Origin of the sequence: Streptomyces sp. NPDC051684, assembly GCF_044453445.1 — a bacterium.
Classification (GTDB): domain Bacteria; phylum Actinomycetota; class Actinomycetes; order Streptomycetales; family Streptomycetaceae; genus Streptomyces.
Window position 1 is genome coordinate 17,946 of record NZ_JBITCS010000018.1, and the last position, 114,087, is coordinate 132,032.

The 114,087-nt window shown below is 71.4% G+C and carries 104 protein-coding genes and 1 riboswitch (1 of these 105 cut by a window edge); of the genes, 63 read left to right on the plus strand and 41 right to left on the minus strand.

Annotated features, from left to right (window positions below; translation table 11 throughout):
- Positions 1–193: 193 nt before the first annotated feature.
- Positions 194–451: a bacterioferritin-associated ferredoxin gene (locus tag ACIA8D_RS22135; protein WP_399234627.1), complete on the plus strand. Its 258-nt coding sequence runs from the start codon at positions 194–196 to the stop codon at positions 449–451.
- A gap of 176 nt (positions 452–627) precedes the next feature.
- Here ACIA8D_RS22135 and bfr read toward each other — a convergent pair whose 3' ends face one another.
- A complete protein-coding gene (gene bfr, locus ACIA8D_RS22140; RefSeq protein ID WP_399234629.1) occupies positions 628–1,107 on the minus strand; it encodes a bacterioferritin in 480 nt (159 codons plus the stop codon).
- 185 nt (positions 1,108–1,292) lie between these two features.
- Here bfr and ACIA8D_RS22145 point away from each other — a divergent pair, with 185 nt between their 5' ends.
- Positions 1,293–1,925 (plus strand): sulfite oxidase-like oxidoreductase, encoded by a 633-nt coding sequence (locus ACIA8D_RS22145; RefSeq protein WP_399234631.1) that lies wholly within the window; start codon positions 1,293–1,295, stop codon positions 1,923–1,925.
- 39 nt (positions 1,926–1,964) lie between these two features.
- On the opposite strand, the gene ACIA8D_RS22150 is transcribed toward ACIA8D_RS22145, so the two are convergent.
- From ACIA8D_RS22150 to thiO, 6 genes are all read right to left on the minus strand, one after another.
- Entirely contained in the window at positions 1,965–2,474 is a 510-nt protein-coding gene (locus tag ACIA8D_RS22150; RefSeq protein WP_399234633.1) for a DUF4396 domain-containing protein, read from the minus strand.
- Between the two features lie 66 nt (positions 2,475–2,540).
- Entirely contained in the window at positions 2,541–3,404 is an 864-nt protein-coding gene (locus tag ACIA8D_RS22155; protein WP_399234634.1) for a deoxyribonuclease IV, read from the minus strand.
- 48 nt (positions 3,405–3,452) lie between these two features.
- A complete protein-coding gene (gene pknB, locus ACIA8D_RS22160) occupies positions 3,453–5,408 on the minus strand; it encodes a Stk1 family PASTA domain-containing Ser/Thr kinase (protein WP_399234636.1) in 1,956 nt (651 codons plus the stop codon).
- A gap of 137 nt (positions 5,409–5,545) precedes the next feature.
- Entirely contained in the window at positions 5,546–6,358 is an 813-nt protein-coding gene (locus ACIA8D_RS22165) for a thiazole synthase (protein ID WP_399234637.1), read from the minus strand.
- Between the two features lie 7 nt (positions 6,359–6,365).
- Entirely contained in the window at positions 6,366–6,566 is a 201-nt protein-coding gene (gene thiS / locus ACIA8D_RS22170) for a sulfur carrier protein ThiS (RefSeq protein WP_399234639.1), read from the minus strand.
- The gene (gene thiO, locus ACIA8D_RS22175; protein WP_399234640.1) at positions 6,563–7,750 is read right to left on the minus strand and encodes a glycine oxidase ThiO; all 1,188 of its coding nucleotides are present in this window, start codon (positions 7,748–7,750) and stop codon (positions 6,563–6,565) included. The genes thiS and thiO overlap by 4 nt, the downstream gene beginning before the upstream one ends.
- Positions 7,748–7,861, minus strand: a riboswitch (TPP riboswitch). Its footprint overlaps the gene before it by 3 nt.
- 52 nt (positions 7,862–7,913) lie before the next feature.
- Here thiO and ACIA8D_RS22180 point away from each other — a divergent pair.
- The 6 genes from ACIA8D_RS22180 (at position 7,914) to ACIA8D_RS22205 (ending at position 12,767) form a co-directional block, all read left to right on the plus strand.
- Positions 7,914–8,261, plus strand: coding sequence for a hypothetical protein (locus ACIA8D_RS22180; protein WP_399234642.1), 348 nt, complete (start codon positions 7,914–7,916; stop codon positions 8,259–8,261).
- Between the two features lie 120 nt (positions 8,262–8,381).
- The gene (locus tag ACIA8D_RS22185) at positions 8,382–9,617 is read left to right on the plus strand and encodes an NAD(P)/FAD-dependent oxidoreductase (RefSeq protein ID WP_399234643.1); all 1,236 of its coding nucleotides are present in this window, start codon (positions 8,382–8,384) and stop codon (positions 9,615–9,617) included.
- Positions 9,618–9,734: 117 nt separating this feature from the next.
- Complete coding sequence (locus ACIA8D_RS22190) at positions 9,735–10,100, plus strand: Rv2175c family DNA-binding protein (protein ID WP_399234645.1); 366 nt, start codon at positions 9,735–9,737, stop codon at positions 10,098–10,100.
- Between the two features lie 84 nt (positions 10,101–10,184).
- The gene (gene thiE / locus ACIA8D_RS22195) at positions 10,185–10,832 is read left to right on the plus strand and encodes a thiamine phosphate synthase (RefSeq protein ID WP_399234646.1); all 648 of its coding nucleotides are present in this window, start codon (positions 10,185–10,187) and stop codon (positions 10,830–10,832) included.
- Positions 10,833–10,937: 105 nt separating this feature from the next.
- On the plus strand, positions 10,938–11,858 hold the full coding sequence (metF, locus tag ACIA8D_RS22200) for a methylenetetrahydrofolate reductase [NAD(P)H] (protein ID WP_266720542.1): 921 nt from the start codon (positions 10,938–10,940) through the stop codon (positions 11,856–11,858).
- A 45-nt stretch (positions 11,859–11,903) separates the two neighbouring features.
- Positions 11,904–12,767: a hypothetical protein gene (locus ACIA8D_RS22205; protein WP_399234648.1), complete on the plus strand. Its 864-nt coding sequence runs from the start codon at positions 11,904–11,906 to the stop codon at positions 12,765–12,767.
- Positions 12,768–12,798: 31 nt separating this feature from the next.
- On the opposite strand, the gene ACIA8D_RS22210 is transcribed toward ACIA8D_RS22205, so the two are convergent.
- The 4 genes from ACIA8D_RS22210 to ACIA8D_RS22225 form a co-directional block, all read right to left on the minus strand.
- Positions 12,799–14,295, minus strand: a complete 1,497-nt coding sequence (locus ACIA8D_RS22210; RefSeq protein ID WP_399234649.1) for a phytoene desaturase family protein — start codon at positions 14,293–14,295, stop codon at positions 12,799–12,801.
- A gap of 463 nt (positions 14,296–14,758) precedes the next feature.
- Positions 14,759–15,385, minus strand: a complete 627-nt coding sequence (locus tag ACIA8D_RS22215) for a TetR/AcrR family transcriptional regulator (protein ID WP_399234650.1) — start codon at positions 15,383–15,385, stop codon at positions 14,759–14,761.
- Positions 15,386–15,420: 35 nt separating this feature from the next.
- Entirely contained in the window at positions 15,421–17,505 is a 2,085-nt protein-coding gene (locus ACIA8D_RS22220) for a YhgE/Pip family protein (protein ID WP_399234653.1), read from the minus strand.
- Positions 17,477–18,307 (minus strand): ATP-binding cassette domain-containing protein, encoded by an 831-nt coding sequence (locus ACIA8D_RS22225; RefSeq protein WP_399234656.1) that lies wholly within the window; start codon positions 18,305–18,307, stop codon positions 17,477–17,479. The genes ACIA8D_RS22220 and ACIA8D_RS22225 overlap by 29 nt, the downstream gene beginning before the upstream one ends.
- A 162-nt stretch (positions 18,308–18,469) precedes the next feature.
- On the opposite strand from ACIA8D_RS22225, the gene ACIA8D_RS22230 reads away from it, so the two are divergent.
- From ACIA8D_RS22230 to ACIA8D_RS22240, 3 genes are all read left to right on the plus strand, one after another.
- The gene (locus tag ACIA8D_RS22230) at positions 18,470–19,030 is read left to right on the plus strand and encodes an SAV_6107 family HEPN domain-containing protein (protein ID WP_399234658.1); all 561 of its coding nucleotides are present in this window, start codon (positions 18,470–18,472) and stop codon (positions 19,028–19,030) included.
- A gap of 120 nt (positions 19,031–19,150) precedes the next feature.
- Positions 19,151–19,954, plus strand: coding sequence for a class I SAM-dependent methyltransferase (locus ACIA8D_RS22235; RefSeq protein ID WP_399234660.1), 804 nt, complete (start codon positions 19,151–19,153; stop codon positions 19,952–19,954).
- Between the two features lie 285 nt (positions 19,955–20,239).
- A complete protein-coding gene (locus ACIA8D_RS22240; RefSeq protein WP_399234661.1) occupies positions 20,240–20,662 on the plus strand; it encodes a DUF3040 domain-containing protein in 423 nt (140 codons plus the stop codon).
- A gap of 106 nt (positions 20,663–20,768) precedes the next feature.
- On the opposite strand, the gene ACIA8D_RS22245 is transcribed toward ACIA8D_RS22240, so the two are convergent.
- The 4 genes from ACIA8D_RS22245 to ACIA8D_RS22260 form a co-directional block, all read right to left on the minus strand.
- The gene (locus ACIA8D_RS22245; protein ID WP_399234663.1) at positions 20,769–23,174 is read right to left on the minus strand and encodes a DUF3488 and DUF4129 domain-containing transglutaminase family protein; all 2,406 of its coding nucleotides are present in this window, start codon (positions 23,172–23,174) and stop codon (positions 20,769–20,771) included.
- The gene (locus ACIA8D_RS22250; protein WP_399234665.1) at positions 23,171–24,592 is read right to left on the minus strand and encodes a DUF58 domain-containing protein; all 1,422 of its coding nucleotides are present in this window, start codon (positions 24,590–24,592) and stop codon (positions 23,171–23,173) included. Before ACIA8D_RS22250 ends, ACIA8D_RS22245 begins: the two co-directional genes overlap by 4 nt.
- Positions 24,592–25,635, minus strand: a complete 1,044-nt coding sequence (locus tag ACIA8D_RS22255; RefSeq protein WP_399234867.1) for an AAA family ATPase — start codon at positions 25,633–25,635, stop codon at positions 24,592–24,594. Before ACIA8D_RS22255 ends, ACIA8D_RS22250 begins: the two co-directional genes overlap by 1 nt.
- A 226-nt stretch (positions 25,636–25,861) precedes the next feature.
- Positions 25,862–26,479: a beta-class carbonic anhydrase gene (locus tag ACIA8D_RS22260; protein ID WP_399234667.1), complete on the minus strand. Its 618-nt coding sequence runs from the start codon at positions 26,477–26,479 to the stop codon at positions 25,862–25,864.
- Positions 26,480–26,859: 380 nt separating this feature from the next.
- Between ACIA8D_RS22260 and rsmH the strand changes: the two genes are divergently transcribed.
- The 16 genes from rsmH to ACIA8D_RS22340 all read left to right on the plus strand — a co-directional run bounded on the left by rsmH (position 26,860) and on the right by ACIA8D_RS22340 (position 44,866).
- Positions 26,860–27,816, plus strand: coding sequence for a 16S rRNA (cytosine(1402)-N(4))-methyltransferase RsmH (gene rsmH / locus ACIA8D_RS22265; protein ID WP_399234669.1), 957 nt, complete (start codon positions 26,860–26,862; stop codon positions 27,814–27,816).
- 36 nt (positions 27,817–27,852) lie between these two features.
- Positions 27,853–28,431 (plus strand): septum formation initiator family protein, encoded by a 579-nt coding sequence (locus tag ACIA8D_RS22270; RefSeq protein ID WP_399234671.1) that lies wholly within the window; start codon positions 27,853–27,855, stop codon positions 28,429–28,431.
- Between the two features lie 4 nt (positions 28,432–28,435).
- Complete coding sequence (locus tag ACIA8D_RS22275) at positions 28,436–30,454, plus strand: peptidoglycan D,D-transpeptidase FtsI family protein (RefSeq protein ID WP_399234674.1); 2,019 nt, start codon at positions 28,436–28,438, stop codon at positions 30,452–30,454.
- A 190-nt stretch (positions 30,455–30,644) separates the two neighbouring features.
- On the plus strand, positions 30,645–32,192 hold the full coding sequence (locus tag ACIA8D_RS22280) for a UDP-N-acetylmuramoyl-L-alanyl-D-glutamate--2,6-diaminopimelate ligase (RefSeq protein WP_399234676.1): 1,548 nt from the start codon (positions 30,645–30,647) through the stop codon (positions 32,190–32,192).
- Between the two features lie 4 nt (positions 32,193–32,196).
- A complete protein-coding gene (gene murF, locus ACIA8D_RS22285; RefSeq protein WP_399234677.1) occupies positions 32,197–33,597 on the plus strand; it encodes a UDP-N-acetylmuramoyl-tripeptide--D-alanyl-D-alanine ligase in 1,401 nt (466 codons plus the stop codon).
- On the plus strand, positions 33,597–34,670 hold the full coding sequence (gene mraY, locus ACIA8D_RS22290) for a phospho-N-acetylmuramoyl-pentapeptide-transferase (RefSeq protein WP_266720569.1): 1,074 nt from the start codon (positions 33,597–33,599) through the stop codon (positions 34,668–34,670). The genes murF and mraY overlap by 1 nt, the downstream gene beginning before the upstream one ends.
- Entirely contained in the window at positions 34,652–36,094 is a 1,443-nt protein-coding gene (gene murD / locus ACIA8D_RS22295) for a UDP-N-acetylmuramoyl-L-alanine--D-glutamate ligase (protein ID WP_399234680.1), read from the plus strand. The genes mraY and murD overlap by 19 nt, the downstream gene beginning before the upstream one ends.
- A gap of 91 nt (positions 36,095–36,185) precedes the next feature.
- On the plus strand, positions 36,186–37,514 hold the full coding sequence (gene ftsW / locus ACIA8D_RS22300) for a putative lipid II flippase FtsW (RefSeq protein WP_399234682.1): 1,329 nt from the start codon (positions 36,186–36,188) through the stop codon (positions 37,512–37,514).
- 6 nt (positions 37,515–37,520) lie between these two features.
- Positions 37,521–38,609 carry an undecaprenyldiphospho-muramoylpentapeptide beta-N-acetylglucosaminyltransferase gene (gene murG, locus ACIA8D_RS22305; RefSeq protein WP_399234684.1) on the plus strand — a complete coding sequence of 363 codons (1,089 nt, stop codon included), beginning with the start codon at positions 37,521–37,523 and terminating at the stop codon, positions 38,607–38,609.
- A gap of 28 nt (positions 38,610–38,637) precedes the next feature.
- Complete coding sequence (locus ACIA8D_RS22310; protein ID WP_399234685.1) at positions 38,638–39,441, plus strand: cell division protein FtsQ/DivIB; 804 nt, start codon at positions 38,638–38,640, stop codon at positions 39,439–39,441.
- A 298-nt stretch (positions 39,442–39,739) separates the two neighbouring features.
- Positions 39,740–40,987, plus strand: coding sequence for a cell division protein FtsZ (gene ftsZ, locus ACIA8D_RS22315; RefSeq protein ID WP_399234687.1), 1,248 nt, complete (start codon positions 39,740–39,742; stop codon positions 40,985–40,987).
- Positions 40,988–41,032: 45 nt separating this feature from the next.
- On the plus strand, positions 41,033–41,773 hold the full coding sequence (gene pgeF, locus ACIA8D_RS22320) for a peptidoglycan editing factor PgeF (RefSeq protein WP_399234688.1): 741 nt from the start codon (positions 41,033–41,035) through the stop codon (positions 41,771–41,773).
- Positions 41,774–41,779: 6 nt separating this feature from the next.
- Entirely contained in the window at positions 41,780–42,508 is a 729-nt protein-coding gene (locus tag ACIA8D_RS22325; RefSeq protein ID WP_399234690.1) for a YggS family pyridoxal phosphate-dependent enzyme, read from the plus strand.
- 126 nt (positions 42,509–42,634) lie between these two features.
- On the plus strand, positions 42,635–43,279 hold the full coding sequence (locus tag ACIA8D_RS22330) for a cell division protein SepF (RefSeq protein WP_385769864.1): 645 nt from the start codon (positions 42,635–42,637) through the stop codon (positions 43,277–43,279).
- 74 nt (positions 43,280–43,353) lie between these two features.
- On the plus strand, positions 43,354–43,638 hold the full coding sequence (locus ACIA8D_RS22335; protein ID WP_385769862.1) for a YggT family protein: 285 nt from the start codon (positions 43,354–43,356) through the stop codon (positions 43,636–43,638).
- Between the two features lie 55 nt (positions 43,639–43,693).
- The gene (locus ACIA8D_RS22340; protein ID WP_399234692.1) at positions 43,694–44,866 is read left to right on the plus strand and encodes a DivIVA domain-containing protein; all 1,173 of its coding nucleotides are present in this window, start codon (positions 43,694–43,696) and stop codon (positions 44,864–44,866) included.
- A gap of 349 nt (positions 44,867–45,215) precedes the next feature.
- Here the strand turns inward: ACIA8D_RS22340 and ileS are convergent, their stop codons facing one another.
- Together ileS and ACIA8D_RS22350 are read right to left on the minus strand one after the other, a co-directional pair.
- Positions 45,216–48,386 carry an isoleucine--tRNA ligase gene (gene ileS / locus ACIA8D_RS22345; protein WP_399234693.1) on the minus strand — a complete coding sequence of 1,057 codons (3,171 nt, stop codon included), beginning with the start codon at positions 48,384–48,386 and terminating at the stop codon, positions 45,216–45,218.
- A gap of 375 nt (positions 48,387–48,761) precedes the next feature.
- Positions 48,762–48,953: a DUF1059 domain-containing protein gene (locus ACIA8D_RS22350; RefSeq protein WP_399234694.1), complete on the minus strand. Its 192-nt coding sequence runs from the start codon at positions 48,951–48,953 to the stop codon at positions 48,762–48,764.
- 297 nt (positions 48,954–49,250) lie between these two features.
- Here ACIA8D_RS22350 and ACIA8D_RS22355 point away from each other — a divergent pair, with 297 nt between their 5' ends.
- From ACIA8D_RS22355 to ACIA8D_RS22380, 6 genes are all read left to right on the plus strand, one after another.
- Complete coding sequence (locus tag ACIA8D_RS22355; protein ID WP_399234695.1) at positions 49,251–50,228, plus strand: TraR/DksA family transcriptional regulator; 978 nt, start codon at positions 49,251–49,253, stop codon at positions 50,226–50,228.
- A gap of 97 nt (positions 50,229–50,325) precedes the next feature.
- Positions 50,326–50,934 (plus strand): signal peptidase II, encoded by a 609-nt coding sequence (gene lspA, locus ACIA8D_RS22360; RefSeq protein ID WP_399234697.1) that lies wholly within the window; start codon positions 50,326–50,328, stop codon positions 50,932–50,934.
- A gap of 96 nt (positions 50,935–51,030) precedes the next feature.
- The gene (locus ACIA8D_RS22365; RefSeq protein WP_399234698.1) at positions 51,031–51,972 is read left to right on the plus strand and encodes an RluA family pseudouridine synthase; all 942 of its coding nucleotides are present in this window, start codon (positions 51,031–51,033) and stop codon (positions 51,970–51,972) included.
- The gene (locus ACIA8D_RS22370) at positions 51,969–52,448 is read left to right on the plus strand and encodes a GNAT family N-acetyltransferase (RefSeq protein ID WP_399234699.1); all 480 of its coding nucleotides are present in this window, start codon (positions 51,969–51,971) and stop codon (positions 52,446–52,448) included. The genes ACIA8D_RS22365 and ACIA8D_RS22370 overlap by 4 nt, the downstream gene beginning before the upstream one ends.
- A gap of 141 nt (positions 52,449–52,589) precedes the next feature.
- Positions 52,590–54,176 carry a Na+/H+ antiporter gene (locus ACIA8D_RS22375; protein ID WP_399234701.1) on the plus strand — a complete coding sequence of 529 codons (1,587 nt, stop codon included), beginning with the start codon at positions 52,590–52,592 and terminating at the stop codon, positions 54,174–54,176.
- Between the two features lie 117 nt (positions 54,177–54,293).
- Complete coding sequence (locus ACIA8D_RS22380) at positions 54,294–55,040, plus strand: SDR family NAD(P)-dependent oxidoreductase (protein WP_399234702.1); 747 nt, start codon at positions 54,294–54,296, stop codon at positions 55,038–55,040.
- Positions 55,041–55,047: 7 nt separating this feature from the next.
- Here the strand turns inward: ACIA8D_RS22380 and ACIA8D_RS22385 are convergent, their stop codons facing one another.
- Positions 55,048–56,154, minus strand: coding sequence for a mechanosensitive ion channel family protein (locus ACIA8D_RS22385; protein ID WP_399234704.1), 1,107 nt, complete (start codon positions 56,152–56,154; stop codon positions 55,048–55,050).
- 61 nt (positions 56,155–56,215) lie between these two features.
- Here ACIA8D_RS22385 and ACIA8D_RS22390 point away from each other — a divergent pair, with 61 nt between their 5' ends.
- Complete coding sequence (locus ACIA8D_RS22390; protein ID WP_399234706.1) at positions 56,216–56,785, plus strand: dienelactone hydrolase family protein; 570 nt, start codon at positions 56,216–56,218, stop codon at positions 56,783–56,785.
- On the opposite strand, the gene ACIA8D_RS22395 is transcribed toward ACIA8D_RS22390, so the two are convergent.
- The 4 genes from ACIA8D_RS22395 to ACIA8D_RS22410 all read right to left on the minus strand — a co-directional run bounded on the left by ACIA8D_RS22395 (position 56,782) and on the right by ACIA8D_RS22410 (position 61,501).
- The gene (locus tag ACIA8D_RS22395) at positions 56,782–58,425 is read right to left on the minus strand and encodes an alkaline phosphatase D family protein (RefSeq protein WP_399234707.1); all 1,644 of its coding nucleotides are present in this window, start codon (positions 58,423–58,425) and stop codon (positions 56,782–56,784) included. The genes ACIA8D_RS22390 and ACIA8D_RS22395 overlap by 4 nt on opposite strands.
- An 84-nt stretch (positions 58,426–58,509) precedes the next feature.
- Positions 58,510–59,361, minus strand: coding sequence for a thioredoxin domain-containing protein (locus ACIA8D_RS22400; RefSeq protein ID WP_399234709.1), 852 nt, complete (start codon positions 59,359–59,361; stop codon positions 58,510–58,512).
- 70 nt (positions 59,362–59,431) lie between these two features.
- Entirely contained in the window at positions 59,432–60,112 is a 681-nt protein-coding gene (locus ACIA8D_RS22405) for a hypothetical protein (RefSeq protein ID WP_399234711.1), read from the minus strand.
- 63 nt (positions 60,113–60,175) lie between these two features.
- Entirely contained in the window at positions 60,176–61,501 is a 1,326-nt protein-coding gene (locus tag ACIA8D_RS22410; RefSeq protein ID WP_399234713.1) for a DUF2252 domain-containing protein, read from the minus strand.
- Positions 61,502–61,790: 289 nt separating this feature from the next.
- Here ACIA8D_RS22410 and dnaE point away from each other — a divergent pair, with 289 nt between their 5' ends.
- On the plus strand, positions 61,791–65,330 hold the full coding sequence (gene dnaE, locus ACIA8D_RS22415; RefSeq protein ID WP_399234715.1) for a DNA polymerase III subunit alpha: 3,540 nt from the start codon (positions 61,791–61,793) through the stop codon (positions 65,328–65,330).
- An 81-nt stretch (positions 65,331–65,411) separates the two neighbouring features.
- Here dnaE and ACIA8D_RS22420 read toward each other — a convergent pair whose 3' ends face one another.
- On the minus strand, positions 65,412–65,582 hold the full coding sequence (locus ACIA8D_RS22420) for a hypothetical protein (protein WP_399234717.1): 171 nt from the start codon (positions 65,580–65,582) through the stop codon (positions 65,412–65,414).
- Between the two features lie 279 nt (positions 65,583–65,861).
- On the opposite strand from ACIA8D_RS22420, the gene ACIA8D_RS22425 reads away from it, so the two are divergent.
- From ACIA8D_RS22425 to ACIA8D_RS22440, 4 genes are all read left to right on the plus strand, one after another.
- Positions 65,862–67,118 (plus strand): NYN domain-containing protein, encoded by a 1,257-nt coding sequence (locus ACIA8D_RS22425; protein WP_399234719.1) that lies wholly within the window; start codon positions 65,862–65,864, stop codon positions 67,116–67,118.
- Positions 67,119–67,315: 197 nt separating this feature from the next.
- Positions 67,316–68,296 (plus strand): ABC transporter ATP-binding protein, encoded by a 981-nt coding sequence (locus ACIA8D_RS22430; RefSeq protein ID WP_399234720.1) that lies wholly within the window; start codon positions 67,316–67,318, stop codon positions 68,294–68,296.
- Positions 68,297–68,301: 5 nt separating this feature from the next.
- Positions 68,302–69,111: an ABC transporter permease gene (locus tag ACIA8D_RS22435; protein ID WP_399234870.1), complete on the plus strand. Its 810-nt coding sequence runs from the start codon at positions 68,302–68,304 to the stop codon at positions 69,109–69,111.
- Positions 69,112–69,309: 198 nt separating this feature from the next.
- Complete coding sequence (locus ACIA8D_RS22440; RefSeq protein WP_399234722.1) at positions 69,310–70,002, plus strand: DUF2567 domain-containing protein; 693 nt, start codon at positions 69,310–69,312, stop codon at positions 70,000–70,002.
- A 14-nt stretch (positions 70,003–70,016) separates the two neighbouring features.
- Here the strand turns inward: ACIA8D_RS22440 and ACIA8D_RS22445 are convergent, their stop codons facing one another.
- Positions 70,017–71,495 carry a sialate:H+ symport family MFS transporter gene (locus ACIA8D_RS22445; protein ID WP_399234724.1) on the minus strand — a complete coding sequence of 493 codons (1,479 nt, stop codon included), beginning with the start codon at positions 71,493–71,495 and terminating at the stop codon, positions 70,017–70,019.
- Positions 71,492–72,433, minus strand: a complete 942-nt coding sequence (locus ACIA8D_RS22450) for a dihydrodipicolinate synthase family protein (RefSeq protein WP_399234726.1) — start codon at positions 72,431–72,433, stop codon at positions 71,492–71,494. The genes ACIA8D_RS22445 and ACIA8D_RS22450 overlap by 4 nt, the downstream gene beginning before the upstream one ends.
- Positions 72,434–72,583: 150 nt before the next feature.
- Between ACIA8D_RS22450 and ACIA8D_RS22455 the strand changes: the two genes are divergently transcribed.
- Positions 72,584–73,279 (plus strand): FadR/GntR family transcriptional regulator, encoded by a 696-nt coding sequence (locus ACIA8D_RS22455; protein ID WP_399234728.1) that lies wholly within the window; start codon positions 72,584–72,586, stop codon positions 73,277–73,279.
- 142 nt (positions 73,280–73,421) lie between these two features.
- Here ACIA8D_RS22455 and ybaK read toward each other — a convergent pair whose 3' ends face one another.
- The 4 genes from ybaK to ACIA8D_RS22475 form a co-directional block, all read right to left on the minus strand.
- Positions 73,422–73,928, minus strand: a complete 507-nt coding sequence (gene ybaK / locus ACIA8D_RS22460) for a Cys-tRNA(Pro) deacylase (protein WP_399234729.1) — start codon at positions 73,926–73,928, stop codon at positions 73,422–73,424.
- Between the two features lie 49 nt (positions 73,929–73,977).
- On the minus strand, positions 73,978–74,763 hold the full coding sequence (locus tag ACIA8D_RS22465) for an LON peptidase substrate-binding domain-containing protein (RefSeq protein WP_399234731.1): 786 nt from the start codon (positions 74,761–74,763) through the stop codon (positions 73,978–73,980).
- A 5-nt stretch (positions 74,764–74,768) separates the two neighbouring features.
- A complete protein-coding gene (locus ACIA8D_RS22470; protein WP_399234871.1) occupies positions 74,769–75,746 on the minus strand; it encodes a hypothetical protein in 978 nt (325 codons plus the stop codon).
- A 210-nt stretch (positions 75,747–75,956) separates the two neighbouring features.
- Entirely contained in the window at positions 75,957–77,540 is a 1,584-nt protein-coding gene (locus tag ACIA8D_RS22475) for an oxidoreductase (RefSeq protein WP_399234732.1), read from the minus strand.
- A gap of 153 nt (positions 77,541–77,693) precedes the next feature.
- On the opposite strand from ACIA8D_RS22475, the gene hisD reads away from it, so the two are divergent.
- The 10 genes from hisD (at position 77,694) to ACIA8D_RS22525 (ending at position 87,543) form a co-directional block, all read left to right on the plus strand.
- On the plus strand, positions 77,694–79,019 hold the full coding sequence (gene hisD / locus ACIA8D_RS22480) for a histidinol dehydrogenase (protein WP_399234734.1): 1,326 nt from the start codon (positions 77,694–77,696) through the stop codon (positions 79,017–79,019).
- Positions 79,016–80,116 carry a histidinol-phosphate transaminase gene (locus ACIA8D_RS22485; RefSeq protein WP_399234736.1) on the plus strand — a complete coding sequence of 367 codons (1,101 nt, stop codon included), beginning with the start codon at positions 79,016–79,018 and terminating at the stop codon, positions 80,114–80,116. The genes hisD and ACIA8D_RS22485 overlap by 4 nt, the downstream gene beginning before the upstream one ends.
- Complete coding sequence (gene hisB, locus ACIA8D_RS22490) at positions 80,113–80,712, plus strand: imidazoleglycerol-phosphate dehydratase HisB (protein WP_399234738.1); 600 nt, start codon at positions 80,113–80,115, stop codon at positions 80,710–80,712. The genes ACIA8D_RS22485 and hisB overlap by 4 nt, the downstream gene beginning before the upstream one ends.
- Positions 80,709–80,873 (plus strand): hypothetical protein, encoded by a 165-nt coding sequence (locus ACIA8D_RS22495; RefSeq protein WP_399234739.1) that lies wholly within the window; start codon positions 80,709–80,711, stop codon positions 80,871–80,873. The genes hisB and ACIA8D_RS22495 overlap by 4 nt, the downstream gene beginning before the upstream one ends.
- Complete coding sequence (hisH, locus tag ACIA8D_RS22500) at positions 80,873–81,520, plus strand: imidazole glycerol phosphate synthase subunit HisH (RefSeq protein ID WP_399234740.1); 648 nt, start codon at positions 80,873–80,875, stop codon at positions 81,518–81,520. The genes ACIA8D_RS22495 and hisH overlap by 1 nt, the downstream gene beginning before the upstream one ends.
- Positions 81,517–82,266 carry a bifunctional 1-(5-phosphoribosyl)-5-((5-phosphoribosylamino)methylideneamino)imidazole-4-carboxamide isomerase/phosphoribosylanthranilate isomerase PriA gene (priA, locus tag ACIA8D_RS22505; protein WP_399234743.1) on the plus strand — a complete coding sequence of 250 codons (750 nt, stop codon included), beginning with the start codon at positions 81,517–81,519 and terminating at the stop codon, positions 82,264–82,266. The genes hisH and priA overlap by 4 nt, the downstream gene beginning before the upstream one ends.
- Positions 82,267–82,294: 28 nt before the next feature.
- The gene (gene hisF / locus ACIA8D_RS22510; RefSeq protein ID WP_399234746.1) at positions 82,295–83,050 is read left to right on the plus strand and encodes an imidazole glycerol phosphate synthase subunit HisF; all 756 of its coding nucleotides are present in this window, start codon (positions 82,295–82,297) and stop codon (positions 83,048–83,050) included.
- A 237-nt stretch (positions 83,051–83,287) separates the two neighbouring features.
- The gene (locus ACIA8D_RS22515; protein ID WP_399234873.1) at positions 83,288–84,127 is read left to right on the plus strand and encodes an alpha/beta hydrolase family protein; all 840 of its coding nucleotides are present in this window, start codon (positions 83,288–83,290) and stop codon (positions 84,125–84,127) included.
- Positions 84,128–84,237: 110 nt separating this feature from the next.
- Complete coding sequence (locus tag ACIA8D_RS22520) at positions 84,238–86,184, plus strand: LuxR C-terminal-related transcriptional regulator (protein WP_399234747.1); 1,947 nt, start codon at positions 84,238–84,240, stop codon at positions 86,182–86,184.
- Between the two features lie 102 nt (positions 86,185–86,286).
- Positions 86,287–87,543, plus strand: a complete 1,257-nt coding sequence (locus ACIA8D_RS22525) for a PucR family transcriptional regulator (protein WP_399234749.1) — start codon at positions 86,287–86,289, stop codon at positions 87,541–87,543.
- Here the strand turns inward: ACIA8D_RS22525 and ACIA8D_RS22530 are convergent.
- Positions 87,515–88,150 carry a TIGR03085 family metal-binding protein gene (locus ACIA8D_RS22530; protein ID WP_399234751.1) on the minus strand — a complete coding sequence of 212 codons (636 nt, stop codon included), beginning with the start codon at positions 88,148–88,150 and terminating at the stop codon, positions 87,515–87,517. The two genes, ACIA8D_RS22525 and ACIA8D_RS22530, sit on opposite strands and share 29 nt — an antisense overlap.
- A 71-nt stretch (positions 88,151–88,221) precedes the next feature.
- Here ACIA8D_RS22530 and hisI point away from each other — a divergent pair, with 71 nt between their 5' ends.
- Positions 88,222–88,599 (plus strand): phosphoribosyl-AMP cyclohydrolase, encoded by a 378-nt coding sequence (gene hisI / locus ACIA8D_RS22535; RefSeq protein ID WP_399234753.1) that lies wholly within the window; start codon positions 88,222–88,224, stop codon positions 88,597–88,599.
- Here hisI and ACIA8D_RS22540 read toward each other — a convergent pair.
- Positions 88,580–89,074: a hypothetical protein gene (locus ACIA8D_RS22540; RefSeq protein ID WP_399234755.1), complete on the minus strand. Its 495-nt coding sequence runs from the start codon at positions 89,072–89,074 to the stop codon at positions 88,580–88,582. The two genes, hisI and ACIA8D_RS22540, sit on opposite strands and share 20 nt — an antisense overlap.
- Positions 89,075–89,152: 78 nt before the next feature.
- On the opposite strand from ACIA8D_RS22540, the gene ACIA8D_RS22545 reads away from it, so the two are divergent.
- From ACIA8D_RS22545 to lgt, 10 genes are all read left to right on the plus strand, one after another.
- On the plus strand, positions 89,153–90,625 hold the full coding sequence (locus ACIA8D_RS22545; RefSeq protein WP_399234757.1) for an anthranilate synthase component I: 1,473 nt from the start codon (positions 89,153–89,155) through the stop codon (positions 90,623–90,625).
- A gap of 71 nt (positions 90,626–90,696) precedes the next feature.
- Positions 90,697–91,341, plus strand: coding sequence for a TIGR02234 family membrane protein (locus ACIA8D_RS22550; RefSeq protein WP_399234760.1), 645 nt, complete (start codon positions 90,697–90,699; stop codon positions 91,339–91,341).
- Between the two features lie 103 nt (positions 91,342–91,444).
- Positions 91,445–91,696 (plus strand): HGxxPAAW family protein, encoded by a 252-nt coding sequence (locus ACIA8D_RS22555; protein ID WP_399234762.1) that lies wholly within the window; start codon positions 91,445–91,447, stop codon positions 91,694–91,696.
- Between the two features lie 98 nt (positions 91,697–91,794).
- Positions 91,795–92,268, plus strand: coding sequence for a DUF2752 domain-containing protein (locus ACIA8D_RS22560; protein ID WP_399234764.1), 474 nt, complete (start codon positions 91,795–91,797; stop codon positions 92,266–92,268).
- A gap of 125 nt (positions 92,269–92,393) precedes the next feature.
- Positions 92,394–93,200, plus strand: a complete 807-nt coding sequence (gene trpC, locus ACIA8D_RS22565; protein WP_399234766.1) for an indole-3-glycerol phosphate synthase TrpC — start codon at positions 92,394–92,396, stop codon at positions 93,198–93,200.
- A 9-nt stretch (positions 93,201–93,209) separates the two neighbouring features.
- Complete coding sequence (gene trpM / locus ACIA8D_RS22570; protein ID WP_399234767.1) at positions 93,210–93,356, plus strand: tryptophan biosynthesis modulator TrpM; 147 nt, start codon at positions 93,210–93,212, stop codon at positions 93,354–93,356.
- Positions 93,357–93,553: 197 nt separating this feature from the next.
- Complete coding sequence (gene trpB, locus ACIA8D_RS22575) at positions 93,554–94,840, plus strand: tryptophan synthase subunit beta (protein ID WP_399234769.1); 1,287 nt, start codon at positions 93,554–93,556, stop codon at positions 94,838–94,840.
- Positions 94,837–95,652, plus strand: coding sequence for a tryptophan synthase subunit alpha (gene trpA, locus ACIA8D_RS22580; protein ID WP_399234771.1), 816 nt, complete (start codon positions 94,837–94,839; stop codon positions 95,650–95,652). The genes trpB and trpA overlap by 4 nt, the downstream gene beginning before the upstream one ends.
- A 102-nt stretch (positions 95,653–95,754) precedes the next feature.
- Complete coding sequence (locus ACIA8D_RS22585) at positions 95,755–96,531, plus strand: thioredoxin domain-containing protein (protein ID WP_399234773.1); 777 nt, start codon at positions 95,755–95,757, stop codon at positions 96,529–96,531.
- A gap of 73 nt (positions 96,532–96,604) precedes the next feature.
- Positions 96,605–97,537, plus strand: coding sequence for a prolipoprotein diacylglyceryl transferase (lgt, locus tag ACIA8D_RS22590; protein WP_399234774.1), 933 nt, complete (start codon positions 96,605–96,607; stop codon positions 97,535–97,537).
- 88 nt (positions 97,538–97,625) lie between these two features.
- Here the strand turns inward: lgt and ACIA8D_RS22595 are convergent, their stop codons facing one another.
- The 10 genes from ACIA8D_RS22595 to ACIA8D_RS22640 form a co-directional block, all read right to left on the minus strand.
- On the minus strand, positions 97,626–98,465 hold the full coding sequence (locus tag ACIA8D_RS22595) for an HpcH/HpaI aldolase/citrate lyase family protein (RefSeq protein ID WP_399234776.1): 840 nt from the start codon (positions 98,463–98,465) through the stop codon (positions 97,626–97,628).
- Positions 98,462–99,697 carry a CaiB/BaiF CoA transferase family protein gene (locus tag ACIA8D_RS22600; protein WP_399234777.1) on the minus strand — a complete coding sequence of 412 codons (1,236 nt, stop codon included), beginning with the start codon at positions 99,695–99,697 and terminating at the stop codon, positions 98,462–98,464. The genes ACIA8D_RS22595 and ACIA8D_RS22600 overlap by 4 nt, the downstream gene beginning before the upstream one ends.
- Complete coding sequence (locus ACIA8D_RS22605; RefSeq protein WP_399234778.1) at positions 99,694–101,175, minus strand: ADP-ribosylglycohydrolase family protein; 1,482 nt, start codon at positions 101,173–101,175, stop codon at positions 99,694–99,696. The genes ACIA8D_RS22600 and ACIA8D_RS22605 overlap by 4 nt, the downstream gene beginning before the upstream one ends.
- On the minus strand, positions 101,172–102,440 hold the full coding sequence (locus ACIA8D_RS22610; RefSeq protein WP_399234779.1) for an ADP-ribosylglycohydrolase family protein: 1,269 nt from the start codon (positions 102,438–102,440) through the stop codon (positions 101,172–101,174). Before ACIA8D_RS22610 ends, ACIA8D_RS22605 begins: the two co-directional genes overlap by 4 nt.
- Positions 102,437–103,609 (minus strand): ADP-ribosylglycohydrolase family protein, encoded by a 1,173-nt coding sequence (locus ACIA8D_RS22615; RefSeq protein ID WP_399234781.1) that lies wholly within the window; start codon positions 103,607–103,609, stop codon positions 102,437–102,439. The genes ACIA8D_RS22610 and ACIA8D_RS22615 overlap by 4 nt, the downstream gene beginning before the upstream one ends.
- Positions 103,610–104,115: 506 nt before the next feature.
- Complete coding sequence (locus ACIA8D_RS22620) at positions 104,116–105,237, minus strand: ADP-ribosylglycohydrolase family protein (protein ID WP_399234783.1); 1,122 nt, start codon at positions 105,235–105,237, stop codon at positions 104,116–104,118.
- Between the two features lie 54 nt (positions 105,238–105,291).
- A complete protein-coding gene (locus ACIA8D_RS22625) occupies positions 105,292–106,611 on the minus strand; it encodes an ABC transporter substrate-binding protein (protein WP_399234784.1) in 1,320 nt (439 codons plus the stop codon).
- A complete protein-coding gene (locus ACIA8D_RS22630; protein ID WP_399234785.1) occupies positions 106,611–107,468 on the minus strand; it encodes a carbohydrate ABC transporter permease in 858 nt (285 codons plus the stop codon). Before ACIA8D_RS22630 ends, ACIA8D_RS22625 begins: the two co-directional genes overlap by 1 nt.
- Positions 107,465–108,433, minus strand: a complete 969-nt coding sequence (locus ACIA8D_RS22635; RefSeq protein WP_399234786.1) for a carbohydrate ABC transporter permease — start codon at positions 108,431–108,433, stop codon at positions 107,465–107,467. The genes ACIA8D_RS22630 and ACIA8D_RS22635 overlap by 4 nt, the downstream gene beginning before the upstream one ends.
- Before the next feature lie 16 nt (positions 108,434–108,449).
- Positions 108,450–109,481 (minus strand): LacI family DNA-binding transcriptional regulator, encoded by a 1,032-nt coding sequence (locus ACIA8D_RS22640; RefSeq protein ID WP_399234788.1) that lies wholly within the window; start codon positions 109,479–109,481, stop codon positions 108,450–108,452.
- Positions 109,482–109,739: 258 nt separating this feature from the next.
- On the opposite strand from ACIA8D_RS22640, the gene ACIA8D_RS22645 reads away from it, so the two are divergent.
- Positions 109,740–110,471: a VIT1/CCC1 transporter family protein gene (locus ACIA8D_RS22645; RefSeq protein ID WP_399234789.1), complete on the plus strand. Its 732-nt coding sequence runs from the start codon at positions 109,740–109,742 to the stop codon at positions 110,469–110,471.
- A gap of 339 nt (positions 110,472–110,810) precedes the next feature.
- A protein-coding gene (gene gltB / locus ACIA8D_RS22650; RefSeq protein ID WP_399234790.1) for a glutamate synthase large subunit crosses the window boundary here: on the plus strand, positions 110,811–114,087 show its 5' portion. It continues 1,349 nt past the right edge of the window; only the first 3,277 of its 4,626 coding nucleotides appear in the window; its start codon is at positions 110,811–110,813; its stop codon lies off the right edge, out of view.

Sequence of the window (114,087 nt, forward strand, 5' to 3'; positions counted from 1 at the left end):
CTGTGGGGGGGGGTCGTCCTCCCCCCCCCCCCCCCCCCCCCCCCACCCCCCCGCGGGGGGGGGGGGCCCCCCACCCCCCCCCCCCCCCCCCACGGCACTTTTGTGCATCCGGTCCGGCGGGTAAGGTTAGGTTAGCCTCACCGATCAATCGGGACGGCACTACCTATGAGTCCCGACGACGCTCGACCGGGAGGTGAGCCGCGTGTTCGTCTGCAACTGCTTCGGTGTCACCGAGGCGCAGGTCAAGAAGCACGCGGAGGACGGTGCCTGCACCCCCCGCCAGATAGCGTCGGCCTGCAAGGCCGGCACGGACTGCGGCTCCTGCGTCCGCCGGATCCAGGCGCTGCTCGGCCGGGGCGCCTGCCCCCGTCGGGAACTCGTCGAGCAGGGCGAAGCGGCCGTGGCCCTCGCGCCGCAGGCGACGCCGACCCAGCTGCCGGAAGCGGCCTAGCTACCGGGATCGGCCTAGGGCTTGTCGTTTGGATCAGGCCGGGCTCGCGGGGCCTGGCACGCACGCTCGCGGCGTTGTCGTCGGTCGACGACGCTCCGCGTCGCCTCCCTCCTCCGCCTTGCGATCGCACGCACCAGGCCCCGCTCCCTGATCCGGCCTGATCCAAACGACAAGCCCTAGCTCTCCGGCTGCTCGATGAGCTGCGCGATGTACAGCGCCTCACCCAGCTTCTCCACCAGCTCCAGCTGCGTGTCCAGGTAGTCGATGTGGTGCTCCTCGTCCTCGAGGATCGATTCAAAAATGTTCGCGGACGTGATGTCGCCCTTGCCGCGCATCAGCTCGATGCCCCGCTTCAGACGGTCGATCGCCTCGACCTCGATCTGCCGGTCGGCCTGGAACATCTCCGTGACCGTCTGGCCGACCCGTACATGGAAGAGCCGCTGGTAATTGGGGAGCCCGTCCAGGAACAGGATCCGGTCGGTCAGCACCTCCGCGTGCTTCATCTCGTCGAACGACTCGGAGCGGGTGTACTTCGCGAGCTTCGTCCAGCCGAAGTTGTCCTGCATCTTCGCGTGCAGGAAGTACTGATTGATCGCCGTGAGCTCGGCCGTCAGCTGCTCGTTGAGAAACTCGATGACCTCGGGGTCGCCCTGCATCGCAGAGGCTCCTTCCAAGCGGTTACTGGGCAGGTTTCGCGCATCCTTGCACCGGCACGTGAGTGCGTCCAGTAAGTGCACGCTTAGTAGGAGTTGCCCGAATCAATGCCCGTGGCGGCCCTGCGGCGGCTCCGCGGAGGTGGGCGTGGTCACGTCCACTGCCCGGGGTCTGTCAGGATGGAGGCATGGGTCATCCGGTGGGTCGCGAGTCTGGGGGAGCAGTGCAGCCGGAGCTTCCACCGGGGCAGCGGCTGCAGCGCGGCTGGCCCGTCACGCACTACGGCCCGGTGCCCAAGTTCCGGCCCGAGCGCTGGGAGTTCAGGGTCTTCGGCTCCACCGCCGACGGTGACAAGCACTGCTGGAACCACGAGGAGTTCTCGGCACTGCCATACGGGACCGTGCTCGGCGACCTGCACTGCGTCACGAAGTTCAGCATGCTTGCCGCCGAATGGGGCGGCGTCCGCGCCTCCACGATCCTGGAGCTCGCCCCTCCCGGGCCCGACGTCACCCATGTGATGGTGTGGGCCGAGTACGGATTCTCGTCCAACCTGCGGCTGTCCGACTTCGCTTCCGAGCGGACCATCTTCGCCACGCACAAGGACGGCGAACTGCTCACCGCGGAGCACGGTTTCCCGCTGCGTCTCGTGGTGCCCCACCTGTATGCCTGGAAAGGGCCGAAGTGGGTGCGCGGTGTCGAGTACATGACCGCGGACCGGCGCGGGTTCTGGGAGGAGCGCGGGTACCACAACGTGGGCGACCCGTGGCAAGAGCAGCGGTACTCGTACCAGGAGGAGCCCGGAGAAGGGCCCGAGTTCTAGGCCGCTCTCCGGGCTCCGCACCGGGGTACCCCCTGGGGGTCAGTGGAACTGGTGCACCACCGCGTGGCCCTTGCCGCGGCCGATCATCCAGCGGTTGACCGGGGTCGTCACCACGAAGGCGATCGCCAGGGACACCGCGAGCGCGACCCAGAACAGGGCGTCCGAGAGCTGGGCGTCCATGGCGCTCGGCCACAGGACGATGACGCCGTTGTCGATCAGCTCCATGACCGCGATGGACAGCGTGTCCGCGGCGAGCGCGATCCGGAAGGCCGTCCTGAAGTCGACGCCCGCGCGCCGGACGCTGCGCAGCGTGAGCGAGTAGCCGAAGAAGAACGCGAGCACGATCGCCAGGATCATCGTCGGTACGTTGCCCCAGCCGAGCGCGGTGCCGATCACCATGCCGAGGACCTCGCCGATGGCACAGCCGGTGAGGCAGTGCAGGGTGGCCTGGGCGGCCATGGACCAGGTGACCTTGCCGCCGGCGCCGTGTGCGCCGTGGTGCTCGTGCTGGGCGGGGTCCTCGTGCCCGGTGTGCGTCTCGTGCTGCATGGTTCCCCCAGTGCTCGCTGCGGATGCTGACACCAAGGTAACCCAGATACCCCCTAGGGGTATTCCTCAGGCGCGAAGTTTCTTCAGGCGTTCCACGTCGGCCGCGTGCCCCTCCTTGCCGCCGGGCGTCTCGATCACCAGGGGAACGTTCTCGGTCGCGGGGTGGGCCATCAGCTCGCGGAACGGTTCCTCGCCGATGTGGCCGGTGCCGATGTTCTCGTGCCGGTCCTTGTGGGCGCCCACGACGTCCTTGGAGTCGTTGGCGTGGATCAGCTTGAGGCGGCCCTCGCCGACCGTGTCGACGAGCAGGTCGAGGGTCTGCTTCATGCCGGCCGGGCCCGTGAGGTCGTGGCCCGCCGCGAAGATGTGGCAGGTGTCGAGGCAGACGCCCAGCTTGGGGTGGCGGTCGAGGGCGTCGAAGTACGGGCCGAAGTCCCAGGTGCGCGAGCACAGCGAGGCGCCCTGGCCCGCGGTCGACTCCAGGAGCAGGAAAGGGTCGTCGTCGTGGGTCAGCTCGTCGAGCAGCGGCAGCATGCGCTCGCGGACCTGCGCGAGGGCGACCTCGCGCTCCCGGCCGCCGGTCGCGGAGCCGGTGTGCACGACGACGCCGAGCGCGCCGATCGCGCGGGCCCGGCGCAGCGAGTGGCGCAGGGAGTCCACGGACTTGTCGACGGTCGCCTCGGTGTGCGAGCCGAAGTTGATCAAGTACGGGGCGTGGACGTACGCCGGGATGTCCGCCTCGGCGCACTGGGCGCGGAAGTCCTCGTCCTGCTTGGGATTGCCGGGCGGGGTGGCCCAGCCGCGGGGGTTGGCCACGAAGACCTGGACGGTTTCGGCCTTGAGGTCACGCGCGTAGGAGAGCCCAACGCTCGCGAGGCCGCCGGCCACGGGGACATGGCCGCCGATCGGATTGCGGATGCTGCTGTTCACCCGGCCCAGGGTGTCATGGGCGTTCGAACGCCCGGGGCCGGGCCGTGGCTAGCGGATGGTGATCGTGATGCTGGAGCCCTTGGGGGCCTCGTCGCCGCCCTCCACCGACTGGCTCTTGACGGTGTCACCGAACAGGCCGAGCAGTCCGCGGTTCTCCTCCACCTCGAAGCCCGCCGCGGTGAGCTGCGACTTCGCCTCGTCGACCTTCTGGCCCGTGACATCGGGGACCTCGACCATGACGGGGCCCTTGGAGATCGTCAGCGTCACCGTGTCACCCTCGGCGAGTTGCTTGCCCTCGTCGGGGGACTGCCGGGCGACGCTGCCCTTGTCCTCTTCGGAGTTGACCCGCTTCGTGGAGATCTCGGCGTTCAGGCCCGCGTCCTCCAGGTCGGCGATGGCGTCCTGCTCGGACTCGCCCGTGACATCGGGGACGTCCACGGGGGAGCCCTTGGAGACGATCAGGGCGACGGCGGAGCCGGCCTTGCGGGTGCCGCCCGCGCCGGGATCCGTGCTGATCACCGAGCCCCTGGTGATCTGGTCGCTGAACTTCTTGGTGATCATGCCCGGTTCGAGGTCGCGCTTCTTGAGCTCGCTCTTCGCGGCGTCCAGCGGAGTATCGCTGAGATCGGGGACCTTCACGGTCTTGGAGCCCCTGGACACGGTCAGATCGACCGCCCCGCCGTTGCGGATGCGGTCGCCCGAACCCGGGTCGCTGTCCATGACGGTGCCGCGCTTGTATGTGTCGCTGTACGCGCGCGTGACCGTGCCCCGCTCCAGGCCCGCCTCCGTGAGGCGCTTCTCGGCCTGCGTCTGCGTCTGGTTGAGGACGGAGGGGACCTTCGTGAACTGGCCGGAGTTGATGTACCAGACGCCGGTGCCGAGGCCGAGGACCAGCAGGACCGCCGCGAGGATCGCGAGCGTGCGCCGCTGCGGGCCGCGCCCGCGACCGCCGCCGCGGGGCGATGCGGGGGCCGTGGGCGGCGGGGTCGGCGGCATCTCCAGGCGGCTCGTCCGGTTGAGCCGCGCCTGGTCCGCGGCCTCCGTGGGCAGCGGCAGCTGTACGGCGGTGCCCAGCGCGCGCGGGATCACGCTCGTACGGTCGTCGGCCCCCACGTGCTCGGTGTCGTGCGCCTGCGGCGGCACCGCGTCCAGCTGGGCGTCCGTGAGCGTCGAGCGGGCGTGCCTGGCGTGCGCGAGGAGCGCCACGGCGTCGTGCGGGCGCACCTCGGGGGTGCGGGCCGTCGCCGACGCGACCAGCTCGTCCAGCTCGTAGGGGAGGCCGGGGACCGCCGCCGAGGGCGGGGGCACGTCCTCGTGGAGGTGCTTGTAGAGGATCTGGGCGGGGGACTCGCCCGCGTGCGGCTTGCCTCCCGTGAGCATCTCGTAGAGCACGACGCCGCACGCGTAGACGTCCACGCTCGGTGTCGCCGTGCCGTTCTCGATCTGCTCGGGCGCCAGGTACGAGACCGTGCCGAGGACGGCGCCCGTGGTGTTCGTGACGGTGTCCACCGCGCGTACGAGGCCGAAGTCCGCGACCTTCACCCGGCCGTCGTCCCCTATCAGGACGTTCTCCGGCTTCATGTCGCGGTGTACGAAGCCCGCGCGGTGGGCCGCTCCCAGCGCGGCGAGGACCGGCTCCAGGATGTCGAGGGCGGCGCGGGGCCGCAGCGCACCCCGGTCACGCAGTACGTCGCGCAGGGTGCAGCCGGCGACGTACTCCATCGCCAGATAGACGTACGCGCCGTCGGTGCCCTGGTCGAAGACCCCCACCACATTGGGGTGCGAGAGGCGGGCCACCGACTTGGCCTCGCGGATGAAACGGTCCACGAACGAGGCGTCGGCGGCCAGCGAGGGGTGCATCACCTTGAGCGCGAGCACGCGGTCGAGGCGGGTGTCCACGGCCCGGTAGACCGTGGCCATCCCGCCGACCGCGATGCGCGCGTCGACGCGGTACCGGCCGTCGAGCACATGCCCGAGCAACGGGTCCTGAAGGGTCGTGTCCACGCAGGCGAGTGTACGAGGAGTGACCGACACCCGGACTCCGTGCCGTGAGGCCGGTGCCGTACTGCAGCAGAGCTGTGACCACCATCAAGCCCCGCCGGCGTTTGAGGCGCGGGGTCCGGATCGGAGCCCCGAGACCGTCACACGGTGCGGGCCGCCGAGAACGCCGGGCGCTCCGGATCAAGCACCGCCCGCCCCTCCGAAGGAGAAGACGCCTCCGCGAAGTGCCGCTTCGGAATCCGCCCCGCCCGATACGCGAAGCGACCCGCCTCCACCGCGTGCCGCATGCCCTCGGCCATGAGGACGGGCTCCTGTGCGCGGGTCACCGCCGAGGCGAGCATCACACCCGCGCAGCCGAGTTCCATGGCGAGAGTCACATCGGAGGCGGTGCCGGCGCCCGCGTCCAGGATCACCGGTACGCGCGCGTGCTCGGTGATCAGCTGGAAGTTGTGCGGGTTGCGGATGCCGAGCCCGGAGCCGATGGGGGAGCCGAGCGGCATGATTGCCGCGCAGCCGACGTCCTCCAGCTTGCGGGCCAGGACCGGGTCGTCGTTCGTGTACGGCAGGACCGTGAAGCCGTCGTCCACCAGCGTCTCCGCCGCGTCGAGCAACTCGATCGGATCGGGCAGCAGGGTGCGCTCGTCGGCGATCACCTCCAGCTTCACCAGGTCCGTACCGAGCGCCTCGCGCGCGAGGCGGGCCGTCAGGACGGCCTCTCCCGCGGTGAAGCAGCCCGCCGTGTTCGGCAGCACCCGGATGTTCAGCTTCTCCAGGACGGAGAGGACCGAGCCGTGCACGTTCGCGTTCACGCGGCGCATCGCCACGGTGGTGAGTTCGGTTCCGGAGGCCACCAGGGAGCGCTCCAGGACGTCGAGGCTGGGTGCCCCTCCCGTGCCCATGATCAGGCGGGAGGAGTACGACTCGCCCCCGAGGACGAAAGTGTCGTCGGCCATGGACGGTTCAGCCTCCTTGGACGGCCGTGAGGACCTCGACGCGGTCTCCTTCGGAGAGCGCCGTGGCGGGCCATTGGGTGCGGGGGACGACGGTCTCGTTGAGCGCGGCGGCGACGCCCTGGGGTGCGGTGGTGAGCGTGGTGACCAGCAGGTCGAGCGTGGTGCCCGCGGTCACCGTGCGCGGCTCGCCGTTGACGTGGACGTTCATGCGGGCTGCTCCACGAGGGCTGTGCCGAAGCGCTTCGGCGTGAACGGGCGGGCCTCTTCCGGAAGTTCACCGGTGGTCAGGGCGTGCGCCATGGTGTCGCCGGTGATCGGCGTCAGGAGCACGCCGTTGCGGTAGTGCCCTGTCGCCAGGAGGAGGCCCGGCAGGGCGGTCGGCCCCAGGAGCGGGGCGTTGTCGGGGGAGCCGGGGCGCAGGCCCGCGCGGGTCTCGGTGAGCGGCAGTTCGGTGATGCCGGGGACGAGTTCGTGGGCGTCCCGCAGGAGTTCGTAGACGCCGCCCGCGGTGACCGTGGTGTCCCAGCCGAGTTCCTCGCTGGTGGCGCCCACCACCAGTTCGCCGTTGACGCGCGGCACCAGGTAGAGGTTGCCGCCGCGGACGACCGCCCGGACCGTGCGGCTGAGGAAGGGCGCGTACCGCTTCGGCACCGTCAGGCGCAGCACCTGGCCCTTGACGGGGCGCACCGGCGGGAGCACCGCGTCGGGCACGCCCGCGAGCTGTCCGCCGCGGCTGCCGGCCGCCAGGACCACCTGGCCCGCGGCGAGTTCGGTGCCGTCGGCGAGGACTGCGCCGCGCGCCCGGTCGCGGACGACACGCAGCCGTTCGGCCCACGACCGGTGGAAGATCACGCCGGAGCGCTCGCAGGCCGTCACGAGGGCGCTCGCGAGCCTTCTCGGGTCGATCTGGTGGTCCCCGTCGACCCGCAGTCCGCCGCGCACGCCGGGCGCGAGCATCGGTTCGAGGCGGCGGCAGTCGCGGCCCGAGAGCCACTCGGCCTCGAGCCCCGACTTCGTCTGCAGCGCGTGCAGTTCACGGAGGTGGGCGCGGTCGTCCGCGTCGAGCGCGACCGCGAGCGTGCCGCAGGCGCGGTAGCCGAGGTCCTGCCCGGTGGCCTCGGACAGCTCGGCCGCGAAGTCCGGGTAGCGGCGCGCGGACTCCAGGTTGAGGCCGAGCAACGTCTGCTCGCCGTGGTGCAGTTCGGTGACGGCGGCCAGCATTCCGGCCGCCACCTGGGCGGCCCCGCCGCCGGGCTCGGGGTCCGCGACCGCGACGGAAAGATCGCGCTGCGCGGCCCGCCAGGCGGTGACCAGACCGATGATGCCGCCACCGACGACGAGGACGTCGCAGGTGTGCGTGTGGTGCGAATGAACGGATGGCGTCGACGACATGGGCGTCAAGCCCCTCCCTTCGCCGGTATGACCCGGATCAGGTTCGTACGGTCGAAGGCCGCTCCAGCCTCCCTCTCAGCCCGCTGCGTACGGGCTCCCGCGAGTGCTCTACGTTGGCCACCCTAGCCGTTGACCACACCCTCCAGTAAGGGAGTACCGACCCGTGGCCCGATCTCTCGAAGGTCTCTTGATGTCTCCCGTCGCCGACCAGGCCCCGGGCCAGGTGGGCACGAGCACCCGCTTCGCCTACCAGGAGGAGGACGGCCTCGTTTCGGCCGCCTACGTGGGCGGTGATGTGGTGCAGGGTCACCTCGTGGGGACGCGCACGGGCGACCGGCTCGACTTCCGTTACGTGCAGTTGAAGACCGACGGGACGACCGCCTCCGGGCACTGTGTCTCGCTCGTGTCCGAGCTCCCGGACGGCCGGGTGCGCCTCGACGAGACCTGGGAGTGGGAGTCGCAGGAGGGCAGCGGAACCAGCGCGGTCGAGGAACTGCTCGACCAGGAGTGAGTCCGGCGGCGCCGACCTTCCTCTTGATCGGTAAACCGCCGACGCGTGTGCAGGACGTCACGGCCCGGGAGTGGCCCGCACCGCTGACCGCGGCAAGATCGGGTGCCTAAGGTTGATCCCGTGAGTGAGCAGCGGAGCGGGAGCGGAGCGCCTTCGGGGCAGCGGAACGTCGTCATCGTGGGCGCGGGCATGGCCGGAGTGCAGACCGCCGTGGCGCTGCGCGAACAGGGCTTCACCGGCGCGGTCACCCTGCTCGGTGCCGAGCCCCACCAGCCGTACGACCGGCCACCGCTGTCCAAGGCGGTGCTGCTCGGCAAGGCCGAGGGCTCGGCCTTCGACGTGGACTTCGAGGCGCTCGGCGTCTCCCTGGAGCTGGGCCGCGAGGTGACCGGGCTGCGGCCCGGCGACCATGAGCTGGACACCGCCGAGGGACCGGTCCCGTACGACGTGCTGGTCGTCGCGACCGGCGCCGAGCCGGTCCAGTTGCCGGGGGGCGCGGGGGCGGCCCCCGGTGTGCATCTGCTGCGCACGCTCGACGACGCCGAGCTGCTGCGGCCCGTCCTCGCCGAGCAGCACGACGTGGTGGTCGTGGGCGCCGGCTGGATCGGCGCCGAGTTCGCCACCGCGGCCCGCGAGGCCGGCTGCCGGGTCACCGTCGTGGAGGCCGCCGAGCGGCCGCTGGCCGGGGCGCTGCCCGCCGAGATCGCCGCCCCCATGGCGACCTGGTACGCCGACGCGGGGGCCCAGCTGCGCACCCACGCGCGCGTGCAGCGCATCGAACCGGGCGTCGTGGTCCTCGACGACGGCACGCGGCTGCCCGCGGGAGCCGTCGTCGTTGGCATCGGCGCCCGCCCCGCCACCCGCTGGCTGGCCGGCTCGGGCATCGAGCTCGGTGCCCACCGCGAGGTCCTCGCGGACGAGGGGCTGCGCACCTCCGTGCCCGACGTGTACGCGGTGGGGGACTGCTCCTCGTTCCCCTCGGGGCGCTACGGGCAGCGCCTGATGGTCCACCACTGGGACAACGCGCTGCAGGGGCCGCGCACGGTGGCGGCGAACATCGTCGGTGTGACCCCGGCGGTGTACGACCCGGTGCCCTATTTCTGGTCCGAGCAGTTCGGCCGGTTCGTGCAGTACGCGGGGCACCACGAGGGCGCCGACGCGACGGTGTGGCGCGGCGACCCCGCCGGTGCCGCCTGGTCGGTGTGCTGGCTGCGCGACGGGGCCCTGGTGGCGGTCCTCGCCGTCGGCAAGCCGCGTGACCTGGCCCAGGGACGCAAGCTCATCCAGTCGGGGGCACCGCTCGACCCGCGGTTGCTCGCGGATCCGGCCCGTCCTCTGAAGTCCGCGGTGGCGTGAGTCCCACGCCTCAGGGGCCCTCCAAAGCGTGACGGAGCGGGGTGAAACGGGAGGAGCCGTGGCCCATCCGCACCGGCCCGGCTTCCGAGTGTCAGTCCGGGATGGCACGCTTGTCCTGTGACCGAGATTGACGCAAAGATCGATGCTCTCGTCCCCGCCTGGCTCACCCTCCCCGACATCGCGGAACAGCTCGATGTCGAGGTGACGCGTGTGCGGCAGCTGGTCAAGGAAGGCCAGCTGATCGCCGTGCGCCGCGGTGAGAACAGGGCACTGCACGTGCCCGCCGCCTTCATCGACGGCGACAAGATCGTCAAGGGGCTCGTCGGCCTCCTGACGGTCCTGAGGGACGACGGCTTCAGCGACGAAGAGATGCTGGAGTGGCTCTTCACCCCCGACCCGAGCCTGCCGGGCACGCCCGCGCAGGCCTTGAGCGAGAATCGCGGCACGGAGGTGAAGCGCCGCGCCCAGGCGCTCGCCGTCTGACCTGACGACAACCGTCCGGCGTGCGCACCGCGACCCTCGTGGTGCGCACGCCACCGACACCGCACGACCCACGGGGGGACTTTCATGGCGGACTCCAAGCGCGCGCTGCTCGCCGACGCACGGCTCTATCTGTGCACCGACGCGCGCAGGCGTCAGGGCGATCTGCCGGAGTTCCTCGACGCCGTGCTGGCCGCCGGCGTCGACATCGTGCAGCTGCGCGACAAGGGCATGGAGGCCGGCGAGGAGCTGGAGCACCTCCAGGTGTTCGCCGACGCGGCCCGCCGCCACGGCAAGCTCTTCGCGGTCAACGACCGCGCGGACGTCGCCCACGCGACCCGCTCCGACGTGCTGCACCTGGGCCAGGGCGACCTGCCGGTCCCCGCCGCCCGCGCGATCCTCGGCGAGGACGTGCTGATCGGCCGCTCCACGCACGCCGAGGACGAGGCCGCGGCGGCCGCCGTCCAGGAGGGCGTGGACTACTTCTGTACGGGCCCCTGCTGGCCGACCCCGACCAAGCCCGGGCGGTACGCGCCGGGCCTCGACCTGGTGCGGTACACGGCGGGCCTGGACACGGACCGCCCCTGGTTCGCGATCGGCGGCATCGACCTCGCGAACCTGGACGAGGTGCTGGAGGCCGGCGCCCGCAGGGCCGTCGTCGTCCGGGCCATCACGGAGGCCGACGACCCGGCCGCCGCGACGGCCGAGTTCGCCAAGCGACTGCGTGCCGTGTGACGTGCGCGGCCGTGAAGGTACTCACCGGTAACGGCCGCCCGGCCCGCCTGTCCGCAAGGTGGACGGGGATTAGGGCCTTTGGATATCGGTCAGTAACCTGCCCGTATGGCCCTAGGTACTGCTTCCACCAGGACTGATCGCGCCCGCACTGTGCGTGACATGCTCGCGCCCGGAAAAACGGCTTTCTCGTTCGAGTTCTCCGCGCCGAAGACCCCGAAGGGCGAGCGCAACCTGTGGAACGCCCTGCGCAGGGTGGAGGCGGTCTCGCCCGACTTCGTCTCCGTGACGTACGGCGCGGGCGGCTCCACGCGTGCGGGCACCGTCAAGGAGACGCAGCAGATCGTCGCCGACACGACGCTGACGCCGGTGGCCCACATCACCGCCGTCGAACATTCGGTCGCCGAACTGCGCAACATCATCGGCCAGTACGCCGACGCCGGGATCCGGAACATGCTCGCCGTCCGCGGTGACCCGCCCGGCGACCCCATGGGCGACTGGATCTCGCACCCCGAAGGCCTCACGTACGCGGCCGAACTCGTTGAATTGATCAAGGAGTCCGGCGACTTCTGCGTCGGGGTCGCGGCATTCCCCGCGATGCACCCGCGCTCGGCGGACTGGGACTCCGACGTGCGGCACTTCGTCGACAAGTGCCGCGCGGGCGCCGATTACGCGATCACGCAGATGTTCTTCTACCCGGAGGAGTATCTGCGGCTGCGCGACAAGGTGGCCGCGGCCGGCTGCGAGACTCCGATCATCCCGGAGTGCATGCCGGTGACGAGCGTGCGCATGCTCGAACGCCTGCCCAAGTTGAGCAACGCGGACTTCCCCCCGGAGTTGAAAGAGCGAATCCTCACAGCAAAAGACGATCCCGCCGCTGTACGCTCCATTGGCATCGAGTTCGCTACGGAGTTTTGCGCCAAGCTGCTTGACGAGGGAGTGCCGGGTCTGCACTTCATTACGCTCAACAACTCCACTGCGACGCTGGAGATCTACGAGAACCTGGGCCTGCACCAAGAGCGGGGCTGATTTCGCCGTACCCACAAGGGCTACGGCCGTACGAGAGGGGCGTACATGGGCTGGGCGGTCCTCTATGTCGCGTTCGGACTGGTGGCACTGTGGCTCCTCGGTGAGGTCCTGCTGCAGTACAAGGCACGGCTGCGCTGGCGGCTGCTCGCCTTCGGAGGCTTCCTCGGCGTCGTGATCGGCGTTCTGGTGCCCTCGGTGATCGTCATCGGGGCCGGCGCCATCGCGTTCGCGATCGGGCAGACGTACGTCACGCTGTCGTTCCGCCGCGGGTTCGCCGCGGGCTGGTCGATCAAGGGCGCGCCGAGCGTGCCCGGCCTGGGCGGCGGACGCCGCCACTCCGAGGAGGAGCTGCACCAGGAGCCGACGCTCCAGGTCTCCGACCTGGAGTACGAACCGGCGCCGCAGGAGTACGCGCCGGTCCCGGAGTCGGCGGCCGAGAGCACGGCGGTGTACGCCCCCGAGCCGATGCCCGACGACACCAGCCAGTACGGCGTCTACCAGGACACGGCCTACGCCCCGACCGCCCACGCGGCGCAGGACTACGGCTACGACGCCGGGGCCTACGGCTACGACCAGCAGAGCTACGGCTACGACCCGGCGCAGCAGCCGTACTCCGCCCCGTACTCCGACCCGTACATCGGGACCCAGAGCTACCCGGCGCAGCCCCAGTACGGCGACCCGTACGCCACCGGGCAGGGCTATGCCGACCCGTACGCGACGGCCGCGGGCTACGGCGGGGAGACGCCTCCCGGCGGCGTCTGGGTGCCGCAGCAGCGCAACGGCGACGGGCAGCAGCAGAACTACGGCGGTGAACTGCCGCCCGAGCAGCAGTACCCGGCGTACCCGCAGCACGACCCGAACGCGGGGTACGACAACAACGGGTACAACGAACAGCAGTACCGGTACTGAGCCGGCCGACGAGGGCCCGGACCTCCAGAGCTCACTGCGAGCCCTGGAAGTCCGGGCCTTCTACGATCAGGCCCGCCACCAGCGCGCCGGACATGCCCGCGTGCGGCAGTCCGCCGCCGGGGTGGGACCAGCCGCCCACGGTCGTCAGGCCGGGCAGCGCCGTCGTGTTCGGCGCGTGCAGCAGCTCGCCGCGCGCCGCCGCGAGCGCGGGGCCGGGCACCGCGCCGCCCTCGGCCCCCGTGGCCTCGGCGATGTCCTGAGGGGTGCGGACCTCGTGCCACAGCAGCCGCTCGCGCAGATCGGGGACCGCGTGCTCGGCCGCCGTGAGGACCCGCTCCACATCGGCCTCGGCCACGCGCGCGTGGGCCGGAACGGTCACCGTGAGGGTGATCGCCTCGTGCTCGGCGTCGGGCACCCCGGCGGGGTCCCCGGTGCGCAGCACCGCCACCGTCGGTCCTTGGGGGGCCGGGCCGCCTTCGAAGAGCCAGGCCAACTCCGCGTCCCGGTCCGCCGCGTGCACGACCGTCCGGTGCGGGGTGCCTTCCGGCCGGGCGCCGCGCAGCGCGAGGTGCACGGTCAGGCGGCTCGGCCACGACGCCTCGCGCTGGGCCGGGCCCTCGGTGCGCACGGTCCGCCCCGGAAGCAGCCCGCTCAGGACGCCAGGAGCGACGCCCGCCACCACGAACTCGGCGTCCTCCACCGTGCCGTCGGCCAGCTCCACGCCGGCCGCGCGCCCGTCCTTCTCCACGATCCGGGTGACGACCGAGCCGAACCTGAACTCGACCTTCCGCTTCAGGCAGCGCGCGTGCACGGCGTCCGAGAGGGCCCGCATCCCGCCGGTCACCGCCCACGTGCCGAAGGTCTGCTCCATGTAGGGCAGCACGGCCGCGCTCGCGGGGGCCGCACGGGGATCGAGGCCGGACGCCAGCGCGTACTGCTCCAGGAGCGCCACGAGGCGCGGCTCACCGCCCAGCTCCAGCACGCCGATCTCGGCGAGCGTCCGCGCCGCGCGGTCCTTGCGCAGGACCCGCTTGTGCACGAGCGCGGGGTACGGCTCGCGGTCGGCGAGAACCTGCCAGTTCGGCCACAGCGGCTCTTCCAGCAGCGGGCGCCGCGAGCGGTCCCAGGCCTCCCGCGCGCGGCCCATGAACGCCGACCAGCGCCCGCCGGCGCCGGGGCCGACCGCCGCGTCCAGCGCCTCGGCGACGCCTCCGCGCCGCGCGTTCGGCAGGTCCGCCGTCGTGCCGTCCGCGAAGACGTGCCGCACCGCGGGCTCGATCTGGGTGAGGACGACGAGGTCCTCCAGCGGCTCCTTGCCGGTCTTGAGGAACAAGTCCCGGGGGACCGCGGGCAGATGGAGCAGCCCCGGGCCGGTGTCGAACGCGAAGCCGTCGCGCTCGAGGAGGCCAAGGGAGCCGCCGTACGTCGACGCGCGCTCGAAGACCACCGGTCGGTGGCCCGCGACGGCCAGCCGAGCGGCGGCCGCCATGGCGCCCAACCCCGCGCCGATCACCGCAATTCGTGCCATGCCAGGGACTTTATCCGCCACCACTGACAACGCCGCCGTCAGGTCGTTCCGGCCCCGCGGACCGGTGAGTGCAGGCACGGAGTCCGGCTGGGCCTGAGCGCGCACGACTGAGTATCCGTACCTAGTCGGGGAGATGAGTAGGTACGCGGATGGGGCCGACCTGCGCAGACGGAAGAGTGGTGGGCACGGAGAGGGGCACGGATGCGGCACCGCCGACACGGGGCGGCGGAACGGATCGAGTGCCTCTTGCCGCTCCTCTCGCCCGCAAGGGCGGGAGTGAGTACGGGGGACCCTGGGGAGACCGAACGGGGGTCCAACGGGGGAAGTACGGGGGATCCAACGGGGGAAACGGGGGATCCACGGGGGATGCGCCGGTCCGGTGAGGCCTGAGAACGACCACAGGCCCTGCCGGACCGGCGCTTCATTTGTGCCGGTGCCGGTGCCGGTGCCGGTGCCGCGCCCCTCAGGCCTTGCCCGTCAGCGGCTGCCCGCCACCCACGCGCCCCTGGAGCAGCAGCGAGAGCGCGCCGTGCACATCGTCCAGCGAGCGCTCGGGCTGGAACGCCTGCCAGTCCAGGGCGGCCACGAGGACCATGCCCACGAGTGCCGCCGCCGTGAGCGGCACGTCGATCTCCTCGCTCAGCTCGCCGCCGTCCACAGCGGCCCGCAGGACGCCCTCGACCACGGCCACCGCCTCCTGGCGGACCACGGCGAGCGTGGACTGCCAGGCACGGTTGGTGCGCCACAGCTCGGCTACGTAGAGCTGGGTGAAGGCCGGGTACTCGTCGATGAACACGAGGCCCGCACGGATCATCGCGTCCAGTGCGTCGACCTTGCTGCCGCCGTTCTCGTCCGCCTTCCGTGCCGCCTCCCGGAGGGAGGCGGTGAGGAGCCCGACGCCGTGCCGCAGCAGCTCCTCGAAGAGGACCGACTTGCTGGCGAAGTTGTAGTAGACCGTGCCCTTCGCGACCCCGGCCCGCTCGGCGATCTCGTCGACCGTCGTGGCCGAGAAGCCCTGCTCCGCGATGAGCGTGACCGCGGCCTCGTAGAGCTTCTGCCGCGTGGCCTGACGCCGTGTGCTGCTTTCCATGCCCCTGATTCTCACAGGAGCGGCGGTGGGCGCGCTCACAGGCTCAGCTCCGGGTGCAGCCGGTCCAGCGTCCACACCTGCTTGCGCCGTGCCGTCCACGCGGTGAGGGCGAGCGCGCCCGCCGTGAACGCCGTGAGCACCACGCAGGCCTGCCACACCGGTCCGAGGTCACCGCCGGAGATCAGCCGCCGCAGGGCCTCCACGACGTAGCTCATCGGCAGGAACGGGTGGAGCGCGTTGAAGAAGCCGGGGCTCGTCTGCACGGGATACGTGCCGCCCGCCGACGTCAGTTGCAGCATCAGGAAGGCGAGCACGAGGATGCGGCCCGCCGCCCCGAAGCGCGCGTTCAGCCACTGCACGATCGCCGCGAAGCACGCCGTGACGAGGCCCAGGAAGCCGACCGTGCCCGCCGCGTGCAGCATTTCGAGGCCGAGCGCCCAGTGCAGTACGGACATCAGGGCAGCCACCTGGAGGCAGCCGAGCGCGGCCACCGGCAGCCAGCCCGCGAACGCCACCCGCCAGGACGAGGCGCCGGCCGCGAGGGCGCGCCGGTTCATCGGCTGGATCAGCATGTAGGCGACCATCGCGCCCACCCACAGGGAGAGCGGGATGAAGTACGGGGCGAAGCCCGTCCCGTAGTTGGGCGCCTTGTGCAGCGACTGGGAGGCCAGCTTGACGGGGTCGGCCATCACGCCGGTGCGCTGGTCACGGTCCTTCTTGTCGTAGTCGGGGATCTTCTGCACGCCGTCGTGCAGCCCGCCCGCGAGCTCGCCCGAGCCGTCGGCCAGCTGGAACATGCCGCCGTTCAGGTCGTCCGCGCCGGTCGTCAACCGGCCGACCCCGGCGTCGAGTTCCGTCGAACCGGTGTGTGCCGTGCCGAGGCCCGTGTGCAGCTTCTTGGCGCCCGCCGCGACCTGTCCCGCCCCGTCGTTGAGCTTGTTGATCTGGGCGACCGCGTTCTCGACGTCCTGGTCGAGCGTCGGGGCGTGCCTGGCCAGGTTCTCGGACTGCTCCTGGAGGGTGGCCAGATGGCTGTCCATCGCACCGAGGTCGCCGTGCTCGTCCTGGATGAGCGTGTTCAGGTCGTCGGAGATCGTGGCGACGTCGTTCGCCGCCGTCTTCGCCTTCTTCAGGTCGGGGCAGGCCGGGTCGTCGATGACCGACTTCTCGCAGCGCCTCTCGTAGACCGCGTCCAGGGCGTCCGAGCCGGCGTGCGCGCCCGTGCGCGCGGTGGGGGCGATCCTCACCAGGTCGTCCAGGTTGTGCCGGACGCCCTTGGCGGAGTCGGCGACCAGGCGTGCCGTGTCGGCGATCGCCTTCTTGTTGCCCTTCAGGAAGGGGCGCACCTGATCGGCGGCGCCGTTCACCTTGTCGGCGAGCAACTGCGTGCCGTCGGAGACCTGTCGGGAGCCCGACTCCAGGTCACCGGCCCCGGTGGTGAGCTTCGTCAGGCCGCTCTCCAGGTCGCCGCTGCCCTTCTTGGCGTCCTTGAGGCCGTCGGCGAGGTCCTTCGAGCCCTTCTTGGCCCTGCCGATGCCGCCCTCGAGCTGGTCCGCGCCCTTGGCCGCCTTCTTCGTGGCGTCGTGGATGTCCGAGAAGGACACGAAGATCTTGTCGAGGAACGAGCGCGACGCGTTGGTGGACGCCGCGGAGCGCACCTCGGAGAAGACCGTCCGGGAGATCTGCCCGACGATGTAGTTGTTCGCGTCGTTGGTGCGCACCTGAAGGGCGCCGGTCTCGGGCGACTCGCCCGAACTCGACGCGATGCGCTTGCTGAAGTCCTCCGGCATGGTCAGCGACAGGTAGTACGTGCCGTCCTCCACGCCCTGCTTCGCCTGCGCGGAACTGACCTCGTGCCACTGGAAGGTGTCGCTGTCGTACAGGCCCTTGGTGATGTCGTCGCCCGCGCTGATCTTCTGGCCCGCTGCCGACGCGCCCTTGTCGTCGTTGACGAGTGCCACGGGGATCTTGTCGAGCTTCCCGTACGGGTCCCAGAACGACCACAGGTACAGCGCCCCGTAGAGCAGCGGCAGCAGCAGGAGCGCGACGAGTGCGGCACGCGGCAGCTTTCCCCTGCCGAAGCGCCTGAGTTCAAGCGCGGCGAGCTTCGGCGAGCGCATCGGCCGTCTCCTTCACGGGGTCGTTCGAGGTGTCGTTCGTGGTGTCGTCCGTCGTGCTCACCGGGGCGGTCGACAAGACGACCGCTCCTTCGGGGGCCTCGCTGCACACGGCGACGACCGTCGTCCCGGAGCCGGCCACGGACCGCAACTGGGTCCAGATCTCGGCCCGTTCGGCGTCCGCGAGCTTCAGGTCCGTGTCGTCGACGCCGATCAGGCGCGGGCGGCCGATGAGCGCGAGCGCCAGAGACAGGCGCAGCGCTTCCAGGCGCTCCAGGTCGCGCACGGAAGTGCGGGAGCCCTTCGGCAGGGTCTCGGTGTCCAGCCCCGCGGCGGCGAGCGCGGCGTCGATGCGCAGGCTCGCCTCGGCCCGCCGCTCGGCGGGCGTGCGCAGCAGCCCGCGGAACGTCCCGTCGAACCTCCGCTGCAGCAGCGCCTGTTCCCGCAGGTGCTCCGCCACGGTCAGTGCAGGGTCCAGCTCGGTGACGCCGGGCACGTGGGCGAGCGCGCTCATCCTGCGCACGGCGGTCAGCTGCTTCGGCAGCCGCATCCCGCCGACCCGCGCCGTGCCCTCGCTCGGCTTCATCCGCCCGGTCAGGGCGAGCAGCAGGCAGGTGCGCCCGCTGCCGGAGGGGCCCTCGACGGCGACGAGCGAGCCCGCCGCCGCGTCGACGTCGACACCGCGGAAGGCCCAGCCCCGCGGTCCCTTGAGGCCGAACCCCGTGGCCGCCACCGAGGCTCCTGCCGCCGCCCCGTGCGCGTCCGCGCTGTCTGGATTCGTCGCCCCGCTCGCCGGGCCGTCCATGGGTCCCCCCTGGGCACATCTTTGAACTGACTGGTCAGTGCAAAAGCTAGCCCGAACTTTCGGTCGAAGCAAAATGCCTGGTCGGAGCCGATTGTCAGTGGCGTACCCCACGATGGGCACATACGGCCACAGCGCCGTCACACAGACGACAGGAGGTTCGTCATGGCTGGACACAGGGCACCCACCACAGCTGCCACCCGCCGCGGCGCCACCGGACCTGCCCCCTCACCCACCGGACCGGCGAGCGACATCCACCCGGTCCTCCGCCGGGCCGGCGCCCCGCCCGCCGCCCTCGATCTGCTCGCCCAGGCCCGCGCCGGACTCGACGAGGCGTCCGCGCTGGAGACGGCGAACGAGCGGTACGCGACGGCCCACCTCGCCGCGCTGCGCACCGCCGCCGCCGTGCTCGCGGCCCGCGGCAGGCCCGAGTCCACGCCCAGGCGCCGCGCCAAGATACGCAGCGCGTGGGAGGTGCTCCCCGAGATAGCTCCCGAACTGGCGGAGTGGAGCGCCCTGTTCGCCTCCGGCGCCACCAAGCGGGCCCGCGCGGAGGCGGGCATCCGCGACGCGGCCACCGCGCGCGACGCCGACGACCTGTTGCGGGACGTCGCGATGTTCCTGCGCCTCGTCGAGCGCGCGCTCGTGCTGCAGCCGGTGCTGCCCCAGCCCCGGCAGGAGGAGGACGGGCGCACGAGCCGCGGGAGGGTGCAGGACGCCGGATAGCGCCCACGCCATCCGTGCGCACGGATGGCGTGGGCGCCGGGCCGCGCCCATTAGGGTGGAGGCGCCCGAACCAGTACTTGCTCCGCCGCCGGTCGGAGCCGCCCCGAGGAGTCACCTGCCGTGTCGGATCACCACCCGCGAACCACGTCACCGCGCTCCGACTCCTCGCGGCCCCGCGCCTCCCTCCGTACCGCCGTGGTCTGGGACGTCCTCAAGGATGCCCTCGACCGCCGCGCCAAGTCGGCCGGGCGCGAGGTCCTCGACGTCCTCGACACCGGGGGCGGCAGCGGCAACTTCGCGGTGCCGGTCGCCCAGCTGGGCCACCGCGTCACCGTCGTCGACCCGAGCCCGAACGCGCTGTTCGCGCTGGAGCGCCGGGCCGCCGAGGCCGGCGTCGCCGAGCGGGTGCGCGGCGTCCAGGGCGATGTCTCCGGCCTGTTCGACGTCGTCGAGCGTGACGGGTACGACGCGGTCCTGTGCCACGGCGTCCTCGAGTACGTGGAGGAGCCGGCGGAGGGCGTGCGCAACGCCGTGGGCGCGCTGCGCTCCGGCGGCGTGCTCAGCCTGCTCGCCGCGGGCCTCGGCGGCGCCGTCATCGCGCGGGCCCTCGCCGGGCACTTCAAGGAGGCCAGGCAGGCGCTCGACGACCCGGCGGGCCGCTGGGGCGAGGGCGACCCGGTGCCGCGCCGCTTCACGGCCGAGCAGCTCAAGGAACTCCTCGGCGGCGCCGGAGTGGACGTCGGCGCGGTGCACGGCGTGCGGGTCTTCTCGGACCTCGTCCCCGGCGTCCTCGTGGACACCGAACCGAGCGCGCAGCAGGAGCTGCTGAAGCTCGAGGCGGCCGCCGCGGAGCTGCCCGCTTTCCATGCAGTGGCCACGCAGCTGCACGTGCTCGGTGAGAAGCGAGTGGCCGAAGAGGGCTGAGCACATCGGCCGATGGCCGGAAGTTGCTCGCTGATCAGCGGCGCAGCGATTGATGGAGTACGCCACAGGCCCCCCGATCGGCGGCTCGGCGCCGTATGATCTGAGGAGACCGTCCGGCATGACGGGTCGGCCGCTGGGGCATGTCGCCCTGTGAGCCGGAGCGCCGTGTCGCGGTCGGCAATGGCGAATGTTGGCGTAGAGGGGCGGGTTTCACGGGGGCGATTCCCTGCCTATCCTGAAGGGGACCCCCGGTCGCCCCGGCGACTGCACGATGAGGAGGACTCCGTGCCGCTCTCGGAGCACGAGCAGCGCATGCTCGAGCAGATGGAGCGAGCGCTGTACGCCGAAGATCCCAAGTTCGCGACAGCGCTTGAGGGAAGCGGGCTGCGTACATACACCCGACGTCGGGTCTACCAGGCAGTCGTGGGCTTCCTGGTGGGTATCGCGCTCCTCATGGCAGGAATGGTCGCGCAGCAGATCTGGATCAGCGTGGTGGGATTCCTCGTCATGCTGGGATGTGCGGTGCTCGCCGTCACCGGCTGGCGCAAGGCCCCGAAACCAGGGGAGCAGCCGGCGGCCGGAGCAGCCGGAGCCGTGCCTGGCGCGGGCGCACCGCCGGCCCGACGGCAGGGCAAGCAGAAGCGCTCCATGATGGACCGCATCGAGCAGCGCTGGCAGCGCCGCAGGGACGAGCAGGGCGGCCGCTGAGCAACAGGCGGTAAGCCGCCCGCCCCCTCACACCATGCACCAAGGGTGACCGCGTCGCGCGGTCACCCTTTCTGCGTAACCGGCCGGTTCGGCCTTCCCGGCCGGTTCAGCCTTCCTGCCGGGTCGGTCGCGTCGGCCGGGTGAACCGGGCGCGCACGCTCAGCGTGAACGCCTCCCAGCGCCGCGCCGCCGCCCACACCACCCGGACGGCCGAGCGGGGTGCGAACGTCGCACGCAGCCGTGTCGACCGGCTCGACTTCGCGTGCAGATCGTCGTGCAGGCGGCGTACGTCCTCGCCCAGACCCGACGTGGGCCGGGGCCGCGGCGCGTACAGGACCTGCTCCACCGCCGCGGCCACCCGGTGCACGCTGTCGGCGGCCTCGGGTTCGAGTTCGCCGATCCGGGCGATGCGGGCGGCCGCAGTCCGCGGGGTCAGCGAGTCGTCAGGACCGATGCCGTGGTCCCATGCCGTGTCCGTGACCTCGCGCCAGGCGGCCAAGGTGCGATCGGCGGCGTCGGCGTCCGTGCGGCCCGCCGCGCCGAGCCGCACGGCCCGGACCCGCCTGCGCCACAGCATCGGCAGCAGGGGCACCGCGACGACCAGCAGCGCGATCAGGGACACCGCGGCGATCGTGCCGACCGGCGGCCCGTCGTCCGGCGAGCCGCCGACGACCGCCGGGGCGGTGTTGCCGCAGCTGCCCTCCTTGCGCTGGGCCAGCGAGCAGCTCTGCGAGGCCGAGGGCTCCGGGGCCGTGGGCGCGGCGGAGGCGGACGCGCTGGGTGCCGCCGGGTTGCTGGAGCTGCCCTCGGGGCTCTCCGCCACCGTGTAGTCGGGAGCCGTGCCGCGGTTCGGCGTGGGCTCGAAGCGGGTCCAGCCGACGCCCTCGAAGTACAGCTCGGGCCAGGCGTGTGCGTCGCGCAGGCCCACCGAGTACTTCCCCTCGCCCGCGGGCACGCCCGGCGTGAAACCGACGGCGACACGGGCCGGAATGCCCAGCGTGCGCGCCATGGCGGCCATCGAGAACGAGAAGTGGACGCAGAAGCCCTCCTTCTGCTTCAGGAACCGGGCTATCGCGGCGCTGCCGCTGCCGGCCCGCACCTCCGTGTTGTACGTGAAGCCGCCGTTGACCGCGAAGTAGTCCTGCAGCTTCACGGCGCGCTCGTAGTTGTTCGACGCGCCCTCGGTGACCTTGAGCGCGGTCGTGCGCACCACGTCGGGCAGCGAGGCGGGCACCTTGGTGAACTCGCGGACCATGCCGCCCGGTGGCGTTCCCGCGTCGGCGAGCTGCTGCGGTGTCGGCCGCACGATCAGGCTGTCGACGGTGTACGTCTGCCCGCGCGTGGTCTGCCCGTGGTCGCCGACCAGGGTCCGGCCGACCCGCTCGAAGCGCCAGCGCCCGTCGATCCCCACCTTCGTCGCCGGATAGGGCATCGGCAGCCAGTCCTGCGCGTACCAGTTGGCCGCCGAGATGCTTGTCCGCACCTGGGTCCTGCGCACGTCGGCGCCCAGGCCCGGCGGGTCCGGCAGGGTGGACGGCACGTCGTCGATGCTGCGTACCGAGGGGCGCCAGGTCGTGCCGTCGAACTCGTCGAGCGCGACGATCCGCAGATACATGTCGGACGTCTGGTCCGCGTTCGTCCGGTACGTCATCACCTCCCGGTCCTCCGGCTGGTTCAGGCTGTTCTGCAGCGAGACCAGCGGGTTGACCGCGGAGATCGTGCCGCCGCCCCCGGCACCGCCGCGCACCCCGCTGCCGGACGGGCCGAGGAGCCCGCCGTCCAGGGCGGGCAGGGCGAGCGGCACCACCAGGGCGAGCCCCAGGGCGACGGCGCCGATGCGGCGGCCGGTGCGGACCGGGGCGAGGGCGCCGCGCCCGCCCTCCTGTACGGGCGTGGACGCGCCGGGCGCCCGCCCGGCGCCGCCGAACACCCGGCCCCACTGGGAGAGCCGGTCGCGCCCCTCCGCGAGCAGCAGCAGGAGGTAGCCGCCGGCCGCGAGCAGGAACCACAGCCAGTCGGCGCCGCCCTCGGAGAGACCCGCGGCGACCGAGTACAGGGCGAGCAGCGGCAGCCCGGCAGGGGCCGCGCTGCGGAACGTCACCGCGAGGGCGTCCACGAACAGGCCGATCACCAGCGCGCCGCCCACCAGCATCAGCCGGATGCCGTCGGTCAGCGGCGCCGGTATCGCGTACCGGCCCACGTCCTCGCCGCCCGTCTCGAGCAGCAGGCCGAAGTGCCGGAAGGCCTCGGGGCCCGGCAGGAGCGTGCCGAGCGCCTGCTCGTGGGCGAACAGGACGGTGAGCAGCAGCAGCGACACCAGGGCCTGCGCCGCCACCGTCAGCGGGCGGGCGAGCGGGACCCTGCGGGTGAGCGCGCCGACCGCGGCCTGGATCACCAACAGGATCGCGAGCTGGATCAGCCAGGTGGACCGTTCGACCAGCGGGAGCAGCGCGCACGAGGCCAGGAACGTGGCCAGCGTGGCGCAGATCGACAGGCGGGCGCCGCCGCTCATGACCAACCCCCTGAGATGTTCGGGGCGTCCGGGGGACCGGCCGGGGCGGACAGCCCCGTACGCTCCCGGTCCGCCTGCCGCCAGAGCTCCTCGAGGGACGCGCCGTGCGGCACGGCCACCGCGGTCCAGCCGGCTTCCTGGAGCATCCGCAGCCGCTCGGTGCAGCGCTCCGAGACCGGCGCCCCGGGACCCTGGGTCCAGGAGCCGCTGTCCAGGAGGAAGGCGAGCGCGCCACCGCTGCGGCGGCGCATCTTGGCGACGACGGAGGCCTGCTCCTCGTCCAGGTCGCCGAAGAAGGCGATCAGCAGCCCTTCGTTGCCGCCGCGCAGCACGTCGTACGCCGCGGAGAGCGTGCCGCTGTCGGAGTGGTCGACGACGGCGAGCGTGTCCATCATCAGGCCCGCCGCGTCGGCCGACTCCTGGCTGGCGCCCGCGAAGCCGTCGGTGCCCTCGCCCGGCACCGCGGTGCCGGTGTCGGTCAACAGCCGGACGGAGAAGCCGCGTTCGAGCATGTGCACCAGGGCGGAGGCGGTGCCGGAGACCGCCCATTCGAAGGCCGAGTCGGGACCGGCGCCCTGGAAGGCGGGCGTGCGGGTGTCGAGCAGCACGGTGCAGCGGGCCCGCTGCGGCTGCTCCTCGCGGCGCACCATCAGCTCGCCGTAGCGCGCGGTGGAGCGCCAGTGGACGCGCCGCAGATCGTCCCCGTACCGGTAGCCGCGCGGGATCACGTCGTCCTCGCCGGCCAGCGCGAGCGAGCGCTGCCGCCCGTCCCCGTACCCCTTGGCCTCACCGGTGAGCCGCACCGGAGGCAGCGCCGTCACGTGCGGGATCACCGTCAGGCTGTCGTGCGTCGAGAAGGACCGGGTCAGTTCGCACATGCCGAAGGGGTCCGTGAGGCGCAGTTGCAGCGGGCCGAGCGGATAGCGGCCGCGCAGGTCGGAGCGGACCCGGTAGGACACCTCTCGGCGGCCGCCCGCCTCGACCCGGTCGAGGACGAACCGGGGCCGCGGCCCGAGCACGTACGGCACCCGGTCCTGGAGCATCAGCAGGCCGGTCGGCAGCCGGGAGATGTTGTCCATGCGCAGATGCACGCGCGCCTCGGAACCCGCCGGTACGCGCGCGGGGGAGAGCTTGCGGCTGCCCGCGACCCGGTAGCGGGTGCGGTACAGGACGCCCGCGCACACCAGCGGCAGCGCCGCGAGCAGCAGGCCGACCCGCAGCAGATCGCTCTGCCCCAGGACGTACGCGCAGATGCCCGCCGCGATGCCGGCGGCCAGGAACGAACGGCCGCGCGTGGTGAGTCCGGCGAGGGCGGTGCGCAGACCGCTCCGGTCGCCGACGTTCCTGCCCGCACCGCCGTCCGTGAATCCGCCCCCCGGATCCGGTGCGTGGGCCCCGATGTGTCCCCCCGACACCATCAGAGCCTCCGGGAACCGGGCGGCTGCTGGCCGTACAGCGGGGGAGTCGTCGAATCGTAGGTCTGCGCGGCGCGCGGCTCGGCGGCCGGGACCGGGGTGCGCTGCAGGATGTCGGTGACGACCTGCTCGGCGGTGCGCCGGTTCAACTGGGCCTGCGCGGTGGGCAGCAGACGGTGCGCCAGGACCGCCACGGCCAGCGTCTGCACGTCGTCCGGCAGCGCGTAGTCGCGGCCGGCGAGGGCCGCGGCCGCCTTGGCCGCGCGCAGCAGATGCAGCGTCGCGCGCGGGGATGCGCCGAGTCTGAGGTCGGGGTGGCTGCGTGTGGCGGCGACCAGGTCCACCGCGTAGCGCCGTACGGCGTCGGCCACATGGACCGTGCGCACCGCGTCGATGAGCTTCACGATCTCATGCGCGTGCGCCACCGGTTGGAGGTCGTCCAGCGGGTTCACGCCGCCGTGCACGTCCAGCATCTGCAGCTCGGCCTCCGGGCTCGGATAGCCGATGGAGACGCGGGCCATGAAGCGGTCGCGCTGGGCCTCGGGCAGCGGGTAGGTGCCCTCCATCTCGACCGGGTTCTGGGTGGCCACCACCATGAACGGGCTGGGCAGTTCGTACGTCTGCCCGTCGATGGTGACCTGGCGCTCCTCCAGGGACTCCAGGAGCGCGGACTGCGTCTTCGGGGACGCGCGGTTGATCTCGTCCCCGATCACGATCTGCGCGAAGATCGCGCCCGGCTTGAACTCGAAGTCCCGGCGCTGCTGGTCCCAGATGGACACACCGGTGATGTCCGACGGCAGCAGGTCGGGCGTGAACTGGATGCGGCGCACCGAGCAGTCGATGGACCGCGCGAGCGCCTTCGCCAGCATCGTCTTGCCGACGCCGGGCACGTCCTCGATGAGCAGATGCCCCTCGGCGAGCAGCACGGTCAGCGAGAGCCTTACGACCTCCGGCTTGCCCTCGATCACACCCTCCACCGACCCGCGCACGCGCTCCGCGGTGGTGGTCAGATCAGTGAGGCTCGCTCGATCGTCATAGGTCGTCACCCGGCCCTCCTCGGCCCGTACTTTCCGGGCCGACGCTCTTGCGGCGCGAACCGGCCCACCCCGATACACGGACAGCGCGCACGAGATGTTCGCCGCTCGTGCGGATGTCACACACGCATTCTTGTTGGCGTTACCGGTTCGTGTCACTCGCCTGTGGACAACTGGCCGCGATATGTCAGGGCTTAGGACCTTTTGAGAGGAAGGCCGAGCGCGATCGGAGGGGGTGTCAGGCCGGTTCGATCTCCCGCAGCAGCCCCGTCTTCACGTCGAAGACAAAGCCGCGCACGTCGTCGGTGTGCAGCAGGAACGGGGAGGTGCGCACCTTCTGGATGGACTGGCGCACGTCCTGGTCGACATTGCGGAAGCCCTCGACGGCCCAGGTGGGACGCTGTCCGACCTCCATCTCCAGGTCGGTCCTGAAGTCCTCGGTCAGGCCTTCGAGGCCGCAGTTGCTGTGGTGGATGAGGACCACGCTGCGGGTGCCGAGCGCGCGCTGGCTGACGGTGAGGGAGCGGATCACGTCGTCGGTCACGACGCCGCCCGCGTTGCGGATCGTGTGGCAGTCGCCGAGCTCCAGGCCGAGGGCGGCGTGCAGGTCGAGGCGGGCGTCCATGCAGGCGACAACCGCGACCTGCAGTACGGGGCGGGCATCCATGCCGGGGTCGGTGAACGCGTCGGCGTACCGCCCGTTCGCGTCGACGAGGCGGTCGGTCACGCTGCCGTCGGCGGGTATGGCGCCTTCGGAGGGGGCTCCTGAGGGGAGGTGAGCAGAAGTCGTCATGACTATGACGGTAGCCGTCACGCCTGGTCGGGGCCCGCTGTGAGAGGGGACAAAGAACATCATTGAGCCTTGTTGTGAGCGACCCCACAGAGGGGGCGCGACCTCGGCCGCTCGGGTGAATTCACCCGGTTCGCGGCATCGGGGCGCGGCGGCCGCGACGCGCAGTGCGCCGGGGCGACCGGTTGATTGACCGGGCGGCACCGTGGACTAAAGTGACGCCGACCCCAGATAACCACGCAACGATGCAACACGGAGATCCCGGCACTGCCCTCCCGGCACCTGTCGGAACGCTCCCCGCGTGCGCGGCGCGTACGTACGGCTCGGCCTCCTCCCGCTCCGGTCGGCCGGCGTCACTTCCCCGGCGCCGACGGACCACTTCCCCTTCACGAGCGGGCGGGGACCCGGCAGTGCGTACGTCCCCACGCCGGACTTGAGAGGGACCCTTGAGCCAGCGACACGTTCCGGTCATGCTCCAGCGCTGCTTGGACGTGTTGGCTCCCGCGCTCGCCCAGCCGGGTGCGGTCGTCGTCGACTGCACGCTCGGCCTCGGCGGGCACAGCGAGGCACTGCTCTCCACGTTCCCCTCGTGCCGCCTCGTCGCGCTCGACCGCGACAAGGAAGCGCTGCGGCTGTCCGGGGAGCGCCTGGCACCCTTCGGCGACCGGGCCACCCTCGTGCACGCCGTCTACGACGAACTGCCCGAGGTCCTCGACCGGTTGGACATCCCGAAGGTGCAGGGCGTCCTGTTCGACCTCGGCGTCTCCTCCATGCAGCTCGACGAGGCCGACCGCGGTTTCGCGTACGCGCAGGACGCGCCGCTCGACATGCGCATGGACCAGTCGGCCGGCATGAGCGCCGCCGAGGTGCTCAACACGTACCCGCCGGGCGAACTGGTGCGGATCCTGCGCCAGTACGGCGAGGAGAAGCAGGCCAAGCGCATCGTTTCGGCCATCGTGCGCGAGCGCGAGAAGGAGCCGTTCAGCAACAGCGCCCGGCTCGTCGAGCTGATCCGCGACTCCCTGCCGCAGGCCGCCAAGCGCACCGGCGGCAACCCGGCCAAGCGCACCTTCCAGGCCCTGCGCATCGAGGTCAACGGCGAGCTGAGCGTCCTCGAGCGGGCGATCCCGGGCGCCGTGAAGTCACTCGCGGTCGGCGGCCGGATCGCCGTCCTGTCGTACCACTCGCTCGAAGACCGCCTGGTCAAGCAGGTGTTCGCGGCCGGAGCCAGCAATACGGCACCGCCCGGTCTGCCCGTCGTGCCCGAGCAGTACCAGCCCCGGCTCAAGCTGCTCACGCGCGGCGCCGAACTCCCCACGGAGGAAGAGGTCGCGGAGAACCGCAGGGCCGCGCCGGCACGGCTGCGGGGTGCGCAGCGCATCCGCGAGGATGTCGAGGGGTGACGGCCGAGTGACGTACGCGCGCGTGGAGGGGTGGTCATGAGCGCCAGCAGTGGCTCGAAAGGTTCGCTGCGCGGCAGGGCCGCCCGCCTTGCGCGGCTGCTCCCGATCGGCCCGTCCGGCGGCACGCAGGCCGCGCGCACCCCGTTCGTCCTCCTCGTCGTGCTGCTCCTCGGCGGCGGGCTGATCACGCTCCTGATGCTGAACTCCTCGCTCAACGAGGGCTCGTTCCAGCTCACCAAGCTCAAGAAGCAGACCACCGAGCTCACCGACGACGAGCAGGAACTCCAGCGCGACGTCGACTCCTACTCGGCGCCCGACGCCCTCCTGCGGCGCGCCCGCGGGCTCGGCATGGTGCCCGGCGGCGACCCCGCGTTCCTGGAGCCGGACGGAACCGTCAAGGGCATGCCGAGCCCGGCCGCAGGGCCGCCCGCCCCGCCGCGGCCCGAGCCGGCGAAGGCCCCGGACTCCGCGAGCGCCACCCCGAGCGCGAGCGCCTCGTCCTCCGCGAGCCCGTCTCCTTCGGCCAGCACGTCCCCCTCCACCTCCGCCAAACCTTCCGAGTCGGCGAGTCCGAACTCCTCGGTCGAGCCCTCCCCTTCGAGCACCGGCAGGTGACGCCATGACCGACAGGGAGCCCCCGCGCCGCCGCGTGCCAGGCCCCGCGCGCACGCCGCGCACCGGACGCCCCGCGCCCAAGCCCGCGCCGAAGGCCGGGTCCCGGTCGACGCCCAGGCCCGCGTCGAAGTCCGCGCAGCAGGGCCGCCCGGCCGCCCGCCGCCCCCGGCCCGCCCCGCCGAGGCCGAAGCCGAAGGCGCCCTCCCGGTTGCGCCTGGGCAGCCCGCGGCCGCGCCTGCGCATGGTGAGCCTGGGCCTCACGCTCGTCCTGATGGTCTTCGTCGTCCGCCTCTTCCAGGTGCAGGGCGTCGACGCCAGCGCGTACGCGGCGAAGGCCTCGCTGAACCGGTACGTCAGCCACTCCATCGCCGCCGAGCGCGGCGGCATCACCGACCGCAGCGGCGTCGAGCTCGCCGCGAGCGTGGACGCGTACGACATCACCGCCGACCCGACGCTGTTCACGAAGAAGGCCACGAAGGTCGACGACGCGCCGGAGCAGGCGGCGGCGCTGCTCTCGCCGATCATCGGGGTCGACGCGGCCGAGCTGACCAAGAAGCTGAAGACGAAGAACACGCGGTACGTGCGGCTCGCCCCGCGGCAGACGCCCCAGGTCTGGAAGCAGATCAAGGACCTCAGGACCACGCTGAACGAGAAGGCGAACGCAGCGGGCCGCACGGCGAGCGTGCTGTCCGGCGTGGTCGCCGACCCCAGCAGCAAGCGCGTCTACCCCAACGGCGACCTCGCCGCGGGCGTCCTCGGCTGGGTCAACGCCGACGGCAAGGGCGGCGGCGGCGTCGAGCAGCAGCTCGACAAGGAGCTCGCGGGCAAGGCCGGAAAGATCCGCTACGCCCAGTCCGGCGGCCAGCAGGTGCCGACCGCCGGCACCACCGAACAGCCCGCGGTCCCCGGCTCCGACGTCGAGCTGACCATCGACCGCGACATCCAGTGGGCCGCGCAGAACGCCATCGACGAGCAGGTCAAGGAGTCGAAGGCGGACCGCGGCTACGTGATAGTGCAGGACACCAAGACCGGCGAGGTCCTCGCCATGGCGAACGCGCCCGGCTTCGACCCGAACGACCTGGCGGACGCCAAGGCGGAGGCGCTCGGCAACGCCGCGGTCCAGGACGCGTACGAGCCGGGCTCCACCGCCAAGGTCATGTCGATGGCGGCCGTCCTGGAGGAGAAGGCCGCCACGCCCGGCACCCACGTCACCGTGCCCAACCGGCTGCACCGCGGCGACCGGCTCTTCCAGGACGACGTCGACCACCCGACCTGGCACCTCACGCTCAACGGCGTGCTCGCCAAGTCCAGCAACATCGGCACCATCCTGGCGACGGGCCAGCTCGGCAGGACGCAGCCGGCGGCCAACGCCTCGCTCTACTCCTACCTGCACAGGTTCGGCATCGGGCAGGAGAGCGGCCTCGGCTTCCCCGGCGAGACGTCCGGCATCCTCGCGCACGCCGACAAGTGGTCCACGTCGCAGCAGTACACGATCCCGTTCGGCCAGGGCTTCTCCATCAACGCGATGCAGGCCGCCTCCGTGTACTCGACCATCGCCAACGACGGCGTACGGGTGCAGCCCACCCTCGTACGCGGCACCAAGGGCCCCGACGGCCGGTTCACGCCGGCGCCGAAGCCCAAGGAGAACCGCGTCGTCAGCAAGAAGACCGCCAAGACCGTCGCGCAGATGCTGGAGTCGGTGGTCGACGACGAGGAGGGCACCGGCGCGAAGGCCCGCATCCCGGGCTACCGCGTCGCGGGCAAGACGGGCACCGCCAACCGCGTGGATCCGGCCACCGGCCGCTACAAGGGCTACACGTCGTCGTTCGCCGGTTTCGCGCCCGCCGACAAGCCGCGCGTGACGGTCTACTGCGCCATCCAGAACGCCACCAAGGGCGGCTATTTCGGCGGCCAGATCTGTGGACCGATCTACAAGAAGGTCATGGAGTTCGCCCTGAAGACGCTTCAGGCCCCGCCCACGGGAGACAAGCCGGCCCGGCTGCCCGTGACGTTCAAGCCATGACGTTTTCCAGCCAGAACAGGCCGTGACCATGATCACTCACAACCCGTGAGGGCGCCGTGACAGCCATCACCTCCGATCCGGGGAACCGCCCCGCGCCACGCCCCTCGCTTCGCCGGGCGGGGGGTGGGCCCGGTACGCTCACGCCGTGCCACACGCTGATCAGTCCCAAACCACCCAGAAGGGCGCACCCGTGACATACCCCGGGCCGCCGCGACCGGTCGAGGTCTCCGCCATCCCCCTCGCGGAACTCGCCGATCAACTGGGTGTCCAAGCGCCCAGGGCCGCGGCAGCAGTAACCGGCATCACCCACGACTCCCGTGCGGTGCGCCCCGGCGACCTGTACGCGGCCCTGCCCGGAGCCCGCGCGCACGGCGCCGACTTCGCCGCGCAGGCCGCCTCGCTCGGCGCCGTCGCCGCGCTGACCGACCCGGCGGGCTGGCAGCGGGTGTCCGAGGCCGGCCTGGTCCCACTCGTCGTGAACAACCCGCGCAGCATGATGGGCGAGCTCGCCGCGACGATCTACGGCCACCCCGGCAGGGACCTGCTCCAGATCGGCATCACCGGTACCTCGGGCAAGACCACCACCGCGTACCTCATCGAGGGCGGGCTGAAGACCGTGCGCAGCACCGGTCTCATCGGCACGGTCGAGATGCGGATCGGCGACGAGCGGATCAAGTCCGAGCGCACCACTCCGGAAGCCACCGACCTCCAGGCGCTGTTCGCGGTCATGCGCGAGCGCGGCACGGACGCCGTCGCCATGGAGGTCTCCAGCCACGCCCTCGTGCTGGGCCGGGTCGACGGCTGCGTCTTCGACGTGGCGGTCTTCAACAACCTGAGCCCGGAGCACATGGAGTTCCACTCCGACATGGAGGACTACTTCCAGGCGAAGGCGCAGTTGTTCAAGCGGGCCCGCAGCAAACAGGGCGTCGTGAACTTCGACGACGAGTACGGCCGCCGGCTCGTCGACGAGTCCGAGGTCCCCGTCGTCACCTTCTCCGCGGAGGGCCACCCGGACGCCGACTGGCGCGCCGAGGACGTCGAAGTCGGCCCGTTCGACTCGACGTTGACCGTCGTCGGCCCCAAGGGCGAGCGGATCGCCGCCAAGGCGCCGCTGGCGGGCCCCTTCAACGTCGCGAACACCCTCGCAGCGATCGTCACCCTCGCCGTCGCCGGGCTCGACCCGCAGACCGCGGCCGACGGCGTCGCCGCCGTACCCGGCGTGCCCGGCCGCCTGGAGCGCGTGGAAGCCGGCCAGAAGTACCTCGCCGTCGTCGACTACGCGCACAAGACCGACGCCGTGGAGTCCGTCCTGCGGGCGCTGCGCAAGGTCACCGAGAACAAACTGCACATCGTGCTCGGCTGCGGCGGCGACCGCGACAAGACCAAGCGGATGCCGATGGGCGCGGCCGCGGCGCGGTTTGCCGACACGGCCATCCTCACCTCTGACAATCCGCGCTCCGAGGACCCCCTCGCGATCCTCGCCACGATGCTCGCCGGCGCCGCCGAGGTGCCGGCCCACGAGCGGGGCGACGTCGCCGTGTTCGAGGACCGGGCCGCCGCCATCGCCGCCGCCGTGGCGCGCGCCGAGCCCGGCGACACCGTGCTCGTCGCGGGCAAGGGCCACGAGCAGGGCCAGGACATCGCCGGTGTGGTCCGCCCGTTCGACGACCGCCAGGTGCTCCGCGCGGCCGTCGAAGCGGCCGAAGCCACCGTCGACAACCAGAAAACCCAGGGATGAAGTTGTGATCGCCCTCTCCCTCGCCGAGATCGCCTCAGCCGTCGGCGGGCAGACGTACGACATACCGGACCCGCAGGTCCAGGTGACCGGGCCGGTCGTCATCGACTCGCGCAAGGTCGAGCCGGGAAGCCTGTTCGCCGCCTTCGTGGGCGAGCGGGTCGACGGCCACGATTACGCGCGCGAGGTCGTCGACAAGGGCGCCGTCGCCGTGCTGGCCTCGCGCCCGGTCGGCGTGCCCGCCGTCGTCGTCGACGACGTCCAGGCCGCGCTCGGCGCGCTGGCCCGGCACGTGGTCGCCCGGCTCGGCGCCGCGCTGGTCGCGCTCACCGGTTCCGCCGGCAAGACCAGCACCAAGGACCTGATCGCGCAGGTGCTGCGCCGCAAGGCCGACACGGTGTTCACGCCGGGCTCGTTCAACAACGAGATCGGCCTGCCGCTCACCGCGCTCACCGCCACCGACGAGACGCGTTTCCTCGTCCTGGAGATGGGCGCCCGCGGCATCGGCCACATCAAGTACCTGACCGGTCTGACGCCCCCGAAGGTCGGCGTCGTCCTGAACGTCGGGACCGCGCACATCGGCGAGTTCGGCGGCCGCGAGCAGATCGCACAGGCGAAGGGCGAACTCGTCGAGTCGCTGCCCGCCGACGGCACCGCGATCCTCAACGCCGACGACCCGCTGGTGCGCGCCATGGCCTCGCGCACGAAGGCGAAGGTGCTCTTCTTCGGAGAGTCCGACAACGCAGACATCCGTGCCGAGAACGTCCGCCTCACGGAGGCCGGACAGCCCGCCTTCAGCCTGCACACACCCTCCGGGTGCAGCGACGTGACCTTGCGCCTGTACGGTGAGCACCACGTGTCGAACGCGCTCGCCGCGGCCGCCGTCGCCCATGACCTTGGCATGTCCGTGGAGGAGATCGCCCTCGCGCTCTCCGAGGCGGGCAACCTGTCCCGCTGGCGGATGGAGGTCACCGAGCGCTCGGACGGCGTCACGATCGTCAACGACGCCTACAACGCGAACCCCGAGTCCATGCGAGCGGCCTTGCGCGCGCTGGTGGCCATGGGCAAGGGGCGCCGGACGTGGGCGGTGCTCGGGCAGATGGCCGAGCTGGGCGACGAGTCGCTGACCGAGCACGACGCCGTCGGACGGCTCGCCGTCCGGCTCAACGTCAGCAAGCTCGTTGCAGTCGGGGGCAGGGAAGCGTCCTGGATGCAACTGGGCGCCTATAACGAGGGTTCGTGGGGTGAGGAGTCGGTGCACGTGTCCGACGCACAGGCGGCGATCGACCTGCTGCGCAGCGAGCTGCGCCCGGGAGACGTCGTGCTCGTGAAGGCATCCAGGTCGGTGGGTCTGGAGAGCGTGGCACAGGCGCTGCTCGCTGACGTGCAGGGTGGGGTTGATGCCTGATGATGAAGCAGATCCTGTTCGCGGGCGTCATCGGCCTCTTCCTGACGCTCGCCGGAACGCCGCTCCTGATCAAGCTCCTTGCGCGCAAGGGCTACGGCCAGTTCATCCGTGACGACGGCCCGCGCGAGCACCACAGCAAGCGCGGTACGCCGACCATGGGTGGTATCGCCTTCATCCTGGCGACCCTCATCGCGTACTTCCTCAGCAAGCTGATCACCGGCGCCGCGCCGACCCTGTCGGGTCTGCTCGTGCTCGGCCTGATGGCGGGCATGGGGCTCGTCGGCTTCCTCGACGACTACATCAAGATCGTCAAGCGGCGTTCGCTCGGCCTCAGAGCCAAGGCCAAGATGGCCGGACAGCTGATCGTCGGCATCGCCTTCGCGGTGATCTCACTGCAGTTCGCGGACGTCAGAGGCAACACCCCCGCCTCCACCAAGCTCTCCTTCGTGGAGGACTTCGGCTGGTCGATCGGCCCGGTCCTGTTCGTGGTCTGGGCGCTGTTCATGATCCTCGCGATGTCGAACGGCGTGAACCTGACGGACGGCCTCGACGGCCTCGCCACCGGCGCCTCCGTGATGGTCTTCGGCGCGTACACCTTCATCGGTGTCTGGCAGTTCCAGGAGTCCTGCGCCAACGCGCAGACCCTCACCAACCCAGGGGCGTGTTTCGAGGTCAGAGACCCGCTCGACCTGGCGGTGGTCGCATCGGCCTTGATGGGCGCCTGTTTCGGCTTCCTGTGGTGGAACACCTCGCCCGCCAAGATCTTCATGGGTGACACGGGCTCGCTGGCCCTCGGCGGCGCCCTCGCGGGCCTCGCCATCTGCTCCCGCACGGAGCTCCTGATCGCGCTCCTCGGCGGCCTGTTCGTCCTGATCACCATGTCCGTCGTGATCCAGGTCGGCTCCTTCAAGATGACCGGCAAGCGGGTCTTCAAGATGGCGCCGCTCCAGCACCACTTCGAACTCAAGGGGTGGTCCGAAGTCCTTGTCGTGGTCCGGTTCTGGATCATCCAGGGCATGTGCGTGATCGTCGGACTCGGCCTCTTCTACGCAGGATGGGCAGCCAAGAAGTGACTTCTGGTCAGGGCGCCTGGCAGGGCATGAACATCACCGTCGCCGGCCTCGGCGTGAGCGGCATCAGCGCCGCCCGCGCCCTGGCCGGCTTCGGCGCGTCGGTGACCGTCGTGGACGGCGGCGACAGCGAGGCACACCGCGAAAAGGCGGCCCTTCTTAAAGAAGAGGGGATTTCCGTCCAGCTCGGTGACTCGTCCACGCTGCCGGAGGGCGCGGAGCTCGTCGTCACCTCGCCCGGCTGGAAGCCCACCTCGCCGCTGTTCGCGGCGGCCGCGGCGGCCGGCGTGGACGTCGTCGGCGACGTAGAGATCGCCTGGCGCCTGCGCGGCCCGAACGCGGCGCCCTGGCTCGCGATCACCGGCACCAACGGCAAGACCACGACGACGCAGATGCTCGCGTCGATCCTGGAGGCCGCGGGCCTGCGCACGGCCGCCGTCGGCAACATCGGCACGCCGATCATCGACGTGGTCCTGCAAGGGGACGACGCGTACGACGTGTTCGCCGTCGAGCTCTCCTCGTACCAGCTGCACTGGGCCCCGTCCCTGCGCGCCCACTCCGGCGCCGTCCTGAACCTCGCGCCCGACCACCTCGACTGGCACGGCTCCATGGAGGCGTACGCCGCCGACAAGGGCCGCATCTACGAGGGCAACCAGGTCGCCTGCGTCTACAACGTCGCCGACAAGGCCACCGAGGACCTGGTCGTCGAGGCCGACGTCGAGGAGGGCTGCCGCGCCATCGGCTTCACCCTCGGCACCCCGGGCCCCTCCGAACTCGGCGTCGTGGACGGCATCCTGGTCGACCGCGCCTTCGTCGAGAACCGGCAGAAGAACGCCCAGGAACTCGCCGAGGTCGCCGACGTCAACCCGCCGGCCCCGCACAACATCGCCAACGCCCTCGCCGCGGCGGCCCTCGCCCGCGCCTACGGCGTCGAGCCCCAGGCCGTCCGTGACGGCCTGCGCAACTTCCGTCCCGACGCCCACCGCATCGAGCACGTCGCGGACGTGGCCGGTGTCGCATACGTGGACGACTCCAAGGCGACCAACACCCATGCCACCCAGGCGTCGTTGGCCTCGTACGAGTCCATCGTGTGGATCGCGGGCGGGCTCGCCAAGGGCGCGACCTTCGACGAGCTGGTGACGGGCGCGGCGAAGCGGCTGCGCGGCGTCGTCCTGATCGGCGCGGACCGGGCCCTGATCCGGGAAGCCCTGGAGCGACACGCCCCCGAAGTACCTGTCGTCGACCTCGACCGGACCGACACTGGGGCGATGTCGGCGGCGGTCCAGGAGGCCGCGCGGCTCGCCCGCGAAGGGGACACCGTGCTGATGGCCCCGGCCTGCGCGTCGATGGACATGTTCACCAACTACAACAAGCGTGGCGAGGCGTTCGCGGAAGCGGTCCGCGAACTGGGCGCCACCAGCGTCTGACGGGGCTCGAGAGGGCGCCCGGTGACGCCGGGCATCCTTCGGGAGGGGAACGTGGCAGCGCAGACGTACGGCTCATCGGTGGGGGACGGTCATGGCCGGTAGCAGTCCTCCCCGCACGACCGGGCGCCCCGCCGCACCGCCCCGGAAGACGAGCAAGGTCTACCGGGCCCGGGTCAACCCGGTGAGCCGCCTGTACTCCCAGGCCAAGCGCGCCTGGGACCGGCCGCTCACCGCGTACTACCTGATCATCGGGGCCGCGCTGCTGCTCACGGTGCTCGGCCTGGTCATGGTCTACTCGGCCTCGATGATCACGGCCCTGCAGATGGGCCTGTCCAGCTCGTACTTCTTCCGCAAACAGTTCGTCGCGGCCGTGATCGGCGGCGTCCTGCTGCTGATCGCGATGCGGATGCCGGTGAAGCTGCACCGGGCGCTCGCCTATCCGATCCTCGCCGTCAGCGTCTTCCTCATGGTTCTCGTGCAGGTGCCGGGGATAGGAGTGTCGATCAACGGCAACCAGAACTGGATCTCGCTCGGCGGCCCCTTCATGCTGCAGCCCAGCGAGTTCGGGAAGCTGGCGTTGATCCTCTGGGGCGCCGACCTGCTGGCGCGCAAGCACGACAAGCGGCTCCTCACGCAGTGGAAGCACATGCTGGTGCCGCTCGTTCCGGTGGCGTTCATGCTGCTCGGGCTGATCATGCTCGGCGGCGACATGGGCACCGCGATTCTTCTCACGGCCATCCTTTTCGGTCTGCTGTGGACGGCCGGGGCGCCGACGCGGCTCTTCGTGGGCGTCCTCTCGGTGGCCGGCGTGATCGGGCTGCTCCTGATCAAGACCAGCCCGAACCGGATGGCGCGCCTCGCCTGCCTGGGCAGCGCCGATGCCGGACCCGGCGACATGTGCTGGCAGGGACTGCACGGGATCTACGCCCTGGCCTCCGGCGGACTCTTCGGTTCCGGCCTCGGAGCGAGTGTGGAAAAATGGGGACAACTTCCCGAAGCGCACACCGACTTCATCTTTGCCATCACCGGTGAGGAACTGGGCCTGGCGGGGACGCTGTCGGTGCTCGCCCTGTTCGCGGCTCTAGGCTATGCGGGTATCCGCGTGGCCGGACGCACGGAGGACCCCTTCGTTCGCTATGCCGCGGGAGGCGTGACGACGTGGATCACGGCACAGGCCGTGGTCAACATCGGTGCGGTGCTCGGCCTGCTGCCGATCGCCGGAGTCCCGCTCCCGCTGTTCTCGTACGGGGGGTCCGCGCTGCTTCCGACCATGTTCGCCGTGGGGCTGTTGATCGCGTTCGCGCGGGACGAGCCGGCGGCGCGGGCGGCCCTCGCCATGCGGCGGAGTCCGGGAGTCCGGGGGATGAGATGGAACACGATGCGACGGCGCGCCTCGGCGCGCCCGTCCAGAGAGCGGTGAATTTCGGTGCATGTCGTACTCGCCGGTGGGGGGACCGCCGGCCACATCGAGCCGGCGCTCGCCCTCGCGGACGCCCTGCGCAGGCAGGACCCGACCGTGGGCATCACGGCCCTGGGCACGGAACGCGGCCTTGAGACCCGTCTCGTACCGGAGCGCGGCTACGACCTGGCGCTGATCCCCGCCGTACCGCTGCCGCGCAAGCCCACGCCTGAACTGATCACGGTTCCCGGCCGGCTGCGCGGCACCATCAAGGCGGCCGAGCAGGTCATGGAGCGCACCAAGGCGGACGCGGTCGTCGGCTTCGGCGGCTACGTGGCCCTGCCCGGCTACCTCGCGGCCAAGCGGCTCGGCGTGCCGATCGTGGTGCACGAGGCCAACGCGCGGCCCGGCCTCGCCAACAAGATCGGTTCGCGGTACGCGGCGCAGGTCGCGGTCTCCTCGCCCGACAGCAAGCTGCGCGGCTCCCGCTACATCGGCATCCCGCTGCGCCGCACCATCGCGATGCTGGACCGGGCGGCCGTGCGCCCCGAGGCGCGCGCCGCGTTCGGCCTCGACCCGAACCTGCCGACGCTGCTCGTCTCCGGCGGCTCCCAGGGCGCCCGGCACCTCAACGAGGTCGTCACCCGCGTCGCGCCGCTCCTGCAGCGCTCCGGCATCCAGGTGCTGCACGTGGTCGGCCCCAAGAACGAACTGCCGCAGGTCCAGCAGATGCCGGGGATGCCCCCGTACATCCCGGTACCGTACGTGGACCGGATGGACCTCGCGTACGCCGCGGCCGACATGATGCTCTGCCGCGCGGGCGCGATGACCGTCGCCGAACTCTCCGCCGTCGGGCTGCCGGCCGCGTACGTCCCGCTGCCCATCGGCAACGGCGAACAGCGGCTCAACGCCCAGCCGGTGGTCAAGGCCGGCGGCGGACTGCTGGTCGACGACGCGGAGCTGACCCCCGAGTGGGTCCAGGCCAATGTCCTGCCCGTGCTCGCCGACCCGCACCGGCTGTACGAGATGTCCCGCGCGGCCGCCGAGTTCGGCCGCAGGGACGCCGACGATCTGCTCGTCGGGATGGTGTACGAGGCGATCAACTCGCGTCGTTAGTGCGTAGACGAAGGTAAGGCAGGGGACAGTGGCCGGACCCACCGCGACGGATCGCGAACAAGAGGCGTCCGAGGCGTCCGAGCCGCCCCCCGCCGCGCGATGGGTGCGCATGCCGGGCGTGCGCACCCTCGTCGTGACCGGAGTGCTGCTCGTGCTGCTCGGCGCGGGCGGCACCTGGCTGCTGTACGGCTCCCCGTGGCTGCGGGTGGAGCGCGTCAAGCCCTCCGGCACCCGGGTTCTGACGCCGTCTCAGCTCCGGGACGCCGCCGCCGTGTCAGTGGGTGCCCCGCTGATCTCCGTCGATACGGACGCGATCGAGGAGCGGCTGCGCCGGGCACTGCCCCGAATCGACTCGGTCGATGTGGTCCGTTCATGGCCGCACGGAATCGGGCTGAAAGTGACGGAACGCAAGCCGGTCCTGATTGTCGAAGACGGCAGAAATTCAGACAAGTTCGTCGAAGTCGACCGGGAAGGCGTTCGTTTCGCGACCGTCGACAAGCCGCTGAAACACGTTCCCCTCCTCGAATTGACGCCGGATCAGGGCGGCGCCGAGGCAAGCCTGCGGCGCTTCGGCCCCGACCGGCTCGTACACGAGGCCGTGCGCGTCGCCGGGCAGCTTCCGAAGCAGGTCGCGCGGGACACGCGGACCGTCAAGGTCCGTTCGTACGACGCCATCTCGCTGGAGCTCACCGGAGGGCGGACCGTCGCCTGGGGGAGCGCCGAGCGGGGTGCCACGAAAGCACGCACTCTTACCGCTCTCATGAAAGCCGCCCCGAGGGCCAGGCACTTGGACGTGAGTGTTCCCACGGCCCCTGCCGCGTCCGGGAGTTGACGCACATCAATGCAGGCCAGCACCCTGGTTGGGCATCGACACGGCTGATCACATAGGGTGAAAAGAAAAACGGGAGGTTCGGCGTGTTCGTTGAACGGGCGCCACTTGTCGACTTAGTGTCAGCTTCGGAAGAGTCCAGGAAACAGACACACTGGTAACCCTAAACTTCAGCGTTAGGGTTCGGGTCGGCAGTCGACTAGTAGTCAACTAGTAGTCCGGACCGCCCCAATTCGGCATCAGTCGTCGCACCGTTGAACGCGAGGCGGCGACACGTAACTCGAGGCGAGAGGCCTTCGACGTGGCAGCACCGCAGAACTACCTCGCAGTCATCAAAGTCATCGGTGTCGGCGGCGGTGGTGTCAATGCCATCAACCGGATGATCGAGGTCGGTCTCAAGGGCGTCGAGTTCATCGCCATCAACACCGATGCGCAAGCCCTGTTGATGAGCGACGCGGACGTCAAGCTCGACGTCGGCCGTGAACTCACCCGCGGACTCGGCGCCGGAGCCAATCCGGGCGTCGGCCGCAAGGCGGCCGAGGACCACCGCGAGGAGATCGAGGAGGTCCTCAAGGGGGCCGACATGGTCTTCGTCACCGCCGGTGAAGGTGGCGGCACCGGCACCGGCGGCGCACCCGTCGTGGCCAACATCGCGCGCTCGCTGGGCGCCCTCACGATCGGTGTGGTCACGCGGCCGTTCACCTTCGAGGGTCGGCGCCGGGCGAACCAGGCGGAGGACGGCATCGCCGAGCTCCGCGAAGAGGTCGACACCCTCATCGTCATTCCGAACGACCGGCTCCTGTCCATCTCGGACCGGCAGGTCTCCGTCCTCGACGCCTTCAAGTCGGCGGACCAGGTCCTGCTCTCCGGCGTCCAGGGCATCACCGACCTCATCACCACCCCGGGGCTCATCAACCTCGACTTCGCGGACGTGAAGTCCGTGATGTCCGAGGCGGGTTCCGCCCTCATGGGCATCGGCTCGGCCCGCGGCGACGACCGCGCGGTGGCCGCGGCCGAGATGGCGATCTCCTCGCCACTCCTGGAAGCGTCCATCGACGGCGCCCGCGGCGTGCTGCTCTCCATCTCCGGCGGCTCGGACCTCGGTCTCTTCGAGATCAACGAGGCCGCGCAGCTGGTCAGCGAGGCGGCCCACCCCGAGGCGAACATCATCTTCGGCGCCGTCATCGACGACGCGCTCGGCGACGAGGTGCGGGTCACCGTCATCGCCGCCGGCTTCGACGGCGGGCAGCCGCCGAACAAGCGGGAGAACGTGGTCGGTTCGTCGACCGCCAAGCGCGAGGAACCGGCGACGCCGGCACGGCCCTCGACGCCGGCCCCCGAGCCCGCGCGTCCGGCCTTCGGCAACCTTGGCAGCGTCACCCAGCGCGAGGAGTCCCAGCCGCAGACGCCGACCCCGGCCCCGCCGGCCGAGGCGCCCGCTCCGGCCAACGAGGCGCCGGTGGCCCCGCCCGCCCCGCCGCAGGTTCCGCGGCCGTCCTACCCGGACAGCCAGGCCGAGGAGCTCGACGTACCGGACTTCCTCAAGTGATCACGTGCCGGTGAACGTGATCGTGGAGCAGGTCGGATCACCGCAGTGACAGGACAACATCACACAGTGTCTTCCGAGAGTGGCGCGCACTTCGCCTTCACCGACCGGTGGGGCGGGGTGAGCGCCGCTCCGTTCGAGGAGCTCAACCTCGGCGGTGCGGTCGGCGACGACTCCGAGGCCGTCCTGCGCAACCGGGAGCTGGCCGCCCAAGCGCTCGGCATCGAGGCCTCCAGCGTCGTGTGGATGAACCAGGTGCACGGCCCCGACGTGGCGGTGGTGGACGGGCCCTGGCCCACCGAAGCCGATATTCCGTGCGTCGACGCCCTCGTCACCACGCGGCGCGGACTCGCGCTCGCCGTGCTGACGGCGGACTGCACCCCCGTTCTGCTCGCCGACCCGATCGCCGGGGTCGTCGCCGCCGCGCACGCGGGACGCCCCGGCATGGTCGCCGGAGTGGTGCCGGCCGCGGTGCGGGCGATGGTGGAGCGGGGCGCGGACCCGACCCGGATCGTCGCCCGTACGGGGCCCGCGGTCTGCGGGCGCTGCTACGAGGTACCGGCCGAGATGCGGGCCGAGGTCGCGGCGGTGGAACCTGCGGCGTACGCCGAGACCAGCTGGGGCACCCCGGCCGTCGACGTGACCGCCGGTGTGCACGCTCAGCTGGAGCGGCTCGGGGTGCGTGACCGGGAGCGGTCGCAGGTGTGCACACTTGAGTCGCACGATCACTTCTCGTACCGCCGCGACAAGGCCACCGGCCGACTCGCCGGCTATGTCTGGCTGGACTGAGACGACATGACGAACCTTCAGGAACGTACGGCAGAGCTCGCCGCGAACCTGGCCACGGTGGAGGAACGTATCACCGCGGCCTGCGCGGCGGCCGGGCGCAAGCGGGACGGCGTGACCCTCATCGTGGTCACGAAGACCTACCCCGCGAGCGATGTGCGGATCCTGTCCGGCCTCGGGGTGCGGCACGTGGCGGAGAACCGGGACCAGGACGCGGCGCCCAAGGCCGCGGAATGCTCGGATCTGCCGCTTACTTGGCATTTTGTCGGTCAGCTTCAGACCAACAAGGTGCGTTCTGTGGCGAGTTACGCCGACCTGGTGCAGTCCATTGATCGGGGCAAGCTCGTCACGGCGCTCTCCAAGGAGGCCGTGCGGGCCGAGCGCGAACTGGGTTGCCTGATCCAGGTCGCGCTCGACGTCGATGCGGACGGCCGCGGGGAGCGCGGGGGCATCGGCCCCGGCGGAGTCGAGGAGTTGGCCGCTCGCGTGGCCGAGGCTCCGGGGTTGCGGCTCGACGGACTGATGACCGTCGCGCCGCTCACGGGGGACTACGCGGGGCGGCAACAGGCGGCGTTCGAGCGGCTCATGGATTTGTCGACTGCCGTGCGCGCGGCCCATCCGGCTGCGAACATGGTCTCGGCAGGGATGAGTTCGGACCTTGAGCAGGCCGTGGCGGCCGGAGCGACACATGTGCGCGTCGGTACGGCGGTCCTCGGTGTCCGACCCCGGCTCGGGTAACGTCGCGAAGAAGTCGGACCACAGCAGAAAATATGGTCATTCTCGCTGATGGGCGGGGAGGCCACGTGGATCGCGGGCACTTTGGTTGACGTCAGCCGATCCACCACAGAGCGGAGGACTCAGAGAATGGCCGGCGCGATGCGCAAGATGGCGGTCTACCTCGGCCTCGTGGAGGACGATGGGTACGACGGCCGGGGGTTCGACCCCGATGACGACTTCGAGCCCGAACTCGACCCGGAGCCCGAGCGTGACCGTCGACGGCACGAGCCGTCGCATCAGTCACACAGCTCCCATGCCGCCACGGATGTGGAGGAATCGGTCAGAGTGGTGCAGCCCCCGGCTCAGCGCGAGCCGGTGCGCCAACCCGCTTCGCTTGCCGCTGAATCCGGACGTCCGGCACGAATCGCCCCCGTGGCATCCATCACACCTGAACGTCAAAGCCTGGAGAAGAACGCACCGGTGATCATGCCCAAGGTCGTGTCCGAGCGGGAGCCCTACCGCATCACCACTTTGCACCCCCGGACCTACAACGAGGCCCGTACCATCGGGGAACACTTCCGTGAGGGCACTCCGGTGATCATGAATCTGACGGAGATGGACGACACCGACGCGAAGCGACTTGTCGACTTTGCCGCCGGTCTTGTGTTCGGTCTTCACGGAAGCATCGAGCGGGTGACACAGAAGGTGTTCCTGTTGTCGCCTGCTAACGTCGATGTCACGGCGGAGGACAAGGCCCGTATCGCAGAGGGCGGGTTCTTCAACCAGAGCTGAGACGCAGCAAAGTTCGACGGCTAGCAACCAACTAGTCACGAGGCACGAGACACAGGGGAGAGGGAACCGCCGACATGGGCGTGTTTTTTGATGTGGTCTACATCGCGCTGATGTGTTTCCTCATCGTGCTGATCTTCCGGCTGGTCATGGACTACGTCTTCCAGTTCGCCCGCTCGTGGCAACCCGGTAAGGCGATGGTGGTGGTTCTTGAGGCCACCTACACTGTCACTGATCCACCGCTCAAGCTTCTGCGGCGGTTCATTCCGCCGCTGCGTCTCGGGGGCGTGGCGCTCGACCTGTCCTTCTTCGTACTGATGATCATCGTCTACATCCTGATCTCCGTCGTGAGCCGGCTGTGAGCACGATGTCAACTACGGTCTTGCCGAATGCCGACGACAACGTTGAGGTGAAGAGATGCCGTTGACCCCCGAGGACGTGCGGAACAAGCAGTTCACGACCGTCCGCCTCCGAGAAGGCTATGACGAGGACGAGGTCGATGCCTTCCTCGATGAGGTCGAAGCCGAACTGACCCGTCTTCTCCGAGAAAACGAAGACCTGAGGGCGAAACTCGCCGCAGCCACCCGTGCCGCTGCCCAGAACCAGCAGCAGGGCGGCATGCGCAAGGGCCCCGGCGGTCCCGGTGGGCCTGGCGGCCCCGGCGGTCCCGGTGGGCCCGAGGGTCCGCAGGACCAGCAGCAGGGTCCCCCGCAGGGCATGCGAGGCCCGGGCGCCCCGGTGCCCGCGGGTATATCGGGCCCGCCGCAGCAGCAGATGGGCGGCCCCATGGGTGGCCCGCCCCAGCTGCCGAGCGGTGCCCCGCAGCTGCCGGCCGGTCCTGGTGGACACGGTCCGCAGGGTGGCCCGCAGGGTCCCGGCCCGATGGGCCAGGGTCCGATGGGCCAGCAGCCGCAGCTGGGCGGCCCGATGGGCGGTCCCATGGGCGGCCACGGCGGCCCGCAGCTGCCGCAGCCCGGTCAGGGCCCCGGTGGCGACAGCGCCGCCCGTGTCCTCTCGCTGGCTCAGCAGACCGCCGACCAGGCGATCGCCGAGGCCCGCTCCGAGGCGAACAAGATCGTCGGCGAGGCGCGCAGCCGTGCCGAGGGTCTTGAGCGTGACGCCCGTGCCAAGGCCGACGCCCTGGAGCGGGACGCGCAGGAGAAGCACCGCGTCGCGATGGGCTCCCTGGAGTCCGCCCGCGCCACGCTGGAGCGCAAGGTCGAGGACCTGCGCGGCTTCGAGCGCGAGTACCGCACGCGTCTGAAGTCGTACCTGGAGTCGCAGCTGCGCCAGCTGGAGACCCAGGCCGACGACTCGCTGGCTCCGCCGCGTACCCCGGCGACCGCGAGCCTGCCGCCGTCCCCGGCGCCTTCCATGGCTCCGGCCGGTGCGGGTGCGCCGTCCTACGGCGGCAACCAGTCGATGGGTGGCAACCAGCAGAGCGGCGGTCCGTCGTACGGCGGCGGCCAGCAGCAGATGTCGCCCGCGATGACGCAGCCGATGGCTCCGGTGCGGCCCCAGGGCCCGTCGCCGATGGGTCAGGCTCCGTCTCCGATGCGTGGCTTCCTCATCGACGAGGACGACAACTGAGCGGCGCGTGTGCGTAGCGCCTGGTAGTAGCTAGGCGTCGGCATTCATTCAGGCCTCGGCCCGGATCGTTTCTGCGATCCGGGCCGAGGCCTTTTTGCGGTCGGGTGGGGGGGCGGTCAGGTGTGCGCAGGGGGTACGAAACGCCGAAGGGCAGTCTCACCAGAAAAACGTTTCTGGTGAGACTGCCCTTGGATCGTGACGGTCGACCGTCCCTCGGCCTCGGGGCTCTGCCCCGGACCCCGCGCCTCGATCGCCGGCGGGGCTTGATGTGCCCAGCGGGACTTGAGATGCCGGGCGGGCTTGTCAATCAAGCCCGCCCGGCGATAGAGGACCGGGGGGCCGGGGGCGGCTACACCTTGTGGAGGCCGAAGGTGAGGCTCAGGCCCTCGTCGGTGAAGGTGGAGCCGTCCGGCTCGGCCTGGGCGAAGTCCGTGGCCAGGACCTCGTCGGCGATCAGCTCGGCGTGCTCCGAGAGGGCCGAGATCACCGCCGGGTCCGTCGACGTCCAGCGCAGGGCGATCCGGTCCGCCACGTCCAGGCCGCTGTTCTTGCGGGCCTCCTGGATCAGGCGGATCGCGTCACGGGCCAGGCCCGCCTGCCGCAGCTCCTCCGTGAGCTCCAGGTCGAGCGCCACCGTGGCGCCGGAGTCCGAGGCCACGGACCAGCCCTCGCGCGGCGTCTCCGTGATGATGACCTCGTCCGGGGCGAGGTCGATCTTCTCGCCGTCGACCTCCACCGCGGCGTTGCCCTCGCGCAGGGCCAGGGAGAGCGCCGCGGCGTCCGCGTTCGCGACCGCCTTCGCCACGTCCTGGACGCGCTTGCCGAACCGCTTGCCGAGCGCCCGGAAGTTCGCCTTGGCGGTGGTGTCCACCAGGCTGCCGCCGACGTCCGAGAGCGAGGCCAGGGAGGAGACGTTCAACTCCTCCGTGATCTGGGCCTGCAACTCGGGGGAGAGACCGGCGAAGCCTGACGCCGCGACCAGTGCGCGGGAGAGCGGCTGGCGGGTCTTGACGCCCGACTCCGCGCGCGTGGCGCGGCCGAGCTCGACGAGCCGGCGGACCAGCGCCATCTGCGTCGACAGGGTCGGGTCGATCGCCGAGGTGTCGGCCTCCGGCCACGACGACAGGTGGACCGACTCCGGGGCGTCCGGCGTGACCGGGACGACCAGGTCCTGCCACACCCGCTCGGCGATGAACGGCGTGAGCGGCGCCATCAGCTGAGTGATCGTCACCACAACGTCGTGAAGGGTGCGCAGCGCGGCCTTGTCGCCCTGCCAGAAGCGGCGGCGTGAGCGACGCACGTACCAGTTCGACAGGTCGTCGACGAAAGCGGAGAGGAGCTTGCCGGCGCGCTGGGTGTCGTAGGCCTCCAGGGCCTTGGTGACCTCGTCCGTGAGCAGGTGCAGCTCGGACAGCAGCCAGCGGTCGAGCACGGTGCGCTCGGCCGGGGCCGGGTCCGCCTCGCTGGGCGCCCACTGGGACGTACGGGCGTACAGGGCCTGGAAGGCGACTGTGTTCCAGTACGTGAGGAGCGTCTTGCGGACGACCTCCTGGATCGTGCCGTGGCCGACGCGGCGGGCCGCCCACGGGGAGCCGCCGGCCGCCATGAACCAGCGCACCGCGTCCGCGCCGTGCCGATCCATGAGCGGGATCGGGTCCAGCGTGTTGCCCAGGTGCTTGGACATCTTGCGGCCGTCCTCGGCGAGGATGTGGCCGAGGCAGACCACGTTCTCGTAGGACGACTTGTCGAAGACGAGCGTGCCGACCGCCATCAGCGTGTAGAACCAGCCGCGCGTCTGGTCGATGGCCTCGGAGATGAACTGCGCCGGGTAGCGGGACTCGAACAGTTCCTTGTTCTTGTACGGGTAGCCCCACTGTGCGAATGGCATGGAACCCGAGTCGTACCAGGCGTCGATGACCTCGGGCACGCGCACCGCTTCGAGGGAGCAGCCCTCGTGGGTGCAGGTGAACGCGACGTCGTCGATGTACGGGCGGTGCGGGTCCAGGGACGACTGGTCCGAGCCGGTCAGCTCGGTCAGTTCCGCGCGGGAGCCGACGCAGGTGAGGTGGTTCTCCTCACAGCGCCAGATCGGCAGCGGGGTGCCCCAGTAGCGGTTGCGGGAGAGCGCCCAGTCGATGTTGTTCTGCAGCCAGTCGCCGAAGCGGCCGTTCTTGACCGTGTCCGGGAACCAGTTGGTCTTCTCGTTCTCCTGAAGGAGACGGTCCTTGATGGCCGTGGTGCGGATGTACCAGGACGGCTGCGCGTAGTAGAGCAGCGCCGTGTGACAGCGCCAGCAGTGCGGGTAGCTGTGCTCGTACGGGATGTGCTTGAAGAGCAGACCGCGGGTCTGGAGGTCCTCGGTGAGCTGTTCGTCCGCCTTCTTGAAGAAGACGCCGCCGACCATCGGGACCTCGGGGCCGAACGTGCCGTCGGGCTGCACCGGGTTCACGACCGGCATGCCGTACGAGCGGCAGACCTTGAGGTCGTCCTCACCGAAGGCGGGGGACTGGTGGACCAGACCCGTACCGTCCTCGGTCGTCACGTACTCGGCGTTGACGACGTAGTGCGCCTCGCCCGCGTCGGCCGGACTGTGCCCATTGGTTCCCTCGCTGACGCTCGGGAACTCCACGAGCTCGAACGGACGTTGGTACTTCCAGCGCTCCATCTCGGCGCCGGTGAAGGACTCGCCGGTCGTCTCCCAGCCCTCGCCGAGCGCCTTCTCGACGAGCGGCTCGGCGACGACGAGCTTCTCCTCGCCGTTCGTGGCGACGACGTACGTCACGTCGGGGTGCGCGGCGACGGCCGTGTTGGACACCAGGGTCCAGGGCGTCGTCGTCCAGATCAGGAGCGCGGCCTGGCCCGCCAGGGGACCGGAGGTGAGGGGGAAACGTACATAGACCGAGGGGTCGACGACCGTCTCGTAGCCCTGCGCAAGCTCGTGGTCGGAGAGGCCGGTGCCGCAGCGCGGGCACCAGGGGGCGACGCGGTGGTCCTGGACCAGCAGGCCCTTGTTGAAGATCTCCTTCAGCGACCACCAGACCGAGTCGACGTACTCCGGGTTCATCGTCCGGTACGCGTCGTCGAGGTCCACCCAGTAACCCATGCGGGTCGTCAGGTCGGAGAAGGCGTCGGTGTGCCGGGTCACGGACTCGCGGCACTTGGCGTTGAACTCGGCGATGCCGTACGCCTCGATGTCCTTCTTGCCGCTGAAGCCGAGCTCCTTCTCGACCGCCAGCTCCACCGGGAGGCCGTGGCAGTCCCAGCCCGCCTTGCGGGCCACGTGGTAGCCGCGCATCGTGCGGAACCGGGGGAACACGTCCTTGAAGACGCGGGCCTCGATGTGGTGGGCGCCCGGCATGCCGTTGGCCGTGGGCGGGCCCTCGTAGAACACCCACTCGGGGCGCCCCTCGGACTGCTCCAGGGTCTTGGCGAAGATCTTCTGCTCGTCCCAGAAGTCGAGCACCGCGTGCTCGAGGGCGGGCAGGTCGACCTGGGCGGGCACCTGGCGGTACTGCGTCATCAGTCTTCCTCCGGCGGATCTGCCTTCTTCCGTCGGAGGGACGAGAGTCTGCTGCGCCGTGTGCGGCGCGCTCCCGCGGTACCACCCTCCTTGGCCCGCCGGGGCGTGGTGCGCTCCGGTGAGCCCCCTCATTGGGGTCGCGATGCCGGGTCTACTGGCCCGCGGGTCTCCTCGCGGGCTTTCTTCCGGCGGCTCCGGGGTGATCTTCGCGTCGCGCTCGCCGCCGGGCTTCCACCGTCCCCGGTTCGCTCTTGGCTGCGTACGCCGCTACTCGGCCCCATCCACGCTTTTCGCTCCGCCCAGTGTACGGCGCCCGGGGCGGGGCGGCCGACCGGTTTTGCGAGGGGCGGTGGAGGGGGTCGGGAGCGGGGCGGGTCAGGCGTGCAGCGGGATCTCGTCCTTGAGTCCGGCGCGGACCATCTCCCGCAGCTCGGGCCCGTCGGCGTGACCGTGCACGGAGGCGGCGTGCTCGGAGGCGGCGCGCACGACCTCTTCCTCCTCGCCCGCGATGGTGAGCGTGCAGTTCATCTCGCTGGGCATGTCCCGGCAATCGGCTACTTTGCGCATGATGATGCACCTTCTGCCCTTTTGCTCAATTCTATGCCCGGGAGGGGGCGGCGGAGCCGGTCGTTGGGGCGGCGTCCGCCCGTAGGTGGCCTCGCCGGGGGAGTAACCCGAATGGCGACACGGCGCGCGCCGACGGGTGCGGTACGGGGTGCGGCGGATTACCGGGCGGGGAGCTGGGCACAACGCTTGCAAGCTGAGCCGCGACGGGTGTCCGTCCCGTTGCCGCGGGCCCGGAGTCGATTTATCGTCCCAGCACGATTCGCGAGCAAGATCACAAATTGTGAAGGGGCCGCGACCATGGTGGCGAAGAAGACCGCCGTTCATCAGTCGGAGTCCGGGAGAACCACGGGCGCGGCGAAGGCTTCGACGTCGGCGACGTCGAAGGCCGAGGAGACACCCACGGGCAAGAAGAAGGCGGCCGCCGCGTCGCGCGCGACCGCCACGGGAGCGGACGCCGCGAAGCCGGCTCCGGAGAAGGCCGCGACAAAGAAGGCGGCCGTGACCAAGACGGCGGCCGCGGCGAAGAAGACCACGGCCAAGAAGACCGCGACGAAGAAGAGCGCCACCAAGAAGACCGCCGCCAAGAAGGCTGCCGTCAAGCCGGCCGGAGCCGCGGGGGCGGAGGGCAAGGGCTCGGATTCGGGGAAGGCCGACACCCCCGCCGCGGCATCGGCCGGCACGGGGGAGAAGGAGAACGGCGTCGGCCGGACGGGCGGGCGCAAGGGCGCGAAGAAGACGGTCGCCTCCGCGGCCGAGGACGCGGCCGAGGCCGCGAAGACGACGGGAGCCACGACAGTGGTTGCGAAGAAGACTCAGGGCACGGCCACGGCGACCAAGAAGCCGGGCGCGGTTCCCAAGGCGCGCGGCACCGCCGAACCCGGTGAGCTGGCCGTCCGTCCGGGCGAGGATCCCTGGACCCCGGAGGAGGCCGAGGAGGCGCGCGCCGAGCTGCAGACCGAGGTGCTGCGGCTCGGGAGCGAGATCGCGTCCGCGGAGGAGGGCCTCGCGGGGCTGATGCGCGACTCCGGGGACGGAGCCGGCGACGACGACGCGGACACCGGCACCAAGAACATCACCCGCGAGCACGAGATGGCGCTCGCGGCCAACGCCCGGGAGATGCTGCTCCAGACCGAGCGCGCCCTGGAGCGCCTCGACGCGGGGACGTACGGGCTCTGCGAGAACTGCGGGAACCCGATCGGGAAGGCGCGCATGCAGGCGTTCCCGCGCGCGACCCTGTGCGTCGAGTGCAAGCAGAAGCAGGAGCGCCGTTACTGAGTGATCGCCGCGCCCGTACAGGGGCACCGGCCCATGGGGGCGCGGCCCCGCGTGCCGTACTCTCGTCCTCAGTCAGGTACGAGGTTGAGGGACTCACGTGGCAGAGGCGGAGCGCATCATCGGTACGCCGGATTCCCCGGACACGGGGGCAACCGAGCCGGAGCAGGCCGAGAAGCCGGTTCCGGAGCAGGCCGAGGAGCAGGTCCAGGACCGGCCCAAGGGCAGGCGGCGGATCGCCGCGCTGTTCGTCGTGGCCGCGCTCGCCTACGTCCTGGACCTGGGCAGCAAGCTGGTCGTCGTGGCGAAGCTCGAGCACCGCGACGCCATTCACCTCATCGGTGACTGGCTGCAGCTCGAGGTGATCAGGAACCCGGGCGCCGCCTGGGGCATCGGCGAGGCCTTCACGATCATCTTCACCCTGATCGCGGCCGCCGTGATCGTCGTGATCGCACGGCTCGCCCGCAAGCTCTACAGCACGCCCTGGGCGATCGCCCTCGGCCTGTTGCTCGGCGGGGCGCTCGGCAACCTCACGGACCGGATCTTCCGGGCGCCGGGCGTCTTCGAGGGCGCCGTGGTGGACTTCATCGCGCCGAAGCACTACCCGGTGTTCAACCTCGCCGACTCGGCGATCGTGTGCGGCGGCATCCTGATCGTGCTGCTCTCCTTCCGTGGCATCGACCCGGACGGGACCGTCCACAAGGACTGAGCGCAGGGACCGGGCATCGGTCGGAAGGCAGGGACTGAGCCCCAGGTCACGGGGCTCAGGTGCGGGAGTGTCGGTGGGCTCCTGCATACTCGATGGGTGAGCACGATTCCCGAGGTCCGCACCCTGCCCGTACCCGACGGCCTGGAGGGCGAGCGCGTAGACGCCGCCATCTCGCGCATGTTCGGCTTCTCCCGCACCAAGGCCGCCGAGCTCGCCGCCGCCGGAAAGGTCGCGGTCGACGGCTCGGTCGTGGGCAAGTCCGAGCGGGTGCACGGCGGCGCCTGGATGGAAGTGGAGATGCCGCAGGCGCCCGCCCCCGTGCAGATCGTCGCCGAACCCGTCGAGGGCATGGAGATCGTGCACGACGACGACGACATCGTCGTGATCATGAAGCCCGTCGGGGTCGCCGCCCACCCCAGCCCCGGCTGGACCGGCACCACCGTGATCGGCGGGCTCGCCGCGGCCGGGTACCGGATCTCGACGTCCGGCGCCGCCGAGCGCCAGGGCATCGTGCACCGGCTCGACGTGGGCACGTCGGGCCTGATGGTCGTCGCCAAGTCGGAGCGGGCGTACACGTCGCTGAAGCGCCAGTTCAAGGAGCGCGTCCCGGACAAGCGGTACAACGCGCTGGTGCAGGGTCACCCCGACCCCATGAGCGGCACCATCGACGCCCCGATCGGGCGGCATCCGAACCACGACTACAAGTGGGCCGTGACCGCCGAGGGCAAGCCCTCCGTCACGCACTACGACCTCATCGAGGCCTTCCGTGCCGCCTCGCTCCTCGACATCAAGCTGGAGACGGGGCGCACGCACCAGATCCGCGTCCACATGTCGGCGCACCGGCACCCCTGCGTCGGCGACCTGACGTACGGCGCGGACCCCACGATCGCCAAGCGCCTCGGCCTCACGCGGCAGTGGCTGCACGCGGTGCGGCTCGGCTTCGAGCACCCGGCGGACGGCCAGTGGGTCGAGTTCGAGAGCGCCTACCCGGAGGACCTGCAGACGGCCCTGGACCGGGTCAGGGCGGAGAGCGCATGAGCACGCCCGGTCCGGCGTACGTGACCCGTGTCGTCGAGGACGAGGCGGACCGGCAGGCCTGTTTCGCCGTGCGCAAGGAGGTCTTCGTCGTCGAGCAGCGGGTTCCCGAGGACCTCGAGTACGACGCGTACGACGCCACGGCCGTGCACGTCCTGGCCGTCCGGCGGGACGGGGAGCCGCTCGGCACCGGGAGGCTGCTGACGGGCGAGGCCGCCGCCGTGAAGAACGGCGGGGCGGCGGACGTCGGAGCTCTCGGGCGGCTCGCCGTGACGAAGGCGGCGCGCGGCCTCGGCGTCGGCGCCGCGCTGGTCCGGGCCGTCGAGGACGCGGCCCGCGCGCGCGGACTCGCCGCCGTGGACCTGCACGCGCAGACGCACGCGCTGGGGTTCTACGAGCGCCTGGGATACGTCGCGTACGGGCCCGAGTTCCTCGACGCCGGCATCGATCACCGCGCCATGCGGAAGGCGCTCGTCTAGACGGTCGCGACGGCGCGGCGTCGGGTCCGCGCGGCGTCGCGGCTTCCCGTCCGCGGGTCCCAAAAGACCGGTTTGATCTGAAGCGCGTGGCACTCTTGAGGCCGGAACGCACATGATCGTCGAGTCTGGTCGGAGTCCCCGGTGGATCAATTGGCCCTGCTGTTCGTGCTGTTGCTCGGGGCCGTGCTGACCGTCCCGATCGGTGACCGGCTCGGCCTGCCGTCCCCGGTCCTGATGACCCTGCTCGGCATCGCCCTCGCGCTGATCCAGGCGGTGCCGAATGTCGACATCAACCCGGATCTGATCCTCCCGCTCGTGCTGCCACCGCTGCTCTACGCGGCCGTGCACCGCACGTCCTGGCGGCAGTTCGCGGCCAACAAACGGCCGATCTTCCTGCTCGCCGTCGCCCTGGTCTTCGTCACCACGGCCGCGGTCGCCTTCGTCGCCGACGCGATCGTGCCGGGCCTGCCGGTCGCCGCGGCCGTCGCGCTCGGCGCTCTGGTGGCGCCGCCCGACCCGGTCGCCGCGACCGCCGTCGCGGGCCAACTGGGCCTGCCCCGGCGCATGGTGTCGATCCTGGAGGGCGAAGGTCTGTTCAACGACGTGACCGCGATCGTGCTGTACCACGTCGCGATCGCCGCCGCCGTCAGCGGCACCTTCTCGATGCCGCACGCCGCGCTGGAACTCGTCCTGTCCGCGGTCGTGGCCATCGCGGTCGGCTGGGGGCTCGGCTGGGCCGCCAACAAGCTCATCGGCTATCTCGGCGACGCCACGCTCCAGATCGGCCTCACGCTGCTGATCCCCTACGCCTCGTACGTACTCGCCGAGGAGCTCAAGGGCTCGGGCGTGCTCGCGGTCCTGACCACGGCCATGTTCCTGGCCGAGCACGCATTCGACGCCGACGACGTGCTCACCAGGCTGACCGGGCGGGCCTTCTGGGACGTCGTGGACACCCTCGTCACGGGCGTCGCGTTCGGCCTCATCGGCCTGGAGGTGCACAACGTCGTGCGGACCGCGGAGGGCCGCTGGGGCGAGATGCTGGGCTGGGCGGGAGCGGTCGTCGGCGTCGTCATCGTCGTACGGCTGTTGTGGCTGCTGCCGATGACATGGGTGACGCGAAGGATGCACCTGCGGCGCGACGTCGACGAGGACATCCCGGTCAGCTGGCGAGAGACGGTCGTCATGTGGTGGGCCGGAATGCGCGGGGTGGCCTCGGTGGCCCTGGCCCTCGCCATCCCGCTGACCATGGACGACGGCTCGCCCTTCCCGCAGCGGGACGAGATCGTCTTCCTGGCGTTCGGGGTGATCATGGCGACCCTGGTGCTCCAGGGCCTGAGCCTGCCGTGGCTGGTGCGCAAGCTGGGGGTGCGCAGCGACGACACCGCCGAGCGGGAGTTCGAGCGGGAACTCGCCCTGCGGGCCGCGAAGGCGGCGAAGCGGCGGCTCAAGGAGATCGAGGAGGTCGAGGAGCTGCCGGAGGAGGTGCAGGAGCAGATGGTGCGGCGCGCCTACGACATCGGCCTGCGCATCAACCCGGAGATCGGCGCGGACGAGCGCCGCGAGAAGCAGACCAAGCGGGTCGCCCGGATCAAGCGGATCCGCCGGATCCAGGCGGAGATGATGTCGGCGGCCCGCCACGAGGTCCTCTCGGCCCGCAGCGAACCGGGCTCCGACCCGGAGGTGGTCGACCGGGTGCTCAGGAAGCTGGATGTGCGCAGTCTGCGCTAGGGCCTGTCTTCAATCTCCCGTCGTCGCCCGGAGGGCGGCGTCGCGGCGCAGACGGAAGATTGAAGACAGGCCCCAGAGATCTGCGCGGGGACCGCGTGGCGATCTAGGCTCGTGTGCATGGCACGCAACGTGATGATTACCGGAGGCGGCACGGGGATCGGTCTCGCGACGGCTCAGGCCTTCGCCGCGGAGGGCGACAAGGTGCTGTTGGTCGGGCGGCGGATCGAGGTCCTGGAGAAGGCCGATGTGCCCGGCGCGATGAAGTACCCGGCCGATCTCGGCACGGTCGAAGGGGCGCGCGGCGCCGCCGGTTTCGCGCTCGAGGCGTTCGGCGGCACGGTCGACGTGCTCGTGCACAGCGCCGGCGGGTTCGCCGGCCGCAGCGACCCGGCGCCGGAGGGAGCCGATCCGCTGGACGCCGTCGCACACGACTGGAACGCCAACTTCCGCATCAATACGCTCACTTCGGTGCTGCTCACCGAGGCGCTGCGCGAGCACCTGACCTCGCCGGGCGGCCGGATCGTCTTCGTGTCCTCCATCGCCGCCCTGCGCGGCTCGAACCAGGGCTCGTACGGCGCGGCCAAGGCGGCCCTGCACCCGTACACGTACGACCTCGCCAGGCAGCTCGGCCCGCGCGGCATCACCGTGAACGCCGTCGCGCCCGGTTACATCGAGGACACCGAGTTCTTCGGGCCCGCGATGTCCGAGGCGGAGTACCGGCGCCGGGTCGACGCCACCCTGACCGGCCGCGCGGGGACGCCCGACGACATCGCGGCCACCGTGCTGTGGCTGGCGGCGCCGGGCGGCGGCCATGTCAGCGGCCAGATCGTCCAGGTCAACGGCGGGGAGCTCCTGGGGCGTTAGAAGGGCCCTAGCCCCGGCCCGTGCGGGGAGCGCGGCCGTTGCGGCTGAGGACGTGGGCCGGGAGGGAGTCCGACTCGTCCGGGGCGACCAGGGCCGTCGCCGTGTTGATCCGCGGCAGCGCGTACGGGTGGTGATCGGTCAGCCAGCGCACCAGCTGCTCGCGGACCGTGACCCGCACCGTCCAGATGTCGTCCGCGTCCTTGGCCGTGACCAGGGCGCGGACCTGGAGCGTGCTGGGCGTCGTGTCGGTGACGGCGAGGCCCCAGTCGCGGCCGTCCCAGGCGGCGCACTCGCGCAGGATGTCGTGCAGCTTCTCGCGCATCTCGGGCACGGGCGCGCTGTGGTCGAGGTGGAAGAAGACGGTGCCGGTCATCTGGGCTCCGCCGCGCGACCAGTTCTCGAACGGCTTCGACGTGAAGTACGACACCGGCATCGTGATGCGGCGCTCGTCCCACGTGCGCACGGCGAGGAAGGTGAGGGTGATCTCCTCGACCGTGCCCCACTCGCCGTCCACGACCACCGTGTCCCCGATCCGCACCATGTCGCCGAAGGCGATCTGCAGGCCCGCGAACAGGTTGCCGAGCGTGGACTGCGCGGCGACACCGGCGACGATGCCCAGCAGGCCCGCCGAGGCCAGCAGTGAGGCCCCCGCCGCCCGGAAGGACGGGAACGTCAGGAGCATCGCGGCCACCGCGACCACGCCGACGACCGCGATGACGACGCGTTGGATCAGGGTGACCTGGGTGCGCACGCGGCGGACCCGGGCCGGATCGCGCTGGGCGGTGGCGTACCGGGCGTAGGACGACTCGACTATGGCGGAGGAGATCCGGACGGCGAGCCAGGCGGTGGCGCCGATCAGGATCAGGTTGAGCGTTTCTCCAATGGCGCCGGCGTTCCCCCTCGTGAGGTGCGCCTGGTCGTACGAGCCCCTCAGCAGCGCCGCGCAGAGCACGAGCTGGAGCGGCAGCCGGCAGCGGCGGAGCAGGCCCCACAGCGGCGTCTCGTGGTGGCGCTGGTCGGTGCGTTGCAGCAACCGGTCGACCGCCCACCCCACCAACAGCGTGAGCACGACCGAGCCACCAATGACGATCAGTGGACGCAGTACGTTCTCCATGCCACGACGGTAACCGGGATCGGACGCGGCTAACCTGCGGGGTCCTGGCACCATGGAGCCCATGAACATCATGCTTTTCCATTCGGCGTTCGGATTGCGGCCCGCCGTCGAGGCCGCCGCCGACCGGCTGCGCGCCGCCGGGCACGAGGTGTGGACCCCTGATCTCTTCGAGGGCCGCACGTTCGACACCGTCGAGGAGGGCATGGCCTTCAAGGACGAGATCGGCAAGGACGAGCTGCTCAAGCGCGCCGTCCTGGCGGCCGCGCCCTATTCGGACCGGGGCCTCGTCTACGCCGGGTTCTCGTTCGGCGCCGCGACCGCGCAGACCCTCGCCCTCGGCGACGACAAGGCGAAGGGGCTGCTGCTCCTGCACGGCACGTCCGACATCGCGGAGGGCGTCGCCGTCGACGAGCTCCCGGTCCAGCTGCACGTCGCCGAGCCCGACCCGTTCGAGACGGACGACTGGCTGACCGCCTGGTACCTGCAGATGGGCCGCGCGGGAGCCGACGTGGAGGTCTACCGGTACGCCGGGGCGGGCCACCTGTACACGGACCCCGACCTTCCGGACTACGACGCGGAGGCCGCCGAGGCCACCTGGCGGGTGGCGCTCGGCTTCCTCGAAACCCTTTAGGCCACTGGCGCGTCCGCCCGTTCGACCTTCTGGGTGCCGGTGCGGGTGCGGTACGAGCGCTGCCAGGCCGACGTCGCGTTCCGGTCCGCGCGGTCGGAGACGACGTGGAAGTCCATCTGGGCGCGCTCGGCGGTGACGTCCAGGACGCCGTATCCGTGGCGGTCCATGTCCAGCCAGCGCACGTGCCGGTTGGCCGCCTTGACGGCGCCCTCGGCGACCGTGGAGAGCGTGTCGGGGGCGACGTGCAGGATGTCGTCCAGGTTGTCGGAGGTCACCGACGTGACCACGAACTCCGTCGCGGCCGAGGGCGACAGCGGGTACGTCGCCGCCTTGACCGGCACGTCGTTGGCCCACGCCATGTGGATGTCGCCGGTCAGGAAGACGGTGTCGCGGACGGCGTTGTCGCGCAGGTGGGAGATGAGTTCGGCGCGGTCGTGCGTGTAGCCGTCCCACTGGTCGACGTTGATCGCCAGGCCCTCCTTCGGGAGGCCGAGCAGCTCGGCGAGCGGGCCGGCGATGTGGGCGGGCAGCGAACCGAAGGCGACCGGCGAGATCATCACCGAGGTGCCGACCAGCTTCCAGCGCGCGTCGGACGCGGTGAGTCCCGACTTCAGCCAGTCGAGCTGGGCGCGGCCGGTGATCGTACGTTCCGGGGAGTCCACCGAGCCGTTGCCGACGCTCGTCTGCTCCGAGCGGAACGAGCGCAGGTCGAGGAGGTGCAGGTCGGCGAGCGAGCCGAATCTGAGCCGTCTGAAGACCGTGCCGGCGGTGGACGGGCGGACCGGCATCCACTCGAAGTAGGCCTGCTTCGCGGCCCGCCGGCGCGCCGCCCAGTCGCCCTCGGTGTCCGGCGTGTGGTTCTCCGCGCCGCCCGACCAGGCGTCGTTGGCGAACTCGTGGTCGTCCCAGATCGCGATCAGCGGGTGCGCGGCCTGCATCGCCTGGACGTCGGCGTCGGTCTTGGTCTGGCCGTGCCGGGTGCGGTAGTCGGCGAGCGAGACGATCTCGTGGGTGGGCCGGTGCTGCCGGACCGTGTAGTCGGCGGTCGGGTACTCGCCCGTCTTGTACTCGTAGAGGTAGTCGCCGAGGTGCAGGACCGCGTCCAGGTCCGTGCGGGCGGCCAGGTGCCGGTACGGGGAGAAGTAGCCGGCCTCCCAGTTCGCGCAGGAGACGACGCCGAGGCGCAGCCCGTCGGGGGAGGCGTCGGTGGCGGGGGTGGTGCGGGTGCGGCCCACGGGGGAGCGGACGGCGTCCACGGAGAAGCGGAAGTAATAGGCGGTCGCCGGGCGCAGGCCCCTTACATCGGCCTTGACCGTGTGGTCGGACGCGGCGCTCGCGGTCACGGTGCCCCGGCCGACGATCCGGCGGAAGTCCTTGTCCTCGGCTATCTCCCAGCTCACCCGCGTGTCGGCGCCCTGGCCGGAGCCGGGCACCGCCGCGGCGTCCGGCGTCACACGCGTCCACAGCAGGACCCCGTCGGGCAGCGGATCGCCGGACGCGACGCCGTGCAGGAACGCGGGGGCCGCGGCGGCGTGGGCGGGAGCCCCGGCGGCGAGCGGGGCGGCGAGCGCGGCACCCGCGGCCGCGGCCTTGACGACCGTGCGACGGGTCGGGGCGTGTTCATGGAATCGACTGGTCACAGCCGGTCAGACTACTGACCGGTAGATGCAAAGAGCGGGCGAATCCGAAAGGTTCGCCCGCTCTTCATCAACCCTCGGCCACCGTCAGCCCTTCAGGGCCTTCTCGGTCGCGGTCTTGTACTCGGCCACGGTCATCGGAGCGTTCTGGCCGTCCGAACCGGTCAGCTTCTTGCCGTCCATGACCAGGCTGGGCGTGCCGGTGACCTGGTCCTTGTTGGTGTCGAAGGACTTGGACATCTTCATGGCCCAGTCGTCGTACGTGCCGTCCGTGACGGCCTTCTGGAACGCCTTGTTGCCCTTGAGCGAGTCGACGGTGTCGGCGATCTTGATCAGGTAGTCGTCGTCCTTGAACTTGTCGTCGCTCTCCTCGGGGTGGAACTTCGCCGAGTAGAGCGCCGTCTTGAAGTCGAGGAAGGCGTCCTGGCTCACGTTGAGGGCCGCGCCGAGCGCGCTCAGCGCGTTCTTGGAGCCCTCGCCGTTGGTGCCGACCTTGCCGTCGCCCGAGCTGTCGCCGTCGAGGAACGTGCCGCCGACGTACTGGAGCTTGAACTTGCCGGCCTCGACGTCCTTGTGGAGCTGCGGGCCGACGGTCTGCTCGAAGGAGGCGCAGACCGGGCAGCGCGAGTCCTCGTAGATCTTCATCGTCTTCTTGGCGTCGGCCTTGCCGATGACGACGGTCGTGCCGTCCTTGCCCGAGGTGTTCTTGGGCGCCTTCACGGCGGAGGACTTGGCGTCCATCGCCGTCTCCCAGTGGGAGGGCTTGTTGGCCTGCATCACCGCGTAGCCGACGCCGCCGGCTATCGCCAGGACCGCGACGATGGAGACGCCGACGATCGCCTGCCGCTTCGTCTTGTCCCGCTTGGCCTGGCGCTCGCGTTCGGCGCGCAGCCGCTCGCGGGCCGCGGACTTCGCCTGCTGGGTGTTGCGCTTGCTCATGGTCGTACTCCGTAGGTAAGTGACATGCGTCAAAAGGACTGCCGTGCCGGGAGCCCGAGCCGGACGTGGCTCAAGCGGCCGGGCACGGCGGCCCGCGCCGTCCTACGGAGTGCACCCAGAGCCGGGTGCGGGAGGCCGGTACGCGCGTGGCGGGGCGCGGCAGCCGGATGCCCGGCTCGCGCCGGACGGTGACCGCGGCGAACGCGATGAGCAGCGGCCGGAACGCGAAGGCGGCGACCGCGCGCAGTAGTTGGGCCAGGGCCTGCTCGCCGCGGCGCAGCCAGGCGGCCGCGAGCAGGCCGACCGCGACGTGCGCGGCGAGCAGCAGCCAGGAGGCCGCCGGGTCGGTGTGCGCGAAGAGGGCGGCGGCCCGCTCCGTGCCGCCGCCCGTCATCCGGGCCAGCGGGGTGCCCACGTTCCCGGCGCACAGCACGTCGAAGCCGAACTGGCGCAGCGGTCCTGCGACCGGGCCGCCGGCCTGTCCGTAACAGATGTGCTGGCCGGTCGTGAAGACCGTGTCGGCGGTCAGTTCCAGGGGGACGAGCAGGGCGGCGATCCGGCCGAAGCCGCGCTCGCGTCCCGCCAGCGCGTACGCGATCACGAAGACGGCCGCGGCGACGGCCGCGGCCGTCGTGAGCGGCAGCGGGGCCCGGGACAGCAGCACGTGCGACGCGACGGAGAGCGTCACGACGCATGCCGTGAACAGCGCCGCGCGCGTCACTCGTAGCTGGGTCCCGGATATGTCGTCCATCGCGGCAGAGTGTGCCATGGGTTCCTGTAGGCGACGCCTAAAGGGGCCCATTCACAGCATCCTTCACAGACCCGGGATCCGACCGTTGCGGAACAGGTCCACGAAGATCTGGTGGTCCGCACGCGCGCGTGCCCCGTAGAAGTGCGCGAAGTCGACCAGGAGGGGCGCGAAGCCCTCCTCGTCGGCGGCGATGGCCGCGTCGATGGCGCGCTCGGTGGAGAAGGGCACCAGCGACTCGCCGGACTGGTCGTCCGCCGCCGCGTGCATCGTCGCCGTCGCCCGGCCGAGGTCGGCGACGACCGCCGCGATCTCCTCCGGATCGTCGATGTCGCTCCAGTCCAGGTCCACCGCGTACGGCGAGATCTCGGCGACCAGCTGCCCGGCGCCGTCGAGCTCCGTCCAGCCCAGCCACGGGTCGGCGTGCGCCTGCAGGGCGCGCTGCGAGATGACCGTGCGGTGGCCCTCGTGCTGGAAGTAGCCGCGCACCGCCGGGTCGGTGATGTGCTGCGAGACGGCCGGGGTCTGCGCCTGCTTCATGTAGATCACGACATCGTTCTCCAGGGCGTCGCTGTTGCCCTCCAGAAGGATGTTGTACGAGGGCAGGCCCGCGGAGCCGATGCCGATGCCGCGGCGCCCGACGACGTCCTTCACCCGGTACGAGTCGGGGCGCGCCAGGGAGGCATCCGGCAGCGTCTCCAGGTACCCGTCGAACGCCGCGAGCACCTTGTAGCGCGTCGCCGCGTCCAGCTCGATGGAGCCGCCGCCCTCGGCGAAGCGGCGCTCGAAGTCGCGGATCTCCGTCATGGAGTCGAGCAGACCGAAGCGGGTCAGCGAGCGGGCGTCGCGCAGCGCCTCCAGGAGCGGCCCCTCAGCCGTGTCCAACGAGAAGGGCGGCACCTCGTCGCTCTTGGCGCCGGTCGCCAGCGCGTGGATGCGCTCGCGGTAGGCCGCCGCGTACGTGCGCACGAGGTCCGTGATCTGCTCGTCGCTCAGCGCCTTGGAGTAGCCGATCAGCGCGACGGAGGCGGCGAAGCGCTTGAGGTCCCACGTGAAGGGGCCCACGTACGCCTCGTCGAAGTCGTTCACGTTGAAGATCAGGCGGCCCGTGGAGTCCATGTACGTGCCGAAGTTCTCCGCGTGCAGGTCGCCGTGGATCCACACCCGGCTGGTGCGCTCGTCCAGGTAGGGCCCACCGTGCTGCTCCCGCTCCACATCCCCGTAGAACAGGCAGGCCGTGCCCCGGTAGAACGCGAAGGCCGAGGCCGCCATCTTGCGGAACTTGACCCGGAAGGCCGCGGGGTCGGCGGCGAGGAGCTCGCCGAACGCGGTGTCGAAGACGGAGAGGATCTGCTCGCCGCGCTGCTCAGCGGTGGGCTGCGGTTCCGACATCGCTGGGTGCCTCCTGGTGCGGGATGGTCCGGTGCGCCGTACTGACGCGTGGGACAGATGTTCTGATCTGTCCAACGCCCGACCGTACTCCGGAGTGCCCGCCCACCCGTCACCCGGCCACCGCCCCTCATCGAGACGCTGCGCGTCGCCGTAATCGTCTGCGATGTCAGTGACCGGTCGTAGACTTCCAAGCTGTCCCCCAGGCCCGCCCGTCACCCGACCACCACCCCTCAACGAGGCGCTGCGCGCCGCCCCTGTTGAATCGTGTTTTCCATTGGAGGCCCCCACCGTGTCCAAGCCGCCCTTCACGCACCTGCATGTGCACACCCAGTACTCGCTGCTGGACGGTGCGGCGCGGCTCAAGGACATGTTCAAGGCCGCCGGCGACATGGGCATGACGCACATCGCGATGTCCGACCACGGCAACCTGCACGGGGCGTACGACTTCTTCCACACCGCGGAGAAGGCGGGCATCACGCCGATCATCGGCATCGAGGCGTACGTCGCCCCGGAGTCCCGGCGCAACAAGCGGAAGGTCCAGTGGGGCCAGCCGCACCAGAAGCGCGACGACGTCTCCGGTTCCGGTGGTTACACCCACAAGACGATGTGGGCGGCGAACAGCACGGGGCTGCACAACCTGTTCAAACTGTCCTCGGACGCGTACGCGGAGGGCTGGCTGCAGAAGTGGCCGCGCATGGACAAGGAAACGCTCTCCCAGTGGAGCGAGGGCATCATCGCGTCCACCGGCTGCCCCTCCGGTGAGTTGCAGACCCGGCTGCGCCTCGGTCAGTTCGACGAGGCGGTCAAGGCGGCCGCCGAGTACCAGGACATCTTCGGCAAGGACCGGTACTTCCTGGAGCTGATGGACCACGGGATCGACATCGAGCACCGGGTCCGCGAGGACCTGCTGCGGGTCGGCAAGAAGGTCGGCATCCCGCCGCTGGTGACGAACGACTCGCACTACACGTACGCGAACGAGGCGACGGCGCACGACGCGCTGCTGTGCATCCAGACCGGCAAGAACCTCTCCGACCCGGACCGCTTCCGGTTCAACGGCACGGGCTACTACCTGAAGTCGACGGACGAGATGTACGCCATCGACTCCTCGGACGCCTGGCAGGAGGGCTGCGCCAACACGCTCCTGGTGGCCGAGCAGATCGACACGACCGGCATGTTCGAGAAGCGCGACCTCATGCCGAAGTTCGACATCCCGGAGGGCTTCACGGAGGTCACCTGGTTCCAGGAGGAGGTCCGGGTCGGCATGAACCGCCGCTACCCGGGCGGCGTCCCCGAGGACCGCCAGAAGCAGGTCGAGTACGAGATGGACATCATCATCCAGATGGGGTTCCCGGGGTACTTCCTGGTCGTCGCCGACTTCATCATGTGGGCCAAGAACAACGGCATCGCGGTGGGCCCCGGCCGTGGTTCCGCGGCCGGTTCGATCGTCGCCTACGCCATGGGCATCACCGACCTCGACCCGATCACGCACGGCCTGATCTTCGAGCGGTTCCTCAACCCCGAGCGCGTCTCCATGCCCGATGTCGACATCGACTTCGACGAGCGCAGGCGCGTCGAGGTGATCAGGTACGTGACCGAGAAGTACGGCGCCGACAAGGTCGCCATGATCGGCACCTACGGCAAGATCAAGGCCAAGAACGCGATCAAGGACTCCGCGCGCGTGCTCGGCTACCCGTACGCGATGGGCGACCGCCTCACCAAGGCCATGCCCGCCGACGTCCTCGGCAAGGGCATCGACCTCTCCGGCATCACCGACTCCTCGCACCCGCGCTACTCGGAGGCGGGCGAGATCCGGGGGATGTACGAGAGCGAGCCGGACGTCAAGAAGGTCATCGACACCGCCAAGGGCGTCGAGGGCCTGGTCCGGCAGATGGGTGTGCACGCGGCCGGCGTCATCATGTCCAGCGAGCCGATCGTCGACCACGCCCCGCTGTGGACCCGGCACACCGACGGCGTGACGATCACGCAGTGGGACTACCCGCAGTGCGAGTCGCTCGGCCTGCTGAAGATGGACTTCCTGGGCCTGCGCAACCTGACGATCATGGACGACGCCGTCAAGATGGTGCGGTCCAACAAGGGCATCGACCTGGAGATGCTCGACCTCCCGCTGGACGACCCGAAGACCTTCGAACTGCTCTGCCGCGGTGACACGCTGGGCGTCTTCCAGTTCGACGGCGGGCCGATGCGCTCGCTGCTCCGCCAGATGCAGCCCGACAACTTCGAGGACATTTCCGCCGTCTCGGCCCTGTACCGGCCGGGCCCGATGGGCATGAACTCGCACATCAACTACGCGGAGCGCAAGAACGGCCGGCAGGAGATCACGCCGATCCACAAGGAGCTCGAAGAGCCCCTGAAGGACACGCTCGGCCTGACCTACGGCCTGATCGTGTACCAGGAGCAGGTGCAGAAGGCCGCGCAGATCGTCGCGGGCTACTCGCTCGGCGAGGCCGACGTGCTGCGCCGCGTGATGGGCAAGAAGAAGCCCGAGGAACTGGCGAAGAACTTCGTCCTCTTCCAGGAGGGCGCGAAGAAGAAGGGCTTCTCCGACCAGGCGATCCAGGCTCTGTGGGACGTCCTGGTCCCGTTCGCGGGCTACGCGTTCAACAAGGCGCACTCCTCCGCGTACGGCCTGGTCACCTACTGGACCGCGTACCTGAAGGCGAACTACCCGGCCGAGTACATGGCCGCCCTGCTCACGTCGGTGAAGGACGACAAGGACAAGTCGGCCGTCTACCTCAATGAGTGCCGGCGCATGAAGATCAAGGTCCTCCCGCCGGACGTGAACGAGTCGGTGCACAACTTCGCCGCCCAGGGCGACGACGTGATCCTCTTCGGCCTGGAGGCGGTCCGCAACGTCGGGTCGAACGTGGTGGAGTCGATCGTCCGGGCCCGCAAGGCGAAGGGGAAGTTCACCTCGTTCCCCGACTACCTGGACAAGATCGAGGCCGCGGCCTGCAACAAGCGGACGACGGAATCGCTGATCAAGGCCGGCGCCTTCGATCAGATGGGACACACCCGCAAGGGCCTCACCGCACAGTACGAGCCGATGATCGACAACGTCGTGGCGGTGAAGCGCAAGGAGGCCGAGGGACAGTTCGACCTCTTCGGCGGCATGGGCGAGGGGGAGAGCGACGAGCCGGGCTTCGGCCTCGACGTCGAGTTCTCCACCGACGAGTGGGACAAGACGTACCTGCTCGCCCAGGAGCGCGAGATGCTCGGCCTGTACGTCTCCGACCACCCGCTCTTCGGCCTGGAGCACGTGCTGTCCGACAAGGCGGACGCGGGCATCGGCCAGCTCACCGGCGGTGACTTCGGGGACGGCGCGGTCGTCACCGTCGGCGGCATCATCTCGGGCCTCCAGCGCAAGATGACCAAGCAGGGCAACGCCTGGGCGATCGCGACCGTCGAGGACCTCGCCGGTTCCATCGAGTGCATGTTCTTCCCGGCGACGTACCAGCTGGTGTCGACGCAGCTCGTCGAGGACGCCGTGGTGTTCGTGAAGGGCCGCCTCGACAAGCGCGAGGACGTGCCGCGCCTGGTCGCCATGGAGATGCAGGTCCCCGACCTGTCGAACGCGGGCACCAACGCGCCGGTGATCCTCACCATCCCCGCTCTGAAGGTGACCCCGCCGATGATCAGCCGGCTCGGCGAGATCCTCACCAACCACCGGGGCGACAGCGAGGTGCGGATCAAGCTCCAGGGGCCGCGCAAGACCACGGTGCTGCGGCTCGACCGGCACCGGGTGAAGCCCGACCCGTCGCTCTACGGCGACCTGAAGGTGCTGCTCGGCCCGGCCTGCCTGACCGGCTGACCGCACCGAGACACGCGCGAGGGGCGCACCCGGACTTCCGGGTGCGCCCCTCGCTGTGTGCCAACTTCCCTGCGAGGCGCCTCAGTTGTGACCGAAGCGACGCTCGCGGTGCCTGCGGGCCACGTCGCCCGGAGTCGCCTCCACGGCCGACTTGGCCTGGGCCTCCATGGCCGAGGACCGGGCCTGCTCGTCCGGGCGGGCCTGCTCGGACGACTTCTGCTGATGGCGGTTCTGCTTACGGTTCTTGGCCATGGTGATCTGCCTCCTGCGGGGGATCTAGGGGCCAGGGCCGGCTTCAGATTCACACAGGCGGAGGAAGAACGCATTTCGGAGTATTACCGTTCGTAACGGGTGTCGGTTGTCGCGTGCCCGTCCCGGGTTCACGGCTTCCGCCACGCCGAAGATCCAGTTCGGGCCGTTAACCCCCGCGCGGTCGGGCAGACTCGAAGGAAACCCGAAGCGAAGCCGCGGGAGCCGTCCCGCGGAGCGTGTCCGGACTGTTGGCAAGTCGGCGGAAAGAGGGTGGATCCCGTGGATCGTTGCATCGTTCTGGTGGATGCCGGATATCTGCTGGGGGCCGCGGCGAGCCTGCTCGCGGGTGAGCCCTCCCGCTCCCGGATCCATGTCGACCACGCCGCCCTCATCCAGGGTCTGCGCGAACGCGCCGAGGCCGAGACCGGCCGGGAGCTGCTGCGGATCTACTGGTTCGACGGGGCGCCCGACCGGGTGCCGCAGCCCGAGCACCGGCGGCTGCGGGTGATGCCGCGGGTCACCGTCCGGCTGGGCGCGCTGACCCGGAGCGACGGGCGGTGGGCGCAGAAGGGCGTCGACGCGGCGATGCACGCGGAGCTGACCGAGCTGGCCCGCAACCGGGCCTGCTCGGACATCGTGCTCGTGACCGGGGACGGGGACCTGCTGCCCGGCATGATGGCCGCCAAGGAGCACGGTGTCGCCGTCCACCTGTGGGCCGTGCAGGCCGCCGACGGGGACTACAACCAGTCCGAGGACCTGGTCGCCGAGGCCGACGAGCGGCGGGTGCTCGACCGGGCCTGGATCACCAAGGCGGTACGCGCCAAGGAGCTCGGCGGGATCTGCGCCCCGCCGCCCGTGCCGCGCCCGGAGATCGCCGCGATTCTGTCCGCGCCGCTGCCCGAGTCGGCGCTCTCCTCCGCGGGGCGTCCCGTGGAGGAGCCGGGGGAGGCGGCGCCCAGGCAGCACGACCCGGCCGCGGGCGGTGAGAACGGTGCGGTGGCTTCGGCGGCGTCGGCCTCGGAGGAGGAGCGGGTCGGGGCCGGCAAGGGCGTTCCCACGCCCAAGGACCTCGCCGCGCTGCGCGGTCCCGGGGCGCAGGTCGCCCAGCATCCCGCGAACGCGACGCTGCGGTGGTCGTCCGACAAGGGGTGGGTCGAGCGGCCCGGAGGCGGCGGGGAGCCCGCCGATGTGGCGTCCCTGCCGACGTTGGCGCAGCTCACCACGGCCGAGCAGCGGTGGGCCGACCGCGAGGAGGACATCACCGCGATCGGCGGGGACCCGTACGAGGTCGGGCAGGTGTTCGCGCGGCGGTGGCGGGAGCGTCTTGGGGACCAGGTGCAGTTGCAGAAGCTTTCGACCATGTATCCGCGGGTGCCGCACCGGATCGACGGCGAGCTGTTGCGGTACGCGGCCAGGTTCGGGCTGCTCGCGCACAAGGACGACCAGATCGACGAACACGACCGGTATGCGATCCGGGCGGGCTTCTGGCGGGAGATCGACATCCGCACGGCCGAGCATGCGGCTGCCGCCGATTAGCCGTCACCGTGGTTGCGGCCTCGGGGCTCTGCCCCGGACCCCGCTGCTGCGGAGATGGTGCGACCGGGGCCGGGGCGGAGCCACGCGTGGGAAATGTCCCGCCCCGCGTGCAATCGTGAACGCCGGACCCCGTAGGCTCGTTCCTCGTGAGTATGCGCACCGATGACGTTGCCCCGAAGCGTAATGCGGGCGCTGTCGTGTGCGCGGTGCGAGGGCTCAAGAAGACGTATCCGGCCTCGCGCGGGCGCCGCGGCACCCCCGGCACCCCGGAGCTGCGGGCCACCGACGACGTACGGCTCGACATCGGGCGCGGCGAGATCTTCGGGCTCCTCGGGCCGAACGGCGCGGGCAAGTCCACCCTCGTACGGCAGCTGACCGGCCTGATGCGCCCCGACTCGGGAAGCGTCGAGATCCTCGGGCACGACATCGTGCGGCACCCCGAGCGCGCCTCCCGGATCCTCGCCTACCTCGGGCAGGAGTCGACCGCGCTGGACGAGCTGACCGTCGCGCTGGCCGCCGAGACCACCGGGCGGCTGCGGGGACTCTCCCTGAAGGACGCGCGCGCCGCGCGCGACGAGGTGCTCGAAGAGCTGGGGCTCACCCCGCTCGCCGCCCGCCCGATCAAGAAGCTGTCCGGCGGCCAGCGCCGGCTCGCCTGTTTCGCGGCCGCGCTCGTCGGTGAGCGGCCGCTGCTCGTGCTCGACGAGCCGACCACCGGCATGGACCCCGTGGCCCGGCGCGCCGTATGGTCCGCCGTGGACCGCCGCCGTGCCGAGCGCGGCACCACCGTGCTGCTGGTCACCCACAACGTGATCGAGGCCGAGACGGTGCTGGACCGCGTGGCCGTGCTCGACCAGGGCCGCGTGATCGCCTGCGACACCCCGGCCGGCCTCAAGGAACGCGTCGCCGGCGAGGTGCGCGTGGAACTCGTGTGGCGCCAGGAGGCTCCGGTGCAGCTCGACGAGGTGGCGCGGCTGCGCGCGCACGCCGTTGAATCCGGGCGGCGCTGGTCGCTGCGGCTCGCTCCGGACGCGGCCCGCTCCGCCGTCGCCGCCGTCACCGGCGGACCGGCCTTCGACTTCCTGGACGACTTCACGCTCGCGACGCCGAGCCTGGAGGATGTGTACCTGGCGCTCGGCGGAAGCCGCAGCGGCGTGAAGGGCCTGGTGAAGGCGTGAGTGTCATTCCCGTCGAGGCGGCTCCGGCCCGCCAGGCGTCCGCGCCCGAGGAGACCGAGGAACTGCTCGCGCCGCGGGCCCGTTTCCTGCCCTCGCTCGCTGCCGTCTACCGGGCGCAGCTCAGCCGGGCCCGCGTGGCCCGGATCCCGCTCCTGTTCGTGGCGACGTTCCAGAGCATCGGCATCATGATCCTGATGCGCGGCGTCGTCGGCCAGGGCGGGCGTGAGGCGCAGGCCGTGGTGGCCGGGTCCGCGGTGCTCGTCGTCGCGTTCGTCGCGCTGAACCTGCTCGCCCAGTACTTCGGGCAGCTGCGGGCGGCCGGCGGCCTCGACCACTACGCGACGCTGCCGGTGCCGCCCGCCTCCGTGGTGCTCGGCGCCGCGGGCGCGTACGCCTCGTTCACCGTGCCGGGGACCGTGGTCACCGCGGTCGTCGGCTGTGTGATGTTCCAGCTGCCGCTCGCCCACCTGTGGGTGCTGGTCGCGGTGATCCCGCTGGCGGGCGCCGCCCTCGCCGGTCTTGGCGCCGCGCTCGGGCTGCTCGCGCCCCGGCCGGAACTGGCCACGCTGCTCGGCCAGTTGGGCATGTCCGCGGCGCTGCTGCTCGGCGTGCTTCCGGCCGACCGGATGCCGGAGTTCGTGCAGTGGGCGCGGGACCTGCTCCCGTCGACGTACGGGGTCGAGGCGTTCGCGCGGACCTTCGCCGAGCACCCCGACTGGGGCGTCGTCCTGCTCGACCTGGGCGTCTGCGCGGCCGTCGGCGTCGCCTCGCTGGCCGTGGCCACGTGGGCGTACAGGCGGGCCGCCGTCCGCTAGGACCTGCCTGGAGTTCCCCCGCGGCGTCGCAACGCTGGGCACGCACGCTCGCTGCGTTGCCGGAGCGCCCGAATAGCTCCGCTATTAGGGCGCTCCGGCGCCTTGCGATCGCACGCACCCAGCGCCGCTCCTTGCTCCACGGGGGAACTCCAGGCAGGCCCTGACGCGCCGCACAGCGACGCCTGGCACGATGGCAGGGTGACCGCACCGCTGACACCGCCACCCCATCAGCCCCCGCACAACAACGGGCACAGCGACCCCTGGCAGGCCCCCGACCCCATGACCGGACATCTGCCGCCCGCGCCCGCCGCCCCGCAGGAGCACGAGGAGGACGGTCCGGGGCTCCGGGCCGAACTGCGCGAGGCCGCCGTCGTGACGGTCGGCGTCGCGGTGGTGGGGCTCGCGCTGGGCGCGCTGTGGCTGTGGCTCGCGCCCCGGGTCCCGCTGGTCTCGGACGCCTCGGCGGTCTACCTCAAGGACACCGAGGGTGAGCAGGCCATCGGCATCGACGGCACGTTCGCCCTGCTCGGTCTCGCGTTCGGCGCCGTCACCGGCGCCGCCGTCTTCCTGTGGCGCAGGCGCGGGGGCGTACCGCTGGTCGTGGGGCTTGCCCTGGGCAGCCTGCTCGGCGGGGTGCTCGCCTGGCGCTTCGGCATCTGGCTCGGGCCGACGCAGAACGTCGCCGCGCACGCCAAGGAGGTCGGCAAGGGCGTGGTGTTCGACGCCCCCCTGGAGCTGAACGCCAAGGGGGCGCTGCTGGCGTGGCCGCTGGCCGCGCTGGTGGTGCACCTGGGCCTCACCGGCCTGTTCGGGCCGCGGGACCCGGACCCGTACTTCGCGACGCCGTACGGGCCGCAGAGTGACGGCTCCGCCACGCCCACGGCCCCGTAGGCTCAGCCGTACCGTTACGGACGCGGGGCCCCGCCCCGGGCCCCGCTGCTCAATCGCCGCAGGGGCTTGACAGCCGATTCCTCGGCCAGATAGTCCGCCGGGCCCTCGTCGCTCACCAGGCGTGCCAGCCGGTTCGGGACGTCGAAGCCGATCAGGACGATCACCACGAGCGTGAGGGCGAACGCCAGGATCGCCAGGGACTGGCCGAGCGACATACCGGAGGCGAGCCGCGCGCCGAGCACCGGCGCGACCGCGCCGCCGAGGGCCCCCACGTTGTACGTGAAGCCGAGGGACGCCGCGCGCGTCTCGGTCGGGAAGTGGCCCGCGATGTACTTCGGGAGCAGGCCCGAGATGCCCTGCATGCAGGCGAGCATGCAGAACAGCAGGATGCCGAGCCCCACCGGGCTGTCCTGGACCGCGAACACCGGGAAGACGAAGGCGAGGCCGACGAGCAGCGTCACCGCGTACGCGCGCCGCGTGCCGAACCGGTCGCCGACGAAGCCCGCCACGACACAGCCGACGGCCGTGCCGAAGCCCGCCCAGAACAGCGCGTCGGTGACCTCGGAGGGGGAGTAGCCCAGCTCGGTCTTCAGATACGTCGGCAGCAGCGCCTGCACCGGCCAGCTGTAGAGGAACGCGCAGAACACGGTCACGGTCAGCGCCACGTACAGCAGCCACCGCTTGCGGCCGCCCAGCTGGACCGTGAAGGCCAGCAGACAGACCGCCGCCACCACGGACAGCAGCGGCACCGCGCCCCCGCCGAGCGGCGTGAACACCGCGAACAGGGCGCCCGTCGCCACGACCACGAGCACCGTGTTGACGGTCGCGAGGCGGCGCGTGGCGAACAGCGGCCGGAACGGGTTCGGCCGCTCACCCGCGTCGGCGACCTGCTCCTGCCACTCCTCCGCCTCGGGCAGCGCCCGCCGCACCCACAGCGCGACCGCCACGGGGAACAGGCCGATGTAGAACAGCCAGCGCCACCCGTGACCCGGGACCACCAGCTCGTACACTTCGGCCGCGAGGACGCCGCCGAGCGAGAAGCCGGAGATCAGGAAGCCGGACGCGCGGTTGCGGAGCTTCGCGGGCCAGCTCTCCAGGACGTACGTGGCGCTCGCGCTGTACTCGCCGGCCATGCCCATGCCGATCAGCAGGCGCGCGGTGAACAGGCTCGTGTAGTCCCAGGCGAAGCCGCAGGCGAAGGTGCCGAAGGAGTAGAGCACGATCGAGACGACCATCGCGGCCTTGCGGCCGAAGCGGTCGCCGAGCGCGCCGAGGACCGCGCCGCCCAGCCAGCGCGTGATGAACGCGCCGGAGACCAGGCTCGCCTGCTCGACCCCTGACAGGCCGAAGTCGTCGCCGATCTCGGTCAGGACGAGGGTGATCAGGACGAAGTCGAAGCCGTCGAGGAAGTAACCGATCCAGGCGGCGAAGAAGGACTTCCACCGGGCGGGACCGATGTCCCGGTACCAGGGTTCCCGCACGGCCGTCGTCACAGCAGGCCCGCTTCGACCAGGTGGCGGCGGACGTACGAGAACTCGGCCTCGCCGAGTGGGATCTGCGGCGCGGCCGTGGCGGGGCAGTCGATGACGCCCCGCAGGTGCACGGCGGCCTTGAACGCGCCGAGCGCGGAGGACGAGCCGCCCATGACGGCCGGGTCGCCAGCGTCCGTGATCGCGAAGAGCGCGGCGAGGCGGTCCTGCTCGGCGCGGGCCGCGTCCCAGTCGCCGGCGCGCGCGGCCTCGTAGAGGCAGACGTAGCCGTGCGGGTCCACGTTGCCGAGGCCCGGGACGACGCCGTCGACGCCCGCGAGGAGGGCGCCGTCCACGGTCAGCTCGGCGCCCGTGAACACCGAGAACGTGGGGGCGGCGGCGCGCAGTGGGGCGAGCAGGCGGCGCAGTGAGCCCTCGTCGCCGCTGGAGTCCTTGAGGCCCGCGAGGGTGCCGTCGGCGGCGAGTTCGAGGATCGTGTCGCGGCCGAGCTTGCTGTGCACGGCGACCGGGATGTCGTACGCGAACAGGGGCAGGTCCGCGCCGGAGCGGATGCGGCGGAAGTGGTTCGCGATCTCGGCCGGGTGGGTGCGGGTGTAGAACGGCGCTGTGGCCACGAGCGCGTCGGCGCCCGCCTTCACCGCGTCCTGGGCTCGCTCCAGGACCCGGGCCGTGGTCGTCTCGATGACGCCGGCGAGGACCGGGACCCGGCCCGCCGCCGCGTCGACCGCGGCCTCCAGGGCGGTGCGGCGCTGGGCGTCCGTGAGGTAGGCGGTCTCGCCGCTGGAGCCCAGCATGAAGAGGCCGTGCACCCCGGCGCCGATGAGGTGCTCGGCGAGCCGCCGCACCGAGGCGACGTCGACCTCTCCCTCGGCGGTGAGCGGGGTCACGAGCGGCGGTACGACGCCCCGGAAGGGGGCGGGGAGCGGGGCTCGGAGAGTCATGGCGGTGGTCTCCAGGGTTAACCGAAAGTGTACGGAGGTGGGACGTAGGATGTCCTATGTCTTGGAGGTGACAGTGCTCCACCGTCACGCACACTGTCAAGGGTTCGAAGAGTCGGGCAGAGCACAGGAAAGATCACAGGAGGGGCCTGGATGCGAGCGCTGGTCGCGGACGACGCGCAGCAGAAGATCAAGGAATTCATCGTCGAGGGCGGCCTCGGACCCGGCGACCCGCTGCCGACCGAGACCGAGCTGATGGAGCGGTTCTCGGTCAGCCGCAACTCGCTGCGCGAGGCCCTGAAGTCGTTGCAGGCCAAGCACATCGTCGAGATCCGGCGCGGGTTCGGGACGTACGTCGGGTCGATGTCCCTGGAGCCGCTGATCGACGGGCTCGCGTTCCGCACCGTCGTCGGGCACCGCAGGGGCGAGGACAGCCTGCTGGAGCTGCTTCAGATGCGGGAGGCGCTGGAGGCGGGCCTGATGAGCAGCCTCGTCGGGCGGCTCGGCGAGGTGGAACTCGACGTGCTCGACGGGCTCGTACGGCGGATGCACGAGGAGGTCGAGGGGCACGGGGCGATCGACGCCGCGACCGACCGGGAGTTCCATCTCGCGCTGTACGGGCCGCTGGCGAACCGGCTGCTCAGCGAGTTGCTCGACGCTTTCTGGAGCGCCTTTCACCAGTCGCGGGCGCAGGACATCGGGCGCGCCCCCGAGGACGCGGACGGCGCGGAACTGGCCCGGATGCACGGCCGGATCGTCGACGCCGTGCGGGCCGGGGACGCGGAGGCCGCGGAGGCCGCCGTGCATTCGCACTTCGACGACATCCGCGGCCGGTTGAGCGCGCGCTGAGCCTCGGGCGTTGTTTCAGGCGTTCCTCAGGCGGGCCGTCGCCCGTGGTTGGCCTTGCCCTTCTTGATCCGCCACTTGCGCTTGCGTGTCTTCTTCGACATGTCCTCGGTACTTAGCCGAAGCGGCGGGGTACGTCGAGGGGTCACGCACGCCCGACGGGCGCGAGGACGGCGTCCGTGAGCGCCGCGAGGTCACCCGGCGCGAGCTCGACCTCGAGGCCGCGGCGCCCCGCCGAGACGCAGATCGTGTCGTGCTTCTCGGCGGAGGAGTCGATGACCGTGCGCAGCTTCTTGCGCTGCCCGAGCGGCGAGATGCCACCGCGTACGTACCCGGTCGTGCGCTCCGCGAGCGCCGGGTCGGCCATGGTGGCGCGCTTGCCGCCGACCGCCGCCGCGAGCGCCTTCAGGTCCAGCTGGCCCGCCACCGGCACGACGCCGACGACGAGCGCGCCGTCCACGTCCGCGACGAGCGTCTTGAACACCCGGTCGGGGGACACGCCCATCGCCTCCGCGGCCTCCTCGCCGTAACTGGCGTGCGCGGGGTCGTGCTCGTACGAGTGGACCGCGAAGGAGGTGCCCGCGGCGGTGAGGGCGACGGTGGCGGGGGTGCCGCCGGACGGGCTCTGCTGCTTCTTGGCCTTCTTCGCCAACGTGCCGCTTCCCTACGTGAGTTGAATGACGCGAGTTGGGTGCCTGCCGTCAGTTGAGACTGGTCGACTGCCGGGTCAGCTCCGTCGCGGGCAGCGAGGGCAGATGGCGGATGATCGCCGTCTCCGCGCGCAGCAGCGTCAGCTCCTCGCGCAGCCGGGACGCCACGTCGTCGGCCTGCAACAGATGCTGCTTCGTCGGTACGTCGAGGACCGCGGCCGCCGCGACCAGGTACGAGACCACGGACGGCTCGTCCGGCAGCTCCGCGCCCGTCGTCAGCGAGCGCTCACGGGCGCCCGCGAGCCGCTTCTGGTACGAGCGGAACGCGCGCAGCACGCCCTCCGCGAGGGCGCCCGCCTCCTCGCCGTCCTCCTCGTCCAGCTCCTCCACCTCGGCCGTCAGATACGGGCCCGAGGCGTCGACCGAGTGCAGCTGCACGCGGCGCGTGCCGGTGGCGAGCACCTCGAAGCTGCCGTCCGCGCGCTCCCTGATCGTCGCGGCGTCCGCGATGCAGCCGACGGCGTGGAAGGACGCGATCGGGTCGTCGCCGAAGCCCGCGGCCGGCCCGGCGCCCGCCTCCTTGGTCGTCACCTCGTCGGGCATTCCGGGCGCACTGGGCGCGACCTCATGGCCGTCGCGGATCGCGACGACCACGAACTGGCGGGGCTCCTCCGAGGTGGACGGTTCGGTGTCGGGCTCCGACGGATCGTCGGGCGACGCCTTCAACAGGTCGCGCATCATGGCGCGATAGCGCTCCTCGAACACGTTCAGCGGGAGCACGAGTCCCGGGAACAGCACCGAGTTGAGCGGGAACAGCGGAAGTCGGACGGTGGTCACGTCGGTCAAGCGTAATGGTCGTCGGACCTGGGTGGTCCGCCGCGCAGCGGCATCGTCGCCGCGACCTCCAGTCGGACCTGTCCGCGCAGCTCCATGAAATGGCCCAGCGGGTCGTCCGTGAGCCGGTCCCAGGGGAACGTGGTCGCGTACGGGCCGATGAGCCGCAGCTGCTCCAGGGCGTCGTCCCAGCGTTCGAGTTCGACCAGTACGCAGGTCAGCAGGTTGCGTATCTCGGCGGGCCAGGGGTCCGCCGGCTCGTACGAGCGGGACAGTTCCGCGGCGAGGTCGGCGGCGGCGTCGAGGCGGGCACGCGGGATGCCGGTCTTCGGGGCGCCGGAGGTCAGATACGCGAGCGCCGCGCGGGCCGGGAGCGCCTTGAGGAGCGAGCCCGGCAGGGCGTCCTGCGCGGCGCGCTCCGCGAAGTCGAAGCATTCGCGGTGCGAGCCGTACCAGGCGGCCGACAGATAGCGCAGGGCCGCGACGTGGCAGCCGTAGTGGTGCGGGGAGCGGCGCACCGCCCGCGCCCACAGCTGCTCGAACTCCGTGTGCGGGGCGTTGGTGCCGCGGGCGTGGTCGAGAGCTATGCGCCAGGGGACCGGGTCGCGGGGGTCGGACTCGGCGGCGGCCAGGATCAGCGGCGTGACCTCGCGCAGCAGCTCGGCGTGGGCGGGCGCGGCGAGGGCGCGGCTGACGGCGAGTTCGGCCTTGACCAGGAGCAGGTCGGGGTCGTGCGGCGAAGCCTGCTGCCAGGCCTCGAACCACTCGGGGCGGGCGGCGGCGAACGAGGCGAGGCGCTGCACGGCGCGGTCCCGGTTCTCCCACTCGGCGGCGTCGCGGGTCTCGGCGAGGGCCTTCGCGGCGGGGCCGTACTCGCCGCGGCCCGCGGCGACGAGGGCGGGGGCGAGGCGGTCGTCCGGGGCGTCGAGCAGCAGCTCCTCGTCCGTGGGGAGACCGAGTCCCAGGGCGGAGGTGTGGCGGAACATGCGGGTGGTGCGTACGAAGGCGCGCAGGAATGGCACGGTGGGATGACGGTCGAGGTGGGCGGAAGGTTGCACGGTCCGCGCCGCTATTTGCCGTGTCGTGACTGGGGCCGTCGTCACCGTTGCCCCGCGCCGGGGTTTCGGGGCTCTGCCCCGGACCCCGCTGCCTCTCGTCCCAGAGCGGGGCTTGATGTGGGTCAGCTTCTGCACGGGTCAGCTTCTGCGGAGCATGCGTGTTGCGCCTGCTGCCACCGTCGTCGCCAGGATCCAGCCCAGGAGGACCAGGGCCGCCGAGGCCCACAGCCAGGGGCCGCTGAGTTGCCAGCTGGCGGCCTGGCCGAGGTCGATGACGGGGAGGAGCAGGTCGAGGGTGAACAGGGCCGGGTCCCAGACCGGTCCCTCGCCGGGCTTGATGCGGGGGTGGGGCGCCTGCGAGAAGGCGACCGCGCTGAGCGCCCAGAGGACCGCCATCCACAGCGCGGCCCGCCCGGGCCGGTATCCGTACGCCACCGTCCAGTCCTGGACGTAGCCCCACACCTTCGCCGCGAGCGGCAGTGTCTCGCGGCGCCTGCGCTGCTTGGCGAGCAGCACCTCGCGGGCGTCGGAGTCCTCGCCGCTGTTGCGCAGCACCGTGGCAAGACACTCGTACGGCTCCGGGCTGTACTCGGGGGTCGCGGCCGCCAGCCAGTCGAGGCGGCGGGCGAGGGGGAAGGAGCCGATCGGGATGAGGTTCTCGTACTGGAAGCCGCCGAGACGGAGCTGGCCGGGACCGGGCCAGCTCGTCGACCTGTCGACCAGGTTGGTGGCCCGCGCTCCGGAGAGCACGATCCGCCCGCGCTCCGGCTTCGCGCACAGGAAGCGCAGCTCAGGGGTCTGGACGCGGCGCATCGAGACCTCCTGCTCGTTGTCCATCGTGAAGCGCGCCGAGTCCAGGTCGACCGCGTCGCCGAACCGGCCGTCGTCGAGCCGCATCCCGCCCACGCACTCGAAGCGCTGCACGCGGGTGCCGCGCGCGGGCGTCCCGCCGCCGTTCTGGAGCGGGCCGCCGAGCGCGGCGGGGCCGAGGTACAGCGTCCGCTCGACCGACATCTGCGGGGCGTTCAGGGCCCGCCGCCCCCGGGCGTTGCGCAGCCGGCTGCCCCGCAGCGACAGCGAGACGCCCACTGTCGCGCCGCGCAGGCTCAGCTCGCCGTGCGTCTCCAGCAGCTCGGCCTGGAGGTCCTGGCCGACCGTGAGCCCGTCCGCCATGATCGACTTTCCGCGCCGGTCGCCGAACACGACGGCCTGGTTGAGCAGCAGGTCCGTGCCGATGTGCGCGTCCGTGAGCCGGACCCCGTTGTGGAAGCGGCAGCGGGCGAGGTGCAGATCGCCCTCCGTGTGGACCCGGGCGCCCTCCAGGCGCGGCACCGAGCAGTCGATGAGCCGCACCGTCGTGAAGTGCGCCTCCGGCAGGAGCACCTCCTTCTCGAAGCGGCAGCCCTGCATCTCCAGGTACGGGACGACGTTGCCGCCCGCGAGGTCGAAGACGTCCGTGATCTGCACGCCCTGGAGCTTGAGCGAGGAGACCCGGCCGTCGAGGGCGGGCGGGCCGTCGAGCAGCAGCCACGCCGCGATGCGCGCCCGCACGCTGCGCTCCGGGCCCCAGGGGTGGCCGCCGTGCGGATCGTCCCGCTCGCCGTCCCCGGTGCGCAGGTCGTAGACGCTTCCGTTGCGGAACGCCTGCCACATGCCCACCTCGGTGGCGGTCAGCCCGTCCGGCACATCACCGTTGCCGTTGCCGGTCGTCCCCTCGACCACGACTGTTCTGCCTTCCCCGCGCGACCCCTGGTTCGTACAACTGTTCATGCCCGCTGTGTGACCGTCTGAACGCCGGTGGTCAGCTCACCTGCCGCGATATCAGCCACTGATACAGGGCGCCGGGCGTCAACCCGCATCTGCGAGAATTGTTCTGTGATCTCTCGAATCGATCTGCGCGGCGCCGCCCTCCCCGAGGGCCAGGCCCTGCGCTCGCTGCTGCCCCGAGCCGACTTCGACGTCTCGGCCGCCCTGGAGAAGGTGCGTCCGATCTGCGAGGACGTGCATCATCGTGGCGACGCGGCGCTGATCGAGTACGGGGAGAAATTCGACGGAGTGAAGCTGTCGGCGGTCCGGGTTCCGGCCGAGGCCATCGCCAAGGCACTCGCCGATCTCGACCCCGCCGTGCGCGCCGCCCTGGAGGAGTCGATCCGCCGGGCCCGCATCGTCCACCGCGAGCAGCGCCGCTCCAGCCACACGACGCAGGTCGTGCCGGGCGGCTCCGTCACCGAGAAGTGGGTGCCGGTCGAGCGCGTCGGCCTGTACGCGCCCGGCGGCAGGTCCGTCTACCCGTCGTCCGTGATCATGAACGCCGTGCCGGCGCAGGAGGCGGGCGTCGAGTCCGTCGCCCTGGCCTCGCCGCCGCAGAAGGAATTCGGCGGCCTGCCGCACCCGACGATCCTCGCCGCGTGCGCGCTGCTCGGCGTCGACGAGGTGTACGCGGCCGGGGGCGCCCACGCCGTCGCCATGTACGCGTACGGCACCGAGTCCTGCGCCCCGGCGAACATGGTGACCGGCCCCGGCAACATCTGGGTGGCCGCCGCCAAGCGCTACTTCACGGGCCGTATCGGCATCGACGCCGAGGCGGGCCCGACGGAGATCGCGGTCCTCGCGGACGCCACCGCTGACCCGGCCCACGTCGCGTCCGACCTGATCAGCCAGGCCGAGCACGACCCGATGGCCGCCGCCGTCCTCGTCACGGACAGCGCGGAGCTGGCCGCCGCCGTGGAGCGGGAGCTGGAGCCGCAGGTCGCCGCCACCAAGCACATCGAGGACCGGATCGTGCCCGCCCTCAAGGGGCAGCAGTCCGCGATCGTCCTCGTCGACTCGCTCGACGACGGCCTCAAGGTCGTCGACGCGTACGGCGCCGAGCACCTGGAGATCCAGACCGCCGACGCCCCGGCCGTGGCCCAGCGGGTGAAGAACGCGGGCGCGATCTTCGTCGGCGCGTGGGCGCCGGTCTCGCTCGGCGACTACGCCGCCGGGTCCAACCACGTCCTGCCGACCGGCGGCTGCGCCTGCCACTCGTCCGGCCTGTCCGTCCAGTCCTTCCTGCGCGGCATCCACATCGTCGACTACACGAAGGACGCCCTCGCCGAGGTCGCGGCCACCGTGGTGACGCTCGCCGACGCAGAGGACCTCCCGGCGCACGGCGCCGCCATCAAGGCCCGCTTCGGGTGGAAGGTACCGAACAGCAAGTGACCAGGATCGACGACCTTCCCGTACGCGAGGAACTGCGCGGCAAGTCCCCGTACGGCGCACCGCAGTTGGACGTCGCCGTCCGGCTGAACACGAACGAGAACCCGTACCCGCTGCCCGAGCCGCTCGTGGCGCGGATCGCCGAGCGGGTCGCCGACGCGGCCCGCGAGCTGAACCGCTACCCGGACCGGGACGCGGTTGAGCTGCGCACCGAACTCGCCAGGTACCTGACCCGGACGACCGGGTACGAGGTCACGTACGAGCAGGTGTGGGCGGCCAACGGGTCGAACGAGGTGCTCCAGCAGCTCCTCCAGGCATTCGGCGGCCCCGGCCGGCTCGCGCTCGGCTTCGAGCCCTCGTACTCGATGCACCCGCTGCTGGCCCGCGGCACCAACACCGGCTGGGTGAGCGCCCCGCGCCGCGCGGACTTCTCGCTGGACGTCCCGGCCGCCGTCGAGGCGATCCAGACGCACCGGCCGCACGTCGTCTTCATCACCAGCCCCAACAACCCGACGGGCAACGCGGTGGCGGCCGAGGACGTCCTCGCGCTGTACGAGGCCGCCGGGCGGGACGCGATGGTGATCGTCGACGAGGCGTACACCGAGTTCAGCCACGGCACCTCGCTGCTGTCCCTGCTCGAAGGACGGCCGAATCTCGTCGTCTCGCGGACGATGTCCAAGGCCTTCGGCGCGGCCGGGCTCCGGCTCGGCTACCTCGCCGCCGACCCGGCCGTGGTCGACGCCGTCCAACTGGTGCGGCTGCCCTACCACTTGTCGGCCGTGAACCAGGCGACGGCGCTCGCCGCCCTGGAGTACACCGACACGCTGCTCCAGTACGTGGAGCAGCTGAAGGCCGAGCGCGACCGCGTGGTCACGGAACTGGAGGACCTCGGCTTCGAGGTCACCGTCGCCGACGCCAACTTCATCCAGTTCGGCGTCTTCGAGGACCCGCACGCCGTCTGGCAGTTCATCCTCGACCGCGGCGTCCTGATCCGGGACAACGGTGTACCCGGCCGCCTGCGCGTCACCGTAGGCACACCCGAAGAGAACGACGCGTTCCTGGACGCGGCCCGTGAAGTCAAGAAGGAGTTCGGCGCATGAGCCGCATCGGACGCGTGGAGCGCACCACCAAGGAGACCTCGGTCCTCGTCGAGATCGACCTCGACGGCACCGGAAAGGTCGATGTCGCGACCGGGGTCGGCTTCTACGACCACATGCTCGACCAGCTCGGCAAGCACGGCCTGTTCGACCTCACGGTGAAGACCGAGGGCGACCTCCACATCGACTCGCACCACACCATCGAGGACACCGCCCTCGCGCTCGGCGCCGCCTTCAAGCAGGCGCTCGGCGACAAGATCGGCATCTACCGCTTCGGCAACTGCACGGTGCCGCTGGACGAGTCCCTTGCACAGGTGACCGTCGACCTGTCCGGCCGCCCGTACCTCGTGCACACCGAGCCCGAGAAGATGGCGCCGATGATCGGCGAGTACGACACGACGATGACCCGGCACATCCTGGAGTCCTTCGTCGCGCAGGCCCAGATCGCGCTGCACGTCCACGTCCCGTACGGGCGCAACGCGCACCACATCGTGGAGTGCCAGTTCAAGGCCCTCGCGCGCGCCCTGCGCTACGCGAGCGAGATCGACCCGCGCGCCGCCGCCGCGGGCATCCTCCCGTCCACGAAGGGCGCGCTGTGAGTGGCCTTGCCGCGGTACTGATCTTCGTCGGCCTCTTTCTGGCCGGCGGGGCCTGGTCCTTCTGGAAGCAAGAACTGCCCAAGAGCGTCGTGGTGCTGATGGGCATCGGTTCCGCGATGTGTCTCGTCGCCGGAATCCTGCGGTTGGAGTGGCTCTACTGATGTCGGCCGGCAAGAACAAGAGCGTCGTCGTCTTCGACTACGGCTTCGGGAACGTGCGCTCCGCCGAGCGCGCCCTTGCCCGCGCGGGCGCCGACGTCGAGATCACCCGCGACTTCGACAAGGCCATGAACGCCGACGGGCTGCTCGTGCCCGGCGTCGGCGCGTTCGCCGCCTGCATGAACGGTCTGAAGGAGGCGCGTGGCGACTGGATCGTCGGCCGCCGGCTGTCCGGCGGGCGCCCCGTGATGGGCATCTGCGTCGGCATGCAGATCCTGTTCGCGCGCGGCATCGAGCACGGTGTGGAGGCCGAGGGCCTCGACGAGTGGCCCGGTGTCGTCGAACCGCTGAAGGCCGATGTCGTCCCGCACATGGGCTGGAACACCGTGGAGGCCCCGCAGGACTCCCAGCTGTTCGCCGGTGTGAACACCGACGAGCGCTTCTACTTCGTGCACTCCTACGCCGTGCAGAACTGGGAGCTCGAAGTCCGCAACCCCACTATGCGCGCGCCCAAGGTCACCTGGTCCACGCACGGCGGCCCGTTCGTCGCCGCCGTCGAGAACGGCGCGCTGTGGGCGACGCAGTTCCACCCCGAGAAGTCCGGCGACGCCGGAGCGCAGCTGCTGAAGAACTGGATCTCCGTACTGTGACTGTTTCCCCGAGTTCCCAGAGCAACAAGCTCGAACTCCTCCCCGCCGTCGACGTCCGCGACGGCCAGGCCGTCCGCCTCGTGCACGGCGAGTCCGGCAGCGAGACCTCCTACGGTTCCCCGCTGGAGGCGGCCCTCGCCTGGCAGCGCTCCGGCGCCGAGTGGCTGCACCTGGTCGACCTCGACGCCGCGTTCGGCACCGGCGACAACCGCGCCCTGATCTCCGAGGTCGCCAAGGCCATGGACATCAAGGTGGAGCTCTCCGGCGGCATCCGCGACGACGACTCGCTCGCCGCCGCGCTCGCCACCGGCGCCACCCGCGTCAACATCGGCACCGCCGCCCTGGAGGACCCCGAGTGGGTCGCCAAGATCATCGCCGAGTACGGCGACCAGATCGCGGTCGGCCTCGACGTGCGCGGCACGACGCTGCGCGGCCGCGGCTGGACCCGCGACGGCGGCGACCTGTACGAGACCCTGGAGCGCCTCGACTCCGAGGGCTGCTCCCGGTACGTCGTCACGGACATCGCCAAGGACGGCACGCTCCAGGGCCCGAACCTGGAGCTGCTGAAGAACGTCTGCGCGGCCACCGACCGCCCGGTCGTCGCCTCCGGCGGCGTCTCCTCCCTCGACGACCTGCGTGCCATCGCCGAGCTCGTGCCGCTCGGCGTCGAGGGCTCCATCGTCGGCAAGGCGCTGTACGCCAAGGCGTTCACCCTGGAAGAGGCCCTGGCGGCCGTGTCCCGATGAAACTCGAAGCCTTCCGAGGAGCCACCCCGTGACGCTCGCCGTCCGAGTCATCCCCTGCCTCGACGTGGACAACGGCCGCGTCGTCAAGGGCGTCAACTTCCAGAACCTGCGCGACGCGGGCGACCCCGTCGAGATGGCGAAGGTGTACGACGCCGAGGGCGCCGACGAGTTGACCTTCCTGGACATCACCGCGTCCTCCGGCAACCGCGAGACCACGTACGACGTGGTGCGCCGCACCGCCGAGCAGGTCTTCATCCCGCTCACGGTCGGCGGCGGCGTGCGCACCGCCGACGACGTGGACAAGCTGCTGCGCGCCGGCGCGGACAAGGTCGGCGTCAACACGGCCGCCATCGCCCGCCCGGAGCTGATCCGGGAGATCGCCGAGCGCTTCGGCCGCCAGGTGCTGGTCCTGTCGGTGGACGCGCGCCGTACCCCTGAAGGCTCCTTCGAGGTGACGACGCACGGCGGCCGCAAGTCCGCGGGCATCGACGCCGTCGAATGGGCGCACCGGGCCGCCGAGCTGGGCGCGGGCGAGATCCTGCTCAACTCGATGGACGCCGACGGCACCAAGGACGGCTACGACATCGAGATGATCGAGGCCGTCCGCAAGCACGTCTCGGTGCCGGTGATCGCCTCGGGCGGAGCCGGCAAGCTGGAGCACTTCGCGCCGGCCGTCGCCGCGGGCGCCGACGCGGTGCTCGCCGCCTCCGTCTTCCACTTCGGCGACCTGCGCATCGGCGAGGTCAAGGACACGCTGCGCGGGGCGGGGCACCCCGTCCGCTGAGAGCCTGTGAACAAACCCCAGCCGCACGAGACCGGTGATTTCGCCGATGCGGGTGCGGCGGAATCGGCGCCACCGTGGTCGCTGTCAGTGACCACGGCGGCGCCCTCGGGACGGGCTCCGCCCTCCCGAGAGGAACGCGTCATCGTGCAGCAGCACAGAAGTGCGGCGCCCCCCGTGCACGCAGGGCGAGCCGCGAACAGGTTCCGAACCCGCCTGATCCGTACGGGACTCGCCACCCTGCTGGCCCTCGGCGGCCTCGCCACCCAGCAGGCCCTGACCGCCGAGGCGGCCGAGAACCCCTACGAGCGCGGCCCCGCCCCGACCGTCTCCAGCATCGAGGCGTCCCGCGGCTCCTACGCCGTCTCCCAGACCACCGTCTCCTCGCTGGGCGTGAGCGGCTTCGGCGGCGGCACCATCTACTATCCGACGTCGACATCGGACGGCACGTTCGGCGCCGTCGCGATCTCGCCGGGCTACACGGCGTACCAGTCGTCCATCGCCTGGCTGGGCCCTCGTCTCGCCTCGCAGGGCTTCGTCGTCTTCACCATCGACACCAACACCACGCTCGACCAGCCGGACAGTCGGGGTCGTCAACTCCTGTCCGCCCTCGACTACTTGACCCAGCAGAGCTCGGTGCGCGGCCGCATCGACACGAGCCGGCTCGGCGTCATGGGCCACTCGATGGGCGGCGGCGGCACGCTGGAGGCCGCCAAGAGCCGGCCCTCGCTCCAGGCCGCGATCCCGCTGACCGGCTGGAACCTCGACAAGACCTGGCCCGAGGTGAAGACCCCGACGCTCGTCGTGGGCGCCGACGGCGACACCATCGCGCCGGTCGCCTCGCACTCCGAGCCCTTCTACCGGAGCCTTCCGGGATCCCTGGACAAGGCGTATCTGGAGCTGCGCGGTGCCACGCACTTCACGCCGAACACGTCCAACACCACGATCGCGAAGTACAGCATCTCGTGGCTCAAGCGCTTCATCGACAACGACACCCGGTACGAGCAGTTCCTCTGCCCGCTGCCGAGTTCGAGCCTGACGATCGCGGAGTTCCGGGGCAACTGCCCGCACACGTCGTGACGTTGTGAGGCTCCGGCGCCCTGTGCGCCGGAACAGCGTACGAACGCGCCGGTTGGGTTCCAGCCCAACCGGCGCTGCGCGTGCGGTGGTTCGCCACTACCGTGCGCCAAGTGAGCGGAAGAACCGTCCTGTTGCTTGCCGCCGCCGCGTACGAGACCGACCCCGAGGGTCCCGGTGTCGACGCGGGGCTCGTGCTGCGGGCCGCCGCGGCGGCCGGGCTCGGCGCGGCCGCCCTGGACGCGGCCGAACGGGCGGGGCTCCGGCGCGGCCCCGACGGCCGGCTGCGGCTGCCGGGGCGGCGCAGGCTCTACGAGGCCGTGGGCCCGGAGCGGCGCAGGGCCGCGCACCGGCTGCTCGCCGCCGCGGCGACGGGGGAGCGGCAGCGGTCCGCCGGACTGCTGCACCGGTCGCTCGGCGCGGCCTACCCGGACCCGGGGCTCGGCGCGGAACTGGCCGCGGCGAGCGGCGCGCTCCACGGAGAACGCTGCACGGCGCTCGCCCACGCCGCCCGCCTCGCGGAGGACCCGGCGGTCCGCGCCGAGCGGCTGGTCGCGGCGGCGGACCACGCGCGCCTGGCGGGCCGCCCGCACCGGGCGCGCGAACTCCTCGGCCAGGTGGGCGACTTGGCGGTCCTGGACGTCGTACGTGGCCGTGCCGCGCTGGTCCGCGGGCTGCTGGCGCTGCGGGACGGTCCGGTGGCGGACGCCCGCGAATCCCTGCTGGTGGCGGCCCGGCTGTGCCCGGAACCGGCGGCCCTCGAAGCGCGGCTCGGCGCCGCGGAGGCGTCCTGGGCGCTGGGGGACGCGCAGGCGTACCGGGAGGCGGTCGCGCACGGCGGCCGTGCGCGACCGGCGGACTCCGCACTCGACTACCGCGTCGGCATGGCCGCGTCCCTCGGGGCGCGTGCCGGGGTGGGGCGGGTCGCGCTGCGGCGGGTCGTGGCACGGTCCGCCGGGGAGCGGGAGCCGGGGGCGCTGCTGCGGGGCGGGGCCGCGGCCCTCGTCGCCGGGGACGTGGCGGCGGCCTGCCGCCTGGGCAGCCGTGCGCTCGCGGCCGCGCGGGACCGGGACGCCGGGGCCGAGCTGCCGCGCGCCCTGGAACTGCTCGCCTACGGTGAGCTGCGCTCCGGGCGGCACGTCCGCGCCCGCGCCCATGCCGAGGAGGGTGTGCGGGCCGCGCTCGCCGCCGGGCAGCGCAACGTGCTCGCGCACCAGCACGCCGTCCTCGCCCTCGCCGCCTCCCTCGACCGCGACGTCGCCACCGTCGCCCGGCACGCCGCCGCCGCGCAGCACGTCGCCGACCGGCACGGGCTCGCGCAGGCCGCGACGCTCGCCCAATGGGCCCTGGCCCGCGCGGACCTGGCGCGCGGCGACGCGGCGCGGGCCGCCGCCCGCCTCGGGCCGCTCGTCGGTCCGGGACCCCGGCAGGGGCACTTCGGCGTCCGGATGCTGGCCGTGCCCTGTCTGGTGGAGGCGGCGGTGCTCGCGGGCGAGCCGGGCGGGGCCGGATCCGCGGTCGGCGAATTCACGGTGTGGGCCGAACGCGGCCACGACCCGCTCGCTCCCGCGCAACTCGCCCGCTGCCGCGCCCTGTTGACGGCGGGTGATCCGGCGACGGCCGAGTCCCGCTTCGAGGAGTCACTGGCCCGGCACGAGCGGGCGGGCGGCGACTTCGAACGGGCCCGCACCCTCGCCCTCTACGGCAAGTGGCTGCGCCGCACCCGGCGTCCGGCGCGCGCCCGTACGGTGCTGCGGGACGCCCTGGTGGCCTTCGAGCGGTGCGGCGCCACGGTCTGGGCGGCGCAGACGGGCGCCGAACTGCGCGCCACGGGAGAGGTGGCGGCGCACGGTGAACCGCCGGGCAGACTGGCCGAGTTGACGCCCCAGCAGCTGCGCATCGCCCGCCGCGTCGCACAGGGCGACACCAACCGCGAGGTCGCCCGCCGCCTCTCGGTGAGCCCCCGCACGGTCGACCATCATCTGCGCAACGTCTTCGACCGGCTCGGCATCCGCTCCCGTGTCGAACTGGCCCGCCTGGTGGACCACGCGGAGCCCTGAGCCAGAGAAGCACCATGACCTGCGCGTTTCCCCCGAGGGCTGGAGACCGACCAGACGGTATGTCATTCTGCGGACTCGTGAGCCGAGCCGTGGAGGACCGCCATGCCCGCGCACCTCGTACGTCCCCGACCTCAAGCACGGGCCGGCGCCGGGTCGGACGCGGTCGCGGTGCTGCGCCGCGCCGCACGGCCGCTCCTCGGCCAACTACCGGCACTCACCGAGCGGTTGGCGGCCGAGCTGTACGATCTTGAGCCGGCCTACCGCACCGCCATCGACGCGGACCCCGGCGACGTACACGCCGAGATCCAGCGCTCGTTGCGGCACAGCGTGGCCTCGCTGCTCGATCCGGCGCGCAACCGGGACGCCGCCCGCGCCTGCTCAGCCCGGATCGGCGCCGACCGCGCGGCCCGCGGCTTCCCGCTCGACGCCGTGTCGCACGCCTTCCGGCTCGGCGGCGCCCTGGTCTGGCAGGCGCTCGTCGACGAGGTCACCCTGCGGCATCCCGAGGACGCGCATCTGCTGGTCCACCTCGCCGTCGACGTGTGGAACTTCGTCGACGAGCACTGCGCTCACGTCACCGAGTCCTACCGACGCGCCGAGCGTGAGCTGACGTGGCGGCGCGAGAACCGGCGCCGCCTGATGACCGCCGCCCTCCTCGACGGCGCGCTCCGCATCGCCGACCTGCCGGACGCCGCCGCCGCGCTCGACCTGCGGGAGAGCGGCCGGTACGCGGTGCTGATCGCCGTCGGCGGCGGCCGGGACGCCCCGCGTCCCACCCTGCCGGGCGCCGCACGGGCCGTGTGGCACACCGCCGACGGGGCCGAACGTGCCCTCGTCGACCTCGGCGACCTGGACGTGGCTCGACTCGCCGCGAAGGTACGGGAGTTCTGCCGCCGCAAGCCCGGACTGCGCGTCGGCGTCAGCCCCGCAGTCGACGGGCTCGCCGCGGTGGGCGGCGCCCGGCGGTTCGCGGAGACCGCGCTGCGCATCTGCCCGCGCGACGGCGGCACCGTGCTCCTGGACGAGCAGCTGCCCGCCGCGCTCGTCGCCGCCGCGCCCGCGCTCGGCCGGCTCCTCGCCGACCGCGTGCTCGGCCCGCTGCTCGCCCTGCCGCCCGCGGACCGGACCCTGCTGCTCGACACGCTGACGGCCTGGCTCGACTGCGACGGCTCCGCGCAGCGCGCCGCCGCCCGCCTCTACTGCCACCGCAACACGGTCCTGAACCGGCTGCGCCGCTGCGAACAGCTCACCGGGCGCAGCCTCGCCCGCCCCGCCGACCTCGTCGAACTCGGGCTCGCCCTCAGCGCGTACCGGCTGGCCCCTCAGGCGGTCAGAGCCCCAGCGCCTTCGTCTCCGTGAGCCGCTCGACGGCCGACTTCTCGCCCTCCATCTCCACGTCCGCCGCCTCCTGGCGGCCGAACGCGAACATCACCAGCTCCGAGGGCGCGCCCGTGACCGTGACCACGGGGGCGCCGCGGTGCGCCACCGCCGTCTGGCCGTCCGGACGGCGCAGCACCAGGCCGACGGGCGCCTTGCGGCCCATCACCCGCGCCATCCGCTCCAGGCGCGACCACAGGACGTCGGCGAAGACCGGGTCGAGCTCGCGGGGCGTCCACTCGGGCTGCGCACGGCGGACGTCCTCGGTGTGGACGTAGAACTCGATCGCGTTCGACGCCTCGTCGATCTGCTTGAGCGAGAACGGCGAGAACCGCGGCGGCCCGGTACGGATCAGCTGGATCAGCTCCTCGTACGGCTTCTCCGCGAACTCGGCCTGCACCCGCTCAAGGCGCGACGCGAGCTGTTTGACGAGGATGCCGCCGGCGGCGTCCGGGCGGCGCTCACGCACCACCACGTGCGCCGCGAGGTCCCGGGTGTTCCAGCCCTCGCACAGCGTCGGGGCATCGGGGCCCGACGCCTCCAACAGATCGGCGAGCAGAAGTCGTTCACGCTTGGCATGGGTCGACATGCCGCCAGCCTACGACCGGCGGCGCCGCACCGGACAGTGGACGTGCGGCCCGGCGCGGCACAATGGTCCGTATGACCAGCTCGCCGACACCCAGCAGCAGCCTCGACCCGGCCATCGCCGCCCGCCTGAAGCGGAGCGCCGACGGCCTGGTTCCCGCCATCGCCCAGCAGTACGACACCGGCGAGGTGCTCATGCTCGGCTGGATGGACGACGAGGCGCTGCACCGCACCCTGACCACGGGCCGCTGCACGTACTGGTCGCGCAGCCGCCAGGAGTACTGGGTCAAGGGCGACACCTCCGGCCACTTCCAGCACGTGAAGTCGGTCGCCCTCGACTGCGACGCCGACACCGTGCTCGTGAAGGTCGACCAGGTGGGCGCCGCCTGTCACACCGGCGCCCGCACCTGCTTCGACCGCGACGAACTGCCGGTCAGCGGCAGCGCAGCGTGATCTCCTGACGGTCCCGGAGGACGATCGAGGCCGGGTCCCCGGCCACCGCGTTGCCGTCGACCTCGGCCAGGCACAGGGGGCGCACGCCCCACTCCGTGAGGAACTGGCCGAGCGTGAAGTCCTGCCACTGGGCCGACTCCACGTGCAGGGTGCCGCTGGTGTCGTGCGTGTGCAGCGGACTGAAGCGGGGCTTCTTGCCCGAGCGGTCGATGCCGATGTCCGCGGGGACCGTCACCTGACGGCCGCCCGCGTACACGGTGAGGTGGGGGTGGATGTGCATGGTCAGCTTCTCGGAGTCGAGCATCTCCAGGCCCGCGGCCCGAACCCGCGCCTCGACGTCGCCGGGGGCGGGCGCGGCCCAGTCGCCGGGAGCGGGGGCGGCGCCGGTCAGCGCGGTCACGGCGACGGCGGCGAGGGCGAGCCCGGACAGGGCGCTCTTCGTGCGGGGGATGCGGTGGCTCTTGGTCTTCGTCACCGCTCCCTTCTAGCGGGGCGCCGTCCACGCCTCGACCAGGCGCGCGGGGCGTCCCCCCGACGGAAGTAGGCTCCTGCCATGGACCTCGAGACCTTCCGCAAGCTCGCGACCGACCGCCGAGTGATCCCCGTCAGCCGCAAGCTCCTCGCGGACGGCGACACTCCCGTCGGCCTGTACCGCAAGCTCGCCGCCGAGCGACCCGGCACGTTCCTCCTGGAGTCCGCGGAGAACGGCCGCTCCTGGTCCCGCTACTCGTTCGTCGGCGTCCGCTCCGCCGGCACCCTGACCGAGCGCGACGGGCAGGCCCACTGGCTCGGCACGCCGCCCGTCGGCGTCCCCGTCGACGGCGACCCCCTCGCCGCTCTGCGCGCCACCGTGCAGACCCTGCACACGCCGCGCTACGAGGGCCTGCCCCCGTTCACCGGCGGCATGGTCGGCTACCTCGGCTACGACATCGTGCGCCGCCTGGAGAAGGTCGGCCCGGGGGAGCGCGACGACCTTAAGCTGCCCGAGCTGACCATGCTGCTCACCAGCGACCTCGCCGTGCTCGACCACTGGGACGGCTCCGTCCTGCTGATCGCCAACGCGATCAACCACAACGACCTGGAGACCGGCGTCGACGAGGCCTACGCCGACGCCGTCGCCCGCCTCGACGCCATGGAGGCCGACCTCGGCAAGCCGGTCGAGACCGCCCCCGCGGCGCTCCCGCCGTCCGAGCTCCCGGAGTTCACGGCGCTGTGGGGCGGCAAGCAGTACCAGGACGCCGTCGAGGACATCAAGGAGCGCATCCGGGCGGGCGAGGCCTTCCAGGTCGTCCCCTCGCAGCGCTTCGAAACCCCGTGCACGGCAAGCGCGTTGGACGTCTACCGGGTGCTGCGCGCCACGAATCCGTCGCCGTACATGTACCTGTTCCGCTTCGACGGATTCGACGTCGTCGGCTCCTCGCCCGAGGCCCTCGTCAAGGTCGAGGACGGGCGCGCCATGGTGCACCCGATCGCCGGGACCCGGCCGCGCGGCGCGACGCCGCAGGAGGACCACGACCTCGCCGAGGAACTGCTCGGCGACCCCAAGGAGCGGGCCGAGCACCTGATGCTCGTCGACCTCGGGCGCAACGACCTGGGACGGGTCTGCGAGCCCGGCTCCGTCGAGGTCGTCGACTTCATGTCCATCGAGAAGTACAGCCACGTCATGCACATCGTGTCGACCGTGACCGGACAGGTCGCCGAGGGCCACACCGCCTTCGACGTCCTCACCTCCTGCTTCCCCGCCGGCACCCTGTCCGGCGCCCCGAAGCCGCGCGCCCTCCAGATCATCGACGAGTTGGAGCCGTCGCGCCGCGGCGTCTACGGCGGCTGCGTCGGCTACCTCGACTTCGCGGGCGACTCCGACACCGCCATCGCGATCCGCACCGCGCTGCTGCGCGAGGGCACGGCGTACGTGCAGGCGGGCGCGGGTGTCGTCGCCGACTCCGACCCGGTCGCCGAGGACACCGAGTGCCGCAACAAGGCGGCGGCGGTGTTGCGCGCCGTGCACACCGCGAACCGGATGTGAGGCGCGTCGCCCTGTGACGTGACGCACGACTGAGGGCCCCGACTCACGTAAACCCGCACACAGGGGCGATAGTGGAGTACGTGACTGCTGTACCGCACCCCCGTACCGATGCCGCCGAGTCGGCCGCTTCCTCGAAGAACGGCCGACGCAGCCTCGCCGTCGCCCTGCTCTGCGGGGCCGCGGGAGCCGCGATCGCCCTGCTCGCCTCCCGACAGGAGTGGTGCTCCGGTGTCGCCGCGGTCGCCGGCGGCAAGCTGCCGCTGACCGCGAAGGGCAGCGACGTCACGGGCGTCCCCGCGGCCCTCGCCATAGTGGGGCTCGCCGCGCTCGTCGCCGTGTTCGCGGTCCGCAAGGTCGGCCGCGTCCTGGTCGCCCTCCTGCTCGCGCTCAGCGGTGCGGGCGCCGTCGCCGCCGCCGTGCTCGGCGCGGGCGACAGCGCCGCGCTCGACGAGAAGGCGGCACAGGCCGCCGGGGACGCCTCCGCGACCATCCACGCACTCAGCAGCACGGCGTGGCCGTACGTCTCGGCGGCCGGCGGCGCGCTCATCCTGATCGCCGGGATCCTCGCCGTGGTGTACGGCGCGGCCTGGCCGTCGATGGGCGGCCGCTACGAGCGCTCGGGCGCCCCGCGGACCCGCCGCAAGGCCGTGGACCCGGAACGCCCCGAGGAGCTGTGGAAGGCCCTCGACCGCGGCGAGGACCCGACCGGCGCGTAGCCGCCGGACCCCGCGTTCCGGGCTCACTCGCGAGTACGGGACAATAGACAGGAACGTCGTACGCCATGCGTACGCATGGGCCATAAGCAACGAGGAGCAAGCCATGGCGGACAGCAGCCACGGACACACCCCGGCCGCCTGGACCGGTGTCATCATCGCCTTCATCGGTTTCTGTGTCGCGGGTGCCTTCATGGTGATGGGCAACGTCGCCGGTTTCTGGGCCGGCATGGCCCTGCTGGCGATCTCCGCGATCGCCGGCGGTGTGATGAGCGCCATGGGCCTGGGCAAGCCGAAGCGTGCCGAGCTCCAGCTCAAGTCCGCCGCTGCGGCGCAGCCCGCGGGCTCGGAGGCCTGAGCCCTCGTACCGTAGAACCCGCGAGAGGGGCGGAGCGGCCGACCGACCGGCTGCTGCGCCCCTTTCGTGTTTCCCGGGGAGCGGTCCGGGGCCCGCGGATGCAGAATTCACGGGTGACCGTGGAGACGACCGAAACCGACGCCGATCCAGGCGCCGACACCGCCCCCGCCCGCTTCGGCGCCCTGCGCCGGCTCGTGGTCCCGCTCGGCGTGCTGGGCGGGGTCGCCCTCGCCTTCGCCTATGTGGGTGCCGTCGACCCGAACGAGCCCGGCCACTACCCGGCCTGCCCGTTCCTCCAGCTCACGGGCGCCTACTGCCCCGGCTGCGGTGGCCTGCGCAGCGCCCACGCCGTCGCGCACGGGGATCTCACGGGCGCGCTCGGAGCCAATGCCCTCGCCGTCGTCGGCTACGCGCTGTTCGCCGTGGTCTGGACGGTGTGGGCCCTGCGGGCGGCCCGCGGCAGGCCCACCGGCTTCGCGCTCGGCCGGGCGCAGCTCTGGGTGCTCGGCGGGGTCGTACTCGCGTTCACCGTTGTCCGGAACCTGCCGTTCGGTGGCTTCCTAAGCCCTTGATCAACTGCATCTGTCCAGGTAGTGGGACCGACGTCAACCGGATGCGGGACCTTCGCCCTGCGACGGATACCATTCACAAAGACCAGATGAACGCCCAGGGGATGCCCGGAAAGGAGTCCGCTCGCGTGAGTGTGCTCGACGAGATCATCGACGGAGTCCGTGCCGACCTTGCGGAGCGGCAGGCGCGCGTCAGCCTCGACGAGCTCAAGGAGCGCGCGGCGAAGGCTCGCCCGGCCAAGGACGGGGTCGCCGCGCTCAAGGGCGACGGCGTCAAGGTGATCTGCGAGGTCAAGCGGTCCAGCCCCTCCAAGGGCGCGCTCGCCGCGATCGCCGACCCTGCCGCCCTCGCCGCCGACTACGAGGCGGGCGGCGCGGCCGTCATCTCCGTCCTCACCGAGCAGCGCCGCTTCGGCGGCTCGCTCGCCGACCTGGAGGCCGTCCGCGCCAAGGTCGACATCCCGGTCCTGCGCAAGGACTTCATCGTCACCTCGTACCAGCTGTGGGAGGCCCGCGCGTACGGCGCCGACCTCGCGCTGCTGATCGTCGCGGCGCTCGAGCAGCCCGCCCTGGAGTCCCTCATCGAGCGCGCCGTGTCGATCGGCCTGACGCCGCTCGTCGAGGCGCACGACGAGGACGAGGTGGAGCGCGCGATCGACGCCGGGGCCAAGATCATCGGCATCAACACCCGCAACCTCAAGGACCTTTCGGTCGACCGTGGCACCTTCGAGCGTGTCGCCCCGGACATCCCGGACCACATCGTCAAGGTGGCCGAGTCCGGCGTGCGCGGCCCGCACGACCTGATCGCGTACGCCAACGCGGGCGCGGACGCCGTCCTCGTCGGCGAGTCCCTGGTGACCGGCCGCGACCCGAAGTCCGCGGTTGCCGACCTCGTCGCGGCGGGCGCCCACCCGGCCCTGCGGCACGGACGGTAAACTGCCCCCATGCCCATCGCCGCACGCCTCGCCCCCGGTTGCCGCCCCCGCGGCTGCCGTGCGCCGGCGAGGCGTGTGCGCGGGCGACGGGTCCGCTACCACATCGGCGCGGAGCCGGGCCAGATCAACGGCATGCGATGGCGAGGCGCCCTCTAGGGGCGCGGGTCCTACCTGACCATCGGCGGCCACCGCACCATCGGCGGCCACCGCCGCGCGGGCGCGGGCGAGCAAGCGCCGACGTCCGCGATCCAGTACGTACCTTGGCCCCAGCAAGGGGCGCGGGAACGTGCTGCGCGGTCACCCACGCCCCCCACGGCGACCAGTCACCACCCAACTCACCGTGAGGGTTACGCATGCCCAGCGAGTACTTCATTCCCGACCCCGAGGGTCACATCCCCAGCGCCGAGGGGTACTTCGGCGCGTTCGGCGGCAAGTTCATCCCGGAGGCGCTCGTCGCCGCCGTGGACGAGGTCGCCGTCGAGTACGACAAGGCCAAGAACGACCCGGCGTTCGCCGCCGAGCTCGACGACCTCCTGGTCAACTACACGGGCCGCCCGTCGGCGCTCACCGAGGTGCCCCGGTTCGCCGAGCACGCCGGTGGCGCCCGCGTCTTCCTCAAGCGCGAGGACCTGAACCACACCGGCTCGCACAAGATCAACAACGTGCTCGGCCAGGCCCTGCTCACCAAGCGCATGGGCAAGACCCGCGTCATCGCGGAGACCGGAGCGGGCCAGCACGGCGTCGCGACCGCCACCGCCTGCGCGCTGCTCGGCCTCGAGTGCAAGATCTACATGGGCGAGATCGACACCGAGCGCCAGGCTCTGAACGTGGCCCGCATGCGGATGCTGGGCGCCGAGGTCGAGGCCGTGAAGTCCGGCTCCCGCACCCTCAAGGACGCCATCAACGAGGCGTTCCGCGACTGGGTCGCCAACGTCGATAACACGCACTACCTGTTCGGCACGGTCGCGGGCCCGCACCCGTTCCCGGCCATGGTCCGCGACTTCCACCGGGTCATCGGCGTCGAGGCGCGCCGCCAGATCCTGGAGCGCGTCGGTCGGCTTCCGGACGCCGCGGTCGCCTGCGTCGGCGGCGGCTCCAACGCCATCGGTCTGTTCCACGCCTTCATCCCGGACGCCGACGTCCGCCTGATCGGCTGCGAGCCGGCCGGCCACGGCATCGAGACCGGCGAGCACGCGGCGACGCTCAGCGCGGGCGAGCCCGGCATCCTGCACGGCTCCCGCTCCTACGTCCTCCAGGACGAAGAGGGCCAGATCACCGAGCCGTACTCGATCTCGGCGGGCCTCGACTACCCGGGCATCGGCCCGGAGCACGCCTACCTCAAGGACTCGGGCCGCGGCGAGTACCGCGCGGTCACCGACGACGCCGCGATGCAGGCGCTGCGCCTGCTGTCGCAGACGGAGGGCATCATCCCGGCCATCGAGTCGGCGCACGCCCTCGCGGGCGCCCTCGACGTCGGCAAGGAGCTGGGCAAGGACGGGCTGATCGTCATCAACCTGTCCGGGCGCGGCGACAAGGACATGGACACGGCGGCCCGTTACTTCGGCCTGTACGGCACGGACGGCGCCGTGGCGGCCAACGCCGACACCGAGGTGGCCGAGATCGAGGGAGACGCCAAGTGAGCGGGAACATTCAGCTGCTGAACGACACTCTCGCCGGCGCGAAGGCCGAGGGCCGCTCCGCCCTCATCGCCTACCTGCCCGCCGGATTCCCGACGGTCGACGGCGGCATCGAGGCGGTCAAGGCCGCCTTCGACGGCGGCGCGGACGTCGTGGAGGTCGGCCTGCCGCACTCCGACCCGGTGCTCGACGGCCCGGTCATCCAGACCGCCGACGACATCGCGCTGCGCGGCGGCCTGAAGATCAAGGACGTCATGCGCACCGTCCGCGAGGCGCACGAGGCCACCGGCAAGCCGGTCCTCGTCATGACGTACTGGAACCCCATCGACCGCTACGGCATCGAGCGGTTCACCGCCGAGCTCGCCGAGGCGGGCGGCGCGGGCTGCATCCTGCCGGACCTGCCCGTGCAGGAGTCGGCCGTGTGGCGCGAGCACGCCGACAAGCACGGCCTCGCGACCGTCTTCGTCGTCGCCCCCAGCAGCAAGGACGAGCGCCTCGCCACCATCACGGCGGCCGGTTCGGGCTTCGTGTACGCGGCGTCCCTGATGGGCGTCACCGGCACCCGCGAGTCCGTCGGCAACCAGGCCAAGGAGCTCGTCGAGCGCACCAAGGCCACGACCGACCTGCCGGTCTGCGTGGGCCTCGGCGTCTCCAACGCGACGCAGGCCAAGGAGGTCGCGGGCTTCGCGGACGGGGTCATCGTCGGCTCGGCGTTCGTGAAGCGGATGCTGGACGCCCCGGACGAGAAGGTCGGCCTCGAAGCGGTGCGCGCCCTCGCCGGTGAACTCGCCGCGGGCGTACGGGACAAGGCGTAGCAAGCGGAACCCACCCGTAGTAACAGGGAGTTACGTCACCCATACGGATGGAAACCGGACCGGGGAGGCACGCTCGTGCCTTCCCGGTTCGTTGGCGCTGGTGTGAGCGAGAAGAACCGAGAGGGAAAGCGCGCGGCCCGCGAACGCCTTGCCGCCGAGCGCCAGAAGCAGAAGACCGCTGAGAAGCGGCGCAGGACGTTGATCGTGGGCGCGGCCGTGGTGTGTGTGCTCGGCCTGGCCGCGGTGATCGGGGTGGTCGCCGCGAATTCGGGCGACGACAGTTCGGGGGACGCGGCCTCGGGGCCCGTGGTCGCGCCGAAGGGCGCCACCGGCAAGGACGAGCTGGCGATCCCCGTCGGCAAGGCCGGCGCGAAGTCGACGCTGGAGATCTGGGAGGACTTCCGCTGCCCCGCCTGCAAGACCTTCGAGGACACCTATCGCTCGACGATCCACGAGCTCGCCGACGCGGGTGAGCTCAAGGTCAACTACCACCTCGTCACGCTGATCGACTCGAACATGCAGGGCACCGGCTCGCTCCGCGCGGCCAACGCCGCGGGCTGCGCGCAGGACGCCGGGAAGTTCCGCGACTACCACGACGTGCTGTTCGAGAACCAGCCCGAGGAAACCGACGACGCCTTCGCGAAGAACGACAAGCTGATCGAGCTCGCCGGAAAGGTCGGCGGCCTCGACACGGGCACGTTCAAGTCCTGTGTGAACAAGGGAACGCACGACAGCTGGGTGAACAAGTCGTACAAGGCGTTCCAGGACGCGAAGTACAACGGGACGCCGACGGTCCGGCTCAACGGCAAGGACATCCTGAGCGACCAGACCCTGACCCCGGCCAAGTTCAAGAAGATGGTCGAGGACGCGAACAAGTAGTCGGAGCCGTTACGCAGCCGTTGCCGGGCTGCCCGTCGTGCCCGCGGCCCGGCACGGTAGCGTCGGACCTGCCATGGAACTTGCCTTCATCCCCAGCCCCGAGCGCGGAGTGGTCTATCTCGGACCCATTCCGCTGCGCGGCTACGCGTTCTGCATCATCATCGGCGTCTTCGTGGCCGTCTGGCTCGGCAACCGGCGCTGGGTCGCCCGCGGCGGGCGGGCCGGCACGGTCGCCGACATCGCCGTCTGGGCGGTGCCCTTCGGCCTGGTCGGCGGTCGCCTCTACCACGTGATCACGGATTACCAGCTGTACTTCAGCGAGGGCCGTGACTGGGTGGACGCCTTCAAGGTCTGGGAGGGCGGCCTCGGCATCTGGGGCGCCATCGCGCTCGGCGCGGTCGGCGCCTGGATCGGCGCCCGCCGCCGCGGCGTCCCGCTGCCGGCCTACGCCGACGCCATCGCGCCCGGCATCGCCCTCGCCCAGGCCGTCGGCCGCTGGGGCAACTGGTTCAACCAGGAGCTGTACGGGCGGGCCACCGACGTGCCGTGGGCCCTCAAGATCACCTCGGACACGGACGGGCGGGTGCCGGGCACGTACCACCCGACGTTCCTGTACGAGTCGCTGTGGTGCATCGGCGTCGCGCTGCTCGTCATCTGGGCAGACCGGAAGTTCAAGCTCGGACACGGCCGGGCGTTCGCGCTGTACGTCGCGTCGTACTGCGTGGGCCGGTTCTGGATCGAGTACATGCGCGTGGACGACGCGCACCACATCCTCGGCCTGCGGCTCAACGACTGGACGGCGCTGGGCGTCTTCCTGCTCGCCGTGATCTACATGGTGGTGTCGGCGCGGACGCGGCCCGGGCGCGAGGAGGTCGTCGAACCGGGAGTCTCCGACGGTCCGGCGGGCGAGGATGACGGTGACGTCGAGGACGACGTCGACCTTTCGAAGAGCGCGAAGAACGACAAGAGCGACAAGAGCGAGAAGACCGAGGCGAAGAAGACCTGACGGTCTTCGGCTGTACGTGGGTGAGGGCGCCGGACCGGTTGGTCCGGCGCCCTTTGCCGTTGCGGTCGGCCGCCCGAACGGACTGTCCTCAAACGCCGGACGGGCTTGAATGTGCCAGCCTCAGCGTCCTGCGCGCGGCCGCCACCACCGCCGCGTCGACGAACCGGCCGTCGGGCAGGGCCAGGGCGCCCGCCTCCGTGGCCGCCGCGCACACGATCTCCTGGGCCGCCGCCACCTCCGCCGCCGTGGGGCGGAAGGCCTCCTCGATCACCGGGAGCTGGCGGGGGTGGATCGCCGTGCGGCCGAGGAAGCCCAGGGCGCGGCCCTCGGCGCAGGAGCGGGCCAGGCCCTCCGTGTCCCGGACGTCCGGGTAGACGGACTGCGGCGGTGGTGGCAGCCGGGCCGCCCGCGCCGCCACGACCGCCCGGCCGCGCACCCACGCGAGGCCCGCGGCGTCCGTGACACCGAGGTCGGCGCGCAGGTCCGCCTCGCCGAGCGCGATGCCGTGCACACCGTGGTGGGCGGCGATGTCGTAGGCGTGCTCGACGCCCGTCGCCGACTCCAACAGGGCGTACAGCGGCGGCACTTCCACCGCCCAGTCCTGTACGCGGGTCAGGTCCGCGGGGCCGCCCACCTTCGGCAGCCGCAGCGCGTCGAGGCCGGGGAGCGGGGTGAGGCGGCGTACCTCCTGCTCGGCGAGCGGACCGTCCAGCGCGTTGACGCGGACGTGCACCGGCGTCTTGTGCTTGTCGGCGAGGAGTTCGACGGTGGCGTCGAGCGCGTACGCCTTGCGGTCGGGGGCGACCGCGTCCTCCAGGTCGACCAGCACCACGTCGGCGCCCGAGCCGAGCGCCTTGGCGACGACGTCGGGGCGGTCCCCGGGCACGTACAGCCAGGTCAGGTACGTCTTCTCCAGCGATGCGCTCATACCGCACCAGCCTCCCGCAGGGACACGACGGCCGCCTCCGACAGGCCGAGGCCGCCCAGGATCTCGTCCGTGTCCGAGCCGTGCGGGCGGCCCGTCCAGCGGATGGAGCCGGGGGTCTCGGAGAGGCGGAAGAGCACGTTCTGCATCTTGACCGTGCCGAGGTCCGGGTCGGGGAGCTCGGTGATGGAGTTCAGGGCCTGGTACTGCTCGTCGGCGAGGACGTCGCGGACGTCGTAGATCGGGGCGATGGCGGCCTCCGCCTTCTCGAAGGCAGCGACCACTTCGTCGCGGGTGTGCTGGGCGATCCAGCCGCCGACCGCCGCGTCGAGCTCGTCGGCGTGCAGCGCGCGGCCCGCGCCCGTCGCGAACCACTCCTCGTCGATGAACTCCGGCCGCCCGACCAGGTGCATCACGCGCTCGGCGATCGACTGCGCGGACGTGGAGACCGCGACCCACTTGTCGTCGGTGGTGCGGTAGGTGTTGCGCGGGGCGTTGTTGGTGGAACGGTTGCCGGTGCGCGGCTGGACGTAGCCCAGCTGGTCGTACCAGGTGGCCTGCGGGCCGAGGATCGACAGCATCGGCTCGATGATCGCCATGTCGACGACCTGGCCGCGGTCTGTCGCGTCCCGTGCGTGGAGCGCCGTCATGATCGCGTACGAGGTGGCGAGCGCGGCGATGGAGTCGGCGAGGCCGAACGGGGGGAGCGTCGGCGGCCCGTCGGGCTGCCCGGTGATCGCCGCGAAGCCGGACATGGCCTCGGCGAGCGTGCCGAATCCGGGGCGGCGCGCGTACGGGCCGAACTGGCCGAAGCCGGTGACGCGGGCGAGGACCAGGCGCGGGTTGGCGGCGCTCAGCTCGTCCCAGCCGAGGTGCCACTTCTCCAGGGTGCCGGGGCGGAAGTTCTCGATCACCACGTCGGACTCGGCGACCAGCTTGAGCAGGACCTCGCGGCCGCCGGGGGAGGACAGGTCGAGGGTGAGGTTCTTCTTGTTGCGGCCGAGCGTCTTCCACCACAGTCCCACGCCGTCCTTCGACGGTCCGTGGCCGCGGGACGGGTCCGGCCTGCGCGGGTGTTCCACCTTGATGACCTCGGCGCCGAAGTCGCCGAGCATCGTGGCGCAGATCGGCCCGGCGAAGAGGGTGGCGAGGTCGAGGACGCGCAGGCCGGTGAGGGGGCCTCGGGGCGCTTCGGTGGTGGCGTCGGTGGTGTCGTTGTCGGTGGGGGGCGTCATGTGCGGGCCTCCAGGGTGAGCCGGGCCAGTTCGTCGAAGCCGATGCCGTCGAAGCCGGCGACCGTGGTGGCGAGCCGGTTCTTCAACGGGGCGGTCCAGTGCTCGCCGAGCGCGTCGGGGTGCCCGGCGAGCAGTCCGGCGACCGAGCCGGCGGTCGCGCCGTTGGAATCGGTGTCCCAGCCGCCGCCGACCGCGCGGCAGATGGCGCCCTCGAAGTCGCCGTCGGCGTGGGTGAGGGCGGCGGAGAGGAGGGCGGCGTTGGGGAGGACGTGGACCCAGTGGTGGTCGGCGTAGGCGGCGTGCAGCTCGTCGACGACCGTGTCGAAGTCCTCGTGGGTGTGGGCGAGTTCGATGCCGAGGCGGACGGCGTGGGCGTAGCGGGAGAGCGGGGGGACGACGGCCAGGCCGGATGCGAGTGCCGTGTGCACGTCGGCGGTGCCCGAGGCGGCGGTGGCGATGGTGGCAGCCGTGAACATCGCGCCGTAGACGCCGTTGGCGGTGTGGGTGAGAACGGCGTCCCGGTGGGCGAGACGGGCCGCGTGGGCCGGGGCCCCGGGGTTGATCCAGCCGAAGACGTCGGCGCGGATCTGGGCGCCGATCCATTCGCGGAAGGGGTTGCGGTGGGTCGCCGTGTGCGGGGGTTCGAGGCCGGTCAGGAGGTTGCGGTAGGCGATGCGTTCGGCGGTGAAGGTGCGGCCCGCGGGGAGTTCGTCGAGCCAGAGTTTGGCCACGTCGTCCGTGGTGAAATCCGGGCCGTGACGCTGGATCAGGAGGAGAGCGAGGAGCGGGTAGTTGAGGTCGTCGTCCTCCGGCATGCCGTCGATGTTCTCGGCGAGGGAGGTGGGGGCGCTGCGGCGGTTCCAGGGGTGTGCCGCTGCCACGGCGGGGTCCAGGTCGCGCTCCGTGAACCAGCCGCGCAGGGGCCAGTTTCCGGTGGAGCGGGCGATGGCCCGGATCCCTTCGAGGGGGAGCTTCTCGACGGGTTTGCCGAGCAGGCAGCCGGCGGCGCGGCCGAGCCATGCGGCGTGCAGCCGGTCGAGCAGGGCGGATTCCTCGCCCACCCCGCCCCTTCCCGAAAGTCCTGCCGGACGGGCCTGCCTCTCGCCCCAAGGCGGGGCTTGAATGCAAGCCCCTCCGGCGATTGAGGAGCGGGGTCCGGGGCGGAGCCCCGGTTTCGGGAAGGGGCGGGGTGGGGGAGATGTGCTTGTCGCGGACTCGATCGCTGACAGGTCCGTCGGTTCCGACTTCGTCAACGGTGAGGGAATCGCGGCGAGTTCATCGAGCAGGGCCTCCGCCAGGCGGCGCACCGCGGGCGACGCCGGGGCGGGGGACGACCCTGCCCGCTCCGGGGCCAGGTGGCCGCCAGCCGCCACCCAGCGGGCCTCCACCGAAGACGCTTCCCGACCGTCGTGCGCCGCCTGGCGCAACTCGTGGCCGATCAGATCCTCGGGCTGCACCCAGGTCAGTCGCAGTGTCACAGGGAATCGCCTCGCGAGGACGCGCCGCTCGGATCGTCCGACCCGCTTGTCCGGCCGGGGGTCCGGGGGTTGTCCCCCGGGAAGGCGCTGTACAGCCCGGTCACCGCCGCGAACGCGGCATCGTGGGACCGGCGCCGGTCCAGGTCCTTCGCGTAGACCTCGCGCGTGACTCGCGCGAGCGAGGCCGCCGGACCGTGCAGGTCCAGCTTGCTGGCCCGGGCGATCTCCGCGCTCCACTCCTTGGGCACGGCCCCCTCCCCGTACAGCGCGCCGACGATCGCCCCGCTCATCGTGGCGATCGAGTCGCAGTCGCGGCCGTAGTTGACCGAGCCGAGCACGGTGTGCCGGAAGTCGCCGCGGCCGACGAGGAGCATGCCGAGGGCGACCGGGAGTTCCTCGATGGCGTGCAGGCGGGACGGGCGGCGGGCGCCGAGCGACGGCTTGCGGTACTCGGGGCCGACCGTGTCGAAGGGGGTGACCGCCTCGCGCAGCGGCTTCAGGGCGTCCTCGAAGTCGTCGTAGCGGGCGGCCACTTCGCAGACCGCCTCGATCGCCGACCGGGTGCCGTCCTTGGCGAGCGCGAGTGCGTCCTCGACCACGGACTGCGGGGTCGCGCCCGGCTTGTACGCCGCCGCGACCGCCGCCGCGAACACGCCCGCCGCCTCCCGGCCGTAGGAGCTCTGGTGGGCCCCGGCGACGTCGAGCGCCTCTTCGTACGCCTTGAGCGGATTGCCCGCGTTGACCGCGCCGACCGGGGCCATGTACATCGCCGCGCCGCAGTTCACGATGTTGCCGACGCCCGCCTCGCGCGGGTCCACGTGCCCGTAGTGGATGCGCGCCACGATCCACTTCTCGGCGAGGAAGATGCGTTGGAGGGGGAGGGCCTCCGCCTCGAGCTCCGGGATCCAGCGGGGGGTCGTGATCAGGTCGGGGACCAGGTGGTCGGCGACCGCGTACGCGTCGAGGTGGTCGCGGACCTTCTCGTAGACGCGGATCAGCGCGTGCGTCATCAAGGTGTCGTCGGTGACGTGTCCGTCGCCCTTGTGGTACGGCGCGATGGGCCGCGCCGTCTTCCAGTCGTCCTTGTAGAAGGGTTCCACGATGCCGCGCACCCGGCCGCCGTGCCGCTCCGCGATGGCCTCCGGTGTCCAGCCCTCGACCGGGCCGCCGAGCGCGTCGCCCACGGCCGCGCCGACCAGGGCGCCGGTGGTGCGGTCCTCCAGGGAGACGAGCGACGAGGCTTCCGGTGAAACGGTGGTGCTCATGATGAGGTTCCTTCCGCTGCAAGGGAGTTCGAGGTGGCGCGGGCGAGGCGTCCTGCGAGGGTCGTCAGCTGGGTTCCCGCGAGTTGCGGCAGTGCGCAGCCCGCGAGGATGTCGCAGGCGTCCCGCCAGGTGGCGGGCAGCGTGTCCGCCCCGCCGATCGCGCCGGTGAGGGCGCCGGTCAGGGCGGGCGCCGAGTCCGCGACGCGGGACAGGCAGGCCGCGGTCGGTACGGCCTCGGTGACCGATCCCGCGGCGGCCGTGGCGACGGCGAGCGCCACCGGGACGGTTTCGGCCGCCGCGATGCCGTAGCTGTAGACGTGGTCGACGATCTCGTGTTCCAGGACGGGGACCAGGGCGAACGCGTTGCCGGGTTGGCCGGGGCGGGCCGCGGCCGTGGCGCGGCCGAGCTCCACGGCCCGGTGGGCGTTGCGGTGGATCTCGGTGCCGGCCGGGAGCTGGGCGAGTGCGGCGTCCACGCAGGTGTCGATGCCGGCGCCGCCCAGTGCGGTGGCCACGGCCGCCGCCATCGCGCGGGCGCCGTGCACGCCGTCGCCGTCCTGGGTGTAGCGGGCGTCGAACTCGGCGAGTTCCGCGGCGAGGTCGGGCCTGCCGGGGTGGACGGCTGCCAGGACCGCGGCGCGTACGCAGGCCGCGTCGTCGAAGTAGTGCGGGTTGTCGTGGCCCGTGGCGGGTGGGCGCAGGCCCGCCGCCAGGTTGCCGAGGCCCGCGCGGACCGAGATGCGGGCGCGCAGCGGGATGTCGGCGGATTCGATCTCGTCGGCGCGGGCCGCTGCCGCGGCGATCTCATCGGCGAGGGTGTTCCAGGCGAGGGCGAGGGAGGAGCGGACGCGGTGGTCGGGGTCGAGGTCGCCGAGGCCGTCGGCGTGGGCGGCGAGGACGGCGAACGCGGTGAACGCGGCCCATTCGGCGTCGTCCGACGGGCCCAGGCGGAGGGGTTCCGGGGGTTGGTTCAGGGCGATGGGGACAGGGAGGGTGGTGGTGGCGTTCTGCTCCGCGAAGGTGTCCAGTTCGCGGGTGAGGCGGCGGGTCCAGTCGGGGAGGCGTGCGGCGCGGTGTCGTCCCGACGGCCAGCCGGCGGCGTCCCCTGCGGCGATTCCTAGGAGGAGGCCTTCGAGGCGGCGGATGTTCGTGGCGGCGGACGTGGGCACGGCCTCGGGGCTCTGCCCCGGACCCCGCGCCTCAATCGCCGGCGGGGCTTGATTGACCGGCACCGGCGTTGCGCTCGCGGGGCTCCGCCCCGGGCCCCGTGGGCTCTCGTCCAACGGCGGGGCTTGATTGACCGGCACCGGCGTTACGGCCTCGGGGCTCTGCCCCGGACCCCGCTGCTCAATCGCCGCAGGGGCTTGAATTGCCGGGCCTGCGCTTGAATCTGCCGCAGGGGCTTGAATTGCCGGGCCTGCGCTTGAATCTGCGGCAGGGGTTTGATTGGCCGGGTCTGCACTTGAGTGGGTGGCAGAGACCTGAATTGCCGGGCCTGCGCTTGAGTGTGCCGCAGGGGCTTGATGGTCGGGATAGGCGATTGAGTGGGAAAAGTTGGCCTCGTCCGCGCTTGAGCGGGGGAACCTGGCCCCATCGGCGTCTGAGTGGGCTGAAACAGCCCCGCCGGCGTTTGAGGCGCGGGGGACGGGGCGGAGCCCCGTGGCGTGGTCGGGGGTCATGCCACGGCCCCCGTCCGGTCCGGTGGTGGAGGTGTGAGGTGGTCGGCCACGTCCAGGACGTGGCGGCCGGCCATCGAAGGGAGGCAGCTGCCCCGGACCGGACCGATCGCCGACGCCCACGCCTCCGGAATCGCGGCCTCGCCGCACAACGCACCGGCGAGCGCTCCCGCCACCGCCGCCGTCGTGTCCGCGTCGCGGCCCATGTTGACCGCCGTGAGGACCGATTCGCGGAAGTCGCCGCGGGCCACCGCGAACGCGCCGAACGCGAGGCCGACCGCCTCGGGGGCGAGGTCCGTCCACGGGTAGCCGCCGATGACGACGGCCTTGCGCACCGCCCGCTCCATCGACAACTGCGTGCCGTCCGGGTCCCGGCGGGCCCGCCGCGCCGTCGAGACCGCCCGGTGCAGGGAGCGTGCCGTCCACGAGTCCTCGGGGACGACGGAGAGCGCCGCCTGGACCACCGCGTCGGGGTTGTGGCTGACCATGGCCGCCGCGACCCCCGCGGCGACCGCACGGCCGCCGTGGATGCCCTCTCCGTCGTGCGACACCGTGCCGTCGATCGACACCAGGCGCGCCGCCTCCGCGGGGCGGCCCGCCGCGTACACCCCGAAGGGCGCCGCGCGCATCGCGAGGCCGTCGCTCCAGGCGTGCCGGTGCTGGGCGGAGATGGGGGCGGCGAGCCCCCGGCGGAGGTTTTCGAGGGTGCCGCGTTCGCTGAAACCCGCCCCCTTGAAGGGGCCCTCGTCGCGGTCCGCGATCCAGGTGTGCCAGGCCCGCTCGACGTGCTCGATGGTGAGGCCCGCGCCGTGCTCGGCGAGCAGCAGGCCCGAGAAGATCGCGTACTCGGTGTCGTCCGTGCCCGCCGGGTCGGCGGCGACGAAGCCCTCGATGCGGCCCCAGCGTTCGCGGATCTGGGACGGCTTCATGTTCTCCGCGGGCGCGCCGAGCGCGTCACCGACGGCGAGCCCGAGGAGCGCCCCGCGGGCGCGGTCCCGCAGGGAGATCGCGGCCGCGGGGGGAGGGTGCGGAACGGTACGGAGTCTGCGTGACTGTGCCGCCGCTCCCGGGGGAGGTTCCGGCCCCTCCGAAGGAGGGTCCGGTTCGACGCTGACGCTCATGGTGTGTTCGTGCTCATCTCTGGGGTTGTGCTGTGCTGGTGGTACCTCGGGTGCTCAGCGTTGGTAGCGGTTCAGGATCAGATTGCCGTCGTCCGCCAGACGCTTGCGCAGCTCTGTTACGCCGAACGCGCCGTTGTAGTACTCCTGGAAGGCCGGGGTTGCGATCTTGTCCTTCCATTCGGCGTAGCCCCGCACCCCGAGCACCGGGGACGGGCGCAGCGACGCGGCCATCTCGGAGCCGGTCCGCCAGCCGTACTTCTCCGTGGTGAGGGACGGGTCTTTCAGCGCCTCGCGGCTGGTGGGCAGCAGCCAGTCGCCGCGCGCCAGTTGGATCTGGTGGTCGGCCCGCGTGAGGTAGGCGATGAACCGGGCCGCCGCCTCCTTGTGCCTGCTGTCCTGGGAGACGGACAGGGTCTGCGGGGCGACGCCCTGGGCCAGGCCGCCCGAACCCGCGGGCATCGGCAGGACGGTCCAGTCGAAGCCCTTGGGGGCCTGCTGCTCGACCTGCTGCCGGAACGAGAAGTTCAGCGGGAGCATGGCGTACTTGCCCGCGAAGAAGCCGGGCAGCGTGTCCGAGCCGGCCATGCCGAGCGCCGACCTGGGTGCGGTGTGCTCCTTGTTGACCTGCCGGTTGATGAGGCGTGCGACGGCCGAGTCGGCGGCGTCGTAGCGGATCTCGTTCCTGCCGTCCGCGTCCTTGTGGAAGACCGTGCCGCCGGTGGACTGCGCGAGGTTCACGGACTGGGTGACGGGTTCCTTCATCGACCAGGCGACGCCGTACTGTTCGGGTTTGCCGTCGCGGTTCTCGTCGCGCGTGAGCTTCTTGCTCGCCCGCTCGAACTCGGCCCAGGACCACGGGTGTTGGACCGTGGGTGTGCGGACGCCCGACTGTTTCAGGAGCTTCTTGTTCACGACGAGCACGCGCGGCTCCTGGAGGAACGGGATGCCGTAGATCTTCTTCCCGTACGTGGTCGTGGCCCAGGACGCCCGCGGGATGTCCGCGCGCAGTGACTTCGGCAGGTAGGGGCGCAGGTCGGCGAGGTAGCCGCCGTGGCCGAAGTCGGTGAGGTCGGAGGCGTCGTCGTGGAAGATGTCCGGCGCCTTGCCGCCCTCGAAGGAGGTCAGCATCTGGTCGTGGATGCTGTCCCAGACGCCCTGGACGTACTTGACCTTGACCTTGGTGTGGGTGTCGTTCCACCGCTCGACCAGGGCCTTGTTCGCCTCGATGGACTCCTTCTGCCAGGCGAGGCTGAGGAATTCGAGGGTGACCGTGCCGTCCGCCGACTCGGAGTCCGAGCCGGACCCGGAGCAGCCCGCGACCAGGGCGAGACCGAGGGCGGCCGCGGCCGCCGCGGTGCACTTGCGTACGCGCATCAGCCCTTCACCGCCCCGCTGAGCATGCCGCCGACGAGCCGCCGCTGGAGCAGCGCGAAGAAGACCAGGCTGGGGATCGTCGCGAGGACCGAGGCCGCGGCGAGCGGCCCGAGGTCGGCGACGCCCTCGGCGCCGAGGAAGCGGGTGAGGATGACCGACATCGTCTGGTTCTCCGGGGACTTGAGGAGGACGAGGGCGAAGAAGAACTCGTTCCAGGCGGTCACGAAGCTGAACATCAGCGTCGCGACGAGACCGGGGGCGAGAAGCGGAAGCACCACGCTGGTCAGCGTGCGCAGGCGGCCCGCGCCGTCCACCGCCGCCGCCTCCTCCAGGGAGCGCGGCACCGACTTCACGTAGCCCTGGAGCATCCAGAGCGAGAAGGGCAGGTTCCAGACGACGTAGACGATGATCAGGCCGAAGAGGCTGTCGATCATCCGCAGGTTCTTCAGGACCAGGAACAGCGGGATGATGATCAGCACGAACGGGAACATCTGGCTGACCAGGATCCAGCCCGTGCCCGCCTGGCTGACGCGGGTCCGGTAGCGGACCATGACGTACGAGGCCGGGACCGCGATCGCCACCGAGATCACGGAGGCGCTGACCGCGACGACGAGGCTGTTGAGCGCCGAGCGGAGCAGCGGCTGCGCGTCGAACGCGGCGCGGTAGTTGTCCAGGCTCGGATGCTGCGGCAGCCAGCTCGGATCGATCGCGCCCAGCTCCTGCGGGGACTTGAAGGACGTCGAGACCAGCCACAGGAACGGGAAGGCCAGGAAGACCATGTAGCAGAGCAGCGCTGTGTACTGTGCGGCCCGCCCCGCTCGGCCCGCCACCTTCGGGAGCGTGCGATGCGTGCTCATGCCGCCGCCTCCACATCTTCCTTGAGCTTCTTGCGGAGGAACAGCGTCAGCAGCACCGCGATCACCGCGACCATCGCCAGGCCCATCGCGGCGGCGTACCCGAACTGCCCGTACTTGAAGGCCTCTTCGTACGCGAACAGCATCGGGAGTCGGGTCTGGCCGCCGGGCCCGCCCTGCGTCAGCACGTAGACCAGGCCGAACGAGTTGAAGTTCCAGATGAAGTTGAGCGCCGTGATGGCGATGACCACCGGCTTCAGGGCCGGCCAGGTCACGGCCGTGAAGCGGCGCCACAGGCCGGCGCCGTCGAGCTGCGCGGCTTCTCGCAGCTCCACCGGCACGTTCTGGAGCCCGGCGAGGAGCACCACCGTCGTCTGCGGCATGCCCGCCCATACGCCCACCACGATCACCGCGGGCAGCGCGTACGACAGGTCCGCGAGCCAGTCGACGTTCTCGTGGATGATCCCGAGCTGGGTCAGCGTCTTGTTCAGGACGCCCGCGTCCGAGTGGTAGACGAGCCGCCACATGATGCCGACGACGACCTCGGGCATCGCCCACGGGACGAGCGCCAGCGTGCGGGCCAGCCAGCGGAAACGCAGGTTCTGGTTGAGCAGCAGCGCGAGGCCGAGGGCGAGGACGAACTGGAGTGCCGTCACGCTCACCGCCCACACCAGGCCGATGCGGAACGACTCCCAGAACAGCGAGTCGTGGCGCAGGTCGAGGAAGTTGTCCAGGCCGATGAACTGCGTGGGGGAGGTCCGCCCCGCCTGCGCGTCGGTGAACGCGAGCGAGAGGCCGTACAGGAGTGGGACCACGCTGAGGATCAGGACCGGGATCAGCGCGGGCATCAGCAGGAACCACGCGCCCCGGTCCAGCCCCAGCGCCCGCTTGCGCTGACCAGGTGTACGGGGTGGTGGTGTGCCGCGGCTGCCGGGGACGGCGTTGTCCCGTGGCGCGGTGAGACTCATGGCAATCCTCGATGTCTCAACTGTCGGACGCCGCCGGGCCCGTGGAGGCGCGGACGACGAGGCGGGGAGGGGCGGTGGTGGAGCGGGGAGCGGGATTCCGCGCGGTGCTTCCGGGTGCTTCCGGGGCGTTCAGGCGGTGCAGCAGCAGTTCGGCGGCGCGCCGCCCGCGCTCGGTGGAGCCCAGGTCGACGCTGGTCAGCGGGGGCCAGCCGGCCTGCGCGAGTTCGCTGTCGTCCATCCCGGCGACGGCGACGTCCTCGGGGATGCGCAGGCCGCGGGCGTGCAGGGCGCGGGCCGCGCCGAGCGCCAGCTGGTCGTTGGCGCCGAAGACCGCGTCCGGCTTCAGGTCGAGGAGCGACTCGGCGGCCGCGGCCCCGGACTCGATGCCGAAGTCCGTGTGCACGACGAGGTCCGGGTCGTGGTCGAGGCCGCAGTCCGCGAGGGCCTTGCGGAAGCCCTCGCCGCGCTTGCGCCCGGGGACCGTGTCGGCGGGACCGTTGACGAAGGCGATGCGGCGCCGGCCCGTCTCGTACAGATGGCGCACGGCGAGCGCGACGCCCGCGACGGAGTCGGCGCGCACGCTGTCGACCGGGACGCCGCCGGGCAGCGAGCCGATGACGACGACCGGTCCGGAGGCCGAGCGCAGCGCGTCCACGTGGGCGTCCGTGATGCGGATGGGGCACAGGATGAGGCCGTCGCTGGTGCGGTCGCCGAGGCTGCGCAGGACGGCGAGCTCGTCCTCGGCGACGGCGTCCGTGGAGTGCAGCAGGAGGCGGTACCCGGCGTCCTTCGCGACGGACTGGATGGCGCGGACCATCGCCACGTACACCGGGTTGCCGATGTCGGGCATCGCGAAGGTGAGCTGGCGGGTGCGGCCGTCCTTGAGGGAGCGGGCCACCGCGTTCGGTACGTAGCCGAGTTCGGCGGCGGCGCGCTCGACCTTCTCGACGGTCTCGGGGCGGGCCCCGATCCCGTTGAGCACGCGGGAGACGGACGCGATGGAGACCCCGGCGCGCTCGGCGATGGAGATGATCGTCGGCTTCGACACCGCGTTCCTCCCGTCTTCTGCTGTAAACGTTTCCCGTTGCTGGAAACGTTTACGGATGTTGCTCCCTCGTTTCCCGCCCGTCAACGCGTGTTTCCTGTGATCCAAGTCACCGACCGGTTCGGGAAGGTGGAGGTCAGCGTGTTGCGCAGGGCGCAAAACCGCAGGTAAGTACGGCCTTCCTTGCTGGCAGGGCCGATTTTTCGCGCGTACTTTCGGACTCGTAGAAGCAGTAGTCGCAGGGGAGCGGGGTTCGCGAGCATGACCATCATCGAGACCGGGGCAGCACTGCACGACGCCCACCGGGACAACCACACGCACCGTGATGTCAACGGTGGCTGGCTGCGCCCCGCGGTCTTCGGCGCGATGGACGGGCTCGTCTCCAACTTCGCGCTCATGGCCGGTGTCGCGGGTGGCGCCGTCTCCCAGCAGACGATCATCATCACCGGCCTGTCGGGCCTCGCCGCCGGAGCCTTCTCCATGGCGGCCGGCGAGTACACCTCCGTCGCCTCCCAGCGTGAGCTGGTCGAGGCCGAACTCGACGTCGAGCGCCGCGAGTTGCGCAAGCACCCGGCCGACGAGGAGAAGGAGCTCGCCGAGCTGTACGTCTCCCGTGGCGTCGAGCCGGAGCTCGCGCACGAGGTGGCCAGGCAACTGTCGAAGGACCCCGAGCAGGCCCTGGAGATACACGCGCGCGAGGAGCTGGGCATCGACCCCGGCGATCTTCCCTCGCCGATGGTCGCCGCCGTCTCGTCCTTCGGATCGTTCGCGCTCGGCGCGCTGATCCCGGTGCTGCCCTATCTGCTCGGGGCGAGCGCGCTGTGGCCGGCCGTGCTGCTCGCGCTCCTCGGACTGTTCGCCTGTGGTGCGGTCGTGGCCAAGGTGACGGCGCGTTCCTGGTGGTTCAGCGGCCTGCGGCAGTTGGCCCTCGGTGGCGCCGCGGCGGGTGTGACGTATCTCCTGGGAACGATTTTCGGGACTTTTGCTGGTTGACGGGTCGGGGTGGTGGCCTGAAGATGCCTATACAGCGCCTTGCATAAGTAGTCGTTACCGCGCGGTTTCGATTACTTGACCACGGGGCATGAGCCGTAAGCGCTGGGGGCAATGAGGCCCGCGGCGCACCCGGCACCATCCCGGCCCTCGGTCAACGATCTGCCCGGCGAGGCCTCTCCCGCCGCCACCCGCGGTGTCCGCATGTTGGAACGCAGTATCCGGTTCCCGAGAACCGACCCATCATGTAATCTGCACGAAATTTTTTGAGCTGCACTTCTCCGCAGAGGGCCAACGTCGTCCCTCGGCACGTAATTTGCCACGACGACGACGGGAGAGCCGATGCGTACCTCGCGCCAGCCGTCCCAGCATTCCAACAGCGGCCAGACCTGGTCGCACATGGATGCTCGCCCTGCTGCCCAGGGCATGTACGACCCGCGTAACGAGCACGACGCCTGTGGCGTCGGGTTCGTGGCCACCCTCACCGGCGAGGCGAGCCACACGCTGGTCGAGCAGGCGCTGACCGTTCTGCGAAACCTGGAACACCGCGGTGCCACCGGCTCCGAGCCCGACTCGGGCGACGGCGCGGGCATCCTGTCCCAGGTTCCGGACGCCTTCCTGCGCGAGGTGGTCGACTTCGACCTCCCCGAGGCCGGTGCGTACGCCGTCGGTATCGCCTTCCTGCCCGAGGAGGGCACGGAGGGCTACGTCTCGAAGATCGAGACGATCGCCGCCGAAGAGGGCCTGAACGTCCTCGGCTGGCGCGAGGTCCCGGTCGCCCCCCAGTTGCTCGGCTCCACCGCCCGCTCGACGATGCCGGCCTTCCGCCAGATCTTCGTCGCGGACGGTTCCCCTGCTGCTTGTCGGGGCATCGCGCTCGACCGCAAGGCGTTCGTGCTGCGCAAGCGCGCCGAGCGCGAGGCCGACGTGTACTTCCCGTCGCTCTCCGCGCGCACGATCGTCTACAAGGGCATGCTGACCACCGGCCAGCTGGAGCCCTTCTTCCCGGACCTGTCCGACCGCCGCTTCGCATCCGCGATCGCGCTCGTGCACTCCCGGTTCTCCACGAACACCTTCCCGTCGTGGCCGCTGGCGCACCCGTACCGCTTCGTCGCGCACAACGGTGAGATCAACACCGTCAAGGGCAACCGCAACTGGATGCGGGCCCGTGAGTCGCAGCTCGGGTCCGACCTCTTCGGTGGATCGGGCAACGCCGAGGACCTCGCGCGGATCTTCCCGGTCTGTACGCCGGACGCCTCCGACTCCGCCTCCTTCGACGAGGTCCTGGAGCTGCTGCACCTCGGTGGCCGTTCGCTGCCGCACAGCGTCCTGATGATGATCCCGGAGGCCTGGGAGAACCACGCCTCCATGGACCCGGCCCGGCGTGCCTTCTACCAGTACCACTCCAACCTCATGGAGCCCTGGGACGGCCCGGCCTGCGTCACCTTCACCGACGGCACCCAGGTCGGCGCCGTTCTCGACCGCAACGGTCTGCGTCCAGGGCGTTACTGGGTCACCGACGACGGCCTCGTCGTCCTCGGCTCCGAGGTCGGCGTCCTCGACATCGACCCGGCCAAGGTCGTCAAGAAGGGCCGCCTGCAGCCCGGCCGGATGTTCCTCGTGGACACCGCCGAGCACCGCATCATCGAGGACGAGGAGATCAAGTCCGCCCTCGCCTCCGAGCACCCCTACGAGGAGTGGCTCGAAGCCGGCGAGATCGAGCTCTCCGACCTCCCCGAGCGCGAGCACATCGTGCACACGCACGCCTCCGTCACGCGCCGCCAGCAGACCTTCGGCTACACCGAGGAAGAGCTCCGCATCCTCGTCGCGCCGATGGCCAAGGCCGGCGCCGAGCCGATCGGCTCGATGGGCACGGACACCCCGATCGCGGCCCTGTCCGCCCGCCCGCGGCTGCTCTTCGACTACTTCACGCAGCTGTTCGCGCAGGTCACCAACCCGCCGCTGGACGCCATCCGCGAGGAGCTCGTCACCTCGCTGCGCTCCCCGCTGGGCCCCGGCAGCAACCTGCTTGAGCCCACGGCCGCCACGTGCCGCGCGGTCACCCTGCCGTTCCCGGTGATCGACAACGACGAGCTCGCGAAGCTCATCCACATCAACGCCGACGGCGACATGCCCGGCATGAAGGCCGTGACCCTGTCCGGCCTGTACCGGGTGCACGGCGGCGGCGACTCCCTCGCCGCCCGGATCGACGAGATCTGCGCCGAGGCCGACGCCGCCCTGGAGGCCGGCGCCCGCCTGATCGTGCTCTCCGACCGGCACTCCGACGCCGAGCACGCGCCGATCCCGTCGCTGCTGCTCACCGCGGCCGTCCACCACCACCTCATCCGTACGAAGAAGCGCACCCAGGTGGGCCTCCTCGTCGAGGCCGGTGACGTGCGCGAGGTCCACCACGTCGCGCTGCTCATCGGCTTCGGTGCCGCGGCGGTCAACCCGTACCTCGCCATGGAGTCCGTCGAGGACCTGGTCCGCGCCGGCACCTTCCTCAAGGCCGACGAGGTGGGCTCCGCCGAGGACGCGATCCGCAACCTGATCTACGCGCTCGGCAAGGGCGTCCTCAAGGTCATGTCCAAGATGGGCATCTCGACCGTCGCCTCCTACCGTGGCGCCCAGGTCTTCGAGGCCGTCGGCCTCGACGAGGCCTTCGTCGAGAAGTACTTCAACGGCACCACCACCAAGATCGGCGGCGCCGACCTCGGCGTCATCGCCGAGGAGGTCGCCGCCCGGCACGCCAAGGCCTACCCGGCCTCCGGCATCGCCCCCGCGCACCGCGCGCTCGACATCGGCGGCGAGTACCAGTGGCGCCGCGAGGGCGAGCCGCACCTGTTCGACCCGGAGACGGTCTTCCGCCTCCAGCACGCCACGCGCTCGGGCAGCTACGACATCTTCAAGAAGTACACGGACCGCGTGAACGAGCAGTCCGAGCGCCTCATGACGCTGCGCGGACTGTTCAACTTCAAGTCCGAGGGCCGCGAGCCGATCTCCATCGACGAGGTCGAGCCGGCCTCCGAGATCGTCAAGCGCTTCTCGACCGGCGCCATGTCGTACGGCTCCATCTCGCGCGAGGCCCACGAGACCCTCGCCATCGCCATGAACCAGCTGGGCGGCAAGTCCAACACCGGTGAGGGCGGCGAGGACCCGGAGCGCCTGTACGACCCGGCGCGCCGCTCGTCGATCAAGCAGGTGGCCTCCGGCCGCTTCGGTGTGACCTCCGAGTACCTGGTCAACTCCGACGACATCCAGATCAAGATGGCCCAGGGCGCCAAGCCCGGCGAGGGCGGCCAGCTGCCCGGCCACAAGGTCTACCCGTGGGTCGCCAAGACGCGTCACTCGACGCCGGGCGTGGGCCTCATCTCCCCGCCGCCGCACCACGACATCTACTCCATCGAGGACCTGGCTCAGCTGATCCACGACCTCAAGAACGCCAACCCGCAGGCCCGCATCCACGTGAAGCTGGTCTCCGAGGTCGGCGTGGGTACGGTCGCGGCCGGTGTGTCCAAGGCGCACGCGGACGTCGTCCTGATCTCCGGCCACGACGGCGGTACGGGCGCCTCGCCGCTCACGTCGCTCAAGCACGCCGGTGGCCCCTGGGAGCTCGGCC

What these genes read in the sequence shown, in the direction of transcription:
- bfr (WP_399234629.1), bottom strand. Translation starts at nt 1,107, where the DNA reads ATGCAGGGCGACCCCGAGGTCATCGAGTTTCTCAACGAGCAGCTGACG.
- ACIA8D_RS22145 (WP_399234631.1), top strand. Translation starts at nt 1,293, where the DNA reads ATGGGTCATCCGGTGGGTCGCGAGTCTGGGGGAGCAGTGCAGCCGGAG.
- ACIA8D_RS22150 (WP_399234633.1), bottom strand. Translation starts at nt 2,474, where the DNA reads ATGCAGCACGAGACGCACACCGGGCACGAGGACCCCGCCCAGCACGAG.
- ACIA8D_RS22165 (WP_399234637.1), bottom strand. Translation starts at nt 6,358, where the DNA reads ATGGCCGACGACACTTTCGTCCTCGGGGGCGAGTCGTACTCCTCCCGC.
- thiS (WP_399234639.1), bottom strand. Translation starts at nt 6,566, where the DNA reads ATGAACGTCCACGTCAACGGCGAGCCGCGCACGGTGACCGCGGGCACC.
- thiO (WP_399234640.1), bottom strand. Translation starts at nt 7,750, where the DNA reads ATGTCGTCGACGCCATCCGTTCATTCGCACCACACGCACACCTGCGAC.
- thiE (WP_399234646.1), top strand. Translation starts at nt 10,185, where the DNA reads ATGGCGGACTCCAAGCGCGCGCTGCTCGCCGACGCACGGCTCTATCTG.
- metF (WP_266720542.1), top strand. Translation starts at nt 10,938, where the DNA reads ATGGCCCTAGGTACTGCTTCCACCAGGACTGATCGCGCCCGCACTGTG.
- ACIA8D_RS22205 (WP_399234648.1), top strand. Translation starts at nt 11,904, where the DNA reads ATGGGCTGGGCGGTCCTCTATGTCGCGTTCGGACTGGTGGCACTGTGG.
- ACIA8D_RS22210 (WP_399234649.1), bottom strand. Translation starts at nt 14,295, where the DNA reads ATGGCACGAATTGCGGTGATCGGCGCGGGGTTGGGCGCCATGGCGGCC.
- ACIA8D_RS22215 (WP_399234650.1), bottom strand. Translation starts at nt 15,385, where the DNA reads ATGGAAAGCAGCACACGGCGTCAGGCCACGCGGCAGAAGCTCTACGAG.
- ACIA8D_RS22220 (WP_399234653.1), bottom strand. Translation starts at nt 17,505, where the DNA reads ATGCGCTCGCCGAAGCTCGCCGCGCTTGAACTCAGGCGCTTCGGCAGG.
- ACIA8D_RS22225 (WP_399234656.1), bottom strand. Translation starts at nt 18,307, where the DNA reads ATGGACGGCCCGGCGAGCGGGGCGACGAATCCAGACAGCGCGGACGCG.
- ACIA8D_RS22230 (WP_399234658.1), top strand. Translation starts at nt 18,470, where the DNA reads ATGGCTGGACACAGGGCACCCACCACAGCTGCCACCCGCCGCGGCGCC.
- ACIA8D_RS22245 (WP_399234663.1), bottom strand. Translation starts at nt 23,174, where the DNA reads ATGAGCGGCGGCGCCCGCCTGTCGATCTGCGCCACGCTGGCCACGTTC.
- ACIA8D_RS22250 (WP_399234665.1), bottom strand. Translation starts at nt 24,592, where the DNA reads ATGGTGTCGGGGGGACACATCGGGGCCCACGCACCGGATCCGGGGGGC.
- ACIA8D_RS22260 (WP_399234667.1), bottom strand. Translation starts at nt 26,479, where the DNA reads ATGATGTTCTTTGTCCCCTCTCACAGCGGGCCCCGACCAGGCGTGACG.
- ACIA8D_RS22270 (WP_399234671.1), top strand. Translation starts at nt 27,853, where the DNA reads ATGAGCGCCAGCAGTGGCTCGAAAGGTTCGCTGCGCGGCAGGGCCGCC.
- ACIA8D_RS22275 (WP_399234674.1), top strand. Translation starts at nt 28,436, where the DNA reads ATGACCGACAGGGAGCCCCCGCGCCGCCGCGTGCCAGGCCCCGCGCGC.
- mraY (WP_266720569.1), top strand. Translation starts at nt 33,597, where the DNA reads ATGATGAAGCAGATCCTGTTCGCGGGCGTCATCGGCCTCTTCCTGACG.
- murD (WP_399234680.1), top strand. Translation starts at nt 34,652, where the DNA reads ATGGGCAGCCAAGAAGTGACTTCTGGTCAGGGCGCCTGGCAGGGCATG.
- ftsW (WP_399234682.1), top strand. Translation starts at nt 36,186, where the DNA reads ATGGCCGGTAGCAGTCCTCCCCGCACGACCGGGCGCCCCGCCGCACCG.
- ACIA8D_RS22325 (WP_399234690.1), top strand. Translation starts at nt 41,780, where the DNA reads ATGACGAACCTTCAGGAACGTACGGCAGAGCTCGCCGCGAACCTGGCC.
- ACIA8D_RS22330 (WP_385769864.1), top strand. Translation starts at nt 42,635, where the DNA reads ATGGCCGGCGCGATGCGCAAGATGGCGGTCTACCTCGGCCTCGTGGAG.
- ACIA8D_RS22335 (WP_385769862.1), top strand. Translation starts at nt 43,354, where the DNA reads ATGGGCGTGTTTTTTGATGTGGTCTACATCGCGCTGATGTGTTTCCTC.
- ACIA8D_RS22340 (WP_399234692.1), top strand. Translation starts at nt 43,694, where the DNA reads ATGCCGTTGACCCCCGAGGACGTGCGGAACAAGCAGTTCACGACCGTC.
- ileS (WP_399234693.1), bottom strand. Translation starts at nt 48,386, where the DNA reads ATGACGCAGTACCGCCAGGTGCCCGCCCAGGTCGACCTGCCCGCCCTC.
- ACIA8D_RS22350 (WP_399234694.1), bottom strand. Translation starts at nt 48,953, where the DNA reads ATGCGCAAAGTAGCCGATTGCCGGGACATGCCCAGCGAGATGAACTGC.
- ACIA8D_RS22355 (WP_399234695.1), top strand. Translation starts at nt 49,251, where the DNA reads ATGGTGGCGAAGAAGACCGCCGTTCATCAGTCGGAGTCCGGGAGAACC.
- ACIA8D_RS22370 (WP_399234699.1), top strand. Translation starts at nt 51,969, where the DNA reads ATGAGCACGCCCGGTCCGGCGTACGTGACCCGTGTCGTCGAGGACGAG.
- ACIA8D_RS22380 (WP_399234702.1), top strand. Translation starts at nt 54,294, where the DNA reads ATGGCACGCAACGTGATGATTACCGGAGGCGGCACGGGGATCGGTCTC.
- ACIA8D_RS22385 (WP_399234704.1), bottom strand. Translation starts at nt 56,154, where the DNA reads ATGGAGAACGTACTGCGTCCACTGATCGTCATTGGTGGCTCGGTCGTG.
- ACIA8D_RS22390 (WP_399234706.1), top strand. Translation starts at nt 56,216, where the DNA reads ATGAACATCATGCTTTTCCATTCGGCGTTCGGATTGCGGCCCGCCGTC.
- ACIA8D_RS22400 (WP_399234709.1), bottom strand. Translation starts at nt 59,361, where the DNA reads ATGAGCAAGCGCAACACCCAGCAGGCGAAGTCCGCGGCCCGCGAGCGG.
- ACIA8D_RS22405 (WP_399234711.1), bottom strand. Translation starts at nt 60,112, where the DNA reads ATGGACGACATATCCGGGACCCAGCTACGAGTGACGCGCGCGGCGCTG.
- ACIA8D_RS22410 (WP_399234713.1), bottom strand. Translation starts at nt 61,501, where the DNA reads ATGTCGGAACCGCAGCCCACCGCTGAGCAGCGCGGCGAGCAGATCCTC.
- ACIA8D_RS22420 (WP_399234717.1), bottom strand. Translation starts at nt 65,582, where the DNA reads ATGGCCAAGAACCGTAAGCAGAACCGCCATCAGCAGAAGTCGTCCGAG.
- ACIA8D_RS22450 (WP_399234726.1), bottom strand. Translation starts at nt 72,433, where the DNA reads ATGACTCTCCGAGCCCCGCTCCCCGCCCCCTTCCGGGGCGTCGTACCG.
- ACIA8D_RS22455 (WP_399234728.1), top strand. Translation starts at nt 72,584, where the DNA reads ATGCGAGCGCTGGTCGCGGACGACGCGCAGCAGAAGATCAAGGAATTC.
- ACIA8D_RS22470 (WP_399234871.1), bottom strand. Translation starts at nt 75,746, where the DNA reads ATGTTCCGCCACACCTCCGCCCTGGGACTCGGTCTCCCCACGGACGAG.
- hisB (WP_399234738.1), top strand. Translation starts at nt 80,113, where the DNA reads ATGAGCCGCATCGGACGCGTGGAGCGCACCACCAAGGAGACCTCGGTC.
- hisH (WP_399234740.1), top strand. Translation starts at nt 80,873, where the DNA reads ATGTCGGCCGGCAAGAACAAGAGCGTCGTCGTCTTCGACTACGGCTTC.
- ACIA8D_RS22525 (WP_399234749.1), top strand. Translation starts at nt 86,287, where the DNA reads ATGCCCGCGCACCTCGTACGTCCCCGACCTCAAGCACGGGCCGGCGCC.
- ACIA8D_RS22530 (WP_399234751.1), bottom strand. Translation starts at nt 88,150, where the DNA reads ATGTCGACCCATGCCAAGCGTGAACGACTTCTGCTCGCCGATCTGTTG.
- hisI (WP_399234753.1), top strand. Translation starts at nt 88,222, where the DNA reads ATGACCAGCTCGCCGACACCCAGCAGCAGCCTCGACCCGGCCATCGCC.
- ACIA8D_RS22545 (WP_399234757.1), top strand. Translation starts at nt 89,153, where the DNA reads ATGGACCTCGAGACCTTCCGCAAGCTCGCGACCGACCGCCGAGTGATC.
- ACIA8D_RS22555 (WP_399234762.1), top strand. Translation starts at nt 91,445, where the DNA reads ATGGCGGACAGCAGCCACGGACACACCCCGGCCGCCTGGACCGGTGTC.
- ACIA8D_RS22560 (WP_399234764.1), top strand. Translation starts at nt 91,795, where the DNA reads ATGCAGAATTCACGGGTGACCGTGGAGACGACCGAAACCGACGCCGAT.
- trpM (WP_399234767.1), top strand. Translation starts at nt 93,210, where the DNA reads ATGCCCATCGCCGCACGCCTCGCCCCCGGTTGCCGCCCCCGCGGCTGC.
- trpB (WP_399234769.1), top strand. Translation starts at nt 93,554, where the DNA reads ATGCCCAGCGAGTACTTCATTCCCGACCCCGAGGGTCACATCCCCAGC.
- lgt (WP_399234774.1), top strand. Translation starts at nt 96,605, where the DNA reads ATGGAACTTGCCTTCATCCCCAGCCCCGAGCGCGGAGTGGTCTATCTC.
- ACIA8D_RS22595 (WP_399234776.1), bottom strand. Translation starts at nt 98,465, where the DNA reads ATGAGCGCATCGCTGGAGAAGACGTACCTGACCTGGCTGTACGTGCCC.
- ACIA8D_RS22600 (WP_399234777.1), bottom strand. Translation starts at nt 99,697, where the DNA reads ATGACGCCCCCCACCGACAACGACACCACCGACGCCACCACCGAAGCG.
- ACIA8D_RS22610 (WP_399234779.1), bottom strand. Translation starts at nt 102,440, where the DNA reads ATGAGCACCACCGTTTCACCGGAAGCCTCGTCGCTCGTCTCCCTGGAG.
- ACIA8D_RS22620 (WP_399234783.1), bottom strand. Translation starts at nt 105,237, where the DNA reads ATGAGCGTCAGCGTCGAACCGGACCCTCCTTCGGAGGGGCCGGAACCT.
- ACIA8D_RS22625 (WP_399234784.1), bottom strand. Translation starts at nt 106,611, where the DNA reads ATGCGCGTACGCAAGTGCACCGCGGCGGCCGCGGCCGCCCTCGGTCTC.
- ACIA8D_RS22630 (WP_399234785.1), bottom strand. Translation starts at nt 107,468, where the DNA reads ATGAGCACGCATCGCACGCTCCCGAAGGTGGCGGGCCGAGCGGGGCGG.
- ACIA8D_RS22635 (WP_399234786.1), bottom strand. Translation starts at nt 108,433, where the DNA reads ATGAGTCTCACCGCGCCACGGGACAACGCCGTCCCCGGCAGCCGCGGC.
- ACIA8D_RS22645 (WP_399234789.1), top strand. Translation starts at nt 109,740, where the DNA reads ATGACCATCATCGAGACCGGGGCAGCACTGCACGACGCCCACCGGGAC.